Origin of the sequence: Actinomadura sp. NPDC047616 (assembly GCF_040642915.1) — a bacterium.
Classification (GTDB): Bacteria; Actinomycetota; Actinomycetes; order Streptosporangiales; family Streptosporangiaceae; genus Spirillospora; species Spirillospora miaoliensis.
Window position 1 is genome coordinate 113,376 of the sequence record NZ_JBEYTB010000010.1, and the last position, 115,343, is coordinate 228,718.

The 115,343-nt window shown below is 74.1% G+C and carries 80 protein-coding genes (2 of these 80 cut by a window edge); 33 read left to right on the forward strand and 47 right to left on the reverse strand.

Annotated features, from left to right (window positions below):
• The 5 genes in view from ABZ801_RS23985 to ABZ801_RS24005 are tightly spaced (at most 22 nt apart) and all read right to left on the reverse strand, a layout consistent with a single transcriptional unit that may run on beyond the window.
• Positions 1–1,523, reverse strand: the 5' portion of a protein-coding gene (locus ABZ801_RS23985) for an ATP-binding cassette domain-containing protein (RefSeq protein ID WP_360701469.1). Its footprint begins 682 nt before the window's first position; the window shows 1,523 of its 2,205 coding nt (coding positions 1–1,523); the start codon lies at positions 1,521–1,523; the stop codon falls past the left edge of the window.
• The gene (locus ABZ801_RS23990; RefSeq protein WP_360701473.1) at positions 1,508–2,458 is read right to left on the reverse strand and encodes an ABC transporter permease; all 951 of its coding nucleotides are present in this window, start codon (positions 2,456–2,458) and stop codon (positions 1,508–1,510) included. The genes ABZ801_RS23985 and ABZ801_RS23990 overlap by 16 nt, the downstream gene beginning before the upstream one ends.
• Positions 2,455–3,978: an ABC transporter substrate-binding protein gene (locus ABZ801_RS23995; RefSeq protein WP_360701476.1), complete on the reverse strand. Its 1,524-nt coding sequence runs from the start codon at positions 3,976–3,978 to the stop codon at positions 2,455–2,457. The genes ABZ801_RS23990 and ABZ801_RS23995 overlap by 4 nt, the downstream gene beginning before the upstream one ends.
• Positions 3,979–4,000: 22 nt before the next feature.
• Positions 4,001–10,561: an SDR family NAD(P)-dependent oxidoreductase gene (locus ABZ801_RS24000; RefSeq protein ID WP_360701479.1), complete on the reverse strand. Its 6,561-nt coding sequence runs from the start codon at positions 10,559–10,561 to the stop codon at positions 4,001–4,003.
• Complete coding sequence (locus tag ABZ801_RS24005) at positions 10,558–14,415, reverse strand: amino acid adenylation domain-containing protein (protein ID WP_360701481.1); 3,858 nt, start codon at positions 14,413–14,415, stop codon at positions 10,558–10,560. Before ABZ801_RS24005 ends, ABZ801_RS24000 begins: the two co-directional genes overlap by 4 nt.
• Positions 14,416–14,560: 145 nt before the next feature.
• Between ABZ801_RS24005 and ABZ801_RS24010 the strand changes: the two genes are divergently transcribed.
• The gene (locus ABZ801_RS24010) at positions 14,561–15,172 is read left to right on the forward strand and encodes a HEAT repeat domain-containing protein (protein ID WP_360701484.1); all 612 of its coding nucleotides are present in this window, start codon (positions 14,561–14,563) and stop codon (positions 15,170–15,172) included.
• Positions 15,064–15,783: a HEAT repeat domain-containing protein gene (locus tag ABZ801_RS24015; RefSeq protein ID WP_360701487.1), complete on the forward strand. Its 720-nt coding sequence runs from the start codon at positions 15,064–15,066 to the stop codon at positions 15,781–15,783. The genes ABZ801_RS24010 and ABZ801_RS24015 overlap by 109 nt, the downstream gene beginning before the upstream one ends.
• 61 nt (positions 15,784–15,844) lie before the next feature.
• Here ABZ801_RS24015 and ABZ801_RS24020 read toward each other — a convergent pair whose 3' ends face one another.
• The 3 genes from ABZ801_RS24020 to ABZ801_RS24030 are packed head-to-tail and all read right to left on the reverse strand — an operon-like array spanning position 15,845 to position 18,784.
• Positions 15,845–16,330: a hypothetical protein gene (locus ABZ801_RS24020; protein WP_360701490.1), complete on the reverse strand. Its 486-nt coding sequence runs from the start codon at positions 16,328–16,330 to the stop codon at positions 15,845–15,847.
• The gene (locus ABZ801_RS24025; protein ID WP_360701493.1) at positions 16,327–17,937 is read right to left on the reverse strand and encodes an AMP-binding protein; all 1,611 of its coding nucleotides are present in this window, start codon (positions 17,935–17,937) and stop codon (positions 16,327–16,329) included. The genes ABZ801_RS24020 and ABZ801_RS24025 overlap by 4 nt, the downstream gene beginning before the upstream one ends.
• A gap of 43 nt (positions 17,938–17,980) precedes the next feature.
• The gene (locus tag ABZ801_RS24030; RefSeq protein ID WP_360701496.1) at positions 17,981–18,784 is read right to left on the reverse strand and encodes an SAM-dependent methyltransferase; all 804 of its coding nucleotides are present in this window, start codon (positions 18,782–18,784) and stop codon (positions 17,981–17,983) included.
• A 490-nt stretch (positions 18,785–19,274) separates the two neighbouring features.
• On the opposite strand from ABZ801_RS24030, the gene ABZ801_RS24035 reads away from it, so the two are divergent.
• Complete coding sequence (locus ABZ801_RS24035) at positions 19,275–21,296, forward strand: cellulose binding domain-containing protein (protein WP_360701498.1); 2,022 nt, start codon at positions 19,275–19,277, stop codon at positions 21,294–21,296.
• 59 nt (positions 21,297–21,355) lie between these two features.
• Here ABZ801_RS24035 and ABZ801_RS24040 read toward each other — a convergent pair whose 3' ends face one another.
• Positions 21,356–22,936, reverse strand: a complete 1,581-nt coding sequence (locus ABZ801_RS24040) for a M28 family metallopeptidase (protein ID WP_360701501.1) — start codon at positions 22,934–22,936, stop codon at positions 21,356–21,358.
• 232 nt (positions 22,937–23,168) lie between these two features.
• On the opposite strand from ABZ801_RS24040, the gene ABZ801_RS24045 reads away from it, so the two are divergent.
• Entirely contained in the window at positions 23,169–23,558 is a 390-nt protein-coding gene (locus ABZ801_RS24045; RefSeq protein ID WP_360701503.1) for an MmcQ/YjbR family DNA-binding protein, read from the forward strand.
• A gap of 43 nt (positions 23,559–23,601) precedes the next feature.
• On the opposite strand, the gene ABZ801_RS24050 is transcribed toward ABZ801_RS24045, so the two are convergent.
• On the reverse strand, positions 23,602–23,916 hold the full coding sequence (locus ABZ801_RS24050) for a hypothetical protein (RefSeq protein WP_360701506.1): 315 nt from the start codon (positions 23,914–23,916) through the stop codon (positions 23,602–23,604).
• Between the two features lie 61 nt (positions 23,917–23,977).
• On the opposite strand from ABZ801_RS24050, the gene ABZ801_RS24055 reads away from it, so the two are divergent.
• Positions 23,978–25,648 carry a serine/threonine-protein kinase gene (locus ABZ801_RS24055; RefSeq protein WP_360701508.1) on the forward strand — a complete coding sequence of 557 codons (1,671 nt, stop codon included), beginning with the start codon at positions 23,978–23,980 and terminating at the stop codon, positions 25,646–25,648.
• Between the two features lie 59 nt (positions 25,649–25,707).
• On the opposite strand, the gene ABZ801_RS24060 is transcribed toward ABZ801_RS24055, so the two are convergent.
• The 7 genes from ABZ801_RS24060 to ABZ801_RS24090 all read right to left on the reverse strand — a co-directional run bounded on the left by ABZ801_RS24060 (position 25,708) and on the right by ABZ801_RS24090 (position 32,277).
• A complete protein-coding gene (locus ABZ801_RS24060; RefSeq protein ID WP_360701511.1) occupies positions 25,708–26,217 on the reverse strand; it encodes a WD40 repeat domain-containing protein in 510 nt (169 codons plus the stop codon).
• A gap of 15 nt (positions 26,218–26,232) precedes the next feature.
• Positions 26,233–26,358 carry a hypothetical protein gene (locus ABZ801_RS24065; RefSeq protein WP_360701514.1) on the reverse strand — a complete coding sequence of 42 codons (126 nt, stop codon included), beginning with the start codon at positions 26,356–26,358 and terminating at the stop codon, positions 26,233–26,235.
• A gap of 46 nt (positions 26,359–26,404) precedes the next feature.
• Positions 26,405–27,220, reverse strand: a complete 816-nt coding sequence (locus ABZ801_RS24070; RefSeq protein ID WP_360701517.1) for an FAD:protein FMN transferase — start codon at positions 27,218–27,220, stop codon at positions 26,405–26,407.
• A 50-nt stretch (positions 27,221–27,270) separates the two neighbouring features.
• Complete coding sequence (locus tag ABZ801_RS24075; protein WP_360701519.1) at positions 27,271–27,822, reverse strand: FMN-binding protein; 552 nt, start codon at positions 27,820–27,822, stop codon at positions 27,271–27,273.
• 55 nt (positions 27,823–27,877) lie between these two features.
• A complete protein-coding gene (locus ABZ801_RS24080) occupies positions 27,878–29,758 on the reverse strand; it encodes a ferric reductase-like transmembrane domain-containing protein (RefSeq protein ID WP_360701522.1) in 1,881 nt (626 codons plus the stop codon).
• A gap of 198 nt (positions 29,759–29,956) precedes the next feature.
• Positions 29,957–30,649: a response regulator gene (locus ABZ801_RS24085; protein ID WP_344946688.1), complete on the reverse strand. Its 693-nt coding sequence runs from the start codon at positions 30,647–30,649 to the stop codon at positions 29,957–29,959.
• On the reverse strand, positions 30,646–32,277 hold the full coding sequence (locus tag ABZ801_RS24090) for an ATP-binding protein (RefSeq protein ID WP_360701525.1): 1,632 nt from the start codon (positions 32,275–32,277) through the stop codon (positions 30,646–30,648). The genes ABZ801_RS24085 and ABZ801_RS24090 overlap by 4 nt, the downstream gene beginning before the upstream one ends.
• 138 nt (positions 32,278–32,415) lie before the next feature.
• Between ABZ801_RS24090 and ABZ801_RS24095 the strand changes: the two genes are divergently transcribed.
• The 4 genes from ABZ801_RS24095 to ABZ801_RS24110 all read left to right on the forward strand — a co-directional run bounded on the left by ABZ801_RS24095 (position 32,416) and on the right by ABZ801_RS24110 (position 36,597).
• Positions 32,416–33,417, forward strand: coding sequence for a tripartite tricarboxylate transporter substrate binding protein (locus ABZ801_RS24095; protein ID WP_360701527.1), 1,002 nt, complete (start codon positions 32,416–32,418; stop codon positions 33,415–33,417).
• A 159-nt stretch (positions 33,418–33,576) separates the two neighbouring features.
• On the forward strand, positions 33,577–34,569 hold the full coding sequence (locus ABZ801_RS24100; protein ID WP_360701529.1) for a tripartite tricarboxylate transporter substrate binding protein: 993 nt from the start codon (positions 33,577–33,579) through the stop codon (positions 34,567–34,569).
• Positions 34,566–35,102 (forward strand): tripartite tricarboxylate transporter TctB family protein, encoded by a 537-nt coding sequence (locus tag ABZ801_RS24105; RefSeq protein ID WP_360701532.1) that lies wholly within the window; start codon positions 34,566–34,568, stop codon positions 35,100–35,102. The genes ABZ801_RS24100 and ABZ801_RS24105 overlap by 4 nt, the downstream gene beginning before the upstream one ends.
• A 1-nt stretch (position 35,103) precedes the next feature.
• Positions 35,104–36,597, forward strand: coding sequence for a tripartite tricarboxylate transporter permease (locus tag ABZ801_RS24110; protein WP_360701535.1), 1,494 nt, complete (start codon positions 35,104–35,106; stop codon positions 36,595–36,597).
• Between the two features lie 215 nt (positions 36,598–36,812).
• On the opposite strand, the gene ABZ801_RS24115 is transcribed toward ABZ801_RS24110, so the two are convergent.
• On the reverse strand, positions 36,813–37,364 hold the full coding sequence (locus ABZ801_RS24115) for an HXXEE domain-containing protein (protein ID WP_360701538.1): 552 nt from the start codon (positions 37,362–37,364) through the stop codon (positions 36,813–36,815).
• Positions 37,365–37,425: 61 nt separating this feature from the next.
• On the opposite strand from ABZ801_RS24115, the gene ABZ801_RS24120 reads away from it, so the two are divergent.
• Positions 37,426–39,201: a GNAT family N-acetyltransferase gene (locus tag ABZ801_RS24120; protein WP_360701540.1), complete on the forward strand. Its 1,776-nt coding sequence runs from the start codon at positions 37,426–37,428 to the stop codon at positions 39,199–39,201.
• Between the two features lie 52 nt (positions 39,202–39,253).
• Here ABZ801_RS24120 and ABZ801_RS24125 read toward each other — a convergent pair whose 3' ends face one another.
• The 4 genes from ABZ801_RS24125 to ABZ801_RS24140 all read right to left on the reverse strand — a co-directional run bounded on the left by ABZ801_RS24125 (position 39,254) and on the right by ABZ801_RS24140 (position 47,542).
• Entirely contained in the window at positions 39,254–41,635 is a 2,382-nt protein-coding gene (locus tag ABZ801_RS24125) for a SpoIIE family protein phosphatase (RefSeq protein WP_360701543.1), read from the reverse strand.
• Between the two features lie 7 nt (positions 41,636–41,642).
• Complete coding sequence (locus ABZ801_RS24130; protein WP_360701545.1) at positions 41,643–45,926, reverse strand: HAMP domain-containing protein; 4,284 nt, start codon at positions 45,924–45,926, stop codon at positions 41,643–41,645.
• Between the two features lie 201 nt (positions 45,927–46,127).
• Complete coding sequence (locus ABZ801_RS24135; RefSeq protein ID WP_360701548.1) at positions 46,128–46,895, reverse strand: hypothetical protein; 768 nt, start codon at positions 46,893–46,895, stop codon at positions 46,128–46,130.
• 92 nt (positions 46,896–46,987) lie between these two features.
• A complete protein-coding gene (locus ABZ801_RS24140) occupies positions 46,988–47,542 on the reverse strand; it encodes a helix-turn-helix domain-containing protein (RefSeq protein WP_344946656.1) in 555 nt (184 codons plus the stop codon).
• 124 nt (positions 47,543–47,666) lie between these two features.
• Here ABZ801_RS24140 and ABZ801_RS24145 point away from each other — a divergent pair, with 124 nt between their 5' ends.
• Positions 47,667–49,268 (forward strand): MDR family MFS transporter, encoded by a 1,602-nt coding sequence (locus ABZ801_RS24145; protein WP_360701550.1) that lies wholly within the window; start codon positions 47,667–47,669, stop codon positions 49,266–49,268.
• Positions 49,269–49,345: 77 nt separating this feature from the next.
• On the opposite strand, the gene ABZ801_RS24150 is transcribed toward ABZ801_RS24145, so the two are convergent.
• Positions 49,346–50,143 carry a CDP-alcohol phosphatidyltransferase family protein gene (locus tag ABZ801_RS24150; protein WP_360701553.1) on the reverse strand — a complete coding sequence of 266 codons (798 nt, stop codon included), beginning with the start codon at positions 50,141–50,143 and terminating at the stop codon, positions 49,346–49,348.
• Positions 50,144–50,225: 82 nt separating this feature from the next.
• On the opposite strand from ABZ801_RS24150, the gene ABZ801_RS24155 reads away from it, so the two are divergent.
• The 5 genes from ABZ801_RS24155 (at position 50,226) to ABZ801_RS24175 (ending at position 55,006) form a co-directional block, all read left to right on the forward strand.
• Entirely contained in the window at positions 50,226–51,206 is a 981-nt protein-coding gene (locus ABZ801_RS24155) for a zinc-binding alcohol dehydrogenase (protein ID WP_360701556.1), read from the forward strand.
• Positions 51,207–51,281: 75 nt separating this feature from the next.
• Entirely contained in the window at positions 51,282–51,680 is a 399-nt protein-coding gene (locus ABZ801_RS24160) for a 6-carboxytetrahydropterin synthase (RefSeq protein ID WP_344946648.1), read from the forward strand.
• On the forward strand, positions 51,677–52,546 hold the full coding sequence (locus ABZ801_RS24165; protein ID WP_360701559.1) for a methyltransferase domain-containing protein: 870 nt from the start codon (positions 51,677–51,679) through the stop codon (positions 52,544–52,546). Before ABZ801_RS24160 ends, ABZ801_RS24165 begins: the two co-directional genes overlap by 4 nt.
• 2 nt (positions 52,547–52,548) lie before the next feature.
• Positions 52,549–53,529, forward strand: coding sequence for a lysylphosphatidylglycerol synthase transmembrane domain-containing protein (locus ABZ801_RS24170; RefSeq protein ID WP_360701562.1), 981 nt, complete (start codon positions 52,549–52,551; stop codon positions 53,527–53,529).
• A gap of 109 nt (positions 53,530–53,638) precedes the next feature.
• Positions 53,639–55,006, forward strand: a complete 1,368-nt coding sequence (locus ABZ801_RS24175; protein WP_360701565.1) for an aminotransferase class I/II-fold pyridoxal phosphate-dependent enzyme — start codon at positions 53,639–53,641, stop codon at positions 55,004–55,006.
• Positions 55,007–55,051: 45 nt separating this feature from the next.
• Here the strand turns inward: ABZ801_RS24175 and ABZ801_RS24180 are convergent, their stop codons facing one another.
• Positions 55,052–56,929 (reverse strand): cellulase family glycosylhydrolase, encoded by a 1,878-nt coding sequence (locus ABZ801_RS24180; RefSeq protein WP_360701568.1) that lies wholly within the window; start codon positions 56,927–56,929, stop codon positions 55,052–55,054.
• 86 nt (positions 56,930–57,015) lie between these two features.
• Between ABZ801_RS24180 and ABZ801_RS24185 the strand changes: the two genes are divergently transcribed.
• Positions 57,016–57,615 carry a TetR/AcrR family transcriptional regulator gene (locus ABZ801_RS24185; protein WP_360701571.1) on the forward strand — a complete coding sequence of 200 codons (600 nt, stop codon included), beginning with the start codon at positions 57,016–57,018 and terminating at the stop codon, positions 57,613–57,615.
• 141 nt (positions 57,616–57,756) lie between these two features.
• Here ABZ801_RS24185 and ABZ801_RS24190 read toward each other — a convergent pair whose 3' ends face one another.
• Positions 57,757–58,347, reverse strand: a complete 591-nt coding sequence (locus ABZ801_RS24190) for a TIGR03086 family metal-binding protein (protein WP_360701574.1) — start codon at positions 58,345–58,347, stop codon at positions 57,757–57,759.
• A gap of 65 nt (positions 58,348–58,412) precedes the next feature.
• Between ABZ801_RS24190 and ABZ801_RS24195 the strand changes: the two genes are divergently transcribed.
• On the forward strand, positions 58,413–59,192 hold the full coding sequence (locus tag ABZ801_RS24195; protein WP_360701577.1) for an AraC family transcriptional regulator: 780 nt from the start codon (positions 58,413–58,415) through the stop codon (positions 59,190–59,192).
• A 4-nt stretch (positions 59,193–59,196) separates the two neighbouring features.
• Here ABZ801_RS24195 and ABZ801_RS24200 read toward each other — a convergent pair whose 3' ends face one another.
• The 5 genes from ABZ801_RS24200 to ABZ801_RS24220 all read right to left on the reverse strand — a co-directional run bounded on the left by ABZ801_RS24200 (position 59,197) and on the right by ABZ801_RS24220 (position 64,865).
• Positions 59,197–59,913 carry a MerR family transcriptional regulator gene (locus ABZ801_RS24200; protein ID WP_344946624.1) on the reverse strand — a complete coding sequence of 239 codons (717 nt, stop codon included), beginning with the start codon at positions 59,911–59,913 and terminating at the stop codon, positions 59,197–59,199.
• 144 nt (positions 59,914–60,057) lie between these two features.
• On the reverse strand, positions 60,058–60,255 hold the full coding sequence (locus ABZ801_RS24205; protein WP_344946622.1) for a hypothetical protein: 198 nt from the start codon (positions 60,253–60,255) through the stop codon (positions 60,058–60,060).
• 150 nt (positions 60,256–60,405) lie between these two features.
• A complete protein-coding gene (locus ABZ801_RS24210; RefSeq protein WP_360701579.1) occupies positions 60,406–61,305 on the reverse strand; it encodes an NAD(P)-dependent oxidoreductase in 900 nt (299 codons plus the stop codon).
• Positions 61,306–61,554: 249 nt separating this feature from the next.
• Positions 61,555–62,979, reverse strand: coding sequence for a multicopper oxidase domain-containing protein (locus ABZ801_RS24215; RefSeq protein ID WP_360701582.1), 1,425 nt, complete (start codon positions 62,977–62,979; stop codon positions 61,555–61,557).
• Positions 62,980–63,470: 491 nt separating this feature from the next.
• Positions 63,471–64,865 (reverse strand): MFS transporter, encoded by a 1,395-nt coding sequence (locus ABZ801_RS24220; protein ID WP_344946614.1) that lies wholly within the window; start codon positions 64,863–64,865, stop codon positions 63,471–63,473.
• Between the two features lie 126 nt (positions 64,866–64,991).
• Between ABZ801_RS24220 and ABZ801_RS24225 the strand changes: the two genes are divergently transcribed.
• The 5 genes from ABZ801_RS24225 (at position 64,992) to ABZ801_RS24245 (ending at position 71,786) form a co-directional block, all read left to right on the forward strand.
• Entirely contained in the window at positions 64,992–65,888 is an 897-nt protein-coding gene (locus tag ABZ801_RS24225) for a PaaX family transcriptional regulator C-terminal domain-containing protein (RefSeq protein WP_360701586.1), read from the forward strand.
• Between the two features lie 44 nt (positions 65,889–65,932).
• The gene (locus ABZ801_RS24230; protein ID WP_360701588.1) at positions 65,933–67,330 is read left to right on the forward strand and encodes a hypothetical protein; all 1,398 of its coding nucleotides are present in this window, start codon (positions 65,933–65,935) and stop codon (positions 67,328–67,330) included.
• Positions 67,331–67,474: 144 nt separating this feature from the next.
• On the forward strand, positions 67,475–68,230 hold the full coding sequence (locus ABZ801_RS24235) for a (2Fe-2S)-binding protein (protein WP_360701591.1): 756 nt from the start codon (positions 67,475–67,477) through the stop codon (positions 68,228–68,230).
• Positions 68,217–69,902 carry an ABC transporter ATP-binding protein gene (locus ABZ801_RS24240; RefSeq protein WP_360701594.1) on the forward strand — a complete coding sequence of 562 codons (1,686 nt, stop codon included), beginning with the start codon at positions 68,217–68,219 and terminating at the stop codon, positions 69,900–69,902. Before ABZ801_RS24235 ends, ABZ801_RS24240 begins: the two co-directional genes overlap by 14 nt.
• Before the next feature lie 60 nt (positions 69,903–69,962).
• A complete protein-coding gene (locus tag ABZ801_RS24245) occupies positions 69,963–71,786 on the forward strand; it encodes an ABC transporter ATP-binding protein (protein WP_360701597.1) in 1,824 nt (607 codons plus the stop codon).
• Between the two features lie 39 nt (positions 71,787–71,825).
• Here ABZ801_RS24245 and ABZ801_RS24250 read toward each other — a convergent pair whose 3' ends face one another.
• The 3 genes from ABZ801_RS24250 to ABZ801_RS24260 all read right to left on the reverse strand — a co-directional run bounded on the left by ABZ801_RS24250 (position 71,826) and on the right by ABZ801_RS24260 (position 87,083).
• On the reverse strand, positions 71,826–72,038 hold the full coding sequence (locus ABZ801_RS24250; protein WP_360701600.1) for an MbtH family protein: 213 nt from the start codon (positions 72,036–72,038) through the stop codon (positions 71,826–71,828).
• Entirely contained in the window at positions 72,035–85,945 is a 13,911-nt protein-coding gene (locus ABZ801_RS24255) for an amino acid adenylation domain-containing protein (protein ID WP_360701603.1), read from the reverse strand. Before ABZ801_RS24255 ends, ABZ801_RS24250 begins: the two co-directional genes overlap by 4 nt.
• Positions 85,946–86,036: 91 nt before the next feature.
• A complete protein-coding gene (locus ABZ801_RS24260) occupies positions 86,037–87,083 on the reverse strand; it encodes an iron-siderophore ABC transporter substrate-binding protein (protein WP_360701606.1) in 1,047 nt (348 codons plus the stop codon).
• Positions 87,084–87,260: 177 nt separating this feature from the next.
• On the opposite strand from ABZ801_RS24260, the gene ABZ801_RS24265 reads away from it, so the two are divergent.
• The 3 genes from ABZ801_RS24265 (at position 87,261) to ABZ801_RS24275 (ending at position 90,286) form a co-directional block, all read left to right on the forward strand.
• Complete coding sequence (locus tag ABZ801_RS24265) at positions 87,261–88,268, forward strand: iron chelate uptake ABC transporter family permease subunit (protein WP_344946595.1); 1,008 nt, start codon at positions 87,261–87,263, stop codon at positions 88,266–88,268.
• A gap of 8 nt (positions 88,269–88,276) precedes the next feature.
• Positions 88,277–89,344, forward strand: a complete 1,068-nt coding sequence (locus tag ABZ801_RS24270; protein ID WP_360701610.1) for an iron chelate uptake ABC transporter family permease subunit — start codon at positions 88,277–88,279, stop codon at positions 89,342–89,344.
• A gap of 66 nt (positions 89,345–89,410) precedes the next feature.
• On the forward strand, positions 89,411–90,286 hold the full coding sequence (locus tag ABZ801_RS24275; RefSeq protein ID WP_360701907.1) for an ABC transporter ATP-binding protein: 876 nt from the start codon (positions 89,411–89,413) through the stop codon (positions 90,284–90,286).
• Between the two features lie 39 nt (positions 90,287–90,325).
• On the opposite strand, the gene ABZ801_RS24280 is transcribed toward ABZ801_RS24275, so the two are convergent.
• Complete coding sequence (locus ABZ801_RS24280; protein ID WP_360701614.1) at positions 90,326–91,642, reverse strand: lysine N(6)-hydroxylase/L-ornithine N(5)-oxygenase family protein; 1,317 nt, start codon at positions 91,640–91,642, stop codon at positions 90,326–90,328.
• Positions 91,643–91,753: 111 nt separating this feature from the next.
• Between ABZ801_RS24280 and ABZ801_RS24285 the strand changes: the two genes are divergently transcribed.
• Together ABZ801_RS24285 and ABZ801_RS24290 are read left to right on the forward strand one after the other, a co-directional pair.
• Positions 91,754–92,701: a methionyl-tRNA formyltransferase gene (locus ABZ801_RS24285; RefSeq protein ID WP_344946587.1), complete on the forward strand. Its 948-nt coding sequence runs from the start codon at positions 91,754–91,756 to the stop codon at positions 92,699–92,701.
• Complete coding sequence (locus ABZ801_RS24290) at positions 92,698–93,954, forward strand: ArgE/DapE family deacylase (RefSeq protein WP_360701618.1); 1,257 nt, start codon at positions 92,698–92,700, stop codon at positions 93,952–93,954. The genes ABZ801_RS24285 and ABZ801_RS24290 overlap by 4 nt, the downstream gene beginning before the upstream one ends.
• 10 nt (positions 93,955–93,964) lie before the next feature.
• Here the strand turns inward: ABZ801_RS24290 and ABZ801_RS24295 are convergent, their stop codons facing one another.
• The 10 genes from ABZ801_RS24295 to ABZ801_RS24340 all read right to left on the reverse strand — a co-directional run bounded on the left by ABZ801_RS24295 (position 93,965) and on the right by ABZ801_RS24340 (position 107,589).
• Positions 93,965–95,923, reverse strand: a complete 1,959-nt coding sequence (locus ABZ801_RS24295) for a glycogen debranching N-terminal domain-containing protein (RefSeq protein ID WP_360701620.1) — start codon at positions 95,921–95,923, stop codon at positions 93,965–93,967.
• A gap of 16 nt (positions 95,924–95,939) precedes the next feature.
• Positions 95,940–98,537, reverse strand: coding sequence for a hypothetical protein (locus ABZ801_RS24300; protein ID WP_344946575.1), 2,598 nt, complete (start codon positions 98,535–98,537; stop codon positions 95,940–95,942).
• A gap of 110 nt (positions 98,538–98,647) precedes the next feature.
• Positions 98,648–100,285, reverse strand: a complete 1,638-nt coding sequence (locus ABZ801_RS24305; protein WP_360701623.1) for a glycoside hydrolase family 13 protein — start codon at positions 100,283–100,285, stop codon at positions 98,648–98,650.
• Positions 100,286–100,329: 44 nt separating this feature from the next.
• The gene (locus ABZ801_RS24310) at positions 100,330–101,190 is read right to left on the reverse strand and encodes a carbohydrate ABC transporter permease (RefSeq protein ID WP_360701625.1); all 861 of its coding nucleotides are present in this window, start codon (positions 101,188–101,190) and stop codon (positions 100,330–100,332) included.
• A 112-nt stretch (positions 101,191–101,302) separates the two neighbouring features.
• Positions 101,303–102,331, reverse strand: a complete 1,029-nt coding sequence (locus tag ABZ801_RS24315; protein ID WP_360701628.1) for a sugar ABC transporter permease — start codon at positions 102,329–102,331, stop codon at positions 101,303–101,305.
• Between the two features lie 54 nt (positions 102,332–102,385).
• On the reverse strand, positions 102,386–103,636 hold the full coding sequence (locus ABZ801_RS24320; protein WP_360701630.1) for an ABC transporter substrate-binding protein: 1,251 nt from the start codon (positions 103,634–103,636) through the stop codon (positions 102,386–102,388).
• Between the two features lie 122 nt (positions 103,637–103,758).
• Positions 103,759–104,778, reverse strand: coding sequence for a LacI family DNA-binding transcriptional regulator (locus ABZ801_RS24325; protein WP_360701632.1), 1,020 nt, complete (start codon positions 104,776–104,778; stop codon positions 103,759–103,761).
• A gap of 165 nt (positions 104,779–104,943) precedes the next feature.
• Positions 104,944–105,168 carry a hypothetical protein gene (locus ABZ801_RS24330; protein WP_344946558.1) on the reverse strand — a complete coding sequence of 75 codons (225 nt, stop codon included), beginning with the start codon at positions 105,166–105,168 and terminating at the stop codon, positions 104,944–104,946.
• Between the two features lie 75 nt (positions 105,169–105,243).
• On the reverse strand, positions 105,244–106,482 hold the full coding sequence (locus ABZ801_RS24335; RefSeq protein WP_360701637.1) for an FAD-dependent oxidoreductase: 1,239 nt from the start codon (positions 106,480–106,482) through the stop codon (positions 105,244–105,246).
• A 138-nt stretch (positions 106,483–106,620) separates the two neighbouring features.
• The gene (locus tag ABZ801_RS24340) at positions 106,621–107,589 is read right to left on the reverse strand and encodes a TIGR03557 family F420-dependent LLM class oxidoreductase (protein ID WP_360701640.1); all 969 of its coding nucleotides are present in this window, start codon (positions 107,587–107,589) and stop codon (positions 106,621–106,623) included.
• Positions 107,590–107,866: 277 nt separating this feature from the next.
• Here ABZ801_RS24340 and ABZ801_RS24345 point away from each other — a divergent pair, with 277 nt between their 5' ends.
• The 3 genes from ABZ801_RS24345 (at position 107,867) to ABZ801_RS24355 (ending at position 111,316) form a co-directional block, all read left to right on the forward strand.
• Positions 107,867–108,916, forward strand: a complete 1,050-nt coding sequence (locus tag ABZ801_RS24345) for a DNA topoisomerase IB (RefSeq protein ID WP_360701642.1) — start codon at positions 107,867–107,869, stop codon at positions 108,914–108,916.
• Between the two features lie 113 nt (positions 108,917–109,029).
• Entirely contained in the window at positions 109,030–110,196 is a 1,167-nt protein-coding gene (locus ABZ801_RS24350) for a glutamate--cysteine ligase (protein WP_360701644.1), read from the forward strand.
• A 43-nt stretch (positions 110,197–110,239) separates the two neighbouring features.
• Positions 110,240–111,316 carry an iron-containing redox enzyme family protein gene (locus ABZ801_RS24355; RefSeq protein WP_360701647.1) on the forward strand — a complete coding sequence of 359 codons (1,077 nt, stop codon included), beginning with the start codon at positions 110,240–110,242 and terminating at the stop codon, positions 111,314–111,316.
• Between the two features lie 7 nt (positions 111,317–111,323).
• Here the strand turns inward: ABZ801_RS24355 and ABZ801_RS24360 are convergent, their stop codons facing one another.
• Positions 111,324–111,569 carry a CDGSH iron-sulfur domain-containing protein gene (locus tag ABZ801_RS24360; protein ID WP_360701650.1) on the reverse strand — a complete coding sequence of 82 codons (246 nt, stop codon included), beginning with the start codon at positions 111,567–111,569 and terminating at the stop codon, positions 111,324–111,326.
• Positions 111,541–112,242, reverse strand: a complete 702-nt coding sequence (locus tag ABZ801_RS24365; protein ID WP_360701652.1) for a HemK2/MTQ2 family protein methyltransferase — start codon at positions 112,240–112,242, stop codon at positions 111,541–111,543. Before ABZ801_RS24365 ends, ABZ801_RS24360 begins: the two co-directional genes overlap by 29 nt.
• A gap of 36 nt (positions 112,243–112,278) precedes the next feature.
• On the opposite strand from ABZ801_RS24365, the gene ABZ801_RS24370 reads away from it, so the two are divergent.
• Positions 112,279–112,740, forward strand: coding sequence for a thioesterase family protein (locus tag ABZ801_RS24370; RefSeq protein WP_344946535.1), 462 nt, complete (start codon positions 112,279–112,281; stop codon positions 112,738–112,740).
• Here ABZ801_RS24370 and ABZ801_RS24375 read toward each other — a convergent pair.
• Complete coding sequence (locus ABZ801_RS24375; protein WP_360701655.1) at positions 112,716–113,879, reverse strand: amidohydrolase family protein; 1,164 nt, start codon at positions 113,877–113,879, stop codon at positions 112,716–112,718. The two genes, ABZ801_RS24370 and ABZ801_RS24375, sit on opposite strands and share 25 nt — an antisense overlap.
• Positions 113,880–113,974: 95 nt before the next feature.
• Here ABZ801_RS24375 and ABZ801_RS24380 point away from each other — a divergent pair, with 95 nt between their 5' ends.
• Positions 113,975–115,343, forward strand: partial view of a glutamine synthetase family protein gene (locus tag ABZ801_RS24380; protein WP_360701657.1) — the 5' portion only. 77 nt of this gene lie beyond the right edge of the window; 1,369 of the gene's 1,446 nt are visible here — the first part of the coding sequence; it begins with the start codon at positions 113,975–113,977; its stop codon lies beyond the right edge, outside the window.

The window sequence follows — 115,343 nt, forward strand, 5'->3', positions numbered from 1 at the left end:
ACTTCGCCCGCCCCGGACGGCGGCCCGGCGGAGGCCTTGTGGAGGGCGGCGGGACCGGCGCCGGGCGGGGTCAGGTCGATGATCCGGCCGGCGACGCGGGCGACGAAGTCCCGGTCGTGGGAGACCACCAGCGTGACGGAGCGCCCGTCGCCGCGACGCCGTTCGAGGACGTCCGTCACGAGTGCGAGGGCGGCCGGGTCGAGGCCGCTGGTCGGTTCGTCGAGGACGAGCAGCGCGGGGTCGGTGAGGAGCGCGCGGGCCAGGGCCACGCGCTGCGCCTGCCCGCCCGACAGCCGGTTCGCGCGGCGCGACCAGAGCCGTTCCGCGTCGAGTCCGAGCCGCGTGAGGGTGGCGCGGGCGGCCGGGCGCAGGCCGCGGCGCCGCCCGTCGAGCACGGCGGCGCCCACGGTCATCAGCGGGTCGAGCGTGGCGGCGGGATCCTGGTGGACGAGGCCGACGTAGGCGCGGCGCCAGCGGCGGGCGGCGCGTCCGGCCGGGACGGGCCGTCCCCGCCAGCCCACCGCGCCGCCGGTCTGGTGAAGCCCCTCCCCCAGCAGGCCGAGCACGGCCCGCAGCGCCGTGGTCTTGCCGCTGCCGGACGGCCCGGTGACCGCGACGACCTCGCCCGGCTCGGCGCGCAGGCGGAAACCGGTGAGGACGGGTCGTCCCGTCGAGTCGGCGACGCCGAGCCCGTCGACCGAGAGCCCGGCACCGGCGGGGGGAGGTGCCGCATCGACCACGTGGCGCACGGGACGGCGCGTGGTGCGGGACGTCCGCGCGAGCAGCGCCGCCGTCACCGCCACGACGCCGAGCGCGGCCGCCGGGGCCGCCGCCGCCATGGGGTTCAGGCGGGCTCCGGGCAGGTTCTCCCGCAGCATCAGCCCCCAGTCGGGGGTCGGCGGCTCGGGGCCGATGCCGAGCATCCCGAACGCCGCCGCGAGCTGCAACGCCAGGACGAACCGCATCACCAGGTCGGCGGTGGCGGCTCCGGCCAGGGAGGGCAGCACCTCGCGTCCGAGGATCGCGGCGGTCCGCTCGCCCCGCCCCCGGGCCGCCTCCACGTACCCGGAGTCCCGCGCCTGCCGGGTCAGGTCGCGGACCACGCGCAGGCCGAGCGGGGCGCCGCCGCAGACGGTCCCGGCGACCACGGCGGCGGACGGCGGCAGGGCGACGGCCAGCACCATCGCCTGCAGCAGGAACGGCACCGCCAGCAGCAGGTCGGCCAGCCCGGTCAGCAGCCGGTCGATCCGGCCGCCCGCCCAGCCGGCGGCCAGCCCGCCCGCCGTGCCGAGGACGGCGGCGGCCAGCGCGGCGGCCGACGCGACGGCGGTGAGGGTTCGACCACCCGCCAGCACACGCGACAACACGTCCCGCCCGGCGTCGTCGGTGCCGAGCCAGAACCCGTCGCCCGGCGGCGTCCACGGCGCGCCGACCGAGGACGCCGGGTCGTACGGCGCGAACGCCCCACCGGCGATCACCACGGCCGGCAGGACGACCGTCCACGCGATCAGCGCTCTTCGCATACCGCCCGCCCAGGAGCGCGCCGCGGGTCGGTGAGCGCGGCCAGCACGTCGGCGGCGAGCAGCCCGGCCAGCACCACGGCCGCCGCCGGCATCGCGACGGCCTGCACGACCGGCACGTCGCGGTTGCCGATCGCGCCGACCAGCAGCTCGCCGAGCCCGCTGTAGCCGAACAGCGTCTCCACCACGGTCGTCGCGGCCAGCAGCCCGCCGGTCACCACGGCGAGCACCCGCACGGCCGGGGCGATCAGGTAGGGCAGGACGTGCCGGGCGGCGACCCGGGCCCGGGGCACGCCCCGCGCCACCGCCGACGTCACGTGCGGGCGGCGCACGATGTCGGCGACGGCGCCGCCGAGCAGGCCCGCGCCGAACGCGGCGGACGGGACCGCCAGCGCCAGGGCGGGCAGCACGAGGATCTGCGGCCGCTCCAATGGGGACCCGCCCGCGGGCACCAGCGACACCGGTGGCAGCCAGGCCAGCACACCGGCGAACACCGCCGCCAGGCCCGCCGCGAACACCGCCTGCGGCACCGCCGCCAGCGCGGTGACCAGCGTGGTCAGCGCGCCACGGCGGTGCGGGGGCGCGTACCCGGCCGCCCAGGCCAACGCGAACATCAGCGGGACGGCGACGGCGAGGGCGCACCCGGCGAGGGTGAGCGTGGCGGGCAGCCGCTCGGCGACCATCTGCGCAACGGGACGGTCGGTGAGCAGGGAATGGCCCGCGTCGCCGCGCGCCATGCCGGCGAGCCACGTCGCGTAGCGCTGCCATGCCGGGCGGTCCAGGCCGAGGCGGGCGCGCAGTTCGGCGTCGGCCGTCCCGCCGGACCGCGTCAGCGCCGCGTCCGACGGGAGCAGTTCGGTGGCGCCGAACACCGCGACCGACACCAGGAACAGGACGACGACCGTGCGCGCGGCGAAGGCGAGGATCCGGGCCGTCACCGTGTCAGCCGCACCCGCTCGACGAAGTTGCTCTCGAACCCGGCGCCGGTGGGCAGGCCGGCCACGCGGGCGGAGGTCAGGTCCAGGCCGTCACCGGCCGCCCAGACCACATAGCCGCCGTCGTCGCGCAGCTGCCGCTGGAGCGCGCCGAACTCCTCGCGACGCTTTCGCTCGTCCCTGGTCGCCAGGGCCTTGTCGAACGCGGCGTCCCAGGCGGGCCGCTTCCAGGCCGTCTCGTTGGTGGGGGCGTCGCCGAGCAGCGACACCCGCGCCACGTCCAGGAACGGGATGCCGCCGAAGTAGCCGGTGTAGAAGTCGCTCTTGGCGAAGACGCCGGTCCAGTAGGTGTCCGGGGGCTCCATCTTCACGCGGACGGTGATGCCCGCCTCGCGCAGCTGCTGGGCGAACAGGTTGGCGGCGGTGTCCATCCCCGGGTAGGAGGTGGTGGTGGACAGGGTGAGGGTCAGCCCGCCGCCGTGCCCGGCCTGCCTCAGCAGCTCCTTGGCCCTGGCGACGTCACGGGGGCGCTGCGGGACGTCGCGCGGGCTGGACGGGTCCGCCGGGGTGAGCAGGTCGTTGCCGACCACGCCGTAACCGAGGAACACCTTGTCGAGCAGTTCCCGCCGGTCGGTCGCGAGCTTGATCGCCTCACGGACCTTCGGGTCGTCGAAGGGTGCGCGGTCCAGCCGCATCACGAACGGGTACATCACGACGCCCGACCGGCGCACCACCTTCAGGTTCGGGCTGCCCTGCGCCTGGCGGGCGGAGGCGGGGCCGACGCTGCCGGCCACGTCGGCCTGCCCGGAGACGACCGCCTGAGCGCGCGCCTGCGGGTCGGCGACGGCGCGCACCTCGATGCGGCGCGTCGGCGGCCTGGGCCCCCACCAGCGGTCGTTGCGCTCCAGGACCGCGTGCTGCGGGGTGCCGCCGGTCATCCGGTACGGGCCGGATCCGGCGGGCGGCTTGTCGAACGACGTCGTTCCCTCGGGGACGACGAACGTCACCGACTCCAGGGCCCGCGGCACCTCGGCGTACGGCTTGGTGGTGACCAGTTGGAGGGTGTGGTCGTCCACGACGCGGGACCGTGCCATGTCGAACATCCGCAGCCTGCCGAAGTTCTCGGCCGCCTTCCGGTGGACGCGCCGCAGCGAGAACAGCACGTCGGCGGCGCGGACGGGACGCCCGTCGGTGAACGCGGCGTTCTCCCGAAGTCTCACCGTCCACCGGGTCAGCGTCGCGTCCGGGGTGATGGACGTGGCGAGCCGGTACTCGGTGGTGCCGTCGGGCTTCGGCTTGGTCAGCACGTCGTACAGCAGCGCGAACCTGATCAGGTCGGACTGGTTGCCGATGCCGCCGTGCGGGTCGTTGATCGCGGTGGCGGGCGCGCCGACCGCGACGTAGCGGAGCGTGTCGCCGCCGGACGACGCGGCCGCGCCGTCGTCGCCGCCCCCGCATCCCGGCAGGGTGAGGGCGAGCCCGGCGGCCAGCGCCGCGGCGGCGGCCTTGGAGAGCGGATTCATCGTGAGAGGTTCCCGTTCGGTTTCAGTGCCGGGCGAGCGCCCGGTTGATCAGTTCGGCGACGCGGGTGAGAGCGGGCTCCCGCAGCAGGCCGTAGTGGTCGGCGTCGACGCCGTGGACGTCGAGGGGACCGGCCAGATGCCGTTCCCAGTCCAGGTCGGGCCGGCCGGGCGGGGTGTCGTCCACGCCCATCCCGATGCCGGAGTTGCGGGACGCGGGCCGGTCGGCGCGCACCAACAACGTGGTGGTGGTCGTGTCGGCGAGGCGTTTCGGGGTGTGCTCGGCGAGGCCGCGCAGGTGCCGTGCGAAGACGCCGATCCGGTCTCTGACGTCGTCGCGGCGGCCGAGCAGCCCGTGCTCGCGCAGCCGCCGCGCGACCTCCGCGTGCCGGCCGGCCGGGGGCATGCGGAGCAGCGCCGCCCGTCCCGGCGGTGTGCCGACGCCCAGGTCGATGCCGCGGAACGCCTCCAGGGCGCCCAGCAGCCGGACGGTCGCCTCGGCGTCGGCGGCGTCCGGGTCCGCCGCGTCGATCGGGGTGATGTACGTGGGGTCGTTGGAGTCGAGCATCAGCAGCAGGCCGACGGTCTCCCCCTGCTCGTGGAGGAGGCGGGCGACCTCCTGACCGACGCTTCCGCCCATCGACCAGCCGCCCAGCAGGTACGGGCCGGCGGAGTCGCGGCGGATCACGTCCGCGTAGCCGCGGGCGAGGTCGTCCAGTGCCGCGCCGGGCGGATCGACGCCGATCAGCCCGGGGTCGGTGACGGCGACGACGGAGAACCGCTCGTCCAGCAGCCGGGACAGCTCCGCGTAGCACATGACGTCGCCACCGGACGGGTGCAGCAGGTACAGGGTGCGGTCGCCGGTGCCGTCTCTCAGCGGGACGAGCACGTCATCGGTAATCCCCTTGGGCGCGGGGTCTTCGTCCCAGGCGCCCGGGTCGGTGGCCAGGCGCCGCACCCGCGCGACGTATCCGGCGAACACCCTGTCCACCTCGTCGGCGGGCAGGACGCCTTCGACGAAGTCCCACTGCAGCAGCAGTTCGCCGCGCTGGACGAGGACCTGGTGGTCGAGCCAGGTCTGCGGCGTCTGGCTGAGCGCGTGCACCTGCTCCCCGACCCACTGCAGGTCGGGTTCCCCGCCCACCAGGTCCTCCAGCCCGAGCGCGCTGGTGAACACCACCGGCACCGATCCGACCTCGCCGGTGCGCGCGGAGCGTTCGGCGAACAGGTCCAGCGCCGAGTACGCGCGATGGTCGAGATCGGCGAACAGCCGTTGGTGCGCGGCCCGGACGTGCTGGGCGAACGAGCCCGGCGTGCGGCGGTCCACCTCGTGCACCAGCAGCGAGGTGAAGTCGCCGACCACCGCGTCGACGTCCGGGTGCAGCGGCGGCCGGTCGAACAGGGTCAGGGTCAGCGCGAAGTGCGGGGCGTCCGACCAGGCCGCCAGCGTCTCGGCATAGGCGGCCAGCAGCACGGCGGTGGGCGTGGTGCCGCGCCGGGCGGCCTGGCGGCGCAGCGCGTCCCACTCGGCGGTGCCGAGCCGGCCCGTGCGGCGCGCGAATCGCGGCGGCCCGTCGACGTCGGTGACGGGCAGCGGCGGCGGGCCGGGGAGGGTGTCGATGCGGTCCCGCCAGTAGGCGGCGGCACGCCGCCACTCGTCGCCGTCCCGGGCCGCCTCCATCGCCCGCGCGCAGGCGGCGAAGTCCACGCCGATCTCCGGCAGCGCGGCGTCCGGATCCTCGTAGCAGCGGCGGACCTCCCGGTCGATGATCCAGTAACTTCCGGCGTCGCAGATCAGCACGTCCACGCCGATGAACAGCCGCACCCGGCCGCCGGGCAGGCGGGCGGCCCGGATCTGCACCAGCGGCCACCGGTCGGGCGGCCCCGGGTCGCGGGAGACGCGGTCGCGCAGCCTGGCCAGCCGTTCGGCGCGGACGGGCTCGTCGGCGCCGGTGAGGTCGTGCACACGGATCCGGTACGGCGGGACGTGGTCGAGCGTCCTCAGGCGGCCGTCGCCGGTGACGATGGTGCGGAGCATCGGGTGCCGGGCGATCACCTTGCGCCAGGCGGCCTCGTACCGGGCCAGGTCCAGGCCGGCGCAGTCGTACTCCAGGTAGAAGTGGCAGGCGATGTCGCCGAGGGCGTAGCCGCCGCCGCGTCCGACCCAGTAGGCGTGCTGCACGCGCGTCATCGGGAACGTTCCGTCGCCCGGTTCGCGGGCGCCGTCGGACGCGGGGGCGGGGGCGGGTGCCGGGCCGGCCGGGCCTTCCAGGAGTTCGGCGAGGCCCGCGACGGTCGGCCGGTCGAACAGGTCGCGGAGCCTCAACTCGACGCCGAAGCCGGCGCGCAGCGTGGTCAGCATGCGGGTGGCCAGCAGGGAGTGGCCGCCGAGCGCGAAGAAGTCGGCGTCGGGCGAGGTCACCGGAACGCCGAGCAGTTCCGACCACAGGTCCGCAACGGCGCGCTGCGCCGCGGTCAGGCCCGCGCCGCCCGCGGTCTCGGCCGCGCCGGGCGGCGGGGGCGCGGTGAAGGCGGCCGTGGCCATCCGTTCCCGCAGGTCGGTGGCGGAGACCGCCACCACGGGCGGAAGGACGCCGCGCTCGCCGCTCGCCAGCACCCGGTCCAGGGCGCCCATGCCGGTGCGGGCGTCCAGCGCGTACGGCGTCCGCACCTCGCGCTCGCCGCCCAGCGGGCCGGCCTTCCAGACGTCCCACACGACGCTGACCCATCCGGAGCCGCCGTGCGCTTCGGCGTAGGCGTCCAGGTAGCGGTTGGCGGCGCAGTACGGCCCCATGCCGATGCCGCCGACCAGCGTGCCCGCCGACGACATCAGCACCACCGCGTGCGGCAGCCGGTCGGGCGGCAGCGCGTCCAGCGCCGTCCGCAGTGCCAGCACCCCTGCGATCTTGGCGCGGACGTGCCCGGTGACGTGCTCGGTCGTGACGCGCCGCAGCGGTTCCAGGTCGGCGGTGGCGACGACGCCGGCGGCGTGCACCACCACCGCGATCGGCGCCTGCGCGGCGAGTTCGGCCAGCAGCGCCGTGGTCTCGCGGGCGTCGGCGGCGTCCACCTGCCGCACCTGGACGTCCAGGCCCTCGTCGGCGAGCACCCGCAGCCATTCGGCGCGTTCGCCGTCCTCGGGCGGCGCGCTCCTGGACGTGACGACGACGCGCAGCCCCTGCCGGGCCAGGTGGGCGGCGGTGGTCAGGCCGACGTCCCCGAGCCCGCCGATGATCAAGGCGAGGTGCCCCGGCTCGGTCCGCGGCTTCCCGGTCGCCGGGCGCCACGGCCGCATGCCGCGGACCCAGCGGTCGCCGCCGCGGACGGCGATCTCCGCGCCGGAGCCGCCCGCCGCGGTCGCGTCACCGAGTTCGGCCCGCAGCGATGCGGCGAGGTCCGCCCGGCCGTCCAGGTCGAGCGCGCGCCAGCGCAGCCCTGGCTGCTCCTGGGCGAGGACGCGCGGCAGCGCGAGCGACGCGGCCGCGACCGGATCGGGCCGGTCGGCGTTCTGGACCCGCTGCGCCGACCGGGTGACGTGCAGCAGCAGACCGGGCGGCTCGGCGGCGGCGGCGATGACCTCCGCGACGCGCGCGTGCCGCAGGATCTCCTCGGTCACCGCGTCCGGCTCGTCCGAGCCGTCCGGGCTGTCCTGGCTGTCCGGGTCGCCGCCGTGGGCGAGCGTGACGACACCCGTCCACTTCCCGGCCGAGGCGTCGTCCACGTCCGCGAGGGGGACGGCCTCGGCGCCGGCGTCCGTGAGGACGGCGCAGACCTCGTCGACCTCGGTCCGGTGGCGTCCGGCGACGAGCCACCGGCCGTCCAGCCGCTCGACGGGGTCGAGCGGGGCGGTCTGCCGCCACACGGGGACCTGTAGCGGCTCGGTGTCGTCGGGGGCGTCGCCGTCGGCGTCGACGACCGGCCGTTCCGGTGGGTCGATCCACAGGCGGCGTCGTTGGAAGGCGTATCCGGGTGCGGCCACGCGGCGCCGTCCAGGCCGGTGCATGGCGGTGAAGTCGACGTCCACGCCGTGGGTCCACAGCCGTCCGGCGGCGGCCCGCACTCCGGCGAGATCGCCCTCGGCGCCGTCGGCCGCGAGCGTGGTCACGGCCGCGCGCAGCCCGGGCAGGTCGTGCCCTCGTGCGAGGGTGGCGAGCGCGGCGCCCGGACCGACCTGCACGAGCACCACCGGCAGGTCGGGTGATCCGCCCACCGTGTCGACGGTCGTCCGCAGCGCCTGCGAGAACAGCACCGGATGCCGGAGCTGACGCACCCAGTGCTCGGCCGTGCCGAACTCGCCGTCGGCCACCGCGCCGGTCACCGTGCTGATCAGCGGGACGGCCGGGGTGCCCGCCCGTACCCGGGCGGCGGCGTCGCGCATGGCCGGCAGCGCCGGGTCGATCAGGCGCGAGTGCGCCGCCCCGTCGAACCGCAGCCGGGTCGGTGCCAGGCCGGTGGCGCGCAGCTCGGCCTCCAGTTCCGCCACCTCGGCGCGCGGCCCGGACACCACGCACGCGTTCGGGCCGTTGACGGCCGCGAGATCGACGGCGGGGTGCCGGGTGAGGAGGGCGCGCGTGTCCCGCTCGGGCAACGGGACCGCCAGCATCGCCCCGTCACCGGCGGCCTCGGCCAGCGCCCTGGACCGCACCGCGATGAGATGCGCGGCGTCCGCCAGCGGCAGGGCGCCGCTGACCACCGCGGCGGTGTACTCGCCGAGACTGTGGCCGAGCACCGCATGCGGTCCGATCCCCCAGGACTCCAGCAGCCGCGCCGTCGCCAGTGACACCGCGAACAGCGCGGGCAGCCCGTGCACCGCGCCGTGGGCACGCGCGGTGTCGGCCGCCTCGCCTTGGACGACCGTCCGGATGTCCAGGCCGAGGAGGCCGGCGAACAGTTCCGCGCACTCGTCCACGCAGTCGGCGAACACCGGCTCGGCGGCGTACGGCTCGGCTCCCATCCCCGGCCGCGCGCTGCCGCCGCCCGGGAAGGCGAACACCACGCGCGGGGATGTCGAGACGGGGCCCGCCGGAACCGCCGCGCGCAGCGCGGATTCGAGGGACTCGCCGTCGGCGACCACGGCGGCGAGCCGGTGCGGAAGGTGCTCACGGCCGGTCTGGAGGGTGTACGCCAGGTCGGCCGTGCCGACACCCGGCCGTTCTCCGGCCCATGCCGCGAGGCCGGCGGCGGTGTCGCGGAGCGCCCGCGGGCCGTGCGCCGAGAGGATGATCGTGTGCGGTCGCGGATCGCCGTGTTCCGCGGGCGGCCGCTGTTCGGGCGGCGGGCCGACGATGACGTGCGCGTTCGTCCCGCCGATGCCGAACGAGCTGACCCCGGCGAGCTTCGGGCCCGTCCACGGCCGGGTCTCGGTGACGACCTCGAACGCGGACCCGTCCAGCCCCAGCAGTTCGTTGACGGGCTCGGCGTGCAGGGACGCGGGCAGGGTCCCCGCGCGCACCGCCAGCACCGTCTTGATGAACGAGGCGATCCCGGCGGCCGAGTTGGCGTGGCCGATGTTGCTCTTGACCGATCCGAGCCCGCACCAGGCCGGCCCCGTGTCGCCGAAGACGCGGCGCAGCGCCGTCACCTCGATCGGATCGCCGATGCGGGTGGCGGTGCCATGCGCCTCGACGTAACCGATCTGCCGCGGCCCGACGCCCGCCACCGCCTGCGCCTCGGCGATGACGGCGGCCTGGCCGCGCACGGACGGCGCCGTGAAGCCCGCCTTCGCCGCTCCGTCGTTGCCGACCGCCGAGCCGAGCACGACGGCCAGGACCGGATCGCCGTCGTCCAGCGCCTCGCGCAGGCGGCGCAGCACCACGACGCCGACGCCCTGGGTGTAGACGACGCCGCTGCCGTGCGCGGAGAACGGGCGCACCCTGCCGTCACGGGAGTAGATCCCGTCCGCCATGGGCAGGTATCCGCGGCCCTGCGGCACGATCAGCGACGCCCCTCCCGCGAGCGCGGTGTCGCACTCGCCCGACAGCAGCGACTGGGCCGCCATGTGCACCGCGACCAGCGAGGTGGAGCACGTGGTGTTCACCGCGACCGCCGGGCCGGTGAGGTTCAGCCGGTACGCGGCCTGCAGCGGCATGTAGTCGGTCTGCGTCGCGATCGCCGTCTGCAGGCTCCCGGCCGGGTCGGCGCCGCCGCCCGTCGGGTCCCAGCGGCCGGCGAGGTTGCTCGCCAGGTAGGCGCTCTGCGCCGCCCCGGCGAACACCCCGACCGCTCCGGCGCCGCGTCCGCCGCCGTGGCCGGACTGTTCCAGCGCCCGCCACGCGCACTCCAGGAACAGCCGGTGCTGCGGGTCCAGCAGCGCGGCCTCGGCGTCGGTGAGCCCGAACGGCTCGGGGTCGAACAGGTCCTGCCCCTCGATGAGACCGGCGACCGGCACGTAGGCGGGGTCGCGGCGCAGCGCCCGGGGGACGCCACCGGCGGCGAGTTCCTCGTCGGTGAGCCTCGTCAGCCCTTCACGGCCCTGGACGAGCATGTCCCAGAACGCGTCCGCGTCCGGCGCCCCCGGGTACCGGCAGGCCAGCCCGATGACGGCGACGGCGGCGTCCGAGTCGGGCAGCGGCTCTCGCCCGCTCATCGCGCGGCCTCGGCGGCCTGCCGGCGGGCGAGCCGGCGGTTGTGCGCCCGGCGCGCCGCCGGGTCGGCGGCGGTCTCCCGCACGGCGTGCCGCTCGGGCAGGGCGACGGCCTGGTCCGTGCGCCGGGCGGTGATCCACGCGGCGAGGTCCCGCACGGTCGGCCTGGTGAACAGGTCGACGACGGACAGGCCGGGATCGAGCCGTTCGGTGAGCCTGGCGTGCGCCCGCACGAGCGTGAGGGAGGTGGCGCCGAGGCGCATGAAGGGGGTGGTCACGTCGACCGGGACGCCGCCGAGCAGTTCGCCCAACGTCTCGGCCACCACCCGCTCGACCTCGGGGTCGGCCGCAGGCTCGCCGGTCGCGGCGGGCTCCGGCTCGGGCGCCCGGACGGTCTCGGCCGGCGGCCGAGCCGGCGGAACCGGTGGTTCGGGGGGTGGAGCGGGTATCGGTGCCGTGACGACGCCGAGTTCGATCAGCCCGTCGGCGGGCAGCCGCTCGTGCAGGGTGACGCCCTGGCCCGCGGCCGCCGCCGACAGCCGGCCGGCCCACTCCCCTGCGGCCGTCAGCGCCCGCGCCGGGGACAGGGTGCCGCCGGAGATGCGCACCGCCACGTCCAGGCCCTGCTCGCCCGCCTGCCTGAGCAGTGCCGCCAGCCCCTCCTCCTCGCTGGCCGCCGGGGCGGCCGGGGCGGCGGGGTCTCGTGCGGGCCGCTGCTCGGGAGGCGCGGCCGCACGCCGATAGGGGTTCGGCAGGGCCGCGTAGTCGATCTTGCCGTTGGCGGTGACGGGGAACTCCTCCAGCCAGAGCATGCGGCTCGGCACCATGAAGTCGGGCACGCGGTCCCGCAGGTGGGCGATGAGCGCGTCGTCGGACGGCGGCTCGCCCGGACCGGCGGCGACCAGGTAGGCGACCAGCCGCGGCCGGTCGTCGGGGCCGCGCACCGACAGCGCCACCGAGTGCCGCACGCCGGGCGCCCGGTTCAGGGCCGACTCCACCTCGCCGAGCTCGATGCGATGCCCGCGGATCTTCACCTGCCGGTCGAGGCGTCCGAGGAACTCGATGGTGCCGTCCGTCCGCCAGCGGCCGAGGTCCCCCGTCCGGTAGAGGCGGCGGCCGAGCACCGGGTCGACGACGAACCGCTCCCGTGTCTGGGCCTCGTCGCCGATGTAGCCGCGGGCCAGGCCGTCGCCGCCGATGTGCAGCTCGCCCGCCTCCCCCACCGGGCAGGGACGTCCACGCCGGTCGAGGATGTGGAAGGACTGGCCGCGCAACGGCCGCCCATACGGGATGCTCGGCCAGGACGGGTCCACGTCGCCGATCGGGTGGCAGATCGACCAGATCGACGCCTCCGTCGCCCCGCCGAGGCTGACCACCCGCGCCCGCGGTGCCAGCGCCCGGATCCTGTCGGGCAGCGTCACCGGGATCCAGTCGGCCGACAGGAACACCAGCCGCAGCGGCGCCAGCACCGCGCGGGCCCGCTCCGGCTCGATCTCGGCGTACTCGACGAGCATCTCCATCAGCGCGGGCGCGGTGTTCCAGACGGTGACGCGGTGCCGTTCCATCAGGTCGAGCCAGTGTCCGGGGTCGCGCTGACGGTCGGCGTCGGGCAGGACGAGGGCGGCACCGGTGCCCATGACACCGAAGATGTCGTGCACCGACAGGTCGAAACTGAACGCCGACAGCCCGAGCACCCGGTCGTCCGGGCCGACGGGGAACCGGTCGATCAGGTCGTCGATGGTGGTGCGCGCCGCGCGGTGCTCGATGGCCACGCCCTTGGGACGGCCCGTCGATCCCGACGTGAAGATCACATAAGCCAGATCGTCGGCCCTGGCCGCACGCGGCCGAGCCCGCTCTCCCTCACCCGTCACCCCGTGGACCCGCACCTGCGGGGGCCACTCGACGGCCGAACCCTCGGGGACCAGGGCGGTCCGCACCCCGGCCTGCTCGCACACCGACGCGATCCGGCCCGCGGGCCACGACGGCTCCACCGGGACGTAACCGGCGCCGCTCGCGCACACACCCAGCAGCGCGGTCACCTGGTCGATGCCCTTGTCGAAGGCGACCGCGACCAGATCGCCCGGCCCGACACCCGAGGCGGCCAGCACGCCGCCGATGCGTTCGGCGCCTTCGGCCAGTTCCCCGTGGGTGAGCCCGCCCGCCGGATCCAGCAGCGCCGCGTTGTCCGGCATGGCCTGGGCGGCGGCACGCAGCGGATCGTTCAGCAGAGGCCCGGCGTCGCCGAACGGGCTGCGGTCCAGCGGCTCCTCGGGCAGGAAGGTGGGATCCCAGCCGAATCCCGGATCGTCCCACACGTCCTCCTCGGCGGCGAGCCGCCGCAGCAGCCGCAGATGGGCGTCGCGCATGCCCGCCACGAACCCGTCGGCGAACGCGCCGTCGACCGCGTCCCAGGCGATGCGCAGCCGTCCCCCCTCCTCGTGGACGATGTGGTCCAGCGCCACCTGCGGGGTCTGCGAGATGCCGAAGACCTCCTCGCCCAGCCACGCGGCCGGGTCGCGTTCCGGGTCCGACAGGCCCACGCCGCTGGTGAACACCACGGGATAGCGCGGTGTCAGCCCGGTCACCCCCGCGTCCCGCAGCACCTCGACACCCGACACCGCGCGGTGCTCCATGTCCGTCCAGAACCGCCGGTTGACCCGCGCCGCGAACTCGCCGAATCCGCGGGTGCCCGCGTCGGGCACCTCGACCAGGACCGTCGAGGTGAAGTCGCCGACCAGGTGCGCCAGCTCGGGGTCGTCGGGCCGGTCGAACAGTGTCGTGTTCAGGCAGAACGGCGCGGACGCGCCCCACCGCGCCAGCACGAGCCCGAACGCGGCCAGCAGCACGCCGGTCGGGCTGAGCCCGCGTCCGGCCGCGCGTCCCCTCAGCGCGCCCCATTCCTCCGACGACAGCTCGCCCGCCCACCGGCTGAACCGGTGCCGGCGCAGTTCCGCCAGGTCGGTCGCCCACGGCAGCGACGGTCCGGGCGCGAGCGCGTCCGCCCGCCGCCGCCAGTACGCCCGGTCGCGTTCCCTGCGTTCCGCCTCGGCGGGGTCGGCGGCGCGACGCTCGACCAGCTCGGCGAAGGTGATCGGCGCGGCGGGCAGATCGGCCGCCGGGTCGGCGACCAGGTCGCCCCACTCGGCGAGGATCTGCATCCAGCCCGCCAGGTCGAGCGCGAGCACGTCGACCCCGAGGAGGATCCGCGTCCGCCCGTCCGGCAGGAACGCCGCGCGCACGTCGAACAGCGGCCACCGCCCCGCGTCGCGCACCTGGTGCGAGCACTCATGGCGCATCGCGGCGAGCCGGGCGTCCGCCTCCTGCTCGCCGTCCGCCCTCAGATCCACGACCTCGATCTCGTATTCGTCGACCGTGGGAAGGACGTGCTGCCGCCCCTCCCCGTCCACGATCATGCGGAGCATCGGGTGGTGGGCCACCAGCCGGTTCCACGCGGCGGTGAGCCGGGCGAGATCCCTCTCCGCTCCCTCCGGCCCGGGCACCCGGTCGTATTCGCGGTAGTAGAACGTCGCCACGCCCCCGAGCGGGAACGCGGGATCCCGCCCGATCCAGTACGCGGCCTGCAACGGCGTCAGCGGGAATCCCTCGTCACGCTCCCCGGGCTCGGCGCCCCCCGTGGCGACGCCGCGGACGGTCGCGTTCCCCAGGAACGCCGTCATCGGCAGATCCAGTCCCAGCTCCCGCAATCTGCGACGCAACCGTACGGCGGTGAACGAGTCCAGCCCCAGCACGGTCAGCGGCGCATCGGGATCCACCGCCTCGACACCGAGCACCTCGGCCACCACCCCGGCCACCTCATCGACCCCGACAGCCAGGGACGAAGACGACACCTCAGACATGACTCCCCTTCACCAGGAAGCAGGATGAACACGATAACGATTATCATATTCCTACACATCGGACCATCCTGCCCCTCCCGGAGGAGCCGGGCGGAGACAACCGCACGGGTGGCGTGGACGTCTCCCTGGGCAAGGGGGAGATGCCGTGGGGACCGAGCACCAGATCGCGTTCTTCGTGCGAGAGATCTCAGAGGCCGATCCGCCGCGGCGTGCGGCCGCCGTCAAAGGACTGGGACGGATCGGCCGCCCAGAGCACACCGCGGTCCTCATCGCGGCCGCGCGGGACCGCGATCCCGGGGTGCGCGCGGCCGCGGCGATCGGGCTCGGCAGGCTCCTGGCGCCAACGCGCGGGGCGCCTGCGCCGCGGGACGGGCGGCGCGCCGTCGAGAGGCCGGTCCACGACCTTCTGGTCGAACTGCTGGCCGACCCGGACGCACGGGTCCGGCGCCGGGCCGCGTCGGCGGCGGACCGCCTGGAGCTGACCGGTCCGGCCGTCACCGCCGCGCTCGGGCGGCTGCTGCGCGACGAGGAGTACCACGTCAGGCTGAACGCGCTGGTCGCGCTGCGCCGGCTGGCGAGCCCGGGGACGTCGAGGCGCTGGTCGACCTGCTCGACGATCCCGCGCGGGCGGTCCGGGACTTCGCGGGCGTGGTGGTCTGGAGGGTGCTGCACCTGCGGGAACACGACGACGTCCTGCTGCCCCCGCTGTCGCGGGTGGCGCTTTCGGGCCCGGGAAGGGCACGTGCGACGGCCCTGACCATGGTCGCCCAGCGCGGCCGCCGGGACCTCGCGGTCGCCGCGCTCACCGCCGCCGAGCCGGAGGTGCGGCAGGCCGCGGCAAGGATCCTGTCCCGGGATCCGCGGCCGGAGACGGCCGACCGCCTGCTCGCGGCGCTCGACGCCGAACGCGCCCCCTCCGTGGCGAGGGTCCTGCTCGGTGTCGCCGGGCAATGCGGGGACCGCGGCCTGGCGGCGGCCGTCCGCTGGCTGCACGACCGCGACGCCGGTCCGGTCGCCGCCTGGGCGATGGGCCGCATCGGCACACCCGGCGCCGTCCGGCGGCTGCGTGCGCTGGTGGCAGGCCGGACGGCGGCGCCTCCGGCAGTGCGCGGCGCCGCCGCCCGCGCGCTGGGGGCGGCGGGCGACCGGCACAACGCCGACTTGTTCACCGCCCTGCTCCGGGACCCCGACGAAGCCGTCCGCTACCAGGCGGCACTCGCGCTGACCGAGTACGGGCGGTCGCACGGCGGCCCGCCGCCTTCGGCCGGCCCCGAGGTCACCGACCATCTCACCGAACTGTCCGGCGGCGACTCCCCCCGCGTTCGCCGGGCCGCCGCCGACGCCCTGCGCGTTCTGGATCCGGGCTGACCCGTGGCCGCCGCATCCCGCGGTCCCGCATCCCGCGGTCCCGCATCACGGACGGCGCCGGTCACTCCATCTCGAGTTCCTCGGCGTCGCTGAGGTCGTCGACCCGGATCGGTGTCCGCTGATCGAAGGCGACCGCGATGCCGTAGGGGTGGCAGATGGGGAACCGCCCCTCGGCGAAGCGTATGTGCCACTCGTCGACATAGAAGTTGAGCTGCGGAGAGTCCACCGGCAGGTCCGTGGCGCGCAGTTCCCGGTAGGGATCAATGTCCGCCTCGGCGAGGCCGAAGAAAGCCGGGTCGCCGACGAGCGTCCCGTGCATGAAACGAAGTCCGGCCTCAAGGTGACGGTCGACGTCACCGAGCACCTCGGCGACAAGGGACGGGTCGGCCTGGTCGAGCTCCTCGGTGCCTTGGAGCATTATCGTCGCCTGGACCGGCATGCCGTAGAGCGAGCTGTGCGGAGGTCGCTCGACGCACCACAGGCGCACGTCGCCAGGTCCTCGTTCGAAGATCAGCTCCCCGATGCCGGGGCGGTGCACGGAGGTCACGAGACTTCTCTCGCGTCCGCGCCCTGGGAGTCCGCCAGGTGGCGCTCCTTGAGCAGGGACTTGTGGATCTTCCCCACGGGGGTCAGCGGCACGTCGGTGGTGACGACGAACTGGCGGGGGACCTTGTAGTCGGCCAGCCGGTCCCGGCAGTAGGCGGTGAGCTCCTCGGCGGTGGGGGGCTCGGCCCCCGGCCGGGGCACCACGTAGAAGCGGCCGACCTCGCCGAGAACGTCGTCGGGCACGCCGATCCCCGCGGCCATCGCGACCTTCGGGTGCGCGGTCAGGACGTTCTCGATCTCCACCGGGTAGACGTTGAAGCCGCCCTGGATGTACATCTCCTTCTTGCGGCCGCGCAGCACCAGGTGGCCGGAGGGCTCCATCTCCACCATGTCGCCGGTGGCCAGCCAGCCGTCCGGCAGGAAGACCTCGGCGGTCTCCGCTGGCATGTCCCAGTACCCGGCGGCCACGCAGCCGCCGCGGATCTGCAGCTCGCCGGCCTCCCCGGGCGGCAGGACGGCCCCGTCCCGGCCGACCACCCGCGCCTCGAAGTCGCCGATCACCGCGCCGAGGGTGCGGGACACCGTCTCCGGGTCGTCGTCCCGGCGTGACAGGACGCACGCGCCCGACGATTCCGACAGCCCGTACAGGCCGTACAGCGACGCCGCCGGGAAGCCCCGCCGGATCGTCTCGGCCAGCGCGGGTTCCACGTTGGAACCGCCCGCTATGCAGATCCGCACCGACGACATGTCGCGGTCGGCGAAGTCGTCGCGGCCGAGCATCAGAACGTACATCGTCGGCACCGCGGCCAGGACGGTCACGCGGTGACGTTCGATCGCGCGCAGCGAGGCGTCCGGGCCGAACGCGGGCACCAGCGCCACCGCTCCCCCGCTGACCAGCGCGGTCATGATGGTGCAGGTGATGCCGCCGACGTGGTTGAACGGCAGGTGCCCGAGCTGGACGTCGCCGGGGCCCATCGCGAAGTGCTCGGCCTGCGCCGACGCCGAGGCCAGGATGCCGCCATGGGTGATGACCGCGCCCTTGGGGCGTCCGGTCGTCCCGGACGTGTAGAGGATCAGCAGCGGGTGGTCCGGGGTCACCTCCTCGCGGGCCGCCGTCAGCGCCGCCGCGTCGACGGGGGTCGCGGTCAGCTCGTCGAACGAGACGCTGCCCGCGAATCCCCCGCCGAAGAACACGTAGTCGCGCACGTCCGGCAGCTGCGCGCGGAAGCCGTCGAAGAACGCCGCGAAGTCGAAGTCGGGGACTGCGTCCACGCTGACCACCATGCGGGCGCCGCTCTGGCCGAGCATGTACGACAGCTCCCGCTCCCGGTACCGCACGTTCAGCGGGACGACGACCGCGCCGATCCGCGCGGCGCCGAAGAAGACGGCCAGCCACTGCGGCGTGTTCGGGCCCAGCAGCCCGATCCGGTCGCCGCGCCGGACGCCGCGCGCCAGCAGCCCGGCCGCGACCCGGTCGGCCAGCTCGTCGAACCGGCCGAACGTGAGGGTGTCGTCGCCGTCGTGCAGGAACGCCCCGCCCCGTTTCGCCGCGTCCGCCAGCGCGGCCCCGACCGTCATGGCTCGCATGTCGCCGTCTCCCTCGGCCATGTCCTCCCCAACGACCAACGATCGGAGCCGGTCCGCCAAGACCTCAGGACTTGCGGCCGACGCCCGCGTAGAACCAGATGCGCAGGGCCTCCTCGGGGCTCACCGGCTGCTCCGGACGCCACAGCGGCGCCCACACCAGCCCGGGGTCGAGCAGCTCGAAGTCGCCGAACAGCGCGCGCACCTGCTCGGCGGTGCGCGGCGTTCCGGGTGCGGAGGTCTTCTTGTAGACCTCGACGACCTTGGCGACCACGTCGGGGATGCCGTCGGCCGAGGCGTGCGTGAGCGCCAGGTGGCTGCCGGGCGCCAGGGCGTCGCGCAGGTGGGCCATGATGCCGGGCGGGTCGTCCTCGTCCGGGATGAAGTGCAGCGTCGCCACCAGCAGCAGCGCCACCGGCTTGCTGAAGTCCAGCAGCCTGCCGGTGTCGGGGTGGTCGAGGATCTCCTGGGGACGGCGCAGGTCGGCCTGGACGATCCGCACGTTTCCCGACCCGGCGAGCAGCGCCCGCGCGTGCGCGACGACCTGCTCGTCGTAGTCGACGTACACCACGCGGGCGTCGGGGTTCACCGAGTGCGCGATCTGGTGCACGTTCTGCTGGGTGGGCAGGCCGGTGCCGATGTCGAGGAACTGGTCGATGCCCTGCTCGGCGAGATGGCGCACCGCACGTCCGAGGAAGGCCCGGTTGGCCTTGATCGTGGACAGCAGGGTGGGATCGGCGGACATCGCCTCCTCGGCCCGCACCCGGTCGGCCTCGTAGTGGTCCTTGCCACCGAGGTAGTAGTCGTACATGCGAGCAATGTTCGGCACACTCGGGTCGAAACCCTTCGGCCGAGGCCGCTCGTCCGCCACCGTCGCTCCTCACCGGCCGTGCGTACTGACGCAGGAGTCACGGGCCACGCCGTGCGATGTTCACGATCATCCTAGTGTCAGATCGCGCCTTTCCGGCCGCACTGTTCCCACCAGTCTCCAGCGAAACACCAGCTAACCGGCAATCAGCTACATAACACCTCCAACCCAGACGGCGAATCGGTCGCGGCGCCGGTTCCTCTCCGGCGCGACGTCCACACGGACGGTGGGGCCCGGCGTGAAAGTTTTCACGGAACGCGGGAGCGGCGGAAGGGGCCGCGAGGGCGGGGGCGGGCACCTCGGAGGCGCCGGGTCGGGGGCGCTGAACAGGCATGATGCGGTTTCTGCGGCGCGGGCCCGGCCGGCGGCGGACGAGGGCGGCGGCTCGGCTCGGCGTTGACACGGGGATGGGGCGATCTCAGCATGAGGCCACTTGATCACCGCTGTGTCGATGGGACTTCCCATGCGGATTCGCCGTTTTCTCGCCGCGCTCGTGACGTCGCTTCTGAGCGCCGCCGTTCTCGTCGGCCCCGGGCATTCCAGCGCGGCGTCCGCGGCGGTCGCGGTCACCGTCAACGTCCGGGGCGGGCTGGCGACCATGCCGGAGACCGGACTCGGGATCAACGACGCGATCTGGGACTCCCAGCTCGGCACCACGGCGGTGTCCGACCTGATGAAGTCGGCCGGGGTGCGGGTCAAACGGTACCCGGGCGGTTCCTACGGCGACATCTATCACTGGAAGGACCACACCGCTCCGGGTGGATACGTGGCGCCGGACACCGACTTCGACACGTTCATGGCGTCGGTGAAGCGGATGGACGCCGAGCCGATGATCATCGCCAACTACGGCACCGGGACGCCCGAGGAGGCCGCCGACTGGGTGCGGTACGCCAACGTGACCAAGAAGTACGGCACCAGGTACTGGGTGGTCGGCAACGAGAACTACGGCAACGGCCACTACGGCGCGGCGTGGGAGGCCGACCACCACCCGGACAAGAGCCCGGCGGCGTATGCCCGCGGCGTCGTCGCGTTCGCCGACGCGATGAAGGCGGTCGACCCGGCGATCAAGGTCGGCGCGGTGCTCACCATGCCCGCGAACTGGCCGGACGCCCTGGTCGGCGAGGGCGACGCCGGCAGCTGGAACCAGACGGTGCTGTCGATCGCCGGATCGAAGATCGACTTCGTGGACGTGCACTGGTACCCGGGCGGCGGCACCGCGGCCGAGGCGCTGGCCAAGTCGGCGCACATCGACGACGCCATGTATCTGCTGCGCGGGCAGATCGACCGCTACGCCGGCGGCCGGCGCCTCGGCATCAGTCTCACCGAGACCAACGTGGGGGTCGGCCCCAACACCCAGCCGGGCGCACTGTTCCTGGCCGACGTCTACAGCGGGCTGCTGAAGAACGGCGTCTTCACCGTCAACTGGTGGAACGTGCACAACGGCATCGACAAGGTGTCCACGGTCGCCGGGCACACCGACTACGGCGACTTCGGGATGCTCTCCAGCGGGACGTGCACGCCGGACGGGTCGGTGTGCGAGCCGCCGCTCAACACGCCGTTCGCGCCCTACCACGGGCTGTCGATGATGAACCTGTTCGTCCGTCCCGGCGACCGGTTCGTCCAGGCCGGGACGGACGATCCGCTGGTCACCGCGCACGCCGCGCGCCGTCCCGACGGCGACCTGGCGGTGCTGCTGCTGAACAAGGACCCCGACAACGAGCGCACGGTGAACCTCGACTACGTCGGGTACACCCCGGCCGGCGGCGCTCCCACCGTGTACTCCCACGTCAACGGCGGCACCTCGATCACCTCCGGGCGCGACGGCGGCGCCACGACCCGGACGCTGCCGCCCTACTCGCTGACCACGCTCGTCCTGCACCCGGCGAGCAAGCCGTCCGGCGCGCCGGCCGAGCCCGGCGCCCCCACCGCCGCGCAGGTCACCGACCGCACCGCCGCGATCTCCTGGCCCGCGGCCGCCGCCGGGGACCACCCGATCGCCAAGTACGAGGTGTACCGGCAGGACGGCGCGACCAGCGAGCAGCTCGGCGAGACCGCGGGGACCTCGTTCACGGCGCGCAACCTCAGGCCCGGCACCCGGTACACCGTCAACGTGCTGGCGCGCGACACCGCGGGCAAGGTCTCCTGGGCGTCGCCTCCGCTCACCTTCACCACCGGCACGCCGAAGGACAGCACCTGCACCGTCCGCTACAGCGCCAACGGCGACTGGTCGAACGGCTACATCGCGAGCGTCGACATCACCAACACCGGCCCCGCCTCCGTCAACGGCTGGACGCTCGCCTTCACCTGGCCGACCGGATGGCAGCAGATGAACGGCGGCTGGAACGGCGCCTGGCAGCAGAACGGCCGGGACGTCAAGGTGACCAACCTCGACCACAACGCCGAACTCGCCGCGGGCGGGGGCACGGTGAACGTGGGCTTCGTCGCCGGATACAGCGGCCCGAACGTCCTGCCGTCGGTGTTCACCCTCAACGGCACCGTCTGCCACGCCGAATGAGAAGGCGCCCGTGTACGCCACGCATCCGGGGGTGCGCGCGTACACGGGCGCCGAAGGTTCTACTTGGTCAGCCCGTGGCCGTGGCCGTGGCCGGCGGCGGCCGTGCGGGCGGCGCCCGTGGTCGCGGTGCGGGTCTCGGGGCCGGGCAGGTCGCTGCTGTAGGCGTAGGTGAGGGTGGAGTGGGCGATCGCGCCCAGGTTCACCGCGAGCGCCCGGTCGTTGATGTTCGACAGGTCGTCGCACGCCTGGTGGTAGCAGTGGTCGTACGCCTCACCGGCGGTGCCGCCGAACAGCGCGGCCTCCTCGGCGGTCTTGACGCCCTCGGCGCCGGTGAACAGGCCGCCGGACGGGATGCCGACGGCGATGAACGGGCCGTAGTCGGAGCGGCCGTCGAAGTCGGTGCCGACATGGCCGAGGCGCAGGGCGTCGAAGTACTTCTCGAAGGTCTTCTCGATCTCGTCCGATCCGGGCGGACCGGCCGGGGAGCCGACGCCGTCGGAGTCGTCCCCGTCGTAGATCTTGAAGGCGTAGTTGGGCGAGGCGACCATGTCGTAGTTCAGGTAGAGCCGGATCCTGGCGCGGTCGGCCTCCGACAGGTTCGCCACGTAGTGCTCGGCGCCCAGCAGGCCGAGCTCCTCGGCGCCCCACCAGGCGAACCGCACCTTGTTCTGGGGCTGCAGCTCGGCCGTGCGCAGGGCGACCTCGAGCAGCGCGGCGCTGCCGGAGCCGTTGTCGTTGATGCCCGGTCCGGCCAGGACGCTGTCGAGGTGGGCGCCGCTCATGACGACCCGGTCCGCGCGTCCCTTCTTCGATTCGGCCAGCACGTTCCAGGTGGTGCGGTTCTCGCTCTCGGTGTCGGTCCTGACCCGCACGACGGTGCCCGCCGGGGAGGCCAGGTCCTCACCGACCGCGAAGCTGGTGCCGACCACCGGGATGGTGAGGCCGGGCTGGTTGAGGGTGCCCTGCAGGGTCTCGGTGCGGCCCGGCTGCCCCTCGTTGAAGATGATCACGCCGGCCGCGCCGGCGGCCTGGGCGTTGCGGGCCTTGTCCTCGAAGTTGCAGGTGCCGCGCTGCAGCAGCGCGATGTTCCCGGCGGTGAACGAGGCGAAGTCGGACGCCTCGCACCCGCTGGTGGAGCCGGGCTGCGGCGCCGGGGGCAGCGTCAGGTCGACGGCCTGCACGGTCGCGGTGACGTCGCCCGACCCGGAGTAGGTCATGGTGGCGAAGTCGCCGAGCGAACTGCCGTCCGGCGGGGTCGGCCGGTAGGTGGCCGGGTCCGGGGAGACCTGGTTCAGCAGCGCCGTGGACTTCTCCTGGAAGAAGGGGAACTCGAACGGCTGGACGGTCACGTTGTACCCGGCCTTGCGCAGCTGCCCCGCCACGTAGTCGCGGGAGGCGGCGTAGCCGGGCGTGCCCGAGGCGCGGGTGCCGCCGTTGGCATTGGCGATCGACTGCAGCGTCTGCAGATGCCGTTTGGCGCCGGGCGCGGTGATCGACGCCATGACGCGCCGCTGGTCGGCCGTGCCGGGATCGGCTCCGGCGGGGGCGGCCAGCGACAACGGCAGGGCGAGCGCCGCGACCGCGGTGGCGGCGCGGAACCCGGCCCGGCGCAGGTGGGCGTTCCGAGGGTGTAGACGCATTCGGCTGCTCCACAGGGGGACGAAGGGGATGGCGCTTCCCCAAGCTCGATCTCGGAACGTAGTGCCATTCCCCTGCGGCGCGCATGGCCGGAGGTGGCCGCCGACCCGATGCGGTCCACCCCGGATCCGCACCGCCGTCCGGCGGGAAGCGACGTCGCGCGCCCGCCACCGGCATTGTCGGTGGGTGCGCCTAGGCTGGGCGATCTGCTTCGGGTGGAAGGGATGCACCGGCATGGAAGACCTGGATGCGGCGGCACGGCTGCGGGAGATCTGCCTGTCCCTGCCGGAGGCGGTGGAGAAACCGTTCGGCGGTCACACCGCGCCTTCGTATCGGGTGCGGGACAAGCTGTTCGTGATGACCACCGAGGACGGGCTGACGATGATGTTCAAGGGCGGCCCGGGAGTGCAGGAGGCCCTGGTCGCCGAGGACCCGGAGCGCTTCTTCGTCCCGGCGTACGTCGGCCACAAGGGGTGGGTGGGCGCCCGCCTGAACGTCGACCAGGACTGGGACGAGATCGCCGAACTCGTCGAGGACAGCTACCGCCTGATCGCTCCCAAACGCCTGGCCGCGCTCCTCACGCAGCGCCGGGGCGAAGCCGGCGGCGCGCCCGCCACCGCCTGACGCGCACTCGTCGGGGCGCTCCTCGAACTCGCTCGGACCTGCTTCAGGAGGCGGGGTAGCCGAGGGCGCGGCGGCTCACCCCGAGGAGAAGGGCGCACAGTTCGTCCTCCTCCTCGGGGCGGTGTTCGCGGGAGAACAGCATGGAGAAGTTGCGTTCGCACATGTAGGTGAGCGTGCCGCACACGGCGCGGGCGTCGCCGAGGCCGGGCACCAGCCCGGCGGCCCGGTCCCGTTCCAGCGCCTCGGCCGGGACGTCCGCGGCTCCGCCGAAGAAGCGCCGCCAGGTGTCGCGCAGCGTCGCGTCCCGGCCGGTCTGGTCGATGATGGCGCAGATCAGGCTGCTCTTGCGCCGCCTCAACGCCGTGTCAGAGCGTCGTTATACTGCGTCCGCGATCATACGACCCCCTGGAGGCCGGGACGTGACCTTGGAGGAGCTGCGTCCGGAGGATCCGCGCGCCATCGGCTCCTACCGTCTGCTGGCACGGCTCGGCGCGGGCGGCATGGGCCGGGTCTTCCTGGGCAGGTCGCCCGGTGGCCGGACCGTGGCGATCAAGCTGGTGCACGCGGAGCTGGCCCATGATCCGGACTTTCGCCGCCGTTTCCGGCACGAGGTGCGGGCGGCGCGCGAGGTGGGCGGCGAGTTCACCGCGCCGGTCCTGGACGCCGACACCGAGTCCGACGCCCCCTGGCTGGCGACCGGGTTCATCGCCGGGCCCACGCTGCACCAGGTCGTCGAGCGGGACCACGGGCCGCTGCCGGAGTTCACGGTGCGGCGCCTGGCGGACGGGCTGGCCGCCGCGCTGCGGGCGGTGCACGGCGCCGGGCTCGTCCACCGCGATCTCAAGCCGTCCAACGTGCTGCTGACGCTGGACGGCCCCCGCGTGATCGACTTCGGGATCGCCCGCGCGGTGGACGCCAGCGTCGCGACCCGTACCGGGGCGGTCATCGGAACGCCCGCGTTCATGTCGCCCGAGCAGGTGCGCGGCGAGCGGGTCGGCCCGGCCGGCGACGTGTTCTCGCTGGGGTCGGTGCTCGCGTTCGCGGCGACCGGACGGCAGCCGTTCGCCACCCCCGACGGCGGCGTGCACGCGCTGATGATGCGGGTGGTGTCGGCCGAACCCGACCTGGACGGGATGACCGAGCCGCTGCGCTCCCTCGTCGCCGACTGCCTGGCCAAGGACCCGCGGCAGCGCCCGTCGCTCGACGAGATCGCGCGCCGGGCCGCCGAGGACGATGTCCGCCGGGAGTCGTGGCTGCCCGCCGGCTTGGTGGAGCGGCTCGGCCGATACGCCGTCCGGCTGCTCGACCTGGAACAGCCCGACGCCACCCGGCGGCTGCCGGACGATCCGGCCGGGACGCCGCCCCACCCGCAGCGGCCGCCCGCCGCCCATCCACCGCCGAGCCCGCCGCCCGGCCCGGCCGTCCACGCCGCTCCCCCGCCCCCGTTCGCGCGGCCCCAGCCCCTGCCTCCGGGCACACCGGTGCCGGGCACTGTGCCGCCCGGCGCGCCGCCGCCCGGCCACCCGGCCGCGTGGCAGACGCGGCCGACCGCCCCGGGCCGTTCGCGGCTGCCGGTCTACATCGCGAGCGCCGCGGCCGTCTTCGTCGCCGCCGTGGTCCTCGTGGTCGCGACGTCGTCCGGCGACGGCGACGGTGAAGGGGCCGTGGCCAGTTCGGAACGGCCCCGTGGCACCGCGGGAACCGGACGCGCCGCCGAGCCGCCCGCCACCCGGCAGGCATCGCCGGGCACGCGGGACGACGCCGGGGGCGACGCCGTCCCGGCCAAGCTCGTCGGCATCTGGGAGGGCGAGATCACCGGCGGGCAGACCCGCCGCATGACGGTCCGGCAGGGACGGACGGGCAGCGAGATCGTCACCACCCGCACCGTGCACGGGACCACCGAATGCCGCGGGGTGGGCGAACTGGTGTCGTCGGGCGAGCGGATGATCGTGATCCGTACCCGGGTCACCTACAGCAAGCCCAGCTACGCCTGCTCCAGCGTGGGAAAGCAGAGCCTCACGCTGGTCGGCGACGACACCGTCGAGTACCGCGCCGGCGGCTCCAGCGGCCTGCTGAAAAGGATGAGTTGAGCGGACGTGCCGTCAGGCGGGTCGGATGATCATCCGCCGGCCGGCCGCTGTTCCAGCCGTCACCCGGCATTGATCGTCCACAGGTGGACGGGCGGGCCCGCGTCGACGTCACCGCCCGCCGCGGCGAGGCGGTGGTCGTCGACGAAGACGACGGAGCCGAGGGACTCCTGTGCGCCGCGCAGGCGGCACAGGTGAAGGCCGCTCTCGATGCCCCACACGTGGACGTCGCCGTACGTGTACGCCGCAGCGAGCAGAGTTCCGTCGGGTGACAGGGCCAGGTCTTCGGGGACGTCGCGGTCCGGCTCGTCGGCGGACGGGGGCGGTGCGAAGGTGCGACCGGCGGTGAAGACGTCGTCTCGGCGGTGCCGGAGCCGGACGTGACCGGCGTGCTGGTCTCCCACGGCCAGGATCTGGTCGTCGGCGGACCAGGCCACGCAGTGACGCACCAGCGGTCCGGTGCTGACCAGTTCCTGGCGGAGCGATCCGTCGGCCGCGTCCACCACGATGACGCCCTTGGCCATGCCGTCGCAGACCACCGCCAGCAGCGTCCCGTCGCCGCTGTACCGCACGGCCGGGGCCGTTGCTCAGGGCCGTTCGGCGGCCGCGCCGGTGTCGCGCGGCGGTGCGGGGCCGGTGACGCTGATCGAGACGCCGACGCCGAGCCCGGCGAGCAGCGTCGTGGTGACGAGGAACAGGAAGAACTTGTGCATGGGGCTGGCCTTCCGTGGTCGGCTGGGCGGGACGGGACACGGCCGCTCAGGGACGCGCGGCGGCCGGTTCGGCGGGGTCGTCGCCCGGGTCCGCGGGCTCGGGGGGCTCGGTGTCGGCCGCCACGGGGAGCCCGCCGGAGCGGTAGGCGTGGCCGTCGTGGGTGACGGCGGCCGACTCGTAACCGGAGGAGGCGAGCCGCGCCAGCCACAGCAGTCCGTCGCGTCCCATGGCCAGCGCGGCGGTGGCGTAGGCGTCGGCGACGGCCAGGTCCGGGCCGGTGACGGTGACCGAGCACAGCTCGCGGGCCGGTTCGCCGGAGTGCGGGTCGATGACGTGGTGGCCGCGTTCGTAGGTGCCGGACGTGGCCACGGCCAGGTCGGTGCCGGTCACCACCCATGCCAGCCTGTCCGGCTCCCACGGATGGCGGATCCCGATGCGCCAGGCGCGGCCGGGCTCGGGACGTCCGCGGCTGCGCACGTCCCCGCCCGCGTCGATGCAATGGTTGAGGGCGCCCGCGCGGGCCAGGCGGCGGGAGGCGACCTCGACCGACCAGCCCTTGACGTACCCGGAGGGGTCCAGCCGCCCGGTGGCCCGCGCGTCGAAGTAGCCGCCGGTGCGGCGGCGCAGGGCCGCGCAGGCGTCCAGCACGGCGCGCGTGTCCGGGGAGCACTCCTCCTCCGTCAGCTCGCCGGTGTCGAGCCGGGTGATCTCGCTGTCGTCGCGGTAGGTGCTGAACCGCCGGTCCACCTCGTGCAGCCAGGCGCAGGTCTGCTCGACCAGTTCGATCAGCGTGCCGCGCGGGAGCAGGTCGGCGATCTCGATGCCGACCGCCGTGCCCATGACGTGCTCGATGTGGTGCATGCTCGGGTGCCGCCCTCCGTGCGTCCTGCGGGGTCTCGCCTGCGCCGCGGTCAAGCGCGCGCCGCCGCCAGCGCGGACTGCAGCGAGGCGGCGAACGAACGGCTGGTGTAGGTGGCGCCGGAGACGGCGTTGATCCGGGCGCTCTGGGCCTGGAGGGTCTCCTGCCGCAGCAGCGGGATGGCGCGCCGGTTGACCTGCAGCGTCCTGGCGGGCGACGTGGCGTGGGTGGCGGCGACCCCGGTGATGCGCCCGTTGGCCACCCTGATGGTGACCTGGATGGGGCCGTAGGGGTTGACCGAGGCGCCGCCCCGGAACAGGCCGTTCTTCAGCCCGTTCGCGGCGGCCGCACCGCCGGCCCCGGCGCCCGCGCCGGAACGCGAGCCGCCCGCGCCCGCCTGGCCGGGCGCGGTCGATGACCGGCCGGCCCCGGGCGCGGCGGGGGCCGCGGCACCGGGGGCGAGCTGCCCGCCCGCCTGGGCGGCGGCCTGGTCCGCTCCGGCCGCCCCCTTCCCGGCGGCGGCCGCGTCGGCCCCGAATTTCGCGGCGAGCAGCAGGGCGGTCCCGCTCAGCGTGCCGAAGACGGCCGCGGTGGTTCGGCGCATCGCTTCTCCAGGTGAACAGATCAAACCGATTCGGACAGGGAACAGGTGGTGCGGGTCAGAACTCGAACGGGTCGAGGTGGATCTGCCGGCGGCGCACCCGCAGGCGGCGCAGGACGGCGATGGCGGACTCGACCATCCCGGGCGGGCCGCACAGGTACACGTCGCGGTGGCGCACGTCGGGGACCAGCTCCCGCAGCCCCTCGGGGGTGAACAGGCGCCTCGGGCCCGGCTCGTGGCGCGAGCCCAGCACGTAACGCAGCTGGAAGCCGCGCCGCTGCGCCAGGCCGCGCAGCTCGTCCTTGAAGACGATGTCGTCGGGGTCGGTCGCCCGGTAGATCACTACGGTCTCGCCGGGCAGCTCCTCCAGCAGGGCCCGGACCGGGGCGATCCCGCTGCCGCCGGCGATGAGCAGGGCGCGCCGGCGGGTGCGGTGGTCGGCGGTGAACGTCCCCGACGGGCCGTGGACGATCACCCTGGTCCCGGGACGCATCCGGCGCAGCCCGGCGGTGTAGCCGCCGACCGCGTTCACGGTCAGCCGCAGCCACTGCTGGTTGGGCGCCGCCGACAGCGAGAACGGGTGCGACTGCCACCAGCCGCCGGTCAGGAACCGCCAGCGGAAGTACTGCCCGGCCCGCGCCCCCAGCCTGTCCAGGGCGCGTCCGCCGACGTAGATGGACACCATCGTGTCCGACTCGGGGACCACGTCGACGACGTGCAGGCGGTGCCGCAGGTTCAGCCACAGCGGCTCGACCAGGCGCCCCCAGAACAGGCAGGCGATCACCAGGGCGTACAGGCCCGTCCAGAACCAGCGGGCGAAACCGTCCTGGGACAGCTCGGACCCGGTGGCGAACTGGTGCCCGTATCCCAGGATCAGCACGGCGTAGGTGGCCAGGTGCAGCCAGTGCCACAGCTCGTAGGGCAGGCGGCGGCGCAGCGCGCGGACCGCCAGCACGCTGATCGCCACCATGATCCCGACGGCGGCGAACGCGCCGAGCATGTCCTCGTAGGTGGTGAGCAGGGTGACCGTCTGCTCGGCGATCGTCACCTGGTCGGTCAGCGCGTAACCCACGACGGTGTATCCGGCGTGCGCCAGCACCAGCACCAGCGTCCAGGCGCCCAGGCGGCGGTGCCAGCGCGTCAGGTCGTGTCCGCCGACCCACGTCTCCAGCCACGACACCCGGCTCATCATCAGGATCTGCACCATCAGCAGGTATCCGCCGACCAGGCCGGTGACCCGCCCGACCCCGGTGATGATCTCGGCCGGGGTGGTGAGGGTGACGGCGGGGGTGGCGAACACCCACAGGCCCGCGCTGGTGGCCAGCAACGCCCAGAACAGCAGGATCACCAGCAGCCGGTCGCCCGCGATCCTGGTTCCCGGCGCCTCCCCGCGCGCGGGGCGCCCGGAGCGTGTCCCGGGCCGGACCGAGCGCGGAGGGGCCGCCGTGCGGGCCGCCCGTTCCCGCTCCCGCGCGTCCCGCGAATAGCGGGGCGCCGTACCGGCCGATCCCCTTGCGGGACGGGCCGGACGCGACCTGGGATCGGCCGGACGGGCCCCGGGTTCGGACGGACGGGACAGAGGGTCGGCGGGGCGCGACAGGGGCTCGGCCAGGGGAGACACGGCGTCGGCCGTCAGCGGCATCGTCAGGTTCTGCGCGAGCGCCGGGTCGTTGCGTGCGGAGAGGGTCTCGTTGCGCGCGGACATCCCCTGGTTGCGCGGAGACAGGGCCTGCTGCGGCTCGGCGCCCAGCGGGGACCACGCGCCCTCCGGGCCCACGTCGGGCACGGGACGGCGCAGGGCCGTCCGGCGCCGGTCCCAGGAGCTGCCGTACGGTTCGCCGGCGGCACGGTGACGGTCGTCGTCCCATCCCGCGAACCCGTCGGGGTCACCGCCGTCGGCCAGGTGGGCCGCCCCGTTCCGGCTCAGACGCTCGTCCATCACCGGGCACGGGGATCGGCCGCGGGAACCGTCATGTCTGCGTGCACCTCGTCCTCCTCGACCGGAACCGCCCAGGCACGCGCACCATCGATCACCAGACGCGGCCGGCCCGGGGCCTGACGACAAGCCGTACGGCCCGGCCGCGACATGCGGTTCACCGCCGACGCCCCGGACGGGGCGGACGGGACGGGAGCGAGGTCAGCCGCGCCAGCTGTAGCGGCGTTCGGGACGGCCCGCGACGCCGTAGCGCAGGGACACCTCGGCGCTGCCGACGGCGGTGAAATGCTCCAGGTAGCGGCGGGCGCTGACCCGGGAGACGCCGGTCAGGGCCGCGCACTCGGTGGCCGACATGCTGCCGTCGGCGTCGCGGAGGGCCTGCTCGATCAGCTCGGCCGTCTCCACGCTCATGCCCTTGGGCAGGGTGACGCCCGGAGCGGGCACGGCGGCGCCGGCCAGGACGCGGTCGACGTCCGCCTGCCCCCGCACCACCGTCGTCAGCAGGCGACGGCGGCGGGCCGCGTAGCGTTCCAGGCGGGGCCGCAGGTCCTCGAACTCGAACGGCTTGAGCAGGTAGTCCACGACGCCCTGGCGGACGGCGCCGCGCAGCGTCTCGGCCTCCCGCGCCGCGCTGATCACCATCACGTCGCAGTCGTGCCCGGCCGTGCGCAGCCGCGGGATGACGTCCAGGCCGAACATGTCCGGCAGGTACAGATCGAGCAGCACCAGGTCGGGACGCAGCCGGTCGACGGCCTCGATCGCCTGCCCGCCGGTGCTGGCCGCGCCCGCCACCCGGAACGGCCGGACCCGCTCGACGAACGCGCGGTGCACCCGGGCCACCATGAAGTCGTCCTCGACCACCAGCACGTCGATCGCGCCGGTCGGCTCGCTCATCGGCGGGCTCCTTCCGTCATCTCGTCGGCCAGGGCGCGGACGGTCATGCGGGCGATGAACATGGCCCCCTCGGGCGTGTTGGTCACCGATATCTCACCGCCGTGCCGCTCGCAGACCAGGCGGGTGAGGGCCAGGCCGATGCCGCGCTCGCCCTCCTGGGCGGCCTTGGTGGTGAAGCCGTGGGAGAAGACCTCCTGGGCCAGCTCGGGCGCCACGCCGGGACCGGAGTCGCGCACCACGATCTCCACGCTGGAGGCATCCTGCCGCAACTCCACCTCCACCCAGGCATCGCCCCCGGCCCCGGACGCGGCGCCGGCGGACGCGGCGGCGTCCACGGCGTTGTCGACCAGGTTGCCGACCACGGTCGCCACGTCGGCGGCGTCCTCGGCGGCCAGGCGGTCCAGGGCGGTGCGCTCGGAGATGCGCAGCGCGACCCGGCGCTCGGCGGCCAGCGACGACTTGGCCATCAGCAGGGCGGCGACGGCGCCGTCGCGGACCCGGCGGCTGAGCGTGACGTCCAGGTCCTGGCGGTGCTGCTTGAGCGCCCGGATGTAGCGCACCACCTCCTCCTGCTCCCCGATCTGGATCAGCCCCGAGATGGTGTGCAGCTGGTTGGCGAACTCGTGGGCCTGGGCGCGCAGCAGCTCCGAGGAGCTGCGGAACGAACCGAGCTCGCGCTCCAGGTGGGCCAGTTCGGTGCGGTCGCGCAGGGTGGTGACCGAGCCGAGCACACGGCCGTCCTTCTCGACCGTCATCCGGTTCATCACCAGCACCCGGCCCCGGCGGATGACCACCTCGTCCCGCCGCTCCCCCGCCCCGTCCCCGGCGTCGTCCTGGGCTCCGGTGAGGACGTCCCGGAGCCGGCCGTCGATGCCGAGGTCGGCCAGGCTCTGCCCGACGCAGCCGGCGGGCAGGTCGAGCAGCCGCCGCCCCACCTCGTTGACCAGGGTGAGCCGGTGCTGCGGATCCAGGGCGACCACGCCCTCGGCGATGCCGTACAGCATGGCCTCGCGGTACTCGGCCAGCCCGGTGATCTCGCGCGGTTCCAGGCCGAGGGTCTGCCGCTTGACGCGCCGCGCCAGCAGCCAGGACCCGGCCAGGCCCAGCCCGCTGGCCAGGCCGAGGTAGACCAGCAGGTTGGAGGACGCGCCGCCGAGCCGCTGCCACACGGTCGGGGACTCCTCGCCGATCATGACCACGCCCAGCTGCCGGCCCAGGCTGTCGGCCGACTCGCCGATCACCGGAACCTGCGCCACCAGCTCGCGGCTGCCGCCCAGCGTCAGCTCGCCGGACCAGCCGCGGCCCGCGGCGGCGCCCGCGCCCAGCGGCATGCGCCCGCCGATCACCGTGGGGTCGGTGGCGCTGACGATCCGGCCGTCGCCGTCGGCGACGGTGACGGAGCTGACCCCCGACTGGGTCAGAGTGGACTGGACGAGCGGGGCGAGGGACTCCTGTGGCGCGGGCCGCACGAGCCGGCTGCGCACCAGCGGGTTGGCGGCCAGCTGCTCGGCCAGCGCGACGACGCGGCGTCCCTCGACCCGGTTGAAGGTGGCCTCGGACTGGGCCAGCGAGATCGCGGCGACCGCCAGCAGCACCATCACGACGATGGCGAGCTGGAGCACCAGCATCTCGCCCGCGAGACTATGACGGCGGAACGGGGCGACCACAATGAACTCAACCTTCAGTACTTACCTGATCCGGGCGGCTCGGGTGCCGAGTCGCACAATCATGACGCCCGCGGGCCGGAAGCGGAAGAGAGGGGTGTGATGGGGGGCACTGCGGCGACGCGTCCGCGCGCCCTGCTCGCCGTCTGGACGGCGTTGGTCCTGGTGGCGGCGGTCGCCTGCGGGCCGTGGCCGGGATCGGGAGCGCGGCCCGGCGCGGATCTGCGGATCATGGTGCCGAACATTCCCGGCGGCGGCTACGACACCACCGCCCGCACCGCCGCCAAGGTCATGAAGGACACCGGGATCGCCTCGGACGTGCAGGTGTTCAACCTGCCGGGCGCGGGCGGGGTGGTCGGCCTGCAGCGCATCGTCAACGAGCGCGGCAACGGCCGGCTGGCCATGCAGATGGGCCTGGGAGTGCTGGGCGCCTCGACGGTGTCGGGCACGCGGGTGAGCGTCGCGCACACCACGCCGATCGCGCGGCTGGTCGAGGAGCCGGGCGCCGTGGTGGTGCCGCGGAACTCGCCGTACCGGACGATCGGCGAACTGGTCGCCGCGTGGAAGAGGGACCCGGCGCGGGTGACGGTCGGCGGCGGCTCGGCCCCGGGCGGGCCCGACCACCTGATGTCCATGCAGCTCGCCGAGGCCGTCGGCATCGATCCCCGGCAGGTCCGCTACATGTCCTATGACGGGGGCGGCGGGGAGCTGCTGCCGGTGCTGCTGGACGGCAGGCTCACCTTCGGGGCCAGCGGGTTCGGCGAGCTGCTGGGGCAGATCCGCGCCGGGCAGCTGCGGGTGCTCGCGGTGACGTCCGACCGCCCCGCCCCCGCGCTCGGCGGCGTCCCCACGCTGCAGTCCCAGGGCATCGACCTGGTCTTTTCCAACTGGCGCGGCATCGTCGCCCCGCCCGGCATCAGCGCCGACGACAGGCGCACCTGGATCGAGGCGCTGACCGCGCTGCGCCGCACCCGCGAGTGGAAGGCCGAACTCGCCAAGCACGGCTGGATCGACGCGTTCGCCACCGGGGAGGAGTACGCCTCGTTCCTGGACGCGCAGAGCCGGGCCGTCGCCCGGTTCCTGGCCGGTCTCGACGTGGCCTGACCCCTCTTTTCGTTCGCCGGACGGCACTTCCGCGAACACACCCCGTGAACACAACGAACACAACCTCCGTTGGTTCCGGAAGCGAGACAGGCCGTTAACACGCGGGCAACATGTGGGCCACTTCACACCCCGTGATGATCAATGACGTACCGACAGGTGGTGGCATACGTGCGCCTGCGCACCCTCCTCGCGCTGCTCGGGGCCGTCGTGCTCGTGCTCGCGGGACCGCCGCTGCTGACCACCGGCAGCGGCGCCGACACCGGCACGCGGATTCCCGGCCTGCGCTTCATGGTCCCCAACACCCCCGGCGGCGGGTACGACATCACCGCCCGCACGGCCGCCAGGGACGCCGAGGACGCCGAGCTGACCCACGGCATCGAGGTGTTCAACCTGCCCGGGGCCGGCGGCACGGTCGGGCTGTCCCGGCTGGTGAGCGAGCACGGCAACGGCAAACTCGCGATGTCCATGGGGCTGGGCGTGGTCGGCGCGGCCCGCTCCAACCACAGCCCCAAGACCCTCGCCGACACCACGCCGATCGCCCGGCTCACCGAGGAGCAGGACGTCGTCGTGGTCGCCAAGGACTCGCCGTACAAGACGATCGGCGAACTGATCGAGGCGTGGCGCGGGGACCCCGGCAAGCTGCCGGTCGGCGGCGGGTCGTCCCCCGGCGGGCCCGACCACCTCGCGCCCATGCTGATGGCGCAGGCCGCCGGGATCGCGCCCAAGCGGGTCAACTACATCCCCTTCGACGGCGGCGGCGAGCTGCTCGCCTCGATCCTCGGCAACAAGGTCGCCTTCGGCGTGTCCGGCGTCGGCGAGTACCTCGACCAGATCCGGTCCGGTGAGCTGCGGCTGCTGGCCGTCACCGGCGCCAAGCGGGTGCCCGGGCTGGACGCGCCCACCCTGCAGGAGGCCGGTTTCAACGTGAACTTCACCAACTGGCGCGGCATCGTCGCCCCGCCGGGGCTGTCCGACGCCGAACGCGGCAAGCTCGTCCGGCTGTTCCAGGAGCTGCACGACTCGCCGCAGTGGCAGCAGTCGATGCGCAAGAACGGCTGGACCGACGCCTTCCTGACCGGCGAGGAGTTCGGCCGCTTCCTGGCCGAACAGGACAAGCGCGTCGTGTCCGTGCTGAAGGAGCTGGGACTGTGACCGCCACCGACACCACCGCGGCGCCCGCGGCGCCCGAACGCCGCTCGTGGCTGCGCGAGCACTCCGAGCTCGGCGTGTGCGTCCTGCTGCTGGCGGTCGGCGCGCTGACCCTGTTCGACGCGCTGACCATGAACGTCGAGATCACCCAGCGCGGCCCGGTCGGCCCGCGCACCGTGCCGATCGTGGTCGGCGCCGGACTGCTGGCCGTGGCGGCGCTGCTGGCCGTGGACGTGCTGCGCGGCGGCCGCGGCGAGGCCGAGGGCGGCGAGGACATCGACCTGTCCGAACCGGCCGACTGGCGCACGGTGCTGCTGCTGGCCGGGGTGTTCCTGGCCACGGCGGCGCTGATCGAGCCGCTCGGCTTCCCCGCCGCGGGGGCGCTGCTGTTCTGGGGCGCCGCGTACGCCCTCGGCAGCCGGCGGTTCGACCGCGACCCGCTGATCGCCGCCGCGCTGTCGCTGGTCACCTACGTCGTCTTCAACGACCTGCTCGGGGTGCCGCTGCCCGGCGGACCGCTGATGGGAGTGCTGTGACATGGACGCCTTCGGCAACCTGCTGGACGGGTTCGGCACGGCCCTGACCCCGCTGAGCCTGTTGTGGGCGGCGATCGGCGTGCTGCTGGGCACCGCCATCGGCGTCCTGCCCGGCATCGGCCCGGCGATGGCCGTCGCGCTGCTGCTCCCGGTCACCTACGGGCTGGACCCGACCGGCGCGTTCATCATGTTCGCGGGCATCTACTACGGCGCCATGTTCGGCGGGTCCACCACGTCGATCCTGCTGAACACGCCCGGTGAGAGCGCCGCCGTGGTCGCGGCGATGGAGGGCCATCCGATGGCCAGGTCCGGACGCGGCGCGCAGGCGCTGGCGGCCGCGGCCATCGGCCACTTCACCGGCGGCATGATCGGCACGCTGCTGCTGGTCGCGCTGGCCCCGGCCGTCGCCGACCTGGCCGTCGACTTCGGCGCGCCGGACTACTTCGCCATCATGGTGCTGGCGTTCATCGCGGTGACGTCCGTGCTGGGCGCCTCCCGCATCCGCGGCCTGGCGTCCCTGCTGATCGGCCTCACCATCGGCCTGGTCGGCCTGGACCAGATGACCGGGCAGCAGCGCCTGACGTTCGGGTCGCTGCAGCTGGCCGACGGCATCGACGTGGTGATCGTCGCGGTCGGGCTGTTCGCGATCGGCGAGGCGCTGTGGGTGGCGGCGCACCTGCGCCGCACCACCGCCGAGGCGATCCCGGTGGGCCGTCCCTGGCTCGGCCGGGACGACGTCCGGCGCACCTGGAAGTCGTGGCTGCGCGGCCCGGTGATCGGCTTCCCGTTCGGCGCGATTCCGGCGGGCGGCGCGGAGATCCCGACGTTCCTGTCCTACGTCACCGAGAAGCGGCTGTCCAAGCACCGCGAGGACTGGGGCAAGGGCGCGATCGAGGGCGTGGCGGGACCGGAGTCGGCCGCGTCGGCCTCGGCCGCCGGGACGCTGGGCTCCATGCTGACGCTGGGCCTGCCGACGACGGCGGTGGCCGCGGTGATGCTGGCGGCCTTCCAGCAGTACGGCATCCAGCCGGGCCCGCTGCTGTTCGAACGCGAGCCGGAGCTGGTGTGGGGCCTGATCGCCTCGCTGTTCGTCGGCATGGTGCTGCTGCTGGCGCTGAACCTGCCGCTGGCGCCGCTGTGGGCCAAGCTGCTGCGCATCCCGCGCCAGTACCTGTACGCGGGGATCCTGTTCTTCGCGGCGGTGGGCGCGTACGCGGTCGGCGGCGAGGTCGTCGACCTGGTCATCCTGCTGATCATCGGGCTGGTCGGGTTCGGCATGCGCCGCTACGGGCTGCCCGTGCTGCCCGCCGTCATCGGCGTGATCCTCGGCCCGAACGCCGAGCAGCAGCTGCGGCGCGCCCTGCAGATCAGCGACGGCAGCGTGTCCGGACTGGTCAACACCCCGTTCGCGGTGGCCGTCTACGTGATCATCGCGTTGATCGTGCTGTGGCCGCTGCTGCGCAGGGTGCCCGTCCTGCGCCGCCGCTCCGGCTGACGGCCGGATCTTCCCGGACCCGCCCCCGCACGGCGATCTGGGGCCGGTGGACGCGCTCCCTCGCCCACCGTCCCCAGATCGCCTTTTTTCGCGCTCCGCCGGGCGTCAGGCCAGGACGCCGACGCCCCCGTACAGCCATCTGGCGACCGGGTGCGGGGGCTCGGACGGGTCGGGCCGCCACTCGTCGCCCGGAGGGCGGTGGGTTGCGTCGGGCTTCACCTGCGGCGGAGCATCTTCCGCGCCACCATGTGCGAGCCCGCGACGGCCGCCATCGCGAAGGCGAGGGCCTGGACGGCGTCGCCGGGACGGGTGGGGCGCAGGGCTCCCGCGCGCCGCAGCCGTCCGCGCGCCCACAGCGTGAAGGGGATCACCACCGCCGCCGAGGTGACCGACCCGGGCGTGTAGCCGCGCACGGCGGCCGCCTGCGCCAGGTGCACCACGCCGTGCAGGCCGAAGCCGTCGAGCGCGGCCTGGTAGACCGCCGAACGGCCGCGCGTGCGGTGCCCGTCGGCGGCAGCGGCGGCCACCAGCACCGCCATCACCCCGACGGCGGCGGCGAACTCGCGGCCGTCGATCGACTCCACGCGCCGCCAGAGCGCGTCCGGCACCTGCGGGAACCGCTCGCGCAGCTCCGGAACGCGGTCGCGGCTCCACCCCGGCATCGCGGCCACCTCCTCCGCGTCGTGCACCGCCCACGCCGCCAGCAGGCCGAATGTGACCGCGGCGCCGACGGTCCCCTCGCCCCGCGCCTCCCCGTATCCGCTCATGCGGAGAGTCTGTCAGTTCGGCCCATCTCGACCGAACCGGTGCCATGGCAGCATGCGGGACATGGGTTCGACGGGACCGGTGAGGCTGCGGGCCGCGCGGCCGGACGAGGCCGAGGAGCTGACCGCGCTGACGATGCGCTCCAAGGCCCACTGGGGCTATGACGCGGCGTTCCTGGCCGCGTGCGAGGACGAGCTGGCGCTGCACCGTGAGGACGTGGTCCGGCGGCGCACGGTGGTCGCCGAACGCGACGGGCGCGTGCTCGGCCTGGCCACGCTGGAGGGCGAACCGCCGGAAGGCGAGCTGGGGCTGCTGTTCGTGGAGCCGGACGCGATCGGCGGCGGCGTCGGACGCCGGCTGTACCGGCACGTCCTGGAGGAGGCGGGACGGCTGGGGTTCGAGCGGGTGCGGATCGAGGCCGATCCGAACGCCGAGGCGTTCTATCTGGCCATGGGGGCGGAACGCCGGGGCGAGGCCCCCGGGCTGCGCGTGCTGCCGGTGCTGGTCGCGTGGCCGATCCGGCCGGAGCCGTCCTGGTCGAAGGTGTGGAGCGCGGGCGGCGCCACGGTTCACGTCGGCAACGTCGCCGAGTTCAACGGGCAGTTCGGCGGGGGCGTGCACGGCCCCGACCACTACTCGTGCATGGCGGCGTTCTGCGGTCCCCGGCCCCGGATGATCGTCCTGCCAGAACGGGTGGAGGACTGGTGGGTGCGGGACCTGGCCGCCGCGCTCGGCTGGGGCGAGGTCGAGACGCACAGCGGCCTGGCCGCCGACGGCCGGATCTCCGAGGCGATCCTCGCCCGTCCCGACCTGCTGGACCGCCTCGCCCGGCAGGGAGCGCCGGTGCTGCCGTGGGGACGGACGGCTGCGTTCGAGGCGATCTCCCCCTCGCCGCCCGGCGTGCCGGAGGTCGTCGCCCGGTACGAGTCGAAACGGCGGGCCCACGCGTTGTTCAGCGCGCTGGCCCCGGCGCATCCGGGGATCGTCGTCCCCGCCCAGCGGCCGGTCGGCTCGGCCCGCGCGCTCGCGCGGGAGCTGAGCGGCGGCGCCCGCATGGTCCTGAAGACCGAGTACGGCGTCGGCGGCTCCGGCACGCTGATCGTGACACCGGACGGCCGGGGGACGCGGCGCCTGGCACGGCGCTGGGCGCGGGGCGGCGTCCTGGTGGAGGAGTACGTCGAGGGGGCGGGCCCGTACCGCGATCCCACGTTCGACGCCGTCATCGACGAGAGCGGGACGGTGCACCCGGTGGGCGTCGGGCTGATGGACGTCGACGGGACGAGCTACCAGGGCGTGACCGTCGGCCCCGGTACGCTCCCCGCAGCACTCGCCGAAACGGCCACCGCGTTCGGGACGGCGGTGGGCAAGGCGCTGGCCGAGGACGGGTACAGCGGCTGGTACGACGTCGACTTCGTCACCGACCGGGCGGGCCGTCTCGCGTCCACCGAGATCAATCTGCGGTTCACCGGCCCGGCCGTGGCGTTCAACATCCAGGCCGCGCTGGATCGCGTGCGCGGAGGTTCGCACCTGGTCCGCACCATCGACCGCGTTCCGCTCGGCGCGCGGCTGCCAGCCGGGGCGTTGCGCGACCACGTCGCCCGCACCGCCGACGCGTGCCGGGCGGTCGGGGCGACCCTGCTGGTCACCATCCCGACGGCCGCGTCCGATCCCGTCCCCTACCTGGGCGTGGCACTGGCGGCCCGCACGCCGGGCGCGCTCGACGAGGCGGAGCGCATCGTCCGTGACGCCGGGACCGAGCTCGGCGAGATGTTCGGCGACCTGCCCCGCGGCCGGGACGCCGAGCGCGCACCGCGAACGCGACGAGCACCGCTGCGGTGATCACCGGCGTGACGGTGACACGCGTCCGAGGGCGGCCCGCCGTCGCCGGCGGTCAGGGCAGGTGGATTCCGACGAGGCAGGTGTCGTCGTCGGTGTCGGCGTTGCTGTGGGTGAGCAGGTGGTCGAGGCGCTGTTCGAGGGTGGCGGCGGGGACCTGTGCGGTGGTGAGCAGGTGCTGCAAAGACTCCTGGGGGGAGCTGTCCCTGCGTTCGATCAGGCCGTCGGTGAACATCAGCAGGATGTCGTCCGGCTCCAGCTGGACCTCTGCCTCCTCGTACTCGGCGTCGGCGATGACGCCCAGGAGCAGCCCGTCGACCATGGGCAGGGGGCGAGCCCGCTCACCGCGGACCAGGACGGGGGGCAGATGCCCCGCCCGGGCCCAGCGCAGGACGCGCACGTCCGGATCGTAGAGCGCGCACACGGTGGTCGCGGTGACGTTGTCGGTCAGGTGGTGGGCGACCTGGTTGAGCCAGGCCAGCAGCTGGGCGGGGCCCGCGCCGGTGGTGGCCAGGCCGCGCAGGGCGTTGCGCAGGACGACCATGTCGGTGGCGGCCTCGATGCCGTGCCCGGCGACGTCGCCGACGCAGATCAGGACCTGCTTGGAGGGCAGGACGACCGCGTCGTACCAGTCGCCGCCGACCATGTGGTCCTCCTCGGCGGGACGGTAGCGGGTGGCGATGTGCAGGCCGAGGGCGTCCATCGGACGCCGGGTGGGCGGCATGATCGCCTCTTGGAGCTGGCGGGCCAGCCGGTTGCGTTCGGCGGCCTGCTGCTCGGTGTGGGCGAGCCGGTCGCGGGTGACGGCCAGCGCGACCTCGGTCCAGTGCTGGGCCGAGATGTCCTGGTAGGCCCCCCGGACGGAGAGCAGGCCGCCCTCGGTGTCCAGCACGGGTTCGGCGACCACCCGCATGTGCCGGGTGATGCCGTCCGGCCGCCGCAGCCGGAAGTCGGCGGACGCGGCCCGGTGGTGGTGCAGCACGGCGCGCAGGAACCGGCCCACGGCCGCGTCGTCGTCGGGGTGGGCGTGCTCGGGCAGCAGCCGCAGCGGCACGGGGTCGGCGTGGGGTTCCAGCCCGAACAGCAGGAAGAGCTGGTCGTTCCAGGTCACCTTCCCGGTCACGGCGTTCTCCTCGAAGCCGCCGATGCGCACCAGCCGCTGCGCGTGCTGCAGCAGCCGGGCCAGCTGGGCCGACTCGTCCTCCACCCGCCAGATCAGCAGGACGCCGTCGCCCAGGCGGCTGATGCTGATGTCGGCCGGGCCCGGCAGCGGCACCTGGCCCACCAGCGCGGTGAGGGTCACGCCCTCGGTGCGGAACGGCTCGCCGGTGGCGTGCACCCGTTCGATCTTCTCCAGCAGCCCGCCCTGGTCGGCGGCCATCGGATACGTCTCCAGGAACAGCCTGCCGTGGACGGCTCCGCGCGGGCGTCCGGCGGGGTCGACGAAGCGGGCGTTGGCGTGCTGGATGCGGAAGTCGGCGAGCAGGCCGTCGGCGTCCAGATGAGGCCGGAGCACCAGCGCCGGATCGTGCAGGCCGTCGGCGAGGACGACGAGTTCCTGCATCTGGCGCTGCGCCTGGTCCTGGGGGCCGGACAGCAGGACGGCGGACGGGACGCCCCGGTCCAGGGTGTGGGCGCACAGTTCCGCCAGGGCCTCGATCTGGCGCTCGACCCGTGCCGGCTGCGGCTCCAGTTCGTCCGGCCAGCAGATCTCCAGCACGCCGAGCAGCCGGCCGCCCGTGCCGGCGGGCACCGCCACCCGCCCGCCGTCGGGGAAGTCGCGCTGGCCGATGGACGGCAGCCCGGTGCGCGACAGCGACGGATACCACGCCGTCCTGCGGTCGCCGAGCACCTGCCGGGCCGGGGTGGCCACTCCGGGAGGAACGTACCGCCACCGCGCGGGCTCGTCGGCGGAGAACCCCGCCGCGCCGGCGAGGCTGAGCGAGGCGTCGGGCCCGGCGGACCAGACCGCCACCGCGGTCGCGCCCAGCGGCGCCAGGGCGTGCTGGAGCAGCGACTCGGCGACCGCCTGGGTGTCGTCGGCGGCCAGCGTGCCCGCCTCGGCGGTGCGCAGCCGCAGCGTGATCGGCGAGACGCCGGGGTTCCGGCCGGTCGCGCCGGCCAGGAACTCCTGGGCCACCTCGGTGAGCTGGTCCTGGGCCGCCTGGTCGACGATCTCGGCGGCCAGTTCCAGCGGCGTGCGGCCCGACCCGGCGGCCAGGTCCTCGAGCTGCCGGGCGGCCTGGGCCGGGCCGCACTGCAGGCGCTCCACCAGGACGCCGGTGGCCAGCTCGATCAGGGCTCGCCCCTCCGCGGCCTGCTCGGCCCGCTCCAGCTCGCGCCGCAGCCGCTCGACGGTACGGGCGAGCCTGCCCACGCCCGGCGGCTGGGCCGGCTCGCGCCCGGGCGTCGTGGTGTTCCTGCCGCCGTCGCTCACCGGTCCGTCACTCCCCCAGCCAGCGGTGGATGCAGGCGATCAGGTCGTCGGCGTCCAGCGGTTTGGTGACGTAGTCGTTGGCCCCGGCGGCCAGGCTCTTCTCCTGGTCGCCGGGCATGGCCTTGGCGGTCACCATGATGATCGGCAGGTCGGCGTGCCGGGGCGTCGCCCGGATCGCGGCGGTGGCGGTGTATCCGTCCATCTCCGGCATCATCACATCCATGAGGATCAGCTCGATGCCGTCGTGGGCGTCGAGCGCCTCGATGCCCGCGCGGCCGTTGTCGGCGTGGATGACCCGCATGCCGTGCAGTTCGAGGATGCCGGTGATGGCGAAGACGTTGCGGGTGTCGTCGTCGACCACCAGGACCGTGCGCCCGGCCAGCGTCCCCTGCGCCGGGCCGGCGTCGGGTTCGACGGTGTGCGGCGGCCGCGTCAGCGGCAGCACACGCCCCGGTTCGTCCGCCGACAGGTGCAGGGCGACGCGCTCACGCAGCTCGTCGAGACTCGACAGCAGCTCCAGCGGCCGGTGCTCCGCCCGGGACTGCAGGGCGGCCTCCAGCGCGGGGTCCGGCGGCCGGTTGTGGTGGGCCAGGAGCGGGACGTTGCGCAGCGCGGCGTCCCCGTCGATGGCCTCGAGGAACGTCTCCGGGTCGCTGCCGAGCATGTCGAGTTGCAGCACGACGCAGTGGCAGGAGTCGGCGGCCAGCGTGGCGGCCGCCTCCTGGACGTCGACCGCGGTGACGATCTCGATGCGGGCCCGGCCGTCGCCGGCGGCGCCGCCGTCCAGGTCCGCCGCCGCGCTCTCGGCCACCAGGGACAGCAGCCCGTGCGGTCGTTCCTCGACGACCAGCAGCCGGCGCTGCCGGACCGGTTCGGCGGGGGGCTCCTCCTCCGCCTCGGCGCCGCCGTCGGCCTCAGCGTCGTCGGTGGTCCTGGCGGGCGGCGTCTGGGCCGAGGCGTCCGCGAAGTCGGGGCGGGCGACCGGCAGGTAGAGGGTGAAGGTGCTGCCCTCGCCGAGGGTGCTCTCGGCGGTGATGGCGCCGCCGAGCAGCTGGGCGATCTCGCGGCTGATGGACAGCCCGAGCCCGGTCCCTCCGTACTTGCGGCTGGTGGTGCCGTCCGCCTGCTGGAAGGCGTCGAAGATGCTCTCCAGCTGGTGCCGGCCGATGCCGATGCCGGTGTCGACCACGCGGAAGGCGATGCACTGGCCGTGGGCGCGCACCGAGGAGGGCAGTTCGGCCGGCGCGGCGGGTTCGATCCGCAGCTCCACCCCGCCGGTCTCGGTGAACTTCACCGCGTTGGACATCAGGTTGCGCAGCACCTGGCGCAGCCGCGAGTCGTCGGTGAGCAGGGTCACCGGCAGCCCCGGCGCCTGCGTGATCTCGAAGGTCAGGCTCTTCTGGGTGGTCAGCGGCCGGAAGGTGGTCTCGACGTACTCCAGCAGGTTCCGCAGGCGCACCGGTTCCGGGGAGATGTCCATCTTGCCGGCCTCGACCTTCGACAGGTCGAGGATGTCGTTGATCAGCTGCAGCAGGTCCGAGCCGGCCGAATGGATGATCTGGGCGTACTCCACCTGCTTGGGGGTGAGGTTGCGGGTCGGGTTCTGCGCCAGCAGCTGCGCCAGGATGAGCAGGCTGTTGAGCGGGGTGCGCAGCTCGTGGCTCATGTTCGCCAGGAACTCCGACTTGTACTTCGACGCCAGCGCCAGCTGCTGGGCGCGGGCCTCCAGCTCCTGCCGGGCCTGCTCGATCTCCAGGTTCTTGGTCTCGATGTCGCGGTTCTGGGTGGCCAGCAGCGCCGCCTTCTCCTCCAGCTCGGCGTTGGAGCGCTGCAGTTCCTCCTGTCGGATCTGCAGCTCCTCCGAGCGGGCCTGCAGTTCGGCGGTCAGCCGCTGGGACTCCTCCAGCAGCTCGTCGGTGCGGGCGTTGGCGATGATGGTGTTGACGTTGACGCCGATGGTCTCCATCAGCTGCTCGAGGAAGTCGCGCTGGACCGGGGTGAACGGGCGCACCGACGCCAGCTCGATGACCCCGAGGACCTGGTCCTCGACCACGATGGGCAGGATCACCAGGCTGGTGGGCGGGGCCTCGCCGAGCCCGGACGAGACGGTGACGTAGCCGGAGGGGACGTCGTCCACGACGATCGTCTGGCGGCTGCGCGCCGCCTGCCCGACCAGCGACCGCCCCAGCCGGAACCGGGTGGGCCGCGCCGCCGGCCCGCCGTCCTCCGGATAGCCGTAGGCGCCGATGAGCCGCAGCTCGGTGCCGTCCGGGGTGTCCTCGGCCCGGTAGAACGCGCCGAACTGGGCCGACACCAGCGGGGTCAGCTCGTCCATGATCAGCGCGGCCACCACCGACAGGTCCCGGTGCCCCTGCATCAGGCCCGAGATGCGCGCCAGGTTGGTCTTGAGCCAGTCCTGCTCCTGGTTGGCGCGGGTGGTCTCGCGCAGCGACCGCACCATGGAGTTGATGTTGTCCTTGAGTTCGGCGACCTCCCCGGCGGCGTCCACCGTGATGGAGCGGGTCAGGTCGCCCTCGGCGACCGCGCTGGTCACCTCGGCGATCGCGCGCACCTGGCGGGTGAGGTTGCCGGCCAGCTCGTTGACGTTCTCGGTCAGCCGCTTCCAGGTGCCCGACACGCCCTCGACCTCGGCCTGGCCGCCCAGCCTGCCCTCGCTGCCCACCTCGCGCGCCACGCGCGTGACCTCGGCCGCGAACGCCGACAACTGGTCCACCATCGTGTTGATCGTGGTCTTCAGCTCCAGGATCTCGCCGCGCGCGTCGACGTCGATCTTCTTGGTCAGGTCGCCCTGCGCGACCGCGGTGGTGACCTGGGCGATGTTGCGGACCTGGTTGGTCAGGTTGCCGGCCATCGAGTTGACGTTGTCGGTGAGGTCCTTCCAGGTCCCCGCGACGTTGGGGACCCGGGCCTGGCCGCCCAGGATGCCCTCGGTGCCGACCTCGCGGGCCACCCGGGTGACCTCGTCGGCGAACGCCGAGAGGGTGTCGACCATGGTGTTGATGGTCTGCGCGAGCGCGGCCACCTCGCCCTTGGCGTCCACCGTGATCTTCTGCGAGAGATCGCCGCGGGCGACCGCGGTGGCCACCTGGGCGATGGAGCGCACCTGGCCCGTCAGGTTGGAGGCCATCACGTTGACGTTGTCGGTGAGGTCCTTCCAGGTGCCGGAGACCCCGCGGACGGTGGCCTGGCCGCCGAGGTTGCCCTCGGTGCCGACCTCGCGGGCGACGCGGGTGACCTCGTCGGCGAACGACGACAGCTGGTCGACCATCGTGTTGATGGTCTCCTTGAGCTCGGCGATCTCCCCGCGCGCGTCCACCCGGATCTTCTGCGACAGGTCGCCCCGGGCCACCGCGGTGGTGACCTCGGCGATGGAGCGCACCTGGGCGGTGAGGTTGTCGGCCATCACGTTGACCGACTCGGTCAGGTCCTTCCAGGTGCCGGACACGCCCTTGACGTCGGCCTGCCCGCCCAGCCGGCCCTCACTGCCGACCTCCCGCGCCACCCGGGTCACCTCGTCGGCGAACGACGACAGCTGATCCACCATCGTGTTGACGGTGTTCTTCAGCTCCAGGATCTCCCCGCGCGCGTCCACGTCGATCTTCTGCGACAGGTCGCCCCTGGCCACGGCGGTGGTGACCTGGGCGATGTTGCGGACCTGGTTGGTCAGGTTGCCCGCCATGAAGTTCACCGAGTCGGTCAGGTCCCGCCAGGTGCCGGACACGCCCTTGACGTCGGCCTGCCCGCCCAGCCGGCCCTCACTGCCGACCTCCCGCGCCACCCGGGTCACCTCGTCGGCGAACGACGACAGCTGATCCACCATCGTGTTGACGGTGTTCTTCAGCTCCAGGATCTCCCCGCGCGCGTCGACATCGATCTTCTGCGACAGGTCGCCCCTGGCCACCGCCGTCGCCACCTGGGCGATGTCGCGGACCTGGCGGGTGAGGTTGCCGGCCATCGCGTTCACGGAGTCGGTCAGGTCCTTCCAGGTGCCCGACACCCCGTGCACCTTGGCCTGGCCGCCCAGCCGGCCCTCGGTGCCGACCTCCCGCGCCACCCGGGTCACCTCGGAGGTGAACAGCGACAGCTGGTCGACCATCCCGTTGAACACCGAGGCGATCTCGCCCATCAGGCCGTCGGCGTCATCTGGCAGCCGGGTGCTGAAGTCGCCGTCCCGCACCGCGGTCAGGCCGTCGAGCAGCAGCCGCAGTTCGGACTCGCCCACCTTGCCACCGTCCGAGGGCGTCTTCTCGCGCGCCGCCACCTCACCCATCCCCCCAACCTCCTGCGAGTCTCTCACCGAGGGAGGCCACCGCATGGCCCCGCCGCCGTCGAGCTTCCGGCGCCGAGTCGTGGGACCTCTCGGTAGTTGACATGAGGCAACTAAACCGGCCGCTCGACTTTACCCGAACGAGTGACGGCATGCCGTGTCGCGGCCGCGATGCCCTGGGCCACCGGCCGGTCGCGCCGGTCCTCAGCCGGAACGGCGTTCGCGGACGGCGAAGGCGACGAGCACGGCCGCGGCGATCATCAGCGTGATGTTGAAGCCGTAGACGAGGGCGGCCTGGCGTTCCCAGTCGGTCTTGGACGCCAGGCGGTAGAAGTTGTCCTGCGGCCACCAGGCGACCAGCAGCCAGACGACCGACAGGTACGCCGCGACGGTCAGCGCCCTGGGACGTCCCAGCCGCGCCATCCGCCGGTATCCGAACAGCAGGAAGCCGACGCCCAGCCCGAAGGACAGGCATTCCGCGACGTAGAGCCCGGTGAACAGCCCGGCCCACGGCTGCGGCACCGCCGACAGGTCGGTGGAGCCGGGCCAGAACGCGTCGGTGAGCAGGAAGGAGACGAGCGCGCCGAGCCCCGACGTCAGCGCCATGACCAGGGCCAGCCCGCCGTCCCCGAGGTCGCCCACCCCGCTCAGGTCGGCGCCGCCCTTGCCGCCCGCGGCCCGTCCCGGCTGCACCGGCAGCGGCAGTTCCGCGATGTCGACCTCGCCCGAGTCGGTGCGCGGCAGCGAGGACACCGGGATCACGGCGCGCGGAATCCGGTCGGCCTTCAGCCGCGGCCGCGCCAGGAACCGGCGGATCTCGGCGGGCTCGGCCCGCCCCTCGGTGACGACGTAGGCGACGAGCGTCCTGGTGCCCGCCCCGTTGTCGATCGTCGTGACCACGCACTCCAGCACCGCCGGGTGCCGCAGCAGTTCCGCCTCGACGTCGTCGTGGGCCATCGCCTCCTGGGCCATGCCGGATCTCCCATCCGCCGGAAGCCTCGCCTCAATGATGGCGCGCCGTCCGCGGAACAAGAAGCGAAATGTGGCGGCTCGTGGGGGCCGGCTCAGTCGGACGGGAGCAGGCCGAGGGCGACCTCCAGGGCGGCGGCCTGCACGGCCTCGTCGTCGGCGCCGATCTCGCCCTTGAGGAACAAGGACATGTTCAGACTGAAAAGGGACAGCCGGGCGCGGATCTGGTCGGGCAGGCTCGCGTCCTTGTCGACCAGGATCTCGGCGAACGACAGGAAGCGCTTGCGCATGTCGCCGCCGGCCTTCAGCTCCCGCACGGCGGGCCCGTTCTCGTGCATGAACCGCATGAGCGTGCCGCCGGACCCCTTGATGATCTCGGCGTAGCGGCGGACGAACTCGCGCCGCAGCTCGGGGGTGAGCGGCTGCTCGCGCGCCCAGGAGTACAGCTCGTCGACGTCGGCGTGGAAGTCCTCGAAGAGGCTGGTGACGATGTCCTCTTTGGTCTTGAAGTGGTAGTACAGCGCCGCCTTGGTCACGCCGAGCCGTTCGGAGATCTCGCGGAGCGAGGTCTTCTCGTAGCCCTGCTCGGCGAACAGTTCCAGCGCGACCTCGCGGATCTGCTCACGGGTGTCGCCGCGTCGTCGGGGCATGTGATCCTCCCTCCCGCAAACTTACTTGACGCCCGGCTAGTTCGCACCTTACCGTACGGCAGGTAAAAGAAACTAGCCGGGCGGCAGGTAAGCGCCCACCGGCATGGCGAGACGAGGGTCAGCGATGACGCAGTCGACGAAGGAGTCGCCCGACGGGGCGGCCGGGGAGGCGCCGCCGGCGCCGATGAGCAAGCGCCAGGTCTACACGGTCATGAGCGGCCTGATGATCGGCATGTTGCTGGCGATGCTCGACAACATGGTCGTGGGCACCGCGATGCCGACGATCGTCGGTGAGCTGGGCGGGCTGGCGCACCTGTCGTGGGTGGTCACCGCGTACACGCTGGCGACCGCCGCGGTCACGCCGATCTGGGGCAAGCTCGGCGACATCTACGGCCGCAAGGGCATGTTCATGGCCTCGATCGCGCTGTTCCTGGCCGGGTCGGCGCTGGCGGGGATGGCGCAGAGCATGGGCCAGCTGATCGCGTTCCGCGGTGTGCAGGGCCTGGGCGCGGGCGGGCTGATGGTCGGCGCGATGGCCATCATCGGCGACCTGGTGCCGCCCCGGGAGCGCGGCCGCTACCAGGGGCTGATGGCCGCGGTGATGCCGCTGGCGATGATCGGCGGACCGCTGCTCGGCGGATTCGTCACCGACCACCTCGACTGGCGCTGGGCCTTCTACGTCAACCTGCCGCTCGGCGGGCTGGCGCTGGTCGTCACCGCCCTGACCATGCACCTGCCCAAGCGCCCGCGCGGCGCGTCCCGCATCGACTACCTGGGCGCCGTCCTGCTGGCCGCGTCCATCACCTGCCTGTCGCTGATGACCAGCTGGGGCGGCACCGAGTACGCGTGGGGCTCCAGCATGATCATCGGGCTGGGCGTCGCGACCGCCGTGACGCTGGCGCTGTTCCTGCTGTGGGAGGTGCGGGCCGCCGAGCCGATCCTGCCGCTGCGCCTGTTTCGCAACGGCAACTTCTCGCTGGCCTCGGTGCTGGGCTTCCTGGTCGGTTTCGCCATGTTCGGCGCGGTGACGTTCCTGCCGCAGTACCAGCAGCTGGTGCAGGGCGCCTCGGCGACCAACAGCGGCCTGCTCCTGCTGCCGCTGATGCTGGGCATGCTGGTGACCACCATGGTCGTCGGGCAGCTGGTGACCAGGACCGGACGCTACCGCGTGTACCCGATCCTGGGCGGGCTGGTCATGGCCGCGGGAATGCTGCTGCTGGCCCAGCTCACGGTCGGCTCCTCGCAGCTCACCGCCGCCCTGTTCATGATCGTGCTCGGTGCCGGCATGGGCTTCCTCATGCAGAACACGATGCTCATCGCGCAGAACAGCGTGCCGATGAAGGACATGGGCGCGGCCAGCGGCGCCGCCACCCTGTTCCGGACGATCGGCGGCTCGCTCGGCGTGTCCATCCTCGGCGCCGTCTACAGCCACCAGCTGACCGCCACGCTCAGCGCCCGGCTCGGCGAGCAGAAGGGCGAGGAGCTGGCGGGCGGCGGCGGCCAGCTCACCCCGGCGCTGCTGAAGAAGATGGACGCCGGCGTGCGCGACGCCGTGGAGCACGCGGTCACCGCGGGCGTGCACAACGTCTTCCTGTGGGCCACCGTGTTCGCCGTGCTGGCGTTCGCCGCCGCCTGGTTCATCCGCGAGACCCCGCTGCGCGGCGGGGGCCCGTCCGGCGGGCAGTCCACCGAAGGCCGTCCCGTGGCCGAGCCCGCCGCCCTGTGACCCCGTAGAAGGACCCTGTCGACGCCGAAGGGGCCGTCCTCCCCGCGAGGAGGACGGCCCCTTCGGCGTGGCGGGCTCTAGCCGCGTGTTCCCGCCGGGTGCGCCTGCTTCACCGGTGTCGCGGGACGTTCCGGCACGGGCGGGATCAGCCGGTACGCCACGCGCGGGCGCACCGGAGCCACCGCGGCCCGGTGGTTGCGGTGCAGCCAGGCGATGTCGCGGCCGAACGACCACGCCAGCCCGGCCAGCGCCGTGCCGACCAGGAGCGTCGCGGCCGGGTGGGGCAGCACGCCCGCGGCGGCCACTGCCAGGACGACGCCCTGCGTCGCGGCGACGGCCTTGCGGGCCATGCTCGGCGGCAGCGGCGCGTTCAGCCACGGCAGCGGACGGCTCGCCGCGAAGAACACGTATCTCATCAGGCCGATCGCCAGCACCCAGAGGCCCAGCGACCCGGCGACGTAGACGCTCAGCGCCAGGATGAGGAACGCGTCGGACTCCATGTCGAACCGCGCGCCCAGGGCGGACACGGTCCCGGTGCGCCGGGCGACCTTGCCGTCGACGGCGTCCAGCACCAGCGCGACGGCGGCCAGCGCGACCAGCACCGCGACCGGGGCCGGGGCGCGGACGGTGTCGGCGACCAGCGCCGCCACTCCCCCGGCCAGCGTCATCCTGGCCAGCGTGACCCGGTCGGCGGGGCCGAGCCCGGACGCGCCGCTGCGGCGCAGCCCCACGTCGAGCGCCACGTACACGGCCAGGGCGTGCGCCACCCCGGCCAGCCATCCGACGGGGCCGAGGCCGGTGGTCGCCGTCAGCGTCGCCAGCAGCCCGACCTGCGCGACCAGCCCCGCGACGGGGCCCTGGTGCGATCGGCTCATGTGTCCCGTGCCCACGATTGCCTCCCCCTAGCGGCGTGGGATCACCGCGTACGATGACCCATCCGGATTGGAGGGGTCGCTAGTGCTACGTACGGCTCGCGCGTTCTGGCTCAACGCACCCGGACGAGGAGAGATCCGCCCCGTCCGCCTGGAGGCGCCGGGCGAGGACGAGGTTGTGGTGCGCACGCTCTACTCGGGGGTGAGCCGCGGCACCGAGGCGCTGGTGTTCCGCGGCGGCGTGCCGGTCTCCCAGTACGAGGCGATGCGCGCGCCCTTCCAGGACGGCGAGTTCCCGGGGCCGGTCAAGTACGGCTACCTCAACGTCGGGGTGGTGGAGGACGGGCCGTCCGGGCTGGTCGGCCGCACGGTGTTCTGCCTGTATCCGCACCAGACGCGCTATGTCGTGCCCGCCTCGGCGGTGACGCCGGTGCCGGACGGGGTGCCGGCGTCGCGCGCCGTGCTGGCCGGGACCGTCGAGACCGCCGTGAACGCGGTGTGGGACGCCGCCCCGATGCTCGGCGACCGCATCGCCGTGGTCGGGGCGGGGATGATCGGCTGCAGCGTCGCGAAGGTGCTGGCGGGGTTTCCCGCCGTCCGGGTGCAGCTCGTCGACGTGGACCCGGCCCGCGCGGCGGTCGCCGAGGCGCTGGGCGTCGGGTTCGCCACGCCGCCGGACGCCCTCGGCGACTGCGATCTGGTCGTGCACGCCAGCGCGACCGAGGCGGGATTGAGCCGTTCGCTGGAACTGCTCGTACCAGAGGGCGTGGTGCTGGAACTGAGCTGGTACGGCGACCGCCGGGTGAGCCTGCCGCTGGGCGAGGCCTTCCACTCGCGGCGGCTGGTGGTGCGCGGCAGCCAGGTGGGCGCGGTGTCGCCCGCCCGGCGCGGGCGCCGCGGCCACGCCGACCGGATGCGCCTGGCGCTGGAGCTGCTCGCCGACCCCGCCTACGACGCGCTCATCACCGGCGAGTGCGGTTTCGAGGAACTGCCCGCGGTGATGCCCACGCTGGCGAGCGGCCGCACGCATCCGCTGTGCCACCGGGTCGTGTACGACCCGGCGTGACCGGGCGCGGCACGTCCCGGCCCGCACGACACCCCACCGGCCCGAGGCCGACCCGACCGAGCAGAGAGGCCCGTAGTGTTCAGCCTGACCGTCCGTGATCATTTCATGGTGGCGCACAGCTTCCGCGGGGAGGTCTTCGGCCCCGCGCAGCGGCTGCACGGCGCGACGTTCGTGGTGGACGCGACGTTCCGCCGCGCCGAGCTGGACGCGGACAACCTCGTCGTCGACATCGGGCTGGCGACCCGCGAGCTCAAACAGGTGCTCGGCGCGCTGGACTACCGCAACCTCGACGAGGAGCCCGACTTCGCGGGCGTCAACACCTCCACCGAGTTCCTGGCCAAGGTGATCGCCGACCGGCTCGCCGAGCGGGTGCACGCGGGGGCGCTCGGCGAGGGCGCCCGCGGCCTGTCCGGGATCGCCGTCACCCTGCGCGAGTCGCACGTCGCGTGGGCCAGTTACGAGCGGGCGCTGTGAGCACGGCCGTCGCGGGCGCCATCAGCCCCGGCTGGCTGGAGCTGCGCGAGGACGCCGACGCCGGCGCCCGCGCCGCCGACCTGCTCGGCCCGCTGCGCGCGCACCTGGCCGGACGGGCGGCACGGCCGCTGGTCGTGCGGGACCTCGGCTGCGGCACCGGCTCCATGGGACGCTGGCTCGCCGGACGGCTGCCCGGACCGCAGCACTGGGTGCTCTACGACCACGACCCGGCGCTGCTGGCCCTGGCCGCCGCGCGTCTGCCCGGACGGACGGCCGACGGCGGCGCGGTCACGGCCGAGGCGCACCGGCGCGACATCGCCCGGCTGCGCGCGGCGGACCTGGCCGGGACGTCGCTGGTGACCGCCTCGGCGCTGCTCGACCTGCTCACCGGGCCGGATGTGACCGGCCTGGCCCAGGCGTGCGCCGGGGCGGGCTGCCCGGCGCTGCTGGTGCTGTCGGTGGTCGGACGCGTCGAGCTGGCACCGGCCGACCCGCTCGACGGTCCGATCGCCGAGGCGTTCAACGCGCACCAACGCCGCTCCCGGGGGACGCCCGTCCCGGTGACGCTGCCGCGGCCGACGTCCCGCAAGCTCGGCCCCGACGCGGTGGACGCGGCCGCCGAGGCGTTCGCCCGCGCGGGCATGGCCGTGCACCGCCGTCCCAGCCCGTGGCGGCTCGGCCCGGCGCAGGCCGCGCTGACCGCCGAGTGGCTGCGCGGCTGGGTCCGGTACGCGGTGGAGCAGCGTCCCGCGCTGGCGGTCCCGGCGGGCCCGTACCTGCGTCGCCGGCTTCGCCAGTGCGCTGCGGGCGAGCTGCGCGCCGTCATCGGCCACGAGGATCTGCTGGCGCTCCCGGCAGGCGGGTGAGGATGAAGCGGTTTCTGCTGGGACGGTTCCGGACGTTCGCCGCGCTGGCCATCATCGGCGTGCTGGTCTGGCAGGTCGGCACCGGGGCGTTCGTGGCCGGGCTCCGGATGATCGACGCGGGCGGGGTGCTGGCCGCGCTCGGGATCGGCGTGGCGACCACGGTGCTGTGCGCCGGGCGCTGGTGCCTGGTGGCGCGGCGGCTGGGCCTGCGGCTGCCGCTGGGCGAGGCCGTCCGGGACTACTACCGGTCGCTGTTCCTGAACGCGGTGCTGCCCGCGGGGCTGCTCGGCGACGTGCACCGCGCGGTGCGGCACGGCAGGCAGGAGGGCGACGTGGGCCGCGGCGTGCGCGCGGTGGCGCTGGAACGGGCCGCCGGGCAGGCCGCGATCGTCGTCGCGGGGGTGGCGGTGATGCTGGCGCGTCCGGCGGTCGTCCCGGCGCGGTTGCACGACACGGTGCTGACCGCCGGGGCGGTGATCGCGGTGGTGGCGGTGACGGTGCCCGTCGTGGCCGTCACGCTCGGACGGCGCTGGGCGAAGGGCGGCTCGCGGTGGCTGCGCGGCCTGGCGACCGCGCTGGACGACGCGCGGACGGGCCTGCTGTCGCGGCGCGCGTGGCCGGGCGTCACGCTGCTGTCGGCGGCGGCGCTGGCCGGTCATCTGGCCCTGTTCGTGGTGGCGGCACGCACCGCCGGGGCGACCGCGCCGGTCGCCCAGCTGCTGCCGCCGATGGTGCTGGCGCTGCTGGCCATGGGGCTGCCGGTGGGCGTCGGCGGGTGGGGGCCGCGCGAGGGCGTGGCCACGCTGGCGTTCGGGTCCGCCGGCCTGGGCGCGGCGCAGGGCCTGTCCGTCGCCGTCGTCTACGGGGTGCTCGCCCTGGTCGCGAGCCTGCCGGGCGCCGCGGTCCTGCTCGCCGCCAGGGCCGACCTCAAGATGCCCCTCGGGTCCTGGCGCAGGAGGGTCGGGGTCGCCCGGGAGGGATAGACCGGTGACCGCTCCGCCGCCGGTCGGCGGCCGTGCCGGCGGCGGATCGAACCGGGGGGCGGCGCGTCTCGTACTGTCCACCGTCGCTCACCCCCACTGGAGGCACGCGTTGGCCGGGCACATCGATCCGAGTCTGCTGCGACGGAACGCGCACAGTCCGTCGTTCTTCGCGCTGAGCCGCGCGGGCGGGACAGACCAGGCCGAGCTGGTCGACTTCTGCATACCGTGCAACCCGTACTTCCCGACGCCGGAGATGTTCGGGCGGCTGGGCGGCATGCTGGAGACGATCCTCAAGTACTACCCCAGCGACGCCGACACGATCACCGCGGAGCTGTGCGGCACGCTCGGGCTGAACCCCCAGACCGTCGCGATGGGCAACGGGTCCACCGAGCTGATCACCTGGATCGACCATCTGCTGGTGCGCGAGAGCCTGGCCGTGCCGATCCCCACCTTCGGCCGCTGGACCGACCAGCCGCTGGAGACCGGCAAGCGCGTCGACATGTACCCGCTGCGGGAGAGCCGCGACTTCGCCCTCGACGTCGACGACTTCGCCGCGTTCGTCCGCGCCCGCGGCTCCCGCGCGGCGGTGATCTGCAACCCGAACAACCCCGACGGCGGCTACGTGCACCGTCGTGACGTGCTGCGGCTGCTGGACCGGCTGGTCGACCTGGACCTGGTGGTGGTGGACGAGTCGTTCATCGACTTCGTCGACGCCGAGCCGGCGCCGAGCGTCGCCGACGAGGCCGCCATCCGCCCGAACGTCATCGTGCTCAAGAGCCTGGGCAAGAACTTCGGCCTGCACGGCATCCGGTTCGGCTACCTGGTGGCCAACCCCGCGCTGGCGGGCCGGGTCCGCTCGGCCCTGCCGAAGTGGAACCTCAACTCCTTCGCCGAGGTCATGGTGTTCCTGCTCAAGGAGTACCGGGCCGAGTACCGCACCAGCCTGGCGCGGCTGGCCGCCGACCGCCGCACGATGACCGACCAGCTGGACTCGCTGCTGCCCGGGCTGAGGGTGTTCTCCTCCCAGGGCAACTTCGTCCTGGTCAAGCTGCCTGACGGCAAGGACGGCGTCCAGCTGCGCGACTACCTGCTCTCCGAGCACGGGGTGTTCGTCCGCGAGTGCGGCAACAAGCTGGGCGCCGACAGCAGCTTCCTGCGCCTGGTCGTGCGGCCCCCGCAGGACGTGCGGCGTCTGCTGACCGGCATCGGCGCCTTCCTGTACGGCACCGAGAAGGCCCGGCCGACGGTGCCGCTGCTGTCCCCGTCACCGCGCTCGGACGCGCCGCCGCTCCGGCCGGGCGCGGACGTGCCGCCGCTCCCCCGCCGCGCCGACCCGCACCCCTCGCCCTCGCCGCGTCCGGAGGCTCCGGCCCATCTGTACGGGGCGCCGGAGCCGATCCCGTCCGCTCCGCCCGCCGGCCCTCCGGTGCTGCGTCCGTCCTCCCTGGAGGACGTCTACAGCACCCGGTCGATCTAGGCGCCGGCGGATCTCACCAGGCGCATCGCCCGGCGGGCGGTGAGGTCAGCCGGTGAAGTTCCGGGCCTTCCAGGCGTCGAGCTCGGCGCGGGCGGCGGCGAGCCGCTCGGGCGTGCCCGACGCGGTGTTGACGACCAGCGCGTAGTGCACCGCCCCGGGGGTGCGGGCCGACGGCGCGATGACCAGCCGGCGCGCGGTGCCGGAGCCGGTCTCCCGCTCGGCCCGGATCACACCGCCGGACGGGACGCCGCCCAGGGCGCCGAGGTCGCTGACGACGGCCGTGCCCGCCGGGGCGAAGGACTGCGGCAGGTGCAGCTCGGTCGGGGCGCCGGTGGACGACTCCCGCCACACCAGCACGCCGTACTGGCGGTCCTTGACCAGGGCGGCGACGTTGGGCATGGACGACGGGACGGTCAGCCACGCCTGCTGCTGCCCGGCGCCGCCGTAGCCGGAGCGCGCCAGGTCCTCGTAGGCGAAGGCGAGGGTGTCCCCGGCCACGGCCGCTGGGTACAGCCGGTCCAGGACGCGCTGGTCGAGCCGCAGCGTGACCTGCCCGGCGTCGTCGGTCCGCACGACCGAGTGGTCCTCGTCGTTCCAGCCGTCGCCCTCGGTCTGCACCTTGTCGGGGTTGCCGTTCATCAGCTCGCGGTGGCGTCCGCTGTAGATGTCCCAGTGCCACTGGAGCGCCGACAGCACGCCGCCGCCGGACGCGGGGCGGTCCCACCAGTTCCTGCCGGGGACGCCGTAGTCCATCGCCTGGTACATGCCGCGCACCATCCAGGGGGTGCGGTCGCTGGTGGCGCCGGTCAGCCGGTTGCCGAACTCCGAGACGATCGCGGCGGTGCCCAGTGACGCCGCCCGGTCGCGGATCCTGTTCATGGGCGCGTCGTAGGAGCCGTCGGACGCCGGGGACGGGTCGAGCGTCATGCGGGCGCCGTCGTAGTAGTGGGTGTTGAACACCATGCGGGTGCCGAGCGTCCCGACGGACGACATGCCGCCCTGCTCGAAGAACCCGGTGTTCCAGAACACCAGCGGCTCGACGAACGCGGGTTTGGCCGACCACCCCGCGGCGTCCATCGCGGCGCGGAACCGCTGGTGGAACGGCATGAGATAGGTCTTCTCCCAGTCCGCGCCGCTCGCGCCGTCCAGGCCGCCGTCGAACGGCTCGTTGAACGGGTCGAACCCGACGATGCCGTCGAACGCCTGTGCGGGGAGCTTCTGCCGGAGGTACGTCATCGTCGCCGACGCCTGCCTGATGAAGGCGTCCTGCACGCCGACCGGCCCGGCGGAGGTGGTGAGCACGCGGTTGTGCCAGAAGTCGTGGGCGGCCCGGCGGACGGCGCCGTTGGTCATCATGTTCTGGCCCCACAGCAGGCAGATGCCGCAGGACTCCTTCGGGTAGTCCCCCGCGTCGATCACCCACTTGGGCGCGCCGTCGCCGGTGTACCAGCTGTCGCGGTCGAACAGGTGGGCCGAGTACAGGTCCTGGTGGTAGTCGAGCAGGACGCGCACGCCCCGGTCGGTGAACGCCCGGATCTGCTCGATGGCCTTGTCGAGGTAGGCGTGGTCGATGCGGTCGGGGGCGGGCTGCACCCCCTCCCAGCTGATCAGGAAGCGGACGGCGTTGGCCCCGGTGAGGTCGCGCACGGCCTGCGCCGACGTGACCGCGTCGGCGGTGCTGCGGAAGGGCAGCAGGTTGTTCTCGTAGAGCTTGGTGCTGCCGGAGACGTTGAAGCCGCGCAGCGTCACCTCGCGGCCGTCGCCGTCCCGGAACACCCAGGACCGCTGCTTGGGCGCGACGACGATCGCCGCGGACGCGTCGGCGCGTGCCCTCGGCGCGGGCGACAGCGCCGTGACGGCGACGACCGCCGCGACGGCCGCGGCCGTGAGGGGGCGGAGGGGGCGCGCGTTCGAGGTTCGCATGGCGGGGGCCTTTCACGGGGGTGGGCCACGAACGGGCCTCCACTGTGCAAGAACCCTCTTGCAGAAGCAAGAGCTATCTTGCAGGCGTGCCTTCCACAGCGCCTTCCCCCACACGCGAACGCATCATGGACGCCACGCTGGAACTGGTCCTGGTGCGCGGCTTCGGCGGCACCGCCGTCACCGACATCGAGGCCGGCGCCGGGCTCTCCCCCGGCAGCGGCAGCTTCTACCGGCACTTCCGGTCCAAGCGGGAGGTGTTCGAGGCGGTCTTCGAACGGGAGCTGGAACGCGCGCGGCGGCACCGGGCGGGGTTCGAGCGCGGCCCGGTCGGCGGCGCCGCCGAGGCGGCGCTGACCCGCCGATTCCTGGAGCAGCTCGACTACCTGGCTGCGATCCGGCCGCTGATCATGCTGCTGGCGCGCGAGCACGGCCGGTTCCCCGAGCTGACCGCCAGGGTGCGCGGCGCGCTGCTGGACGACGGCATCGCCGACGAGGCCGCGCACCTGACCCGCGACCTGGACGGCGCACCCGGCGACGGCGACCCGCACGCCCTGCTGGCCGTCGTGGTGTCCGCGCTGACCGGCTACCACCTGTCCCGCGAGTTCTTCGGCCGGTCGCCCGCGGGCGTCGACCCCGAGCGGTTCGCCGCCGCCCTGGCCGCCCTCCTCGCCGCCCGGAACGACTGACCGGCTGCTCCGCACGCGCTTCCCGCGTTTCTCACCGAATTCCTGACACGAAAGAAGTTACTCGGCCATTTTTATGACACCACTGAACCCGCTCTGTGAGCTCTCTGGGAGAAGATTAAGAAGAGGCTGAAAGGCCGCGGATCACGGTTTCACCGCGGGGGACCGGCGGGGGTCGCGCCCCGAGAGCGCCAGCGCGCGCTCGAACGCCGACGCTCCGGCGTCCACCGCCACCGGGTCGGCGAATCCGTCGTACTGCCGGTACATTTCGGCGTTCTCCTCGACGACCCGCAGCAGGAACTCCCCCACCTCGGGTGACACGGTGTATTCCTGCCCGGTGGAAACGGCCACGTCCCACCCGTGCACGGCCATCTCCTTGATGACGAGCGAGGCGATCTCGGGTGCCGGGCCGACGCCGAAGCCGGTGTCGATCTCGCCCTCCCACACCGCCGGGTCCGCCCAGGCGGCCACGGCCCGGTCGAGCTGCGCCGCGTACGCCTGCGCCCAGTGCGGATCGGCCGTGAAGTCGCGTTCGGTGAGCGTCTCCGGCAGCGGCCTGCGCAGGGCCCGGTGCTCCAGCCCGTGCGAGGTGTAGAGGACCCAGTGGTTCACCAGCGTCCGCACGTCGAACTCCGTGCAGGGGGTCGGCCCGGACAGCTGGTCCTCGCGCACGCCACGGGCGACGCGGGCAGCCTCGGCGGCGCATTCCTTCATGTGAGCGTGGAGTTCGTTCATGCAGGTGACGCTACGGAGGCCAGGTACCGGACCGCTTGGACAAACGCGCCATATACCCTGGCCGCGTGGGGGACCTGGGACGCGGCGTGCTGTATCCGGACGAGCAGGCCGCCTTCGTCGACCTGGACCGTCATGCTCCCGGCCCGGAACTGGCGCGGTTCGTGGAGTTCTACTGGCATGTGCGCTGGAACGTCACCGAGCCGTACGAGACGAAGGTCCTCGCGCACCCGAACGTCCATCTGGTGTTCGAGGAGCCCGCGCCGCAGGTGTACGGGGTGAACCGCAGCCTGTTCGTCCGCCGCCTGGAGGGACGCGGGCAGGTGCTGGGGGTCAAGTTCCGGCCCGGCTGCTTCCGTCCGTTCACCGACGTGCGGGTCGCCGACCTGGCCGACCGCAGGGTCCCGGCCACGGAGTTCTTCGGGCCGGCCGTGGCGGAGACCTGCCACGCCGTCCTGCGCGCCGACGGCCCCGCCGAGATGGTCGCCCGGACGGAGGAGTTCCTGCTGCCGCGCCTGCCCGACCCGGACCCGGTCGCCGAGGAGGTCGCGGACATGGTGGAGCGCATCACCGCCCGCCCCGCGCTGTTCCGCGTCGACCAGGCCGCCGAGACGCTGCACATCTCCACCCGCACCCTGCAGCGGATGTTCGCCGAGTACGTGGGCGCCAGCCCGAAATGGGTGCTGCGCCGGGCCCGGCTGCACGAGGCCGCCGCCCGCGCCGACCGGGGCGACGACGTCGACTGGGCCGCCCTCGCCGACGACCTCGGCTACTGCGACCAGTCGCACCTGATCCGCGACTTCACCGCCACCGTGGGCGTCCCCCCGGCCAGATACGCCCGCACGTGAGGGCTCAGCCGGGCGGGTCCTCCCCGTGCAGGTAGTGGTGCAGGTGGCTTGAGCCCTCCAGCATGGCCGTGGCGCGCTGCGCCAGTGCGGCCTGCCGCTGCGCGATGGCCGCCCGCAGCGCCTCGCGGCTGCCGGTGCGGCGCAGCTCGTCCAGTACGGCGCGGATCTGCGGCAGCGGGTGGCGCCCCTGCCGCAGCATGTGGATCATCTGGGCGTCGCGGACGTCGGCGGGACCGAAGCGGCGGTGCCCGGTGCCGGGTTCCCGGGCGGGGCTGAGCAGCCCGGCCGCCTCCCACACGCGCAGCGCGGACGAGCGCACGCCCAGCCGGGCGGCCACCTCCCCGATGCGCAGCTCCGACCGCGCCGGCACCGGGACCTCCGGGGCCTGCAGCGCCACGGCGTCCAGCGCCTCGCCCGTCGCGCGCAGGGTGCGGCGCTGCTCGTGCAACGCGGCGTGGGCGGCGTCGACGAGCGCGAGCGCCTCGGCCACGTCGCCCGCGTGCACGGCCCGCATGATCGCCTGCGCGGCCACCGGGCCGTATCCCCTGGCCAGGGCGCGGTAGGCGAGCAGGGCCCGACGGTGCCGCGGGCCGAACCTGCGGTGCCCGGACGGCGAGCGCGGTGTCGGCGGCAGGACGCCCGCGTCCGCGTAGTTGCGGATCTGCTGGGTCGACACGCCGACCGCCCGCGCCAGGTCGACGGGACGCAGCGTCCTGGTCACCCGCCCACTCTCCCCCGTTGAGGTTTCCTCCAACGAAGATCGAGCATAGCCGCTTGATCGTCAGCAAAAACCTCAAAGCGCTTCAATGGGACACTTGAAGCCGCCGCGGCGCGCGGGGACGCCTTGCCCGGGCGGGACGGGGCGTCAGGGCGGACAACTCGGCGCGCAGTGCCGCAACGCGGCCACCGGACCGCGCTCGTCGTCGCGGGCCTCCGGGGTCAGCCGCGGCATGAGCCCCGGGGCGATTCCGGGGGCGAGGACGCCGGTCGCGCCGTGCGATCCGGCCCATGCGGGGGCGAGCAGAGCGATGACGAGACCGCAGATCACCAGAAAGCGTGTCATACAAACCCCGCAATGACAGTCAGACGACACTTAGTCACTCATCGTAATGGAGTAGTGATTCTGGGTGACCATCGGGGTCGCCGACGGTGCGGGGCGGCGCGCCCGCCGTCGCCGAGCGGGGACGGCGGGCGCGGGCGCGGGCCGCGGCGGCTACATGGCCGTGGCGGCCGGGCGCCGTCCGGCGTGTTCGGCCAAGACGGCCAGGTCGCGGTCGCCGTCACCGCGGTCGACGGCACGCCGCACCAGGTCGAGGGCGCATTCGGCCAGCGGCAGCGAGGTGCCGGCGGCCTCGGCCAGCTCGACGGCGTGGCGCAGGTCCTTGGCCATCAGACGGGTGCGGAACGCGGCGGGCTCGTACCGGCGCTCGCGCATGAGCGCCGCGCGGAACGACATCACGGCCGAGCCGACGCCGCTGGAGGCCACGCAGTCCAGCACGGCCTCGCGGTCCAGCCCGGCCGACCGGGCCAGCTGCACCGCCTCGGCCATCGCCGCGATCTCCGCGCCGATCAGCATGTTCAGCGCGAGCTTCATGGTGGCGGCGGCGCCGGGCGGGCCGAAGTGACGCAGCTCGCGGCCGACGGTCTCCAGCAGGTCGCGGGCCGCGTCCACGTCGGCGGGGTCCCCGGCGGTCAGCACGCGCAGGTCGCCGGAGCGGGCCTGCAGCGGATTGCCGAACACGCACGCCTCCACCCGGCGGGCGCCCAGGTCGGCCAGCCGGCGCGCGGCGTCGCGCGCGAAGTCCGGCGAGACGGTGGAGGTGTCGATCACCAGCGCGCCGCGCGCCAGCCGGTGCGCGGCGTCGGCGAACAGCACCTGCTCGACCGCGGGCTCGTCGGCCAGGCTGACGACCACCGCGTCCGCCCCGTCGACCGCGTCGGCCGCCGTCCGCGCCTGCCGCGCCCCCGCCGCGACGACCGGAGCGGCCTTGGCCGCGGTGCGGTTGTAGACGTTCACCAAGTGGCCCGCCTCCACGAGCCGTGTGGCCATGCCGGCGCCCATCGCGCCCAGCCCGAGAAAGCCGATGACGCGTTTTCGAGTCCTGTCGCTCATTCATGCCCCCCGTCTGCAATGTCCTACCGCCGCGTCACATGCCGCGGCCGACGGGCAAGGCTCCGACACAGCGCGAAAGGCCGGCCGGGATCGGCACCACGCCCGCCACGTCCTCGGCGCGGGCCAGGCGGCCGAGCGCCGTCACACCGAGGGCCGGGCGCGGAGCCGGGGCTGGCGGCACCGTCCGTTCTCACCGGCCATGCCGACAATGCCCGCAAACACGGCTTTCACACCGGAACCTCAACAAGGTCAACCGACGATCTCCGCCTGGGCCATCATGCCCATTGAGGAGTGGTCGAGCAGGTGGCAGTGGTAGAGGTAGCGGCCGAGATGGCGGTCGTAGCGGACCTTGATGCGCACGTTCCCGCCGACCGGCACGGCGACGGTGTCCTTGCGGCCGGTCTCGTGCCCGGCGACCGGCCCGCCGTTGCGGTCGAGCACCTGGAAGTGCGTGCCGTGCAGATGCAGGTTGTGCATCGTCTCCGGGAGCCGGTCCCGGTTGTGCACGCGCCAGATCTCGGTCTCGCCGCGCCGGATCTTCATGTCGACGCGCTTCATGTCGAACGCCCTGCCGTCGATGAAGAACTGCCCGCTGCGCGGGTCCATGTGCAGGTTGACGTCGCGGACGACGGTGGCGCTGCCGAGGTCGAAGCCCTGGCCGAGCCGGTCGGGCACGCGGCTGGAGTCGGAGACCCGCCGGCCCACGTGGAACCGCATGACGTTCCTGGTCACGCCGTTCGTGCCGGCGGTGTTGAGCAGCACCACGCGGGTGCCCGGTTCGTACCGGCCGAAGTCGACGACGACGTCGACGCGTTCGGCGGGCGACAGGGTGACGCCGGCGACGCGCAGGGGCGCGGGTAGCAGCCCGCCATCGGAGGCGATCACCGTCATGGGCGCGCCGTCGCTCAGCCGCAGCGTGAAGTTGCGCTGGTTGGAGCCGTTGAGCAGCCGCAGCCGGTATCTGCGGGCGTACACGTCGAGGAAGGGCTGGGGGCGTCCGTTGACCAGCAGCGTGTCGCGACGGCGGTCGTCCATGGCGAACACCAGTTGCCCCCGCTTGTCGAAGTGCGCGTCGCGCAGCATGAGCGGGATGTCGTAGCGTCCGGCCGGCAGGTTCAGGCCCCGCTCCCACGGGTCCTCGAGCAGGTAGAAACCGGCCAGGCCGTAGAACACCATCTCGGCCTCCCCGCGATGGCTGTGGTCGTGGTACCACAGCGTCGCCGACGGCTGGCGGTTGGGGTAGACGTAGTCGCGGTAGTAGCCGGGCGGGATGATGTCGGCGGGGTGGCCGTCGTACTCGGGCGCCACCAGCCCGCCGTGCAGATGGACGACGACGTTGCGGCGCAGGCGGTTCCGCTGCCGGATGACCACCCGGCGCCCGACGGAGGCCCGGACGGTGGGGCCGGGGAACAGCCCGTCGTAGCCGAATATCCAGGTCCGGAAGCCCGGCAGGATCAGGGCGGACGCCTCCCGGATCGCCATGTCGTAGTAGTCGGTCGTGCTGCTCTGGTGCACGGGGACCGCGGTTTTCGGCACGAGCAGCGGCCTGGAGAAGGGCTTGGACGGGGCCTCCGCCGCAGCCGCCGTGCCGCGCCGCACCACGCCCACGGCGTGCACCGCCGCCCCGGTGGCGGACACCGCGCCCAGCGTGATGATTCCCCGTCTGCTCAGCATTGACGTCCCTTCGCCGTCCGAAACAAAAATGTAGCCGAAAACAGACAGGGGGCAGCCGGGCTCATCGACAACGGAATGTCGTGTTACCGGAGCTTGGGAAATGCGGAAAAACTTGATCAACGCCGTTGACCCGGAAGTGCGCGCCTTTTGGCGGAACACCGCCCTCCGCACACCCGTCGCCACCGGCACGCGCACGCCACTCTTGTCCGATGCGACGCGAACATCGCACGTCAATTTACCGCTGATGCTAACAATGAGCGCGTTCCCGTCGAGATCACATCGCAGTGCACGGAAATGCGGATTCTCATCGCCGGTCGCCGGTGTCACCGGCGAAACTCAGTGGCGAAGTCCTGGATAGACGGCGGCGACGCACGCCCGGTTTGGCCGCCCAGTAGTCGACCTGGCCCGCGTCGCGTTGCGGGCCGGGCATGCGCGCGGCCGGATCGCCGTTCGGCCGGCGATCCGGCCGCACCTAAGCACGGCGAGGGCCGCTAGCCCGCGGCGCCCTCGGCGGCGGTGGAGCGTCCCAGCGCGGCCGTGGACTCCTCCGGTTCCTCGGCCAGGTCCGCCCGGTGGCTCTCCTTCGTCACCAGAACGCACAGGACGGTCACCACGCAGGACAGGGCGATCAGCACGGACACGCCGAGCGTGCCTCCCGCCGAGGCGCCGGTCATGCTGGCGAAGAGCACGGGCGCGAACCCCGCCCCGGTCGCGGAGATCTGGTAGCCGAGCGACGCGCCGGTGTAGCGGGTGCGGGTGCCGAACATCTCGCTGTAGAGGGCGGCCAGCGGGCCGAACATGGCCGGGTGCATGACCGCCTGGCCCAGCACGACGGCCAGCGTCAGCAGGACGGCCGATCCGCTGTCGACCATCGGGAACAGCGGGAAGGCGACCACGGCCATGCCGACCGCCCCGGCGAGCACGACGGGACGCCGGCCGATCCGGTCCGACAGTGCCGAGTAGCCGACGATCGCGACCGCGCCCAGGGCCGACGACAGGGTCAGCGCGTTGAGCACCGTCTGCCGGGGGAAGCCCGCGTCCACCGCGTAGGAGATCAGGAAGGTCGTGAGGGTGGCCTGGGCGACGAACGCGCCGAACCCGACGCCGACCGCCAGCAGCAGGTTCCTGGGGTGGCGGCGCAGCACCTCCAGCAGCGGCGGCGCCTCGGCGGCCCGGGACTTCCCGGCCTCGGCCTCGGCGAACACCGGCGTCTCCTCGACCTTCAGCCGCACGAACAGGCCGAGCGCCAGCAGCAGCACGCTGAGCAGGAACGGCACGCGCCAGCCCCACGACAGGAACTGGTCCTCGGTGGTGACGGACGCCGACAGCGTCAGCACGAGGGTGGACACCACCATGCCGCTCGGGGCGCCCGCGTTGGTGAAGCTGGCCCACAGGCCGCGCCGGGACGTGGCGTGCTCGGCGGACATCAGCACCGCGCCGCCCCACTCGCCGCCGACCGCGACGCCCTGCAGCACGCGCAGGAGCACCAGCAGGATCGGCGCCCACACGCCGATGTGGTCGTAGGTGGGCAGCAGCCCGATGAGCGTGCTGGCCACGCCCATCAGCACCATGGTGACGACGAGCATGCGCTTGCGGCCGAGCCGGTCGCCGAAGTGCCCGAAGACGATCCCGCCGAGGGGGCGGGCCAGGTAGCCGGTGGTGAACGTGCCGAGGCTGGCTACGGTGCCGGCCAGCGGGTCGAGGCTGGAGAAGAAGACCTTGTTGAACACCAGCGCCGACGCCGTGGCGTACAGCAGGAAGTCGTAGTACTCGATCACGCTGCCCAGGTAGCTGGACAGCACCGCGCGGCGCAGTTGGACGGGTGAGGGGCGCGGCCGGTCGCCCGGCCGCCGGGCCGGCGTGTGCCCTGAGGTGGTGCCTGACATGGCGTGCCCTGTCTGCTCGGTGACCGCTGAGGTGGCTGTGGCCTGGGCCACATTGCCGACGAAGGTAAGCATAGATCTCACCGTCGTCAAGACTTTGCCCAACTTTGACCCGGCTACCCTGACTCCGTGCGCGACGACGATCTCTTCGAGGAAGGGCCCGCCGGGGGCGGCGAGGGCGAGCCCGCGCCCGACGGAACGCCCCGGCCGCAGACGCTGCTCCTGACGTTCTTCGGCGGGCACGTGCTCGGGCGCGACGTGCGCGTGGCCACCTCCAGCGTGCTGGACGTGCTGCGCCGCGTCGGCGTCTCCGAGCACGCGACCCGTTCCACGCTCAGCCGGATGGCGCGGCGCGGCCTGCTGCACCGCACCCGCCGGGGCCGCAACGTCTACGTGGGCCTGACCCCGCGGTCGCGGGAGATCCTGCGCGACGGCGAGCACCGGATCTGGCGGATCGGCGCGGTCAACGCCCACTGGGACGGCACCTGGACGCTGCTGGGCTTCTCCCTGCCCGAGTCTTGGCAGCGGCAGCGGCACGTGCTGCGGTCGCGGCTGCTGTGGGCGGGGTTCGGCGCCCTGCAGGGCGGTCTGTGGATCGCTCCATCCGCGGTCGACGTGCGCGCGCTGCTGGACGGGCTGGAGGCCGCCGAGCACGTCAAGGTGTTCCGGGCGCGGGCACTGCCGCCGACGAACGTCGCCGAGCTGGTGCGCGACGCGTGGGACCTGACCGCCGTGGCCGCCCGCTACGATCGCTTCCTCGCCCGCTGGGACGGCTCGTCCCCGCCCGGCGTGGGAGACGACAGCCTGGCCCGGCAGTTGCTGCTGGAGACCGAATGGCTGCAGGTCATCCGGCAGGACCCGCGGCTGCCCCGGGAGCACCTGCCCGCCGGCTGGCCCGCCGAGCGCGCCCAGGGCGTCTTCCGCGCGCTGCACGCCGATCTCGACCCCGCCGCCCGCGCGATCGCGGCCGAGGTGCTCGACACGATCCCCGAGGAGGAGCCGCGGGCCGCCGCCGTCACACATTGAGCAATTCATTGACGGCCGTCGAGAGATGTGCCTAACTTCTGGGCATGCCTCCCACCCCTCGGCCCGTCCGCAAGCCCGCCTCCCCGACCCGCCGCGTCACGCTGCTGGCCGCCGTGCTGTCGGCGGCGGCCGTCGCCACGGCGGCGGCGCCCGTCGCGCACGCCGACGCGTCCGGCCCGCGCCGTCTCACCGGCACGCTGCCCAACGGCGCGACGTGGGTCGCCGACGTCCCGGCGAACTACAACGGCGTGCTGGTGCTCTACAGCCACGGCTACAACCCGCCCGGCAGTCCCAACCCGCCCACCGACCAGCCCGGCCCGGAGGCGGGCAAGGCGCTGCTCGACCGCGGCTACGCGCTGGCGGGCTCGTCCTACGCGACCGCCGGCTGGACGATGGCGACCGCGGCCGACGACCAGCTCGGCACGCTGGCGGCGGTGACCGAGCGGATCGGCAGGCCCAAGCGCACGATCGCCCTCGGCACGTCCATGGGCGGGCTCGTCACCGCCCAGCTCGCCGAACGCGGCGCGGGCCGCATCGACGGCGCGGTCGCCACCTGCGGGCTGGTCGCCGGCGGGATCGGCCTGCTGGACTCCCAGCTCGACGGCGCGCACGCCCTCGCCCGGCTGCTGCTGCCCGGCCAGGAGGTGAAGCTCACCGGTTACGGCGACGCCGCCGAGGCCGTGGGCGTCGCGGTCCGGTTGCGTGAGGCGATGGCCGCCGCGCAGCAGACCGCGCAAGGACGGGCCCGGATCGCGCTGGCCGCCGCGCTGTTCCACGCCCCCACCTGGTACGGCGACGACGCCCCGCCCGGCGCCCGCGACTGGACCGCGCAGGTCACCGCGCAGCAGCGCTGGCTGGCGGACACCCTGCCGTTCATCCTCCCGGCCCGGTACGACATCGAGCGGCACGCGGGCGGCAACCCGTCCACCAACGAGGGCGTCGACTACCGCGCGCTGCTGCGGCGTTCGGCCACCTCGCGGCAGGTGCGCGAGCTGTACCGGGCGGCGGGCGCCGACCTCGACGCCGACCTGGCGCGGCTGACCGCGACCGCCTCCACGACCGCCGACGCGCGGGCCCGCGCATGGGTGCGGCGCACCTCCACGGTGTCGGGACGGCTCCGGATGCCGGTGCTCAGCGTGCACACCACCGCCGACGGCCTGGTGCCCGTCCAGTTCGAGGACGCCTACGCCGACCGGGTGCGGGCCGCGCGCAGCACCCCGCTGTTCCGCACGGCCTACGTCGCACGCACGGGCCACTGCACGTTCACGGCGGCCGAGCTGGTGGCCTCCGTGCAGGCCATGAACGTGCGCCTGGACAGGGGACGCTGGGGCTCCGTCGCCACGGCGGAATGGCTGGACGCGGCCGCCGAGAAGACCGGCCTGGGCGCCGGCGACTATGTCCGCCACCGTCCCGGCGAGTTCCTCGGCGACGAAGGCCGCTGACCTCGCCGGCGCGCAGAACTCGCGCAGAACTCGCGCGGAACACCGCCGGCGCGCACAGGACCCCCGCCCGTGACCTCGGCAGGCGAGACGCTTTAGGTTAGCCTTGCCTTATTTGATCGCAACGCGGACGGACGCGGAGGGGCTGTGTACGCGACTCGGACTGGGGTGGAGGTCGCCGCCGGGCGGTCCGCCGAGGAGGCGCTGGCCCCGCTGGCACGACGGCTGCGCGCCGCCGTGGACAGCGGGATCACGCTGGGACTGTCGCCCGACCTGGGCGCTTCCGGGGACGGCTGGGCGACCGTGGCCGAACTGGCGACGCCGCCGTACGAACGGCTCGCCGTGCTCGTCGCGGACGCCCAGCGCCGCTGGGACGCGCCGCCGCACGTGGCGGCCGCCCTGTGGTGGAAGGGCGTGGCGTACTGGACGACGCTGCCGGTCGCGGTCGGCTGGGCGCTGAACCGGCGCGTCCCGCTGCTGACCGCCGACACCACGCTGGTGCGGGCGTCCGAGCTGACGGTCACCGAGGTCGCCGCGCGGGACCTGCGCGCCGCGAGCGGCGACGACCTCGGCGAGGTCATCGGCGACACCCTCCTGCGGGGCCTGCACGCCCCGCTGATCGACGCGCTGCACGCGCTCACCCGGGTGGGGCGCCGCGGGCTGTGGGGGTCGGTGGCCGAGGCGCTGGCCGACCCGATCGTCTCGTACGGGCACGACCTGCTCGACGACCCGGCCGAGGCCGCGGACGCCCTGCTGCGCTCGATCGGCGCGCCGGTGGACGGGCTGATGGAGATCCCCGGGATGCGGCGGCGCACCTGCTGCCTGTGGGTGGCGCTGCCGGGCAAGGACGCCTGCCCCTCCTGCTGCGTGAAGAAGGAGTGCCGCGCCGGTGCGCGGGGGTGAGGTGCTGCGCGGCGCGCTCGTCGGGCAGTGGCGGTACGCGGTGCCCGGGGCGGTGCTGGCCGCCGGGCACCAGGCCGGCGAGGCGCTGGTGCCGGTCGTGATCGGCGTGGTGATCGACGAGGCGATCGCGCCGGGCGACGAGGGCGCGCTGCTCACCTGGATCGCCATGCTCGCCGCCGTGTTCGCCGTCCTGTCCTACAGCTACCGGTTCAGCTTCCGGCACGCCGAGCGGGCGTCCGAGCGGGCCGCGCACGAACTGCGGCTGCGCGTCACCCGCCGGACGCTCGACCCGCGCGGCGGTGCGGAGACCGGGCGGCTGCCGGGCGAGCTGGTGAACATCGCGACCGGCGACGCCAAGCGGGTCGGGGCCGTGCACCTGTCGCTGACCGCCGGGATCGCGGCGCTGGCCGGGCTGGTGTTCGGCGGCGTGGCGCTGCTGCGCGTGTCGGTGCCGCTGGGGCTGCTCGTCCTGCTGGGCATCCCGCCGCTGCTCGGGCTGGCGCACCTGCTGGGCAAGCCGCTGGAACGCCGCAGCGCCGCCGAGCAGGAGCGCGCCGCGCACGCCTCCGGCGTGGCCGCCGACCTGATCGCCGGGCTGCGGGTGCTCAAGGGCATCGGCGCCGAACGCTCGGCGGTCGACCGCTACCGGCGCACCAGCCGCGACTCGCTGGCGGCGACGGTGCGGGCGGCGCGGGCGCAGGCGTGGCACGACGGCGGCATGCTCATGCTGACCGGCGTGTTCATCGCCGTCGTCGCGCTCGTCGGCGGGCGCCTGGCGGCGTCCGGGGACATCACCGTCGGCCAGCTGGTGACGGCGGTCGGCCTGGCGCAGTTCCTGCTGACGCCGCTGTCGATCCTGTCGTGGGCCAACGGCGAGCTGGCGCAGGGCCGGGCCTCGGCCGCCCGCATCGCCTCGGTGCTGGGCGCCCCGCCCGCCGTGGCGGGCGGCGACGGCGTGCTCCCGCGGCCGGTGCGGGGCGCGGTGCGGCTGCGCGGCGTGTCCTGCGGCGACGGCGCGTTGCGCGGGCTGGACCTGGACGCCGCGCCCGGCGAGCTGCTCGGCGTCGTCACCACCGACCCGAAGGCCGCGACGTGGCTGCTGCGCCTGCTCGGCCGGTCCGCCGACCCCGACGGCGGCACGGTGGAGCTGGACGGCGTGCCGCTGGCGACGCTCGACCCGGCCGAGATCCGCCGCGCCGTCGTGGTCGCCGAGCACGACGCCGACTTGTTCGAGGGCGGCCTGCTCGACAACGTCACCGCCGCGGCCGGCGACGGCGGCGCGGCGGAGAAGGCGATGGCCGCGGCGGCGGCCGACGAGGTCGCCGCGAACCTGCCGCACGGCACCGCGACGGTGCTGGCCGAGCGCGGGCGGTCGCTGTCGGGCGGGCAGCGGCAGCGGGTGGCGCTGGCCCGCGCGCTGGCCTCCGGCGCCCCGGTGCTGGTGCTGCACGACCCGACGACAGCCGTCGACGCGGTCACCGAGGCGCGGATCGCCGAGGGCCTGCGCGAGGCCCGCCAGGGACGCACCACGATCGTGGTCGCGACCAGCCCGGCGCTGCTGGCCGTCGCCGACCGGGTGGTGTTCCTGGACGGCGGCGCCGTGACCGCCGAGGGCTCCCACGCCGAACTCGTGCACCGGCGACCGGCCTACCGCGCGGCCGTCCTGTACTGACCCCGAGCTGCTGCTGACCCCGAGCTGCTACTGACCCTGACCTGCGAGGAGAGCCTTGCGATGACGGCCACAGACGAGCGCGCCGCCGGCGGGCCGGCGGGTGTCGAGCGCGACGGCGGCACCGGACGGGAGCTGCTGCCGACCGCGTCCGGGACGCGCGTCCGCGCGGCGGTGCGGGAGCTGGCGCGCCCGCACCGCCGCCCGCTCCTGGCCGGGTTCGCGGCGCTGGTCGCCGCGACCGCCGTCGGGCTGCTGACCGCGCCGGTGCTCGGCCACGTCATCGACCTGGTCGCCGAGGGCCGTCCCGCGTCCGCGCTGACCGCCCCGGCCGTCTGGCTGGTGGTGATCGCGCTCGTGCAGGGGGTGACGACCGCCTACGGGCTCGGGCTGGTGGCCCGCGCCGGGGAGGGCATGCTGGCGACCCTGCGCGAGCGGTTCGTGGAGCGGGCGCTGGCGCTTCCGCTGGAACGGGTGGAGCGCGCCGGGTCCGGCGACCTGACCTCGCGGGTCACCAACGACGTGTCAGTGATCACCACGGTGGTGCGGGAGGCGGTGCCCGCGCTGGCCCGCTCGCTGCTGACCATCGGGCTGACCCTGGTGGCCATGGCGATCCTGGACTGGCGCTTCCTGCTGGTGGCGCTGCTGGCCGTCCCCATCCAGGCCCACACGGTCCGCTGGTACGTGCGCCGGGCCGTCCCGCTGTACGCGGCGCAGCGCGTCGCGGTCGGGGCCCAGCAGCAGGAGCTGCTCGGCTCGGTGGGCGGCGCGGCCACGGTGCGGGCGTTCCGGCTGGAGGACGAGCACACCGAGCGCGTCGCGGCCCGGTCCCTGACGGCGGTCGACCTGATGCTGCGCGGGGCGCGCCTGGTCACCCGCTTCTACTCGCGGCTGAACCTGGCGGAGTTCGTCGGGTTGTCGGCGGTGCTGGTGACCGGGTTCCTGCTGGTGCGGGGCGACAGCGTGAGCATCGGCACGGCCAGTGCCGCGGCGCTGTACTTCCACAACCTGTTCACCCCGATCAACGTCGCGCTCGGGCTCGTCGACGACGCGCAGAGCGCCACGGCGGGCCTGGCCCGGCTGGTGGGCGTCGCGGACGCCGCGCCGCCCTCCCCCGTCCCGGACGCCGCGGAGCACGCCGGCGGTTCCGGTAGTTCCGGCGGTTCGGACGGTTCGGTGCGGGTCAGCGGCGTCGGCTATTCCTACCGGCCCGGTCATCCGGTGCTGCATGACGTCGACCTCCACATCGCGGGTGGGGAGAAGGTGGCGCTGGTGGGGGCCAGCGGCGCGGGCAAGACGACGCTGGCCCGGCTGATCGCGGGCGTGCACCGCCCGGACCGCGGCCGGATCGCCGTCGGCGCGGGCGGTGACGGGTCCGGGCGGGACGTGGCGCTGGTGACGCAGGAAGTGCACGTGTTCGCCGGGACGCTCGCCGACGACCTGCGGCTGGTGCGGCCGGACGCGACCGGCGACGAGCTGCGCGGCGCGCTCGCCCGGGTCGGCGCCCTGGAGTGGGCGCTGGCGCTGCCGCAGGGCCTGGACACGGTGGTGGGCGACAGCGGGCACCGGCTGACCGCCGCGCAGGCGCAGCAGCTCGCGCTGGCCCGCCTGGTGCTGGCCGATCCGCCCGTCGTGGTGCTGGACGAGGCGACGGCCGAGGCGGGCAGCGCGGGCGCGCGGGCGCTGGAGGCGTCGGCGGCCGCCGCGGTCGAGGGACGCACCGCGCTCGTCGTCGCCCACCGCCTCACCCAGGCCGCCTCGGCCGACCGGATCGTGGTGCTGGACGACGGGCGCGTGGCGGAGACCGGCACGCACGGCGAGCTGGTGCGCGCCGGCGGCCGGTACGCCGAGCTGTGGCGCGCCTGGTCCGACGGCCGCGACGGCTGACCCGGACGGCCGTCCCGGACGGCCGTCCCGGAGGGCCGATCACCCCTCCATGGCCTCGACGAGGCTGCGGGGCCGCAGGTCGGTCCAGTTCTCCTCGACGTAGGCCAGGCAGGCGTCCCTGGAGTCCTCGCCGAAAACGACCGTCCATCCGGCGGGCACGTCGGCGAACGACGGCCACAGCGAGTGCTGGCCCTCGTCGTTGACCAGGACGAGGTAGCGGCCCTCGGGGTCCTCGAACGGGTTGGTGCTCATCGGGTGTTCCTCCTCAGGATGTCGATCAGTTCGTCGGCCAGGGCCTGGACGGTGGCGCGGTCGAACAGCGCCGCGTCGTAACGCAGCAGGCAGTCCACCGGGCCGGGGCCGTGCGGTTCGTAGAGGCCCAGCGTCAGCTCGGCGGTGAGCGCGCCGGTCGGTACGTGCTCGAACGCGGTCACCCGGTCGTCGGCGGGCACCTCGTGGTGCACCACCATCACCTGCGGCGCCGCCAGGCCGAGCGCGGCCGCCACCCGGGCGAACGGCACGTCCTGCCGGTCGAACGCGGCCAGGTCGGTGTCGCGCACGCGCGCCAGCAGTTCGGCGAACCCCGGGTCGCCGTCCGTACCGGTGCGCAGGACGACGACGTTGGAGAAGCAGCCGACCAGCTCGGTCAGGGCGTCCTCGTCGCGGCCCGCGACCGGCGCCGCGATCGGCAGGTCCGTGCCCGCGCCGTGCCGGGTGAGCAGTGTGGCGAACGCGGCCTGGAACACCATGAACATGCTCGTCCGGGTGCGCGCGGCGAGCGCGTCGACCGCCTCGTGCAGGCCGGGATCGAGTGTGAACTCCACGTAGTCGCCCCGGGGGCGGTGGTCGGCGGACGGCTGCCGGTCGTAGGGCAGCGGGACGCGTCGCGGCATGCCCTCCAGGGCCTCACGCCAGTACGCAAGCTGCCGCTCCTCCACCTGTCCGACGACCTGGTGGGCCCACAGCGTGTAGTCGGTGTAGCCGACGGGCAGGGGCGGCCAGGCCGGTTCGTCGCCGCGTCGCCGTGCCTCGTAGGCGATGGTGAAGTCGCGGAACAGCGGCACGAGGGACCACTCGTCCACACCGATGTGGTGCATCGTCAGCAGCAGCGCCCGCGCGCCCTCGGGGTCGGTCAGCAGGCGGGCGCGCAGCGGCGGCCGCCCGTCCAGGTCGGCCTTTTCGGCGGCCAGCGCCCGAAGGCTCGCGTACAGGTCGGTGACCTGGTGCTCTTCGAGTTCCAGGGCGGCGCGCCGGTGGCCGTCCTCGGCGGCGACCGTGCGCAGCGGCTCGTGGCGCTCGGCGAGGTCGGCGAGCGCGGCCGCGACGGCCGCGCGGTCGAGCCCGTCCGGCGGCCGGAACGCGAACGCCATGTCGTACGCCGTGCCCGCGCCCTGCCGGTGGCGGGCGCGGTGCCACTCCTGCGGCGGGGCGAGCGGGACGCCCTCCGGACGTCGCGCGACGGGCGCCAGCGGCGGCCGCTCGCCCGCCCCGCCGCGGTCGCGGTCGAGGCGTTCGGCCAGGGCGGCGACCGTGGGCGCGTCGAACACGTCGCGCAGGGCGAGGCCCGTGTCCAGCGTCGTGCGGATCCGGCCGAGCAGCCGCATCGCCGACATGGAGTGGCCGCCCAGCTCGAAGAAGCTGTCGTGGACGCCGACCTCCGGCACGTCCAGGACCTCGGCGAACAGGGCGGCCAGCGTCCGCTGCAGCGCGGTCGCCGGCCGGGCCGTCCCGGTCAGCGCCGACCAGTCGGGGGCGGGCAGCGCGCGGCGGTCGAGCTTGCCGTTCGGCGTGAGCGGCAGCGGCCCGTCCAGCGCCACCACCGCCGCCGGGACCATGTAGTCGGGCAGCAGCGTCGCGACGTGGGCGCGGATCTCGGCCGGGTCGAGGGCCGGCGCGCCGCTCTCCGGCACCGCGTAGCCGATCAGGCGGGTGTCCCGGCCGCCGCGGTCGGCGACGACGGCGGCCTGCCGCACGTCCGGGTGGCGGGTCATGGCCGCGGCGATCTCACCGGGCTCGATGCGGTACCCGCGGATCTTCACCTGGTCGTCGGCGCGGCCGAGGAAGTCGAGGTTCCCGTCCCGGCGCCAGCGGGCGCGGTCGCCGGTGCGGTACATGCGGGTGCCGGGCGGGCCGAACGGGCACGCCACGAACCGTTCGGCGGTGAGGCCCGGGCGGCCCAGGTAGCCGCGGGCGAGCCCGCGTCCGGTGACGTACAGCTCGCCGGGCACCCCGGGCGGCACGGGACGCAGCCGCTCGTCCAGCACGAACACCTGCGTGTTGGGGTCGGGCGCGCCGATCGGCACCGCCCCGCCCGACCAGCCGGGCTCGGCCGGCCACAGCGTGGAGTTCACCGTGGCCTCGGTCAGCCCGTAGGCGGCCAGCAGCCGCAGGTGCCCGGCCCAGCGCGCGATCACGTCCGGCGGGACGGTCTCGGTGCCGACCAGCACGGTCGCGCCCTTGGGCGGGACGCATCCGGAGGGCAGGGCGGCGACCAGCGACGGCGGCAGGATGGCGTGGGTGATGCCCTGCTCGTTCATGAAGTCGGTCAGCTCGGGGCCCGGGACTCGGTTCTCCTCCGGGACGAGCACCAGCCGCCCCCCGTGGCACAGCGCCATCGTCAGCTCGAAGATCGTCACGTCGAAGCCGATGGAGGCGAACTGCAGCACGCGGCTGTCGCGCGTCAGCCCCATGCGGTCGACGGCGGTGGCCACGAGGCTGCCGATGCCCTCGTGCGGGACGACGACGCCCTTGGGCCGTCCCGTCGACCCGGACGTGTAGATCACGTACGCGGCCTGGTCGAGCGCCACCCACGGGAGGGCGCTGCCGCCCGGTTCCGTCTCGGCGGGTTCGGCGGCGACCTCGGGATCGTCCAGCACCACCAGCCGCACGCCGTCGACGTCCGGCACCTTGCCCGCGACCTGCTCGGTCGCCACGACGGCCGTGGCGCGTGCGTCGCCCAGCATGTAGGCGAGGCGGTCGGCCGGGTGCGCCAGGTCGAGCGGCAGGAACGCCGCGCCCAGCTTGTTGACGCCCAGCATCACCGCGACCATCTCCACCGAGCGCGGCACCGCCACCCCGACGACGCTCTCGGCCCGCACCCCGTACAGGGCCAGCAGCCGGGCCATGCGGTCGGACAGCGCGTCGAGTTCCGCGTAGGTGACGGTGCGGGCGCCGTCCACGACGGCGACGGCGCCGGGGCGCTCGGCCGCACGCGCCTGGAACAACTCGGTGACGGTCTGCTCCGGCACCACCCGGTCGGTGCGGTTGAAGGCGGTGAGGACGCGTTCGCGTTCGTCGCCGGTCAGCACGTCGATGTCGGCGACGCGCACCCGCGGGTCGGCGGCCACGGCCGAGAGGAGACGGGTGAGCCGCTCCCCCAGCGTCGCGACGGTCGACCGGTCGAACAGCTCGGAGCGGTACTCCAGCACGCACGCCAGGCCGCCGGTCCGCGCGTCCTCGGCGAAGCTGAACACCAGGTCGAACTTGGCGGTGCGGGCCTCGACCGGCTCGGGCCGCGCCGCCAGCCCGGCCAGGGCGAAATCGGCGGACGAGCGGTTGCGGTAGCCGACCATGACCTGGAACAGCGGGTTGCGGTCGGGCGAGCGGACCGGGTTCAGCTCCTCCACCACGGCCTCGAACGGCACGTCCTGGTGGGAGAACGCGGCCAGGTCCGTCTCCCGGACGCGGGCGAGCAGTTCGGCGAACGTGGGGTCGCCGGACACGTCGGTGCGCAGCACCAGCGTGTTGACGAAGAAGCCGACCAGGTCGTCCAGGGCCCCGTCGGCGCGTCCGGAGACCGGCGCGCCGAGCGGCAGGTCGTCCCCGGCGCCGAGACGGTGCAGCAGCGCGGCGACCGCCGCGTGGCACACCATGAACATGCTGGCGCCGCCGCGCTGGGCGACACGGCGCAGGGCCGCGGTGTCGTCCGGGTCCAGTTGCACGGTCAGCTCGCCGCCGGACATGCTCGGCCGCGCCGGATGCGGACGGTCGGTGGGCAGTTCCAGGCGTTCGGGCGCCCCGTTCAGCGTCTCGCGCCAGTAGGCGAGCTGACGCGCGGCCAGGCTGCCGGGATCGGAACGGTCGCCGAGCAGGGTCCGCTGCCACAGCGTGTAGTCGACGTACTGGACGGGCAGCGGTTCCCACGCGGGTGCGCGTCCGGCGGTGCGGGCGGCGTAGGCGGTGGACAGGTCGCGCAGGAACGGCCCGTCGGACCATTCGTCGGTGGTGATGTGGTGCAGCAGCAACGCCACGACGTGCTCGTCTTCCGCCAGCCGTATGACGGTGGCGCGGAGCGGCAGTTCGGACGACAGGTCGAAGCGGCGCCCCAGGGCGTCGGCCAGCACCGCGCCGAGCTCCGCCTCGCCGGCCGTCACGACATCGAACTCGGGGCGGGCGTCCTCGGCGGGCACGATCCGCTGGTAGGGGCGGCCCTCGCGCTCGGCGACGAGCGTGCGCAGCGCCTCGTGCCGCGCCATCACGTCGGTCAGGGCGGCGCGGAACGCGTCCACGTCGAGCGCGCCGCGCAGCCGGACCACCAGCGGGAAGTTGTACGCGGCCGAGGGCGCGAGCTGCTCGATCATCCAGAGCCGGCGCTGCGCGAACGACAGCGGCGGCTCGGCGGGCCGTTCGGCGGCCGGGACGAGCGCGGGCCGGCCGTCGCCGGAGGCGGACGCGGCGGCGCGTCCGGCCAGATCGGCGACGGTGGGCGCCTCGAACAGGTCGCGGATGGCCAGCTCCGCGCCGAGCGCGGCGCGGGCTCGGCCGATCAGCCTCGTGGCCAGCAGCGAGTGGCCGCCCAGGTCGAAGAAGTCGTCGTCGATCCCGACGCGCTCCACGTCGAGCAGCTCCGCGAACAGCCCGCACAGGATCTCCTCGGCGGGCGTGCGCGGCGGGCGGCTCTCGGCGGCGGCGGTGACGGCCGGGGCGGGCAGCGCGCGCACGTCCAGCTTGCCGTTGACGGTCAGCGGCAGCCGCTCCACCGGCATCAGCGCCGCCGGGACCATGTAGTCCGGCAGCCGCGTCCTGAGGTGGGAGCGCAGCGCGGCCGTGAACGCCTCGGCGTCCCGGACCGGCCAGGTCTCGGGCACCAGGTAGCCGACCAGGCGCCTGACGCCGCCCGGTCCGGAGGCGTCGGCGACGACGGCGGCGTGCGCGACCGCCGGATGCTCCTCCAGCGCGGCGCCGATCTCGGCGGGCTCCACCCGGTAGCCGCGGATCTTCACCTGGTCGTCGGTGCGGCCGAGGAAGTCCAGGAGGCCGTCGGGACGGCGGCGGACGAGGTCGCCGGTGCGGTACATGCGGTCGCCGGGGGCGCCGAACGGGTCGGCGACGAACCGTTCGGCGGTCAGGCCGGGACGGCGGTGGTAGCCGCGGGCCAGGCCGACGCCCGCGATGTACAGCTCGCCGGGCGCCCCGTCCGGCACGGGGCGCAGCGCCGCGTCCAGCACGTACGCGCGGGTGTTCCAGATGGGCCGGCCCACGGTCGGGGTGTCGCTGTCGAGGGTGCCGCCGCCGAGCGTGTTGATCGTGTACTCGGTGGGGCCGTACAGGTTGTAGCCGAACGTGCCGTCGGTGTCGCGCAGCCGGGCCCAGACGGTCTCGGTGACCGCCTCGCCGCCCAGCAGCACCAGCGCGGGACGGTGCCGTCCGGCGTCCGGGTCGTGGTCGAGCAGACCCTCCTCGATCAGGTGGTGCGCGTAGGTCGGGGTGACGTTGACGACGTCGATGCGGTGCCGGTCGCAGTACGCGACGAGCGCCTCGGCGTCACGGCGCAGTTCCTCGTCGCAGACGTGCACCTCGTGGCCCTCGACCAGCCACAGCAGCTCCTCCCACGACATGTCGAACGCGAACGAGACCGTGTGCGCGATCCGCATCCGGCGCCCGCCGGCCGAGGCGATCGCCGGGGCGAAGATGGCCTCCCGGTGGTTGAGCTGCATGTTGGTCAGGCCCCGGTAGGGGGTGACGACGCCCTTGGGACGGCCGGTGGAACCCGAGGTGTAGATGACGTAGGCCGGGTGCTCCAGGCGGCCGGGGCGGGCGCGTTCGAAGCCGGGCCGTTCGGCGTCGGTGATGTCGTCGCCGGGCAGGGCCGCCAGCGCGCCGGCGACCGCCGGGTCGTCCAGCGCGATGCGGTGCGGCTCGCCGGGCAGCACGGACGCCGCGACGGCGGTCGTGGTGACGACGCAGACCGGCTCGGCGTCGGCGAGCATGTGCGCCAGCCGCTCCGCCGGGTGGTCCAGTTCCAGCGGCAGGTACGCGGCGCCGGTGCGCAGCACCGCGAACAGCGCCGCCACCATGTCGGCCGAGCGCGGCAGCGCCAGCGCCACCACCCGTTCGGGCGCGGCGCCGTGCGCCAGCAGCAGCCGGGCCAGGCGGTTCACGCGGGCGTCCAGCTCGGCGTAGGTGAGGGTCTCCTCCTTGGCGACGAGCGCCACCGCGCCGGGGGTGCGGGCGGCCTGCGCCGCGAGCATCTCGGAGACGGTCTCGTCGGGCAGCGGGCGGCGGGTGGCGTCCCATTCAGCGGCGAGCGCCCGCCGCTCCCGGGGCTCCAGCGGGTCCAGCGCGCCCACGCGCGGCGGCCGCTCCCCGTCCAGCCCGTCGACGAGGCGTTCCATGACGGTGGTGAAACGCCGCAGCAGGGACTCGGCGAACGCGCGGTCGATCACGTCGGGGCGGTGGTCCAGCTTCATCCGCACCTGTGCGCCGGGCGTCACGATGAACGTGATCGGGTAGTGGGTGGCGTCCAGTCCCTCGGCCTCCACGATGCCGTGCCGGCGCCGCAGGTCGGCCATGTCGTCCTCGTCGCCGAGGTTCTGCAGCACGTAGAGGGTGTCGAACAGGCGGGCGTGCCCGGACGCCTGCTGGATGTCGCCCAGGCCGAGGTAGTCGTGCGGCATGAGCGCCACCCGTTCGCCCTGGACGCGGCGCAGCAGGTCCGGGACGGTCTCGCGCGGGTCCAGGGCGACGCGCACGGGCACCGTGTTGAGGAACATCCCGATGACGGACTCCACCCGTGGGACGTCCCCCGGCCGTCCGGCCACGGCGGTGCCGAACACCACGTCGTCGCGGCCGGTGGCGTTCGACAGCACCAGCGCCCACGCGGCGCTGAACACGGTGTTGAGCGTCAGGCCGTGGCGGCGCACCGCCCCGTACAGCCGTTCGGTCAGCGGCCTGGACAGTTCGGCGCGGCAGCGGTCCGGGATGACCGGTTCCAGGGCGCGGTCGACGGGGCCGACGAGGGTCGGCTCGTCCAGGCCCGCCAGCGCGTCCCGCCACGCGGCGGCGGCCCGGCCGGTGTCCTGCCCGTCCAGCCAGGCCAGGTAGTCGCGGTAGGAGCCGGGCGGGGGCAGGTCGGAGCCGTCGCCGTGACGCTCGTACAGGGCGATGAGCTGCTCGAAGAACAGCCAGGCCGACCATCCGTCCCACAGGATCAGGTGGTGGGTGAGCACGAGCCGGTCGGTGTCGTCGCCGAGCCGGATCAGCAGCATCCGGAACAGCGGCGGCCGGGCCAGGTCGAAGCGCCGTCTGCGGTCGGCCACCAGGACGCTCTCGACGGCCTCGCGGCGCCGGTCGGCGTCCAGCGCGGACAGGTCGAACTCCTCCAGCGCGGGCTCGGGGCCGGCGCCGATGAACTGCACCGGTTGCCGGAGCCCGTCGCCGGTGAACCCGGCGCGCAGCGCGTCGTGCCGGGCCAGCATCGCCGCGCACGCGGCGCGCAGCCGGCCGGCGTCCACGCGGTAGGGGAAGTCGAAGGCGACCTGGGCGGTGTAGACGTCCAGCGCGCCGGTGTCGTAGCTGGAGTGGAAGAACAGTCCCTCCTGCAGCGGCGACAGCGGCCAGACCTCTTCCACGGGGACCGGGCTGATGCGCGCGAGACGGTCCCGTTCCTCGTCGGTCAGCGAGATCAGCGGCGCGGTGGTCGCGCGGCCGGGCGCGCCCGCGACCTCGCCAGCGGCGGCGGCGAGGGCGGCCGGGGTGCGGTGCTCGAACACCTCCTGCGGGCCGATCACCAGCCCGGCCCGGTTCGCCCGCCCGGACACCATGATCGACAGGATGCTGTCGCCGCCCAGCGTGAAGAAGTCGTCGTCCACGCCGACCCGCTCGGTCTCCAGCACCTCGGCGAAGATCTCGCACAGCAGCCGCTCGCGTTCGGTGCGCGGCGCCCGCACCGCCGCGCGTCCGGCGGCGGGCGCCGGAGCGGGCAGGGCCCGGCGGTCCACCTTGCCGCCGGGGGTCAGCGGAAGCTCGTCGAGCACGACGACGTCGGACGGGACCATCGCGTCCGGCAGCGTCCGCGCCAGCGAACCGCGCAGTCGCGCGGCGTCCAGGCGGGCGCCCGGCGCGGGGACGACGTAGGCGACCAGCCGGGCGCCGCCCGGCCCGTCGTGCCGGTCGACCACCGCGGCGCGCAGCACGCCCGGCCGCGCGGCGATCCGCGCCTCGACCTCCCCCGGCTCGATCCGGTTGCCGCGGATCTTGACCTGCCGGTCGGCGCGGCCCGCGTACGTCAGGTACTCGGTGCCGTCGTCGCGCCGGTGGCGGCGAACCAGGTCGCCGGTGCGGTACATGCGCCGTCCGGGCGGGCCGAACGGGTCGGCGACGAACCGCTCGGCCGACAGGCCGGGGCGCCCGTGGTAGCCGTGGGCGAGCTGGACGCCGCCGACGTACAGCTCACCGGACACGCCGGTGGGCACCGGGCGCAGGCTCGCGTCCAGGACGTACAGGCGCGTGCCCGCCACCGGACGCCCGATCGGCACCGCCGTGCCGTCCTGCGCGCCGTCGTACTCCCAGTGGCTGACCTGGATCGTCGTCTCGGTCGGCCCGTACACGTTGTGGATCGGCACGCCGGTCAGCTCGCGCCAGCGGCCGGCGAACGCGCCGGTCAGGGCCTCGCCGCCGCTCAGCACGCGGCGCATGCCCCGGACCGCCGCCAGGTCGCCCGCGTCCAGGGCGGACTGCAGGAACGCGGCGAGCATGGACGGCACCATCGCCATCGTGGTGACGCCGTGCTCGCGGATGAGGCTCAGCAGGTGCGCGGGGTCGCGGTGGCCGCCCGGCCGGCGGACCGGCACGATCGCGGCTCCCGTGCACAGCGGCCAGAACAGCTCCAGCAGCGAGGCGTCGAAGCTCGCCGACAGGTGGTGCAGCACCCGGTCGTCCGCGCCGAGGCGGAACCGCTCCCCCAGCCACGTGAGCTGGCCGACGATGGCGCGGTGCGGGACGAGCACGCCCTTGGGACGGCCCGTCGACCCGGAGGTGTAGATGAGGTAGGCGGGGTGCTCCGGCCCGGCCGCAGATTCAACGGGGCCGGAGTCGTCGGCGGTGTCCGGCTCGTCGAGCAGGACGTGGGACACGCCGTCGACGCTCGGCAGCCGCCCGGCCGCCTCGCGTGTGGTGAGGACGGTGCGCGTGCCCGAGTCGGCGAGCATGTACGCCAGGCGTTCGCCGGGCAGGTCCACGTCGAGGGGAAGGTAGGCGGCGCCCGCCTTCAACACGCCGAGCAGCGCCACGACCAGGTCCGCGGAGCGGGGGACGGCGACCGCCACGATGTCGGCCGGGCGCGTCCCGGCGGCCCGCAGCAGCCGCGCGACGACCCCTGCCCGGCGGTTCAGTTCCTGGTAGGTCAACAGCGCGTCACCTGCGACGGCCGTGGCGTCCGGCGTCCTGGCGGCCTGCGCCTCGATCGCCGCGTGAAGGGTGGGCGCGGGCGCGTCCAGGGGTTCCGCGGTGAGCGCGGCGGGGGCGTGCTCGTCCACCGCCGGCGGCTCGATCCGGGCGACGGGCCGGGCGGGGTCGGCGGCCACGGCCTGGAGCAGCGCCGTCAGCCGTTCGGCGAGGCGTCCGGCGGTGGCGGCGTCGAGCACGGCGGTGTCGTGGTCGACGCGCAGCGCCAGCCTGCGGCCGGGCACCACGACGAGCGCGAGCGGGTACTGCTCGACGTTGGTGAAGTCGACGTCGGTGATCGCGACGGTGCCCGAGGGGTCGCGCAGGTCGTGTTCCTCGGGATAGTTCTCCAGGACGACCAGGGTGTCGAACAGCTCCCCGGTCCCGGCGATCCGCTGGATCCTGGCCAGCCCGAGGTGCTGGTGGTCGAGCAGCGCCGACTGCTCGTCCTGGAAGCGGGTCAGCGCCTCGGCGGCCGGCTCCCCGGGACGCCACCGCATCCGCACCGGCAGCGTGTTGACGAACATGCCGACCATCGACTCGATGCCGGCCACGGCCGCGCCGCGTCCGGACACCGCCGTGCCGAACACCACGTCGGCGCGGCCGGTCATCCGGCCGAGCAGCAGCCCCCACGCGCCCTGCACGAGGGTGCCGAGCGTGAGCCCGTGCCGCCGGGCGCACGCGGCCAGGGCGGTGGTGGCCTGCTCGGACAGCTCGACGCGGACGTCGGCCCTGCGCCGGCTCGGGTCGGGGTCGGCGTCCGCCGCGTCCCGCGGAGCGGGCAGGGCGGCGGCCAGGCGGGTCGGCCCGTCCAGATCGTCGAGCGCCGTCCGCCAGGCCGCGAGCGCCGCCTCGCGGTCGCGCCCCGCCAGCCAGGCGAGGTAGTCGCGGTACGGGGTGACGGGTGCGGGTTCGTCCGTCGTGCCGTAGAAGTGGAGCAGCTCGCGGAGCATGATCTGCACCGACCAGCCGTCCGCCACGATGTGGTGGAACATCAGCACCAGCGAGTGGTGCTCCGGACCGTGCCGCAGGAGCGTGCAGCGCAGCAGCGGCGGGCGTTCGAGATCGAACCCGCGGGTCTGCTCCTCCGCCGCCACGGCGGCGGCCCGCGCGGCGCGTTCGTCCGCGTCCAGGCCGCTCAGGTCGATCTCACGCCACGGCAGGGCGGCGGGCCCGCGGGGGACGAACTGCACCATCCGGCCGTCGCCGAGCCTGGCGAATCCGGCGCGGAGCGGGGCGTGGCGGTCGAGCACGGCCTGCGCCGCCCGGCGCAGCGCCGTCGCGTCCAGGGGTCCGCGAAGCTCGATGACGTGCTGGACCACGTAGACGTTGCCGGACGAGCCGTCGACGAGCGCGTGGAAGAAGAACCCCTCCTGCAGCGGGGTCAGCGGGAGCACCTCGCCGATCTCCCCGGCGAGGCGGGTGAGCCGGTCGGCGTCCTCCGGGCCGAGGCCGACCAGCGGTTCGGCGCCGGTCTCTGGCTTGGCCGCCGGTTCGCCCGCCGGTTCGCCCGTCGAGGCGGCCGCCGCGAGCGCGGCGACGGTGCGGTGCCGGAAGACGTCCCCGGCCGACAGGCCCAGCCCCGCCGCGCGGGCGCGGATGAGCACCTGGATCGCCAGGATGCTGTCGCCGCCCAGCTCGATGAAGTCGTCGTCGACACCGACGTCGCCGACGCCGAGAACCTCGGCGTAGATGCCGCGCAGCAGCTCCTCGCGCGCGTCGCCGGTCTCACGGGCGGTGGCACGGCGCGACGAGGCGAGAGCGGTGTAGTCGGGGGCGGGCAGGGCCTCGCGGTCGAGCTTGCCGCTGGGCAGGACCGGCAGCGCGCCGAGCGGGACGAACGCCGCGGGCACCATGTGGCCGGGCAGCTTCTCGCGCAGGTAGGAGCGCAGCGTGTGCATGAGCGCGCCCACGTCGCGGAAGCCCGACGGCGTGTTGGCGTACGCCGTGGGCGCGGCGAGGTCGCCGTCGGGCCGGTAGATCTCGCCGGGATCCACTCCGGCGCCGGCGAACACCACGTCGATGGCGCCGTCGGCCCGGCCGCTCGCCCAGGTGGCGTCCACCGTGTAGCCGAGTTCCTCGCCGAGGGCCCACAACGTCTCCGGGTCGATCCCTTCGGACGTCGGCTCGCCGGGCCACAGGGCCCGCAGCGCGTTCAGGTCCTCGGTCAGGCGGGCGTTGGGGACGTCGCGGAGCCGCAGCAGCGGCGGCCGGTCGGCCAGCCGTTCGCGCAGGGCGGTCAGGTCGGGGACGTCCTCGCCCCAGCGCAGGTTCAGGGCGGGCGGCGGCTGCCCGTGCTGGGAGCGGGTGGCCAGGACGACGTCGTAGCGGTAGCGGCTCAGCTCGTTGTGGTGCCGGGCGCGCTTGATCCGCACGTCCACGCGGCGCACGCCGTCGACCGCGCGTGCCAGCGCGGCGAAGAAGTCGGGGGCGAGCAGCAGCTCGCCTTCCCAGCGCACCGCCTGCTCGACCGCCGCGCGCAGGTCCGGCACGGCGGACGGCTCGACGTCCCCGCCGTGGCGGCACACCTCCACGGCGGCGCGCAGGCACCGCAGCGACCGCAGGTCTCGCACGTCGCCGACGAACACGCTGCCGCCGGGAGCCAGCAGCTCGACCGCCGACCGCAGCACCTGGACGAGGTAGTCGGCGCTGGGGAAGTACTGCACCACCGAGTTGACGACGATCGTGTCGAAGTGGCCGCGGGGCAGGCCGCCGACGTCGTGGGCGGGCTGGGCGCGCAGTTCCACCCGCCCGGCCAGTTCGGGGACGGCGTCCACCCGGCGGCGCAGGCTTTCGACGGCCTCCTCCGACAGGTCGGTTCCCCAGTACGACTCGCAGTGCGGCGCGACGCCCGACAGGATCAGGCCGCTGCCGACGCCGATCTCCAGCACCCGGCGCGGCCGCAGGGACATGACGCGTTCGACGGTCGCGTCCCGCCACTCCCGCATCTCCTCCAGCGGGATCGGCCCGCCGTCGTAGGTGCTGTTCCACCCGGTGAAGCTCTCGGCGAGGCCGCCGTCCCCGGACCCGACGGCGGTGTAGAGCAGCTCGTGCAGCCGCTTCCACTCGTCGAGCTGGTCGCGTTCGCGGCGCTCGTCGCGGCGCGTGCGCGGCCCGGTGGCGGGGACGACGTAGGCGACCAGGCGCCGGTCGCCCGGCCGGTCCTCGCGCACGGTGACCGCCGTCTGCGCGACCGACGGGTGCCCGCCGAGCACGGCCTCGATCTCGCCGGGCTCGACGCGGAAGCCGCGGATCTTCACCTGGTCGTCGGCGCGTCCGACGAACTCCATCTGGCCGTCCTCGGGGCGCCGCCGCACCAGGTCCCCGGTGCGGTAGAGGCGTTCGCCGGGCGCGCCGAAGGGGTCGGCGACGAAGCGTTCGGCGGTCAGGCCGGGACGGCCGAGGTAGCCGCGGGCCAGGCCGGAGCCGCCCAGGTACAGCTCCCCCGTCACGCCCGGGGGGACGGGGCGCAGCGCGTCGTCCAGCACGTGGGCGCGCGTGCCGGGGTCGGCGTACCCGATCGGCACCGTCGAGCCGGGCGCGGGGTCGTCGGGGCATTCGCCGAGCGTGGAGTTGACGGTGGCCTCGGTCGGGCCGTAGGCGTTGAACATCCGCCGCCCCGGCGACCAGCGCGCCACCAGTTCCGCCGGCACCCGTTCAGTGCCCGCCAGCAGCGTGGAGTCGAGCGGGAGGGTGCAGTCCTCCGGCATGGTCGCGAGCAGCGCCGGAGGCAGGATCATGAAGTTGACGCCGTGCGCGTGGGCGTACTCCGACAGCTCCGGGCCGGGCACACGGCGCTCCGACGGGACGATCACCAGCCGTCCGCCCGACAGCAGCCCCAGGCACAGGTCCCAGAACGCGACGTCGAAGCTGGGCGAGGCGAACTGCAGGACGCGGCTGTGCGGGCCGACGCCGAACCGTTCGGTCTGGGTGGCGACGAGCTTGGCGACCCCCGAGTGCGTCACCACCACGCCCTTGGGACGGCCCGTGGACCCGGAGGTGTAGATGACGTACGCGGCGTTCCGCACGTCGAGCGCGACGTCGGGATCGGTGTCCGGGTGGGAGTCGAGCTCGGCGGCGATGGCGGGGTCGTCCAGCAGCAGCCGCGTCGTGCGCGCTGCGTCCGGGACGGCCCGCGCCAGCGCGCCGGTGGTGACCAGGCAGACGGGCCCGGCGTCGTCCAGCATGAACGCCAGGCGTTCGGCGGGGTAGTCGGGGTCGAGCGGCAGGTAGGCGCCGCCCGCCTTGAGCACCGCCAGCTCGGCGACGATCATCTCCGGCGAGCGCGGCAGCGCCAGCGCCACGACCCGCTCGGGGCCGACGCCGCGTTCGGCCAGGGCGTGCGCCAGCCGGTTCGCCCGGGCGTTCACCTCGGCGTAGGTGAGTTCCACGTCCTCGAAGACCAGCGCCACCGCGTCCGGGTCCAGCCGGACCCGTTCGGAGAACATCTCCGGCAGCGTCGCCGACGGCACCGAGCACTCGTTTTCCCGATTCACAAGCACACCTCCGACACGGCCCACTTCGCCTGCTCACCGCTGTGACCGGGCCGGCACCTCGCCCCGACCCGGTCGGCCCGTGCTCCGGGTGTCAGCGCGTGTTGTTCAGCAACGGCACCATCTGGTCGATGGCGTACGGAATGCTCAGCACGGTGTTGAAGGAGACCGCCGCGCCGGTCGGGTTGTAGGGCACGAACACCGCGCGGTTCTCCTTGGCGACCTTCAGCCCGGTGTAGACCTTGTCGGCCTGGACGGTCTTCCGGGCGTCGGGCACCGAGGTGAGGAAGACCAGCCGGTCGGTGTCGAGCAGGTCGGCCCGCTCGGACCCGATCACGGCCGCCTGCTCCTTGCCGGCCGCCTCGGCGACGGCGTCGGGGACGGTCAGGCCGAGGCCCTTCATGAACTCCACCTTGGCGTCGCCCGGCCCGAACACCGCGTACTGGCCGGGCTTGAACGGGTCGGCGACGGCGAACGTCTTGCCGACCAGCTGCGGGTTCTGCTCGCGGGCCCTGGCGAACCGCTGGTCGACGGCGGCGATCAGCTCCTTGGCCTGCGCCTCCTTGCCGAGGGCGCGCCCGGTGACCAGGGTCGCCTCCTTCCACGGCATGGCGTAGTCGTCGTACCGGGCCGACTGCGCGACGGTCGGCGCGATCTTGGAGAGCTGGTCGTACTGCTCCTTCGTGATGCCGGTGTAGAGGGCGAGGATCAGGTCGGGCCGCAGCGCCGCGATCTTCTCCATCTTCAGGTCCTCGCGCTGCCCGACGACGGTCGGCGCGGTGCCGCCCCACCTGCCGGCGCTCCACGGGTACTTGTCGACGCTGAGGCCGAGGCCGGTGAACTCGACGACGCCGAGGGGCTTGACGCCCAGCGCCAGCACCGCGTCCTGGTCGGTCCAGCCGACGGTCACCACACGCTTCGGCGAGGCGGGCACCTCGGTGGTGCCGTACTTGTGCTGGATGCGGACGGGGGCGCCCTGACCGGCGGCGGCCGCGCCGTCGCCGTCGGAGCCGTCGTCGCCGCCGCAGGCGGCCAGCCCGAGCGTCATCAGCAGTACGGCCGCCAGCGCCAGTGCGATCCTCCTGGCGGACGACGGACCCGCGGACCAGGGCGGTGTGGGGGACAGCGATGTGGGGGACATCGACTCCCTTTCGGAATCGGTTGAGCGCGATCTGCCGGGCATGACGGAATCGCGGGAAAAGCTCGGCGTCGGCGCGATACTAAGGTAAGGCTTACCTAATCACAAGACCTTCGAAGCCTGTAAGGTATGGCTCACCTAAGTTCAGACGTGGCCCTACCCCGGACAGGTTGTGATCGCGTGACGGTTGATGACCGGGCCGGACGGTCCGCGCTGGTGGCGGCGGCGCTCGGGCTGCTCGGCCTGCTGTGCCTGCTGTCTATCGCGGTGGGCAGCCGGCAGATCCCTCTCGACGAGGTGGTGCGGGCGCTCACCGGGCCGCGCGACACCGAGGTCGGCACCATCGTGTGGGACGTGCGGGTGCCGCGCACCCTGCTCGGCGTGCTGGCCGGTGCCGCGCTGGGCCTCGGCGGGGCGGTGATGCAGGCCCTGACCCGCAACCCTTTGGCCGATCCGGGGCTGCTCGGCGTCAGCGCGGGCGCCGCGTTCGCCCTGATGCTGGCGGTCGGGGTGGCGGGCATGACGTCGCTGTACGGGTACGTGTGGTTCGCGTTCGCGGGGGCGGTCGTCGCCAGCGTCGTGGTGTACGTGCTGGGCGGGCTCGGCCGGGGCGGGCAGACACCGGTGAAGCTGGCGCTGGCCGGGATCGCCGTCACGTTCCTGCTGGAGTCGGTCACCCGCGGCGTGTCGCTGGTCGACCCGCAGGTGCTCAACCGGTACCGGTTCTGGTCGGCCGGGTCGCTGGCCGGGCAGAACACCGCGCTGGTCACCCAGGTGCTGCCGTTCCTGGCGGTCGGCGCGGTGCTGGCGCTGAGCCTGGCGCCCGCGCTGAACAACCTCGCGCTCGGCGACGACGTGGCCGCCTCGCTGGGACGACGGCTGCGGCTGGTCCGCGCGCAGGGCGCGGTCGCGGTGACGCTGCTGACCGGCGCCGCCGTCGCGGTCGCGGGCCCGATCGTGTTCGTCGGGCTGGTCGTCCCGCACGCGGTGCGCGCCGTCAGCGGGCCGGACCACCGCTGGCTGCTGCCGCTGACCGCGCTCGTCGCGCCCTGCCTGCTGCTGGCCGCCGACATCGCCGGACGGGTCGTGGCCCGTCCCCAGGAGGTCGACGTCGGCGTGCTCGCCGCGTTCCTCGGCGCGCCGTTCTTCATCGCGCTGGTCCGCCGTCGCCGCCTCGCCGAACTGTGAGCCCGGACATGAGCCTGATCGAAGTGACCCGGCTGGCGGGGCGCACCGCCGTGCGGGTGGCACGGCCGCCGGTGTCGGGGGTCGTGCGGCCCCGCCTGCTGGCGACGTGCGCGGCGCTGGCCGCCGCGGCGTTCCTCGTGCTGTGCCTGGGGCTGGGCTCGGGCGACTATCCGCTCGGCCTGCACGAGGTCGTGCCGGCGCTGTTCGGGGCGGGCGACGGCGGCACCGTCCTCGTCGTCCGGGAGCTGCGGCTGCCGCGGGCGCTGGTCGGCCTGCTGGCGGGCGCCGCGTTCGGCATGTCCGGGGCGATCCTGCAGACCCTCACCCGCAACCCGCTGGCCGGCCCCGACGTGATCGGCATCACCCAGGGCGCGGGCACCGCCGTGGTCGGCGGCATCGTGCTCGGCCTCGGTTCCGGCCTCGGCACCCAGACGCTGGGGCTGGCCGGGGCGCTGCTGACCGCCCTGCTCATCTACGTGCTCGCCTGGAACCGCGGCACGACCGGCTTCCGCATCGTGCTCGTCGGCATCGGGGTGAACTGGATGTGCGCCAGCGCCACCCAGTACCTGATCGTCAAGGCCAGGGAGTTCGAGGCGCAGCAGGCGGTGGGCTGGCTGGTCGGCGACCTCAACGGCAGGAGCTGGGACAGCGTGCGCCCGCTCGCGTTCGCGCTGGCCGTGCTGGTGCCGGTCGCGCTGCTGCTCGGCCGGTGGCTGCGCGCCCTGCAGCTCGGCGACCAGGTGGCGGGCGGGCTCGGCGTCCCGGTGCAGCGGGCGCGGCTGGCGCTGCTGTGCGTGGCCGTCGGGCTGGTCGCGTTCGCCACCGCCGCGGCCGGGCCGGTGGCGTTCGTGGCGCTGGCCGCGCCGCAGATCGCGCTGCGGCTGGCGGGCACGCCGCGGCCGCCGCTGACCGCCGCCGCGCTCACCGGGGCGCTGATCGTCCTCGGCTGCGACCTGGTCGCCCAGCGAATGTTCGCCGACCTCGAACTGCCCGTCGGCGTCGTCACCGGCGTGTTCGGCGCGCCGTTCCTGCTCTGGCTGCTCGCCCGGGCCAACCGCATCGGCTCTGGAGGCTGAACCGTGACATCCACGTCCATCCGCACCCCCGGTTCCGTCGACGTCGCCGCCGGAGCCGAGCCGGACCTGCGCGCGAGCGGGCTCCGGCTGGCCTACGACGACCGCGTGGTGGTCGACGGCCTGGACATGGTCGTCCCGCCGGGGCGGATCACCGTCATCATGGGCGCCAACGCGTGCGGGAAGTCGACGCTGCTGCGCGCGCTGGCCCGGCTGCTGACGCCGCGCGGCGGGGCCGTGCACCTGGACGGCCGCGCCATCCACACCATGCCGACGCGGCAGGTCGCGCGGCGGCTCGGCATCCTGCCGCAGTCGCCGGTCGCGCCGGAGGGGCTGACGGTCCTGGACCTGGTCGGCCAGGGCCGCGCCCCGCACCAGACCTGGTGGCGTCAGTGGTCGTCCGCCGACGAGGACGCGGTGACCGCGGCGCTGCGCGCGACCGGGATGCTGGAGCACGCGGCGCGGCCGGTGGACGAGCTGTCGGGCGGGCAGCGGCAGCGCGCGTGGATCGCCATGGCGGTGGCGCAGGGCACCCCCATCCTGCTGCTGGACGAGCCGACCACCTACCTGGACCTGGCCCACCAGGTGGACGTGCTCGACCTGGTGGTCGACCTGAACCGGCGCGAGCGGCGCACGGTGGTGATGGTGCTGCACGACCTGAACCAGGCGTGCCGGTACGCCGACCACGTCGTCGTGATGAAGGCGGGCGCGATCGTCGCCGAGGGGCCGCCCGCCGAGGTGGTCGACGCCGAGCTGGTCGAGGACGTGTTCGGGCTGCGCTGCCAGGTCACCACCGACCCGGTCAGCGGAACGCCCCTGGTCATCCCGATGGGCCGCCACCACGGCGCGCCCGCACCCGCGACGGACGATCCCCGGGACGGAAACGGAAACGGGGACGGGGACGGGGCGCGGGCCGTGTCCGGCCACGGCCGCACGGCGTCCTGACCGTTGCCGGCCGCGCGCCCCGCCCGTGCACGGCGGCGGTCAGTTGCGCATGGCGTAGGAGTCGCGGTGGAAGCCGCTGAGCCGCTCCCCCACCGAGTCGGCGATCTCCCCGGCCCGGACGGCGGTGTTGGACAGCAGCGTCGAGCCGATGCCGTGCGTGTGCTCGGTGGCGCCCTGCAGGTACAGGCCGCAGCGCATCGCGGGCGTGGTGGCGATGCGGTAGTCGCGTTCCACGCGCAGGCCGCCCTCGGGGCGCCGCACGCAGTACTCGCCCGCCTCGCCGAGCAGCGTCAGCGGGTCGCAGGGCCGGTATCCGGTCGCGTAGACCAGCGCGTCGGCCTCCAGGACGGTGCGTTCGCCGGTCGGCAGGAACTCGACCGTGGCGCGCACCGCCGCGGCGTCGCACTCGACGTCGGTCACGCGGGAGGCGTTCATGATGCGCAGCCGCTCCCTGCCCTGCACCTTCTCCTGGTAGTGCCGCCGGTACAGCTCGTCGATGAGCTCCAGGTCGACGACGGAGTAGTTGGTGGAGCGGTGGTAGCCCATCAGCGTCCGCTTCACCTCCTCGGGGGCGGTGAAGAAGTGGTCGACGGCCTCGGGGTCGAAGACGCGGTTGGCGAACGAGCTGTCGTCGGCGGGCGTGTAGCCGTACTTGGCGAACACCGCGCACACCTCGGCACCGGTGAACGTGCGGTGCAGGTAGTCGGTGACCTCGGCGCCGCTCTGCCCGGCGCCGACCACCAGCAGGCGGCGCGGGTCGCGCAGGCCGGGCGCGCGGTCGAGCAGCTCCTCGCTGTGCCAGATGCGCTCGCCGGCGACCGCGCCGGCGGGCAGCACCGGCTCCAGACCGGCGGCGACGACCAGGTTGCGGGCACGCCGCGTGGTCAGCTCGTCGGAGCGGCCGCCCTGCCGCACCAGCACGTCCAGGTACTCCACGACGCCGTCGACGGCGACCGGGGTGACGGCGACGACCTCCGAGCCGTACTCGACCTGGCCGGCGAAGGCCGCCGCGGCCCATTCCAGGTAGTCGTGGAACTCCGCGCGCGAGGGGAAAATCGTCTTGTGGTTGATGAAGTCGGCCAGCCGGCCGCGCTCGCGCAGATAGCTGAGGAACCCGAAGCCGCTGGCCGGGTTGCGCATGGTGACCAGGTCCTTCAGGAAGGACACCTGCATGGTCGTGCCCTCGATGAGCATGCCGCGATGCCAGCCGAACGCCGGTTGCTTCTCCAGGAACACCGCGTCGACCGCCTGACCGGTGCGCTCGTGCCGCTCGCGCAGCGCGATCGCCAGGGCCAGGTTGGACGGGCCGAAGCCGATGCCGACGAGATCGTGGACGTGCGCGTCCGAGGGGGGCATGGAAGGGCGCCTTTCCAGGATCCGACAGATGGATTAGGCGGGCGGATTAGGTTAGCCTCACCTAATTGAGGCGAGCCTAACCTTCCCTGATCCTCGGCACAAGGAGGCCACATGCGGGTCGTGATGTTCGGCTACCAGACCTGGGGGCACCGCACGCTCCAGGCGCTGCTGGAGTCCGAGCACGACGTCGTCCTCGTCGTCACCCACCCCAAGAGCGACCACGCCTACGAGAAGATCTGGGACGACTCCGTCGCCGACCTGGCCGCCGAGCACGGCGTCCCGGTCCTGCTGCGCAACCGGCCCGACGACGAGGAGCTCATGACCCGGCTCAAGGAGGCCGACCCCGACCTCATCGTCGCCAACAACTGGCGCACCTGGATCCCGCCGCGGATCTTCACCCTGCCCCGGTACGGCACCCTCAACGTCCACGACTCGCTGCTGCCCGCCTACGCGGGCTTCTCCCCCATCATCTGGGCGCTCATCAACGGCGAGAAGGAGGTGGGGGTCACCGCGCACATGATGAACGAGGAGCTGGACGCCGGCGACATCGTGGTGCAGCGCGCCGTCCCCGTCGGCCCCGCCGACACCGCCACCGACCTGTTCCACCGCACCGTCGACCTGATCGGCCCCATCGTCGCCGAGTCGCTCGACTTCATCGCCTCCGGGCGCACCGACTTCACCCCGCAGGACCGCTCGAAGGCCAGCTTCTTCCACAAGCGCTCCATCGAGGACAGCCGCATCGACTGGACCTGGCCCGCCGAGGACATCGAACGCCTCGTCCGCGCGCAGTCCGACCCGTACCCCAACGCGTTCACCTACTACAAGGGCGAACGCGTGCGCGTGCTGAAGGCGTCGGTGTCCAAGGGCGTCTACGGCGGCACCCCCGGACGGGTGTTCATCCGCGAGGGCGACGGCGTGGTCATCGTCGCGGGGGCGGAGGCGCGGCGCGGCCGCAGCCACGGCCTGGTCGTCGAGCGCGTCCGCACCGACGACGGCACCGACCTGCCCGCCACCGAGTACTTCCGCACCATGGGCGGCTACCTCACCGGCCGGCCGTGACCGGCGTCATCGAGGCGCTGCGCGACGAGACGGGCGCCATGGCCGAACTGCTGGCCGAACTCGTCCGCATTCCCAGCGTCGGCGGGTCGGCCGCCGAGGTCGAGATCCAGGAGCGCCTGGCCGGATGGATGCGCGACGAGGGCCTGGAGGTCGACCACTGGCCGATCGACGTGGACGCGGTCACCGCCGAGGACGCCTTCCCCGGCGCCGAGGTGCCGCGCACGCGGGCGTCCGGGCTGGTCGGCCGCCTGCCCGGCACCGGCGGCGGACGCTCGCTGATGCTGAACGCCCACGTCGACGTCGTCCCGCCCGGCGACCCCGGCGCCTGGACCGAGGACCCGTTCGGCGGCCGCGTCGCCGGAGGCCTGCTGTACGGGCGCGGCGCGTGCGACATGAAGGGCGGTCTGGTCGCCGCGCTGTTCGCGGTGCGGGCGCTGCGCCGCGCGCAGCCGCGCGGTGACGTGCTGGTCGCGTGCGTGGCCGGCGAGGAGGACGGCGGGCTCGGCTCCTACGCCCTGCTGCGCCGCGGCTGGCGCGCCGACGCGTGCGTCATCCCCGAGCCGACCGGGCTGGACGTCGTGCCCGCCAACGCCGGCGCGCTGACGTTCCGGCTGCGCGTGCGGGGCCGCGCCGCGCACGCCGCCCGCCGCGGCACCGGGGTCAGCGCGGTGGAGCGGTTCTGGCCCGTCTTCGCCGCGCTGCGCGACCTGGAACGGCGCCGCAACGCCGACGTCGATCCGCTGATGCGGCGCTGGGACCTGCCCTACGCCATCGAGATCGGGACGGTGCGGGCGGGCGACTGGCCGTCGACCGTGCCCGGCGACCTGGTGGCCGAGGGCCGGATGGGCGTCGCCCTCGGCGAGTCCGAGCGGGCGGCGCGGCACGCGCTGGACGAGGCGGTCGCGGACGCCTGCGCCGCCGACGACTGGCTGGCGCGGCACCCGGTGCTGGTCGAGTGGTGGGGCGGCCGGTTCGCCTCCGCGCGCCTGCCCGCCGACGACGGCGGGCTGCTGGAACGGCTGGGCGCCGCGCACACCCGCGTGACGGGCGACGCCCCGGGAGTGTGGGGCGCCCCGTACGGCAGCGACCTGCGGCTGATCACCGGGCTCGGCGGCATCCCGGCCGTGCAGTACGGGCCTGGTGACGTGGCCCGCATGCACGGCCCGGACGAATGCGTGTCCCTGGACGAGGTCGCCGTCGCCGCGCAGACGCTGGCGGCCTTCGCGCTCGACCACTGCGGAACGGGCGGGTAGCCGCGCCGCGTCAGGTCCCCGCCTCGCGGATCCATGTCGTCATGCCGGACGGGAGGCCGGTGACGGTGGCGCGGCCGTCACCGTCCACCCTGGCCGACAGCACGGCCCGGCCCACGCGGATGTTGCCGGCCGACAGTTCGCGGAACCCGGGCACCGGCGCCAGCGCGACCCGCCCGGACGGGACGTCGACGTCCAGGCCGAGCAGCGCCGTGACCAGCGCCGGTGAGACGGCGGCGGCCCACGCCTGCGGGCTGCACGCCGTCGGGTACGGCACCGGCGGCGTGCCGGAGTCCTGCCCGCCGAACAGCTCGGGCAGCCGGTGGCCGAACGCGGCGGCGGCGCCGATCAGGCCGCGCGCCAGCCGCGCCGCGACCGCGGGGTGGCCGGCGCGGACCAGGCCGAGGATCGCGATGACGGTGTCGTGCGGCCACACCGACCCCAGGTGGTACGACAGCGGGTCGAATCCGGCGGCGTCCGGGGTCAGCGTCCGCAGGCCCCAGCCGGAGTCCAGCTCGGGCAGCCGCGCGGCGACCTTCGCCTCCTCGGCGGCGGTGAGCAGGCCGGTGCCGAGCAGGTGGCCGAGGTTGGACGCCACGCCGTCGACCGGGCGGCCGTCGCCGTCCAGCGCGATCGCCGGGTAGCCGCCCGCGCCGTCGTCCACCCAGAACCGGGCGCGGAACCGTTCGGCCAGGTCGGCGGCCCAGCGGCGCCAGCGGTCCGCGCCGGGTCGGCCGAAGGCGTCCAGCAGGTCGGCGCCGAGCACGGCCGCCTGGTAGGAGTACGCCTGCACCTCCGACAGCGCGACCGGCGGCCGGGCCAGCCGCCCGTCGGCGTGCTGGACGCCGTCGGCGGAGTCCTTCCAGCCCTGGTTGGACAGCCGGTCGGCCGACCCCACGTAGGAGACGAACTCGCCGTCGAACGTGCCGAGCCATTCCAGCGCGCGTTCCACCGCGGGCAGCAGGGCGGCGACCTCGTCGTCGGGCATGCCCCAGCGGCGTGCCTCGGCGAGCGTGACGACGAACAGGGGCGTCGCGTCGACCGAGCCGTAGTAGATCGGCGGCAGCCAGGTGGTGGCGTCGCCGGGACGCAGCTCGTGCGGGATCTTGCCGGGCGCCTCCTCGGTGACGGGGTCGCGGCGCACGCCCTGGTGGCGGGCCAGCGCGCGCAGCGTCCCGGCGGCCAGCTCGTAGCCGAGCGGAAGCGCCAGGCGCGCCGTCCACAGCGCGTCGCGGCCGAAGAGGGTCAGGTACCAGGGGCTTCCGGCGGCGCAGTAGACGTCGCCGTCGTAGGACAGCAGCAGCGCGCCCAGGTCGGCGACTCCCTGGGCGACGAGGCGGTCGAGCCGCTCGTCGCCCGACCGGACGGTCAGCGGCGCGTCCGCCCACGGCGCCGGGCCGGGCGGCGGAGCCGGGCGGAAACCGGGCACGTCCGGGGGCGTGGCGCGGACGGTGATGGTGGTGGTGAACGACTCTCCCGGCGCCAGCGACACGTCGGCGTGCGTGCGGCCTTCCAGGCGGACCCGGTGGCCGTCCGGTCCGGTCCATTCGGTGCCGTCCTCCAGCGGCGTCTCCGGCAGGCCGGGGTCGTCGCCGGACCGCACGGCGCTGATGGACGCCAGGTCCCCGGCCGCCGCGATCCGCAGGGTCGCGGCGGCCGGGACGTCCCCGGTGTTGCGCAGGACGATCCGTTCCGTGCCGCCGTCGGGGGCGACGGCACGGACCCGCTCGACGGCCAGCGCCCCGGCGGACGCGGTGAACCGGGCGCCGTTCGCGCCGTGCGGCCTCGCCTCGGCCGGCTCGGGCTCGCGTCCGTCGACGGTCACCACGAGACGCGACAGCACGCGCCGCTCGGCGACGTACAGGCCGTCGACGCCGCCGGCGACCTGGCCGCTCGGCGGCGACAGCCAGATCGCGGGCGCCGCCACGCAGGTGATGTGCTCATGGACGGCGGGCTGGGCGGACTGAGGCAAGGGGAACTCCCGTCGGCTAGCGGAGGGTGATCACGAGGGTGGACGTGCCGCGCCGCGCCCCGGCGTCCACGACGACCTCGTCGCCGCGCGCGGTGCGGCGCACGGTCGGGGCGACGGGACGGCCGTCGAGGGTCACGGACGCGACCTCGGCTCCGGACGGCAGCACGTGGCCGAGCCGCAGGGCGACCCCGTCGAGCCGCGCCGCGTTCACCACGGTGCGCAGCGTCCCGCCGCGGGACTCGGCGGTGACGTCGACCGAGCCGGAGCCGAGGCGGATGGACCGCCCCGACACCCGGGACTGGCCCGGCGGGATCTGCGGGACGACCTCCAGCCGCGCCCGCCCCATGTCGGGGTCGACGCCGAGCTGCTGCCGCACGACCGGCCACAGCGTCCCGTACGCGCCCCACGCCTGCAGCACCATGGAACGGTCGGTGAGCTTGCGGTCGATGTTGGCCGGGCTGAAGTCGGGGCTGGCCGCGATCTCCGGCATGGCGCCCGGCATCTCCCACAGGTTCGGGTCGAGCTGGATGCGGGCGTTGGCGGCGGTGTAGCGGCGCTGCTGGGCGAGCCGTCCGTAGTTGCCCTCGGCGACGGCCATGATGCCGTTGCCGAGCGAGTAGACGACGCGTTCGCTCTGCACGGCCGAGACCGCGCTGTCGCAGGACGGCCCCTTGTTGCCGCCCTCCGCCGAGGTCGGGCCCGTGCCGGTGTGGTAGAGGCCGTTGTCGCCGGTGTAGCAGGGCTCCTCGCGCTTGGCCAGGGCGGTGTGCGCGCGTTCGTCCTCGGCGAGCGGCCGGGTGACCTGGCCGGGGCGGACGAGCTGGGCGTCCATGGGCGTCACGCCGATCCAGTGCCGCTGGAACAGCCTGGTGTTGTCGTCGGCGGGGTCGTCGGGGTCGTCGACGGAGTCGGCGTACTGGCGGGTGTCGCCGCCCTTCCACCAGGTCCGGTCGAACGCCTTCTCCATGCGGGCGGCGCGCTCGTCGGCCCAGCGCGCGGTCGCGGTGTCGTTCTTGGCGCGGGCCATGTCGGCCAGGTCGCGCAGCCCGCGGATGGTGTAGACGGTGTTGTCGAGCTTCTCGACGCCCATGCCGGTGCGCTCGACGTTGCCGAGGCCTTCCGGCCAGCCGTCGCCGTCCTCGTCCAGCTTCCCGGTGACGTACCGCATGTTGCGGACGGAGAAGTCGTACAGGTCGTCCAGGAAGCGGCGGTCTCCCGTCCACCGCCAGACCAGGGCCACGGCGCTGGGGAACTTGGCGGTCTCGTCGGTGTTGCCCGCGTCGTCGTCGGCGCCGAAGTACACCGACCCGTCGGAGATCACTTCGTGCACGACCTTGCCGCTGCGGTCGTTGGCGATCTCGCTGGTGTCGCGCAGCGCGCGCAGGTGCGCCTTGATGTCGGTGAACTGCCCGGCGGCGACGGACGCGAACGCGGTGTACTCGCCGTCGGTGCCGAACAGCCACGGGTAGTCGGGCCATCCGGCGCCCAGCCAGCGGGCCACCGGGACCCCGCCCTTGGGCGCCGGGTACTGCCTGCCCTCGCGGGTGACGCGGACGCGCAGGTCGCGGGCCTCCTGCGCGGAGTCGGCCAGGTTCTGCTTGCTCCACTCGACGCTGCGCTGCAGCAGCCGGTCACCGGGCAGGTCGACGACGGTGTTGGCGGCGACGGCGCGGCGGGCGGCCTTCTTGCGGGCCAGCAGACCGGCGGGGTCGCGCAACGCCGACCGCAACGCCGCGCGGGCCTCGCCGTCGCCGCGGTCGGATCCGGCGATCGCCACCCACACGGTGACGTCGCGTCCGGCGGGGACCCGCACGTCGTAGGTCAGCCGTCCGCCGGTGCCCTTGCCGAACTCCGAGTCGTCGCACCGGTCCGGCGTGGTGCCGGTGGCGGGGCAGACGACGGGCGGTTCCTGCGGGCCGCGATGCCCGGACCCGAGCCGGTGCGAGGCGGGGCGGCGGTCGGCGGCGACGAGCGCGGCGAAGTCGTGTTCGGACGCGTTGGGCACCTGCGGTCTTCCGCGTTCGCGGAAGACGAGGGCGCCGTCCTCGTAGGCGCCGGTGTCCGGCAGGTTGTGGGCGCTCTGGTTCGGGGTGGTGCCGCCCCACGGGTAGGCGGTCATCAGCTCGGAGTGGGCGTCGACGTCGAGCCGTACGGTGCGCTTCTCGTCGGCGCGGAACGTCAGGCCGATCAGGCCGGCGCGCAGCCCGTCGGGCACCACGTCGGTGCGTTCGACGCGCACCCCGCCGGACGCGGCGTAACGGGTGCGGGTGTAGCCGTACCCGGCGGTGTGGCTCTCCGCGCGCGTCTGCTTGCCGAGCCACGCGCCGTCCACGCCGAACCACACGCCGTCGAGCAGCTTCAGCGGCGGCGTCCAGAACCCGCCCATCTCCCCGGTGACGTGCCATCCGGACGCCGGGTAGAGCCCGTCGGCGGTGGACATGGCGTAGAACCGGTCGCCGACGACGACGGAACGCCGGTCCGCCAGCCTGGTCGTCGTGGTCAGTTCCTCCTCGGGCGCCCGTTCCCGTGCCTGGGCGGGCGGCACGGCGACCGTCCCGGCGGCCAGGACGGCGGTGGCCGCGAGGGCGATGCCGCGTCTCGTGTCGCGTCTCAAGGTTCGTGTCTCCCCTCGGTTGACCCCCGATGTGCGGAACCGGACCGGCCGGCCGGACCGGTGGACGGGGCGCGGGGCCCGGGGCGGGCGAGCCCCGCGCCGGACGGGTGTCAGGACGTGGCGAGCCAGACGGCGGTGTCGGCGGGCAGCCGGCCGCCGTCCAGGTCGCCGCTGACGAGCAGGACCTCGGCGCCGGCGGGCAGCTCGTACGGCTCGCCGGACACGTTCACCACGCAGGTGAAGCCGGGATCGCGGGAGAAGCTGAGAACGCCGTCGGGCGTCTCGTTCCACCGCATCGTGCCGTCGCCCAGCGCCGGGTTCTCGCGCCGCAGCCGCAGCGCCGACCGGTACAGCTCCAGCATCGAGGCGGGGTCGCCGGTCTGCCGTTCGACGGAGAGGGTCTTCCACAGCTCCGGCTGCGGCAGCCACGGTTCGGCGTCCTCCGTGGCGCTGAAGCCGTACGGCGGCGCGTCACCCGACCACGGGATGGGGACGCGGCAGCCGTCGCGGCCCCGGTTGGCGTGGCCGGACCGCTCCCACACCGGGTCCTGGAGACGGTCCTCGGGGATGTCCTCCACCTCGGGCAGCCCCAGTTCCTCGCCCTGGTAGACGTACGCGCCGCCGGGCAACGCCAGCATGAGCAGCGCCGCCGCCCTCGCGCGCCTGGTGCCGTGCTCCAGGTCGAGGGGTTCGCTCACGTCGTGACGCGGCCCCCGGCCCTCGGTGTGCGGCCTGCCGTACCGGGTGACGTGCCGCACCACGTCGTGGTTGGACAGCACCCAGGTGGCGGGGGCGCCGACGTCGGTCAGCGCGCCGAGGGTCGTGTCGACGACGTCGCGCAGCCGCGCCGCGTCCCACGGAGCCCGCAGGAAGTCGAAGTTGAACGCGGTATGCAGCTCGTCGGGACGCAGGTAGCGGGCCAGGCGCTGCGGGTTCGCCACCCACGCCTCCGCCACGAAGACGCGCTGCCCGGGGTAGCCGTCGGAGACGCGGCGCCACGCCCGGTAGATCTCGTGGACGCCGTCGCGGTCCCAGTGCGGGTGGTCGACGCGGTCGGTGGGTTCCAGGACGTCCTCGCCGTCGCCGCCCAGGTCGGGCAGGCCGGGCGCCTTGATCAGGCCGTGCGCGACGTCGATGCGGAACCCGTCCACGCCCATGTCCAGCCAGAACCCGAGCACGCGCTCGAAGTCGGCGCGCACCTCGGGGTTCTCCCAGTTCAGGTCGGGCTGCTCGGGCGCGAACAGGTGCAGGTACCACTGGCCGTCCGGCACGCGCGTCCAGGCGGGGCCGCCGAAGGTGCTGCGCCAGTCGTTGGGCGGCAGCTCCCCGTCGTCGCCGCGCCCGTCGCGGAAGACGTACCGGTCGCGGGCCGGGTCGCCCGGAGCGGCCGCCAGCGCCGCCCGGAACCAGGCGTGCCGGTCGGAGGAGTGGTTGGGCACCACGTCGACGATCACCCGGATGCCGTGGCCGTGTGCCTCGCGGATCAGCTCCTCGGCGTCGCCGAGGGTGCCGAACAGCGGGTCGATGTCGGTGTAGTCGGCCACGTCGTAGCCCGCGTCCACCATCGGCGAGGTGTACCACGGCGTGATCCAGATCGCGTCGACGCCCAGGTCCCGCAGGTACGGCAGCCGCGAGCGGATGCCCGCGATGTCGCCGACGCCGTCGCCGTTCCCGTCGGCGAAGCTGCGGATGTAGACCTGGTAGATGACCGCGCTGCGCCACCAGGGCGCCTTGTCCGTGTGCTGCACGACGTCCTTTCGGTTGGGGGGAGCGACCCGGCCGCCCGGCGGCGTCACTTGACGCCCCCGGCGGTCAGGCCCGCGATGATGCGCCGCTGGAAGATCAGCACCACGATCACCAGCGGCACGGTGACGATCACCCCGGCCGCCATCTGGGTGCCGAACGGCTGGTCGAACCCGTACGCCCCGGTGAACTTGGAGATCGCCACGGTGGCGGTCTGCATCTCCTTCTTGTTCACCATGGACAGGGCGATGATGAACTCGTTCCACGCCGCGATGAACGTGATGATCGCCGTGGTGAACACCCCCGGCGCGGCCAGCGGGATGATGACGCGCCGGAACGCCTGGCCGCGGGTGCAGCCGTCCACCATCGCGGCCTGCTCCAGCTCGAACGGCAGCTGGCGGAAGAACGTCGTCAGGTTCCAGACCGCCAGCGGCAGCGCGAACGACAGGCTCGGCAGGACCATCGCCTGGTAGGTGTTGATCCAGCCGATGTCGGTGAACAGTTTCAGCAGCGGGACGATCAGCGAGATGCCGGGGAACATCGAGGTGGTGATGACCAGGCCCAGCACCAGGTTCTTCCCGCGGAAGGCCAGCCGGGCCAGGGCGTAGGAGGCGAACGTGCCGACCACCAGGGTCAGCACCGTGGTCGTGCCCGCCACGACCAGGCTGTTGGCCAGCGCGCGCTGGAACCCCACGTCCGGCTCGAACACCGCGCGGAAGTTCTCCATCGACCACGGCGACGGCAGCGGCGCGTTGTCGAACTGGTCCCGCGGGCGCCGGAACGCCGACACGATCATCCAGTAGAACGGTGCCAGGCAGTACACCACCACGGCCGCCACCCCGGCGAACCGCAGCGTGTTCGCCGCCGGGAAACGACGCCGCGCGGGCGCCCCGGCCGACGGTGCGCTCATGAGGTCACCCCCTGTCCCCCGCTCGCCTCCGGGGCGCCTTTCAGGCGCCGCCTTCCCTCCTCGCTCCTTCGTCGCTCGTCAGTCCAGGCGACGCCGTGCCCCTCCGGCTCGCTCATGAGGTCACTCCCTTGCGGAACGGCAGGCGCGGGCGGGCGCGGCGGGCGTTCGCGGCGCGCCCCTGGCGCATCTCGCCGATCACGTCGGCGCCCAGCAGCTTGACGAACGCGTAGGCGACGACCGCGACGTAGAGGAACAGGATGGTGGAGTAGGCCGCCGCGGCGCCGTAGCGCAGGTTCGACGCCTCGTCGTAGGCCAGCATCGACAACGTCTGCACCGACTCCTTCTGCGCGCCGATCAGCACGAACGGCAGGTCGAACATGCGCAGCACGTCCAGCAGCCGGAACAGCACGGCGACCAGCAGCACCGGCTTGACCAGCGGCAGGGTGATCCGCCAGAACTGGTGCCAGGCGCCCGCGCCGTCCACCCGCGCGGCCTCGTGCACGTCGCGCGGGATCATCTGCAGCCCGGCCAGCACCAGCAGCCCGACGAACGGGGCGGTCTTCCAGGTGTCGGCGATGATCACGGCGAACTTGGCCTGGACGCCCTCGGTGGTCCACAGCACCTGGCGGCCGATCATCGCGTTGGCGACGCCGTCGGCCTGGAACACCCAGCGCCACAGCAGCGCCGACACGGCGGTCGGGATCGCCCACGGCACCAGGACGCTGGCCCGCACCAGCGCCCGGCCGCGGAAGGCCCAGTGCATGATGAGCGCCATGCAGACCCCGAGGACCGTCTCGACGGCGACGGTGGTGACGGTGAAGAACGAGGTGTTCCACAGCGCGCCCCAGAACACCGAGGAGCTCGGGCCGGAGAAGATGTCGAGGTAGTTCGACAGGCCGACGAACTGGTCGCCCTGCACGACGAACCCGTCGGCGTCCAGGCCCTGCCCGCGCCGGTACAGCGACTCGCGCAGCGCCGCCAGGATCGGGTAGCCGACGACCAGCGCGAGCACGACGAACGTCGGGGACAGCAGGATCGCGGCCAGGCGGCCGGAACGTCGCGGGTCGCCCCTGCGCCCGGCGGCCCTGACGCCGGTCCGGCCGGAGGGCGGCTGCTCGGGTGCGGCGATGATGGTGGTCATGGAAGCCTCCCTGGATCCCCGCCGGGACGCGGGCGTCCCGGCGGGGAGTCGCCGCTACTGCTGGGTCAGCTTTCCGAGCTGGGCCTGCATGTCGGCCAGCGCCTGGTCGGAGGACTTGGCGCCGGTGAGGGCGGCGTAGGCGTTCTCCTGGATCGCCTTGGTGACGTCGCCGTAGCGCACCGCCTCGGGCCGGGGCTTGGCCTTGAGCAGGGACTCCTTCAGCACGCCGAGGTAGGGGTACTTGTTCTTCAGGTCGGCGTCCTCGTAGAGGGCGGCGAGGGTGGGCGCCTCGGAGCTGGCGAGCATGTTGGCGCGCTCCTGCTCGGCGCTGGTGAGGTACTTGACGAAGTCGAGGGCGGTCGCCTTGTTCTTGGCGAACGCGGAGATGGCCAGGTTGTGGCCGCCGAGCGTGGGCGCGCCGGGGCCGTTCGGCCCGGGCAGCGGCGCCACGTCGAACTTGTCCTTGACGTCGGACTTGGTGGACAGGGCGTACTGGTAGGGCCACTGGCGCAGGAACACCAGGCCGCCCTTCTCGAAGGCGCGGCGCGCCTCCTCCTCCTTGTAGGTGATGGCCTGCTTGGGGATGAACCCGCTCTTGAAGCCCTGCACCAGGAATTCCAGGCCCTGCTTGGCCTGCGGGGTGTTGACGTTCGGCTTGCCCTGGTCGTCGACGACGGCGCCGCCGGCGCTGTGCACGGCCTCGGAGAAGTTGACGGTCAGGCCCTCGTACTTCTCGAACTGGCCGCCGTAGCACGAGACGCCGTCCTTGGCGACCTTGTCGCAGATCTGCTTCATCTCGTCCCAGGTCTTGGGCGGCCCGGACGCGCCGGCCTTCTTCACCAGGTCGGTGCGGTAGTAGAGCAGCCCGGCGTCGGTCTTCCACGGCGCGGCGTACAGGCGGCCCCGGTACTGGCCGGTGCGGACGGTCGGCGGCAGGAACTGCGACAGGTTGAACTGGTCCTGGGGCAGCGGCGCGATCCAGCGGTTGGCCGCGAACTCGGCGGTCCACACCACGTCGAGGTTGAGCACGGTGTAGGCGTCGGACTTGGCCTGGGCGTTCTGCACCATCTGCTGGCGCTGGGCGTCGGCCTCCTCGGGCAGCTCGACCAGCCGCACCTGCTCGTTGGGGTGCTGGGCGTTCCAGGCGTCGACCTGCTTCTGGACGTTGCCGGAGGTGTCCTTGCCCTGGACCAGCGTGATCGGGCCGCGTCCGGTCAGCTCGCCGGACGCCGCGTCCGAGCCGGAGCCGGAGTCGCCGCCGCCGCAGGCCGCCGTCAGCGCCGCCACGGTTCCCGCCGCGATCACGCAGCGGAGGGTCTTCCTCAGAGGGGTTGCCACGATCGTTCCCTTCTCTCGGGGGTTCTGCGCGTCAGTCGCCCCCGTCCGCCCCGCCGCGTCCCGCTCGGTTCCGGGACGCACGGCACGGGCTAGCGGGGGTTTTGGCCGGGCCGCTCCCGGGCCACCAGTTCCGGACGCAACATCACCCCCTCCGGCGGGCCGCCGGGTGCGCGGAACTGCCGGACCAGCAGGTCGACGACGTGGTACGCCACCTGGTCGAGCGGCTGGCGCACGCTCGACAGCGGCGGGGTCATCAGCGCCGCCGACGGGGAGTCGTCGTAGCCGACGACCTCCACGCGGGGACGCCCGGCGGGGTCGGCGCCGACCGCCTGGCGGGCCGCGACGGCGAAGGTGTCGCTGCCGCAGGCGAACGCGGTGGGCGGGTCCGGCTGCCGCACCAGCCGCCGCGCCACCGCCGCGACCTCGGCGGGGTCCTCGGCGCTGGCGCCCGACAGCCCCTCGGTGGCCAGGCCGTGCCGGCGCATGGCCGCCCGCCATCCGGCGCGCCGTTCGTCGCCGACCCGCGGGCCCTCGGGCCAGCCCAGGTAGGCGATGCGGCGGTGGCCGCGGGCGACCAGGTGGTCGACCGACTGCGCCAGCCCGTCGCCGCCGTCGACGTCCACCCACGAGCACGGCCCGGGGACGGTCGGACGGCCGAAGCTGACGCAGGGGATGCCGCGTTCGGCGCACCAGTCCAGCCGCTCGTCGGCGGTGTCGATGTCGGCCAGCACGAACCCGTCGACGGTGCCGGTGCCGATCAGCTCGGCGTAGGCGGCCAGCTCCTCGTCCACCGTGGACGCGCTGAACAGCAGCAGGTGGTAGCCGACGCCGCCGGCCGACTCGGCCAGCGCGTGCAGGAACCGGTCCAGCAGGTTGTTCAGCCCGCTCGGCGGAGCGATCTTGAAGCCGATGCAGCGGCTGGTGCGCTCGCGCAGGTTGCGCGCGGCCCGGTTGGGCAGGTAGCCCAGCTCGTCGATCGCCCGGCGGACCCGTTCGGCGGTGGCGGGGGCGACCCGGTCGGGCGCGTTCAGCACGTTCGACACCGTCTGGCGCGAGACCCCGGCGGCCGCGGCGACCTCGGAGATGGTCACGCCGCTGCGATCGCGCATGGGTCCCGTCACCCCCATTGGTTCGTCGGGCACCGGGCGATTTGATCGTTCAAACCGCCGTGTGAGCGATCAAATTGGCACTGTTTCGGGCATGTGTCAAGGGGATGACGACCATGTGGCCGCACGCGGACGGACGCGTGCGGACGGACGGACGCGGGTGCCGGTTCAGTCGTGCTCGCGCCAGGCGGGCTCCTGGCGTTCGTAGTGCTCGAAGGCCGTTTTCAGGCCGGTGCACACCTCGGCGGTGGTCTCCAGGAGCGCCTGCGCCCTCGGGTCATCGACCTTGCCGAGATCCTCCCGGGCGTGCCGGATGACGGCGGTGAGCATGTCGTGCAGCCTGCCGGTGTGGTGACGCGGATCGTCCTCCGGGTACCACGAGTAGTGCGGCATCGCGATCCTCCCCCGGTGACGGCGTGATCCGCCTGCTCGTACCCAGGCAGCCGGTCCCGACACCCGGGGGCCGCGTCACCGGGCGGCGGCGCCCGCCCTGACCGCCTCGGCGGGCACCGCCACCGACCTGCGCGGGAGCGTCCGCGCCAGGTGGGCGGCGACCCTGCGTGCGGCGAACGCGGTGCCCTGGACGAACTGCATGCCCGGCCCGAACGTCTGCTTGGCCATCAACCCGACCGCGTACAGGCCCGGCATGGACGTCTCGAAGTACGGCGACAGCCAGGGCGCCAGGCCGTCCCGCCGCAGCCCGTCGGCCAGGACCGGGTCCAGCAGGGGCAGGCGGCGCAGGTCGACCACGAAGCCGGTGCCGCAGACGACGTGGTCGGTGTCGATCTGGTGGGGCCGTTCGTCGGCGTCGGTGAGCGACAGCCGGACCCGGTCGCCGTCGGCCGCGGCGTCGGTGATCCGGTAACCCAGCAGCGTGGGCACGCGGTCGACGAACCGGTCGCGCAGCCACCAGGCGCCGGCCGGTCCCAGCGCGGTGCGGGCGATGTGCCGGCGGGTGGAGCCCGGCAGGCGCCGCACCGTGTGCGGCATGTTCGCGTACACCCAGGTCCGCCAGCCCGATCCGAGACCCGACTCGGGCGCGAGGACCCGGTCCCGCAGCGGGCGGCGCGGCACGGGAACGCCGTTCCAGCGCAGCCGCTCGGCGCGGGCGACCAGCCGCACCCGGGCGCCGGCCTCGTCCAGCAGCACCGCGGTCTCCAGGGCGGCCTGGCCCGCGCCGACGACGGTCACGTCCCGTCCGGTGAAACCACTGAGGTCGTGGTGGTCGATGGTGTGGCTGGCCAGCGTGGAGGGGAAGGCGGCCAGCGGCTCGGGGCGGCGGGCGAACGGCACGACGCCCACCGCGAGCACGACCGCCCGTGCCCGCGCCTGGTCGCCGTTGGCCAGCTCCAGCACGAACCCGCCGCCGGCGGTCCGCACCGCGGTCACCATCGACGGATCCAGGTGCGGCACGGCCTGCCGCTGGAACCACCGGCCGTAGTCGACGAAACGTTCCACCGGAATCGGCAGGCTCCGCGCGCACGGCAGGCTGTTGATCTCACAGAACGCCACGAAACTGTGGGAGTTCCCCGGAGCGGCCAGGCCGGAATTCTGCGGTTCGGATTTCAGCAGCATTCCCCGCGGCATGTTCCGCGCCCAGGTCCCCATGGGCTCACCGAACACGACGACGTCCAATCCGAGGGCGGCGGTGTGCGCCGCCACGGAAAGCCCATAGGGGCCGGCGCCCACCACCGCCACATCTGCCATGGAAGCGTTCACTACCGCGCCCCTCCACCGTTGAACCGAATCGCACCCACCTGTCTGGACGATCCTGCGACAGGGACACGGGAACACGCCAGTACCTGCGACTACTCCCGAATGAAGATTGGCCGCGGCTTTAGTTGATCAGGAGAATCGCGCACGCAGGGCGGGCAGCAGCTCGGCCCGCGCCCAGTCGCGGAAGTCCTTCTGCCGTTCGGCGCCGATCTGACAGAACGCGAGGTGGGTGTATCCGGCATCGGCCCATTGCGCCACCCGCCGAACATACTCCTCCACATCGTCGCCGCACGGCACCGCCGCGGCGACGTCCTCGGCCCGAACATTCTGGGACGCCGCCTCGAAATTGACCGGACCGGGCAGTTCGGACATTACTTTCCATCCGGAAAGGCCCCATTTCCACAGCCGGTGCGCGTGCCGCAGCGCCTCGTCGGGGTCGCTCCCGAACGACACCGGGAGCTGCCCGTGCACCGGCTTGCCCGCGCCTCCGCCGTCCCGGAACACCTTGACGACCTCCGGCATGAGCCGGTCGGTGACGAGCATGTCGCCCCGCTCGGCCGCCAGCCCGCCCGAACGCGGCCCGGATGCGGCCACGCCGATGGGGACGGGCTGCTCGGGCAGGTCGTAGAGCCTGGCGGACTCGACCGTGAAGTGCCGTCCGCGGTGGTTGACGTACCCGCCGCCGAACAGCCGGCGGATGATCTCCACGGCCTCGGCGAGCATCTCGTGCCGCACGTCCACCGGCGGCCAGTCGCGGCCGACCACGTGCTCGTTGAGCTTCTCGCCCGCGCCCAGGCCGAGGGTGAACCGCCCGTCCGACAGCACCCCCACGGTGGCGGCCTTCTGCGCCACCACGGCCGGGTGGTAGCGCACGATGGGGCAGGTGACGTACGTCATCAGCGGGATCCGCTCGGTGGCCTGCGCCAGCGCCCCGAGCACGGACCAGACATAGGCCGAGTGCCCCAGCTCCTCGATCCACGGGAAGTAGTGGTCGGAGATGACCGAGTAGTCGAATCCGGCGGCCTCGGCCCCCACCAGGTCCTCGACGAGCTGTTTGGGCGGCGTCTGTTCGCAGAGCAGCGTGTATCCGAATTCCATGCACGCTGCGCTACCCGGCCTGCCGGCGAAGATTCACCGCTGCCCGTGGCCGGGCAGGAGTCGGTGGCCTGCCTGCGGAAGTGGCCGGTGGAGGGGGCGGGCGCCCGGCCTCCGGCGGGTGAATGCAGTGCTCCCGCGATAGACGGGGAATGAGCCGTGCCGGAGGCCGGGCGCCTCGCACTCTACCGACATCCCGGGGCCCCGGCGGAATGACCGTTCCGGCGCCGGGTAGACCGTCGGCCGAACGATCCCCGGGCGAGAGGCGATGATCGCGGAAGTGTCGAGGCTGCGACGCAGTGATCCGGCTGAACCGGGGTTCCGGCGCCGCCGGTGCGGACGCGGGTTCCGCTACCTGAGACCGGACGGCACGCCCCTGCGGGACCCCGAGCAGCTCACGCGGATCAAGAACCTGACCATCCCCCCGGCGTGGACGCAGGTATGGATATGTCCGACGCCGGACGGCCACATCCAGGCGGTGGGCCGCGACTCGGCGGGCCGCCTGCAGTACCGCTACCACGACGAGTGGCGCAGGCGGCGGGACGCCGACAAGCACGACCGGGTCCTGGAGTTCGCCGCCGCGCTGCCGCGCGTCCGCGAGATCACGGCCGAGCACCTGACCGGCCGGGGGTTCTCCCGCGAACGCGTGCTGGCCGCCGCGGTCCGGCTGATCGACCTGGGGTTCTTCCGGTCCGGCGGCCGGGAGTACGCCGACGAGAACGGCACCTACGGCCTGGCCACGATCACGCGGGAGCACGTGCAGTGCCGCCACGGCGAGGTGATCTTCGAGTACACGGCCAAGGGCGCCAAGGAGCGCGAGCAGGCGGTCGCCGAGGAGAGCGTCTGCGCGGTCGTGCGCGGGCTCAAGCGCCGCACCGGCGGGGGCGAGGAGCTGCTGGCCTACCGCGACGGTGACGGCGGGTGGCGCAACGTGCGGGCGGAGGACATCAACGACTACCTGCGGGAGATCTCGGGGGGCGACTTCACCGCCAAGGACTTCCGCACCTGGCACGCGACCGTGCTGGCGGCGGTGGGCCTGGCGGTGTCGGCGCGGACCTCGGACTCCTCCCCGACGGCCCGCGCCAAGGCGGTCCGCCGGGTCGTGCAGGAGGTCGCCGACTATCTGGGCAACACCCCGGCCGTGGCGCGCGCCTCCTACATCGACCCGCGGATCATCGAGCGGTACGAGCGCGGCGAGACCATCGCCCACGCCCTGCCCGAGCTCGGCCGGGACGCCGGGTTCGGGGAGCTGGCCACGCAGGGCAGGACCGAGCAGGCCGTCCGCGAGTTGTTGCTGCGCGCCTCCGGCGAGGACGGGGGCGACGGCTGACCTTCCGTCCGCGTCCCGCCCCGGTCGGCCGCCGCCCGCGCGTCCGACGGCTCCCGCCATGGGGAACGGGCCGACAAAACGGGTAGGAACGGCTGGTCAACAGGGGGGTGGACATGTCGGACGCAGGGCTGTCCATGGGGGTCGAGGAGGAGTTCCTCCTGGTGGACCCGGTGACCGGAGCGACGGTCGCACGCGCCGAGCCGGTGCTGGCACGCGCGCGTGCCGCTCCCCTGCCCGCCCCCGACACCAGGCTCCAGGCGGAGCTGCTGAGGACGCAGGTGGAGGCCGCCACCGGGGTGTGCACCCGGCTGGACGAGGTGCGCCGCCAGCTGCGCGAGTCCCGGGCCCTGCTGGCCGACGCGGCCCGCGCGGAGGACGCGCGCCTGGTGTCGACGGGGACGGCGATCGCCGCCGCCCCCGCGCCGGCGTTCGCGTTCTCCCCCGGCGAGCGGTTCCAGCGGATCGCCGAGATGGGCGGCGGCGTGTTCGCCGACTACGAGGTGTGCGGCTGCCACGTCCACGTCGGCGTCCCGGACCGGGAGACCGCGCTCGCGGTGGTCAACCACCTGCGTCCCTGGCTGCCAACGCTGGTGGCGCTGGCGGTCAACTCGCCGATCGACCGGGGCCGCGACCGCGGGTTCGCCAGCTGCCGGGTGACCGAGAAGATGGGCCGGTTCCCCTGCTCGGGGGTGCCGCCGTGGTTCGGATCGGTCGCCGCGTACGAGCGCGAGCTGGCCCGGCTGGTCGACTGCGGGGCGATGGTGGACACGGCCATGACGTTCTGGCTGGCCCGTCCCTCGCCCCGGCTGCCGACCGTGGAGCTGCGCGGGGCGGACGCCGCGGCCACCGTCGAGGACGCCACGTTGCAGGCGGGGCTGTCGCGGGCGCTGGTGCGCACGGCGCTGGCCGACCTGGCGGCGGGGCGGGAGGCGCCGCACGTGCCGCAGGAGGTGTGCGCGGTGGCGCTGTGGTCGGCCGCCCGGTACGGCATGACCGGCCCCGGGGTGCATCCGCTGCGGGAACGCCGCGTGCCCGCCGCCGAGCTGGCCGCCGAGCTGATCGATCACGTCACGCCCGCGCTGGAGGACACCGGAGACCTGGCCGAGGTCCGCGCGCTGCTGGCGGGGGTGCTGCGGGACGGGACGGGCGCCGAGCGGCAGCGGCACGCCGACGCGCGCGGCGGCCCCCGGGCCGTGCTGGACCTGCTGGTGCGGCAGGCGGCGGGACGCCGGCAGGCCGAGCGGCAGGCCGGACCGACGCGAAGCATGGGCCCGTCCTGAACGGGTACCGGTGCGCGAAGGTCCCAAGGCGACGGGAGAGAGCATGACCCTGACCCCGACCGGTTCCACCTTCCCCCCGACCACCCGTGAGCCGGCCCCGCCGCTGCCCGAGCCGCGCGGGCCGCTGTCGGAGGCCGTGGTGACGGCGCTGCGCCGACCGGCGTCCGAACCCGCGCCGCCGCTGCTCGCGGCCGCCCATCCCGTCCTGCGCCGGTCCGCCGACCCGTACGGGGAGGACCTGCAGCTCGCCCTCTACACCTGCTACGAGCTGCACTACCGCGGGTTCGACGGGGTGGACACGGCCTGGGAGTGGTCACCGGACCTGCTGCGGCTGCGGGGCGGGATGGAGCGCGTCTTCCTCGACGCGCTGCGCGCCGACACGCCCGGCGGCGACGACGTCGAGGGGACGCTGAGCGCGCTGCTGGAGGAGCCGGCGGACGCCTACGGCGTCTCGCACCACCTGCGCGACCACGGGGAGCGGTGGCAGCTGCGCGAGTTCGTGGCGCACCGCTCGGCCTACCACCTCAAGGAGGCCGACCCGCACGCCTGGGTGATCCCGCGGCTGCGCGGGCGGGCCAAGGCGTCCCTGGTCGCGGTGGAGTTCGACGAGTTCGGCGGCGGCCGGGCCGAGGCGGTGCACGCCACGCTGTTCGCCGACCTGATGGACGATCTCGGCCTGGACTCCCGCTACGGCCGCTACCTGGATCTCGTCCCGGCGCCGATGCTGGCGATCGTGTCGATGATGTCGCTGTTCGGGCTGCACCGGGGGCTGCGCGGCGCGATGGTCGGGCACTTCGCCGCCGCCGAGATCACCACGCCGCCCACGGCGCGGCGGATGGCGCGGGCCCTGCGGCGGCTCGGGGCGGGCCCGCGGTGCACCCGCTTCTACACCGAGCACATCGAGGCCGACGCCGTCCACGAGCAGGTGCTGCGGCACGAGGTCGTCGGGGACCTGCTCGCCCACGAGCCGGAGCTGGCCGCCGACGTGGTGTTCGGCGCGCAGGCCACCGAACTGCTGGAGGACCGGTTCGGCGAGCACGTGCTGGCGTGCTGGCGGGCGGGCCGCAGCTCCCTGCGGCACCCGCTGCCCTCCCCCCGGCTCGCGGCGTCACGGGGCTGACGCCGCGTCAGGAGCCGGTGCCGCGCCGGTCGCGGGACTTGCGGCACCGGCGGTGGCTGGTGTCGCAGAACGGGTAGCGGCCGCTGGCGCCACAGGCGCACAACGCGACCATGAAGCGGTCCGAGGTGACCGAGGTCCCGTCGGGCAGCACCACCTCGACCGGGCCCTCGACCAGGATGGGCCCGCCGCGGTCGGCCAGGACGCGGCGCCGCGGCGCGGCCGCCTCATCCGCGGGGCCGGGTGTGGTCGGCACGGATCACCACCAGTTCCTCGTCGTCCTGCCCGGGCCGGATCGCGCCCCGGGCCAGCAGGTCGGCCGTCCGGGACCGCATGACCGGCCCGAACGGCTCGCGCCTGCGCGCCGCCACCGACGTCTTCAGCCCGGCGGCCCGCAGGGCGCGCAGCGTGTCGTCCACCCCGCACACCGACGACTGGGCGACCAGCAGCGTCCCGCCCGGCGCCAGGTGCCTGGGCGCCTGGTCGCAGATCCGATCGAGCAGCGCACGCCCGTCGGGGCCCGCGTCCCAGCAGCGGGACCGTCCGTGCCGCGGCGGCGGGAACCGCCCCGACGGAACGTACGGGGGGTTGGCCAGGATGACGTCGAACAGTTCGCCCGCGACGGGCGTAAGGAGGTCGCCGCGGTGCACGCGCACGCGCGCTCCCCGAAGGCGCGCGTTGACCCGGGTGGCCAGCACGGCCCGGACGGACAGGTCCACCGCGACGACCGCCCCCGCCGTCTCGCGCGCCGCCGCCACCGCGACCGCACCGGTGCCGGTGCACAGGTCCAGCACTCGGGCGCCGCGCGGCACGGTCGCCTGCCGCAGGGCCTCGGTGAGCAGGGCCGTGTCCGCCTGCGGGCGATACACCCCCGGCAGCCTCAACATCCACATCTTTCGCCGAATACCCTCCACACACCTGCCAAACATGATCAAATCCAGACAAGACGGAGATACAGTCGTTCCGTGACGGACGATCGGCACCCGGCGACGGGCTTCACGCACCGGATCAGGGTGCGGTACAGCGAGTGCGACATGCAGGGCGTGGTGTTCAACGCCAACTACTTCGTCTACCTCGACGACGCCCTCGACCAGTGGTTCCGGCACTCGCTCGACGCCGGATACCTCGACCGGTTCGAGTACATGGTCAAGAAGGCGGCGATGGAGTGGTCGGCTCCGGCGCGCGTGCACGACGTGATCGAGCTGCGACCGCGCGTGACGCGGTGGGGGCGGACGTCGTTCGACATCGCGGTGAGCCTGTCCATGGACGGCCGTCCGATCGGCGAGGCGGAGTTCGTGATGATCAGCATCCGGCCGGGGACGCACCGGCCCGTGCCCGTCCCGGACGAGGTGCGCCGGGCGCTGGACGGCCAGGCCGCCTCGAACGGCGCAGCCGCCACGGATCAGAAGCGTTCGTCGAGCCGGTAGGCACGGCGGGCGTTGCCCGACGCGATCATCTCGGCGACGCGCGCGGCGTCGCGCTCCGTCCAGGAGCCCTCGGCCACGCCCTCGGCGAGGACGCGCCCCAGGCCGCGGCGGAACTGCAGCGCCCCCAGGTGGAACAGCTCGGGCAGGCCGTAGGCGTCGGAGGCGAACAGCACCTTGCCGAACGGCGCCAGTTCCATCAGCTCGGCGAGGATGACGGGCGCCCGGTCACCGAGGTTGTGGGTGCCCAGGCTGACGTCGACGAAGACGTTGGGGAACACCTGCGCCAGGTAGCCGGCGTTGCGGTGGAACGGGTAGTTGTGCAGCAGCATGACCGGGACGTTCTTGCGGGACAGCTCCTGGAGCAGGCCGGTGAGCAGCAGCGGGTCACCGCGGCGCAGGTCGGCCTCGGCGTCGCCGTAGCCGACGTGGAACTGGATCGGCAGCCCGATGTCGCACGCGCACCACACCAGGAAGCGGTGCAGCACCTCGTCCTGGATGCGCGGCGGGGCGTCGCATCCGGCCAGGCCGCGCTCGGTGTCCCGGAGCAGGCGCCCGGCCGCCTTCGTCACCTCCTCGCCCGACGGCCGCTTCCCCGACAGCTCCAGCCCGGCCCGGTAGGCGGCGATCGACTTGAACCCGGCCACCCGCGGCGCGCGGGCCTCCAGCCGGGTGCGCACCTCCCCGGCGAACGCCGAGGCGCCCACACCGTCGGCGACGACCTCCTCGGCCAGCGTCTCCAGCCGCAGGATCTCGTGCGCGGGCGCGTCGGCCAGGCCGCCCAGTTCGGCGGGCTCCAGCAGCGAGTCGGGGATGTAGCCGGTGTCCACGCACAGCGCCTCCAGGCCCGCCGCCCGCAGGAACCGGCGGTTCACCTCGGCCGCGCCCAGTTCGGCCCGGCGCGCGAGGTAGTCCTCCGGGTCGGCGTGGACGGGCAGGTCGAGCACCGGCGCGCACCAGCGCCGCACCGCGAATCCGATCCGCGAGTGGAACAGGCTGCCGCCCAGCTCCCCGGCCTCGTCGGCCTCGGTCAGCAGCGACTCGAACGCGGCGCGGCCGAGGTCGCCGCGGACGACGCCGTGGCAGTGGTGGTCCACCAGCGGCAGCGTCTCGATCTTCTCCTCGAACACGGCGTCCCCCAATCGACGCATGGTCGTGGCCTCGGATCGACCCGACTTCTACGATGCCCGTAGGAACAGCCTTCGCACCCGATGCGATCTGCGACCAGGGGGCCGTCGTGGTAGCAGTCCTGGATGACGCGTGGCCGCCGCTGGACCGCGCGGCACGCGACCGGCTCGGCAGGCGCGCCGCCGCGGCGGCCCGGGCCCTGGGCGACCAGGACGTGGTGGCGGTGGCGCTGACGTGGGTCGACACGAGCGGCATCACCCGCACCAAGGCGGTGCCGACGGCGCGTCTCGGGCACGCGGCCGAGTGGGGCGTCGGCATGTCGCCCGTGTTCGACGCCTTCCTGCTGGACGACTCGATCACCACCGGCCGGTACGCCGGCGGGCCGGTCGGCGACCTGCGGCTGCATCCCGACCTCGACCGCCTGACGCCGCTGGCGGCGCTGCCGGGCTGGGCGTGGGCCCCCGCCGACCGGTACGCCCAGGACGGCACCGTGCACCCGTTGGACGCCCGGGCGCTGCTGCGCCGCGAGACCGCCCGGCTGGCCGCGGGCGGCTGGTCGGTGCGCGCGGCGTTCGAGATCGAGTGGGTGGTGTCCGAGGGCGACGGCGACGACGACGGTTTCGTCCCGGCCTGCCACGGCCCCGCCTACGGCATGACGCGGATCAGCGAGCTGCCCGACTACCTGCGCGACGTGCTCACGTCGCTGGCCGCCACCGGCGTGACGGTGGTGCAGATCCACCCCGAGTACTCGGCCGGGCAGTACGAGCTATCCGTGGCGCCCGAGGACCCCGTGGGCGCGGCCGACACCGCCGTGCTGGTGCGCGAGACGATCCGGGCGGTGACGTTGCGGCACGGGCTGGCGGCCTCGTTCTCCCCGAAGGTGGAGGCGGACGCGGTCGGCAACGGCCAGCACGTCCACCTGAGCCTGTGGCGGGACGGCGCGCCGGAGCCCGCGGACGGCGCGGGGCCGGTGAACGCCATGACCGGCGGCGACGGCCCGTTCGGGATGACGGCCGCCGCGGAGTCGTTCGCGGCGGGCATCCTGGAGCGGCTGCCCGCGCTGCTGGCGGTCGGCGCGCCGTCGGTGGCCAGCTACCTGCGCCTGATCCCGTCGCACTGGGCGGGCGCCTACGCCTGCTGGGGCCTGGAGAACCGCGAGGCGGCGCTGCGGTTCGTCACCGGGCCGGACGACGAGCGGGCGCAGGCGGCCAACCTGGAGATCAAGTGCTTCGACGCCGCCGCCAACCCCTATCTGGCGCTGGCGGCGCTGCTGGCCGCGGGCCGTGCCGGGATCGGCGCGGAGGCCGTGCTGCCCGCCCCGGTCGACGTCGACCCGGCCTCCCTGGAGCCGGCGGACCTGGCCGGACGCGGCATCGTCCGGCTGCCCACCTCGCTCGGCGCGGCGGTGCGGGCGTTCGAGGCCGATCCGGTGCTGCGCGACGCGCTGGGCGAGGCCGTGATCGACACCGTCGCCGCCG

Coding starts and splice junctions, on each gene's coding strand:
- ABZ801_RS24070 (WP_360701517.1), bottom strand. CDS start 27,220: ATGCACCACATCGAGCACGTCATGGGCACGGCGGTCGGCATCGAGATC.
- ABZ801_RS24120 (WP_360701540.1), top strand. CDS start 37,426: ATGGGTTCGACGGGACCGGTGAGGCTGCGGGCCGCGCGGCCGGACGAG.
- ABZ801_RS24110 (WP_360701535.1), top strand. CDS start 35,104: ATGGACGCCTTCGGCAACCTGCTGGACGGGTTCGGCACGGCCCTGACC.
- ABZ801_RS24085 (WP_344946688.1), bottom strand. CDS start 30,649: ATGAGCGAGCCGACCGGCGCGATCGACGTGCTGGTGGTCGAGGACGAC.
- ABZ801_RS24065 (WP_360701514.1), bottom strand. CDS start 26,358: ATGCACAAGTTCTTCCTGTTCCTCGTCACCACGACGCTGCTCGCCGGG.
- ABZ801_RS24040 (WP_360701501.1), bottom strand. CDS start 22,936: ATGCGTCTACACCCTCGGAACGCCCACCTGCGCCGGGCCGGGTTCCGC.
- ABZ801_RS24135 (WP_360701548.1), bottom strand. CDS start 46,895: ATGGCCCAGGAGGCGATGGCCCACGACGACGTCGAGGCGGAACTGCTG.
- ABZ801_RS24310 (WP_360701625.1), bottom strand. CDS start 101,190: ATGAGCGCACCGTCGGCCGGGGCGCCCGCGCGGCGTCGTTTCCCGGCG.
- ABZ801_RS24045 (WP_360701503.1), top strand. CDS start 23,169: ATGGAAGACCTGGATGCGGCGGCACGGCTGCGGGAGATCTGCCTGTCC.
- ABZ801_RS24095 (WP_360701527.1), top strand. CDS start 32,416: ATGGGGGGCACTGCGGCGACGCGTCCGCGCGCCCTGCTCGCCGTCTGG.
- ABZ801_RS24115 (WP_360701538.1), bottom strand. CDS start 37,364: ATGAGCGGATACGGGGAGGCGCGGGGCGAGGGGACCGTCGGCGCCGCG.
- ABZ801_RS24270 (WP_360701610.1), top strand. CDS start 88,277: ATGAGCCTGATCGAAGTGACCCGGCTGGCGGGGCGCACCGCCGTGCGG.
- ABZ801_RS24285 (WP_344946587.1), top strand. CDS start 91,754: ATGCGGGTCGTGATGTTCGGCTACCAGACCTGGGGGCACCGCACGCTC.
- ABZ801_RS24025 (WP_360701493.1), bottom strand. CDS start 17,937: ATGGCCGAGGGAGACGGCGACATGCGAGCCATGACGGTCGGGGCCGCG.
- ABZ801_RS24150 (WP_360701553.1), bottom strand. CDS start 50,143: ATGAGCCGATCGCACCAGGGCCCCGTCGCGGGGCTGGTCGCGCAGGTC.
- ABZ801_RS23995 (WP_360701476.1), bottom strand. CDS start 3,978: ATGAATCCGCTCTCCAAGGCCGCCGCCGCGGCGCTGGCCGCCGGGCTC.
- ABZ801_RS24140 (WP_344946656.1), bottom strand. CDS start 47,542: ATGCCCCGACGACGCGGCGACACCCGTGAGCAGATCCGCGAGGTCGCG.
- ABZ801_RS24260 (WP_360701606.1), bottom strand. CDS start 87,083: ATGTCCCCCACATCGCTGTCCCCCACACCGCCCTGGTCCGCGGGTCCG.
- ABZ801_RS24215 (WP_360701582.1), bottom strand. CDS start 62,979: ATGCTGAGCAGACGGGGAATCATCACGCTGGGCGCGGTGTCCGCCACC.
- ABZ801_RS24365 (WP_360701652.1), bottom strand. CDS start 112,242: ATGTTTGGCAGGTGTGTGGAGGGTATTCGGCGAAAGATGTGGATGTTG.
- ABZ801_RS24130 (WP_360701545.1), bottom strand. CDS start 45,926: ATGGGTGAGGTGGCGGCGCGCGAGAAGACGCCCTCGGACGGTGGCAAG.
- ABZ801_RS24005 (WP_360701481.1), bottom strand. CDS start 14,415: ATGTCTGAGGTGTCGTCTTCGTCCCTGGCTGTCGGGGTCGATGAGGTG.
- ABZ801_RS24220 (WP_344946614.1), bottom strand. CDS start 64,865: ATGTCAGGCACCACCTCAGGGCACACGCCGGCCCGGCGGCCGGGCGAC.
- ABZ801_RS24205 (WP_344946622.1), bottom strand. CDS start 60,255: ATGACACGCTTTCTGGTGATCTGCGGTCTCGTCATCGCTCTGCTCGCC.
- ABZ801_RS24075 (WP_360701519.1), bottom strand. CDS start 27,822: ATGCGCCGAACCACCGCGGCCGTCTTCGGCACGCTGAGCGGGACCGCC.
- ABZ801_RS24080 (WP_360701522.1), bottom strand. CDS start 29,758: ATGGACGAGCGTCTGAGCCGGAACGGGGCGGCCCACCTGGCCGACGGC.
- ABZ801_RS24210 (WP_360701579.1), bottom strand. CDS start 61,305: ATGAGCGACAGGACTCGAAAACGCGTCATCGGCTTTCTCGGGCTGGGC.
- ABZ801_RS24000 (WP_360701479.1), bottom strand. CDS start 10,561: ATGAGCGGGCGAGAGCCGCTGCCCGACTCGGACGCCGCCGTCGCCGTC.
- ABZ801_RS24250 (WP_360701600.1), bottom strand. CDS start 72,038: ATGAGCACCAACCCGTTCGAGGACCCCGAGGGCCGCTACCTCGTCCTG.
- ABZ801_RS24280 (WP_360701614.1), bottom strand. CDS start 91,642: ATGCCCCCCTCGGACGCGCACGTCCACGATCTCGTCGGCATCGGCTTC.
- ABZ801_RS24170 (WP_360701562.1), top strand. CDS start 52,549: ATGAAGCGGTTTCTGCTGGGACGGTTCCGGACGTTCGCCGCGCTGGCC.
- ABZ801_RS24145 (WP_360701550.1), top strand. CDS start 47,667: ATGACGCAGTCGACGAAGGAGTCGCCCGACGGGGCGGCCGGGGAGGCG.
- ABZ801_RS24315 (WP_360701628.1), bottom strand. CDS start 102,331: ATGACCACCATCATCGCCGCACCCGAGCAGCCGCCCTCCGGCCGGACC.
- ABZ801_RS24335 (WP_360701637.1), bottom strand. CDS start 106,482: ATGGCAGATGTGGCGGTGGTGGGCGCCGGCCCCTATGGGCTTTCCGTG.
- ABZ801_RS24245 (WP_360701597.1), top strand. CDS start 69,963: ATGACGGCCACAGACGAGCGCGCCGCCGGCGGGCCGGCGGGTGTCGAG.
- ABZ801_RS24350 (WP_360701644.1), top strand. CDS start 109,030: ATGTCGGACGCAGGGCTGTCCATGGGGGTCGAGGAGGAGTTCCTCCTG.
- ABZ801_RS24090 (WP_360701525.1), bottom strand. CDS start 32,277: ATGCTGGTGCTCCAGCTCGCCATCGTCGTGATGGTGCTGCTGGCGGTC.
- ABZ801_RS24190 (WP_360701574.1), bottom strand. CDS start 58,347: ATGAACGAACTCCACGCTCACATGAAGGAATGCGCCGCCGAGGCTGCC.
- ABZ801_RS24330 (WP_344946558.1), bottom strand. CDS start 105,168: ATGCCGCACTACTCGTGGTACCCGGAGGACGATCCGCGTCACCACACC.
- ABZ801_RS24340 (WP_360701640.1), bottom strand. CDS start 107,589: ATGGAATTCGGATACACGCTGCTCTGCGAACAGACGCCGCCCAAACAG.
- ABZ801_RS24180 (WP_360701568.1), bottom strand. CDS start 56,929: ATGCGAACCTCGAACGCGCGCCCCCTCCGCCCCCTCACGGCCGCGGCC.
- ABZ801_RS24355 (WP_360701647.1), top strand. CDS start 110,240: ATGACCCTGACCCCGACCGGTTCCACCTTCCCCCCGACCACCCGTGAG.
- ABZ801_RS24325 (WP_360701632.1), bottom strand. CDS start 104,778: ATGCGCGATCGCAGCGGCGTGACCATCTCCGAGGTCGCCGCGGCCGCC.
- ABZ801_RS24230 (WP_360701588.1), top strand. CDS start 65,933: ATGCCTCCCACCCCTCGGCCCGTCCGCAAGCCCGCCTCCCCGACCCGC.